The sequence below is a fragment of the Pseudohongiella acticola genome, from assembly GCF_001758195.1.
In the GTDB taxonomy this organism is placed as follows: Bacteria; Pseudomonadota; Gammaproteobacteria; order Pseudomonadales; family Pseudohongiellaceae; genus Pseudohongiella; species Pseudohongiella acticola.
The window spans coordinates 230,687-346,029 of record NZ_MASR01000001.1; the positions used below are offsets into that span (position 1 = coordinate 230,687).

Consider the following 115,343-nt stretch of genomic DNA (forward strand, 5'->3'; position numbering starts at 1 on the left):
CCTGTTCGGCCAATCGGATGGCGGGGGCCATGACAGCTTCGCGACTCAGCGAGCCGTAGCGTTCAAGTGCATCGAGCATGCCGGCAACACTGCCAGGAACGCCGGCAGCCTGGGCGCTGTACAGCGACTTGCGACGGTCAACATTGCCGGCGGTATCCAGAAACATGTCCGGAAACGCGGTGCCTGGCGCTTTTTCCCGGTGGTCCTGGGTAACAACGGTGCCATCTTCAAGCTTGATGACCATGAAACCGCCACCACCAATATTGCCTGCAGAAGGGTGGGTCACTGCCAGTGCAAACCCCACCGCCACGGCGGCATCAACGGCGTTGCCACCTTGCTGAAGAATTTCCACCCCGACATCGGATGCAATCTGTGAGCGTGACGTGACCACACCGTTGGTGCCTGCTACTGTGTTTGCCTGGGATAAGGATGAAAACACCAGTGCCAATGCGAGCAGGCAGGTAAGATATGAGCGGTTCAGCATGATTGGCGCCTCTGATTTACGTAGGTTTTCAGTGCATTGAATGTGACTTCTATCCTATCATAAAGCATTCACTTGCGGTCATGACCCGCCCCTCAGCCATTGGTTTTTTGCAGAGCGAACGTTGCAGGGTAAACAAGGAACAGCAGATTTATATGTCGACTTTTGAATATGATTTTTTTGTTATTGGTGCAGGCTCCGGTGGCGTGCGAGCTGCAAGAACGGCCGCGGCACTTGGGGCGCGCACTGGCATCGCGGAGGAACGCTTTTTTGGTGGCACCTGCGTCAATGTAGGGTGCATACCGAAAAAGCTGTACACCTATGCCGCCCACACTCGCCATGACATTGCCGACAGCGCCGCCTACGGCTGGCATGTTGCCTCTGAGCCCACGTTCGACTGGTCGCTTCTAAAAACAAATAAAGACAAAGAAATCAATCGACTGAATGGTATTTATAAAAACCTGCTGAATTCGGCTGATGTCGATATTCATGAGGGGCATGCTCGACTGGCAGGTCCCAATCGCGTCGCAATTGGTGACCGGGAAATCACCGCAGAGCACATTTTGTTTGCGGTAGGTGGGCAGTCCTTTATGCCGCCCGTGCCAGGGATTGAAAACGCTCTGGATTCCGACGACTTTTTTGAGCTGAGCGCTCAACCAACGGACGTACTGATTGTCGGCGGTGGGTACATTGCGACGGAGCTGGCGGGTGTGTTTTCAGGCCTGGGTTCGCAGGTGACACTGGCATATCGAGGCGATTTGCTGCTAAATGGCTTTGACGAGGACATTCGGTCATTTTTTACCGACTCGATAAAATCATATGTAAACCTGAAACTGAATTCGGACATTCAACGTATCGAACGCTCAGGTGACAAAAAAGAGGTCGTTTTTTCCGATGGTACACGAGCAGCCTTCGATGCGGTCTTGTATGCGACCGGACGCGTGCCCGCAACCGCGAAACTGGGACTGACCGATTTTGGCATCAAGCTGTCTGATGTTGGTGCCATCATTGTTGACAAGAACTTTGAGACAGCAATGCCAGGTGTGTACGCCGTCGGTGATGTAATTGATCGGGTAACACTGACACCGGTTGCACTGGCTGAGGGGCAGGCGCTGGCAAGGCGACTGTTTGGTGGTCCGAAGCAGCAGGTATCGTATGACCTGATTCCCGCTGCCGTGTTCAGCGAACCGCAAATTGCAACGGTGGGTATGACGGAAGCGGAAGCGCGTAGCTGTCATAAGAACATTGATGTGTACCGTAGCCGGTTTCGGCCGTTAAAACATACATTGACTGGTCGTGATTCGTTCAGTTTGATGAAAATGCTGGTGGATCGGGAAAGCGACCGTGTTGTGGGTATGCACATGGCAGGCACCGATGCGGCTGAAATCATGCAGGGCATGGCAGTGGCATTGCAGGCAGGTGCAACCAAGTCGCAGTTTGATTCGACCATTGGCATCCACCCGACAGCAGCAGAAGAGTTCGTCACCATGCGGACACCGGTTGAGGATAGTACAGATTAACGTCATTCGACCGGTGATAATTTTACAATAACAAGATGACTATCTATGTCAGAAAAACCAGTAAAGTCGATGAGGCAGAATAATATTTTTACTGCCCAGTCACGGGATCGTGAGTTCTATATCCGGGTAATGATTGCTGTAGCTGCCTGTGGCATCAGTTTCGGGCTGCCATTCGCGCTCTATCATCTGTTCTGGGGAAGTTTGACGATCTCAGCAATCCTGCTTCCTGTTGTCGTGCTGCAGGTTTTTGCATTGATTTCACTGCTCAGGCGCGGTTTTAACGCGTTCGCGGCCTGGACCATTGGCGTTGTACAGATCAGTGCGAACATATTTTTTGTGATGGAAGTCGGCATGATGGCAAGCTACTGGTTATACGCCAGTGGGGTTGCCAACTTCTATATTCTCGATCGGCGCCCCGCGTTGCTGGTCAATACGCTGGCCTGTCTGCTTGCGGTAACCCTGGCATTTGATGATCCGACCTACATCGTGCGCTACTGTGCCGCGTTCGCCATGATCAATATTTTCCTGTACACATTTTCTGCTCAACTGGAAAAGAAAAATGATGAACTGGATCGGATGCTGACCATTGATCCGTTGACCCGGGTTGGAAATCGCACGGCAATGGACGAAACCTTGCTGCGCGTCAAAAACCATTTTGATCGTTATGCCACGCCGGCCACGGTGATCATGATCGATCTGGATCATTTCAAGGTTATCAACGATACGCTGGGCCACTTTGAGGGCGACAAGGTTCTGTGCCGGGTTGCCGATCTGGTGCAGACACGGCTGCGTCCCACAGATTCACTTTACCGTTATGGCGGCGAAGAGTTTATTGTGGTGGCTGAGAACACGACATTGAGTCAGGCGTCGTATCTGGCAGAAGGTATTCGTCAGCGCGTGGCTGATTACGAAGGCGAACATAAAAACGCTGAGAGCACACTCACGGTTTCCATTGGCGTCGCACAACTGCGCGCTGAGGAAAGTACCAACAATATGATCAACCGCGCCGATCAGGCGCTATACAAAGCCAAGTCGATGGGACGCAACTGGGTCTGTTTTGATGGCGAGTTCGAATCTGAGAACGGGGAATTGGATGCGACCAGGACAGAGGACACTGAGCGCGCCACGGGCTGAAAACGGATACTTCTACCTACAGACACTAATTCCGGTAATAAAGATTACCGGAATTAGTGGAAAAACAGATCCGTGCAATAACCCTTTTCCTTGGCCTTCTGTACCACTCCATGCTTTTACTGTCTGAGCGCTCAATGAGCGCTCAATACGTGCTGGATCAATTACCAGCGTTAGATGGCGTCCAGTCGCAACCTTCACACTCGGCCGACTTGCCGTTTTCTTCCAGCACAGCAACGATCAGGTCGCGCCAGGTTTCATTCGGTTGCCAGACCGTGTTCATGTCGGCCTTGGCCTCGGCAACCGGCACATCTTCGTAGATCACCCGGTACAGGAAACTGAAGGCTGTGGCGCGCGCGTTTACCTGACAATGCAGCAGTGTTTTCATATCCGGAGCGCGCTGCATGGCATCTGCAAACGCATAAAAATCACGTTTAGTGGGATTGTTCCAGTCCACCGGGATATGGAGGTAATCCATGCCCAGGCCCTTGACCACCTGGTCAGCATTGGCGACGGCATTCTGATTATTGGTAAATGCGATATAGATGACACGCTCATAACCGGCATCACGAACGGCGGAAAACTGTTCCGCTGATGGTTGGCCAGCGCTGGCAAAGGTATCGCTGTATTCGCGGAAATTGGTAATCTCGGCCAATGTCGCATTGGCGGGTGTCAGATCAGCAGCCATAACTGAAGTCCCTATTAACGAAGTGCTCACTAACATTGATGCAGCAAAGAATAAGCTCTTTTTAATCATTGTTTTGCTCTCTGTTTTTAATAGTCTTTCAAATACAGGCTCAGGCTGTTGCAGAGCCGGTCCCGGGTTGTGATACGCCTGAAACTTGCGGCCGGATGCGGAAAAATACCGCATAAAGCACCGGCACCGCAATGAGTGTTAACACCGACGCAAAGGCGAGACCGGCCATAATAGTGACTGACATGCTGGCAAAAAAAGCATCCGCCAGCAGTGGAATCATGCCGAGGATGGTGGTCGCTGCAGCCAGAAAAACAGGACGCAGACGACTGACACTGGCATCCAGAATGGCGGTATGCGGCACCTTGCCTTCGTCGATCTGCAGGTCTATCTCATCCACCAGTACAATGGCATTTTTCATCAACATGCCAGACAGGCTGAGGAAACCGAGCAAGGCCGTGAAACTGAACGGCAGGCCACTGGCCAGCAACCCTACAGCAACGCCGCACAAGGACATGGGCACCACCAGCCAGATGATCAGTGGTTGCCGGACCTTGCCAAAGATCAGCACCGAGATCACCAACATCACCAGGAAGCTGAGCGGTAGCTGGGCACCGAGCGAGGCCTGAGCTTCGCCGGAGGCTTCCAGCTCCCCTCCCCAGCTTAGCTGGTAACCGGGAGGTAAACGCATGGCCTCGATATCGCTGCGCACTCGGCGCAACGCTTCATCCGCCGTCAGCTCCGGCGCTGGTTCTGCCTGCACCGACAACGTACGGGTGCGATTTCGACGTATGATCAGGGTTTCTTCAGCCCGTGTATCAAAACCGTCCAGGACCTGAGTGATGGGTACATAACGTTGCTCACCCGAACTCCACACCAGCCGTTCCTGCAATCGCTCCACCTGTAATCGCTCTGCCGCTGGCGGGCGAATAATGATGGGAATGCGTTCATCGGCTTCACGGTAGGTGCCGGCGCGTACGCCAGTGGTAGCAAACTCCAGTGTCTGCGCGACATCGGAGCGCGCAATGCCGGCGACTCTGGCCCGTTCCTCATTGAACTGGGGCGCGATCACCAGTTCGCGTTGGCGCCAGTTTTGCCGGATATCAATCAGCCCCGGCTCATCATTGAAGATGGCCATGGCCTCGCTGCCCAGGGCACGCAGGACTTCCGGATCTGCGCCACTGAAGCGGGCTTCGATCTTGGCGCCCGCGCCGGGGCCAAACACCAGGCGCCGGGTCTGTATTTCCGCTGCCGGATAGGCGGCACCCAGCTCGGCACGAAGCTGCTGCGCCAGTTCATCAATCAGAAAACGGTTCTCTGTGCGGACGATAAGCTGACCGTAAGCGGAATTGGGCTGCTGTGGTTCGTAGGTCAGCATGAAGCGACTGCCACCCTGCCCTATAAACGTGGAAACAGCTTCGACACCGGGTTTGGCCATCACCAGTTCATCAATCTGCGCCAGATCGCGAGCGGTGGCCCGGATGTCGCTGCCTTGCGGCAGACGGTAATCGACAAAAAAGATGGGCGTATTGGAGTCCGGGAAAAACGCCTGTTTGACAAAACCAAAGGCCCAGAAGCTGCTGGCAGTGATCAGAATCAGTAAAGCAATGGTCAGCCGTCGCCATGCCAGACTGGCTCGCAATGCGCTGCGATAGAGGGTGTAAAACACACCGCGATAAGGGTCGGCATCAGCGGAGGCCTGCCTGACTTTTAATAGATAGGCGCCGAACAGCGGCGTCACGGTGATGGCCAGTATCCAGCTCAGTAGCAATGATATGCCGATGACCGCAAACAGGGAAAACAGGAATTCGCCAGAGGTGTCTGGCGACAGGCCGATACCGGAGAATGCCATGATGCCGATCAGAGTCGCCCCCAATAAGGGCCACTGGGTGCGCGCCGCAGCATCACTGGCCGCCTTGTGAGCCTGCATGCCACGCTGCATGTTGATCAGCATGCCCTCGGCGATGACAATGGCGTTGTCCACCAGCATGCCCATGGCAATGATCAGTGCCCCCAGCGAGATACGTTCCATCTCGATCGTGAACACGCGCATCATGAACACCGTGCCCATGACAGTGAGCAATAGCGTGAGCCCTACCACCAGGCCGACCCGCCAGCCCATGAAGATGCAGAGCACGCCCACAACAATGGCCACCGACATGGCCAGGTTGATAATAAAATCCCCGATGGCTTCGTCCACCACCACGTGCTGTGCATAGATGGGGTCGAGCTCAATACCCAGCGGAATTCGCGGCGCCAGTGTCTCCAGCGCGGCATCAACGGCCTGCCCTACTTCAACAATGTTTTCGGTGGCAACCCCCGCAATGGCAAGGGTAAAGGCGCGCTGACCATTGTGACGGATCAGGTGATCAGGAATTTCCTCACTTTGCCGGGACACCGTTGCGACATCAATCAAGGCAATCTGATCGGTGCTGCCGGGTCTGCCAATTCGCAAAGATTCGATATTGCTGACACTGTCCAGCCCGGGCTGGGAGCTGATACGCACATTGAGATCATCGACGCGCGCCGCACCGGCGCTCTGCACGGTGTTTTCCGCCTGAATGCTGTTGATGATCTGCGCCAGAGGCAGGCCGGTGGCAATCAGTCGGTCGTTGGGCAGTTCGACATAGATGGCCTCTTCCGGCAACCCTCGGGTTTCCACTTTAGCCACGCCGGACACCGTGAGCAGTTCGCGACGCAGGAAGGAGGCGATATCACGAATTTCACTGTCATCAAATGCCGGTGCAGTGACCGCATAAAAAATACCAAATACGTCGGCGAAATCATCGTTGACGATCGACGGACCGGCGCCATCGGGCAGGTTGCGCTGGAAATCGCCCACTTTGCGTCGCAGTTCATCCCAGACCTGGGGTATCTCATTGCCATCGTAGGTGTCCTGAATCTCGACGGTAATTTCCGAGCGGCCAGGCACAGATTTGGATGTGATGCGTTTGAGTTGCGGTAATTGCTGAATGGCCGATTCCAGGTGCTCGGTGACCTCCAGCTCAACTTCCTGTGCGGTGGCCCCGGGGTATGGCGTCACCACCACAGCCTGTTTCAGGGTAAAGGCCGGATCTTCCAGGCGACCCAGGGTGAGAATGCCCCAGATGCCGCCCAGCACCAGAATCAGTATGAACAACCAGGTATTGACCTGCCGGTTAATGGCGTAGCGTGCAAAGTCCATCTCGATACGTCCTTAGCGCGCGTTTTTAAACGGTGTCACGGCCATGCCTTCATACAGCATGTGAGCGCCTGCGGTGACCACCTGTTCACCTGGTGTCAAACCAGAGTTGATCACAACCCGATTACTGCCCAGCGCGCCAACGGTGACACTGCGTGAGCTGACCGTGCCCTCACCAGGTTCAAACACCCAGACCCTGAAGCTGCCATCATCAGCGGTATCAAGCGCTGCCGCCGGCACATCAATACGCGGCGCGAGGAAAGCGTCCCCGGACTGTACCGACACGGTTGCCGTCATGCCCGGCAGGATATTGATGCCATCCTGGCGTGGCAGTCCAAAGCTGACCTGGTAGGTCTGCGTCACCGGGTCCGCCTCGGTCGCGTGCTCGCGATAGCTCAGTGGAAACTGGCGACCAGGATAGGCCGATATTTCTGCGCTGACGGCAAAGCGTTCCGGCGTTTGCAGCATCGCCATCAGACTTTCCGGAACTGATATGTGGACGCGCAGTTCGGTCACGTCCTGCACTCGCACCACGGCCGTACCAGCCTGCACCTGAGTGAAAGAATCTACAATTCGTCGTGTGACCAGGGCGTCGAATGGCGCTTCTATGCGGGTGTAGTCCAGGTTCCTCTGCGCTGCGTTAAGAGCCAGTTGGCGCAATTCCTGATCGGATTGTGCGCGATCGAAGGTCGCGCGCGGAATGGCGCCGCTGTCGAGCATCTTGCGGTTACGCTCAAAATCCAGCGTGCTCAGATCAAGCGCGACTCTGGCTTCACGCACCGCCAGCTCATAATCACTGCTGTCGAGCTCGGCGATCAGTTCGCCGCGGGGCACGATGGTGCCCTGCTGAACTGGCATCCGGGTAATGCGTCCGCCCACCTGAAATGCGAGATCGACAGTACTCAGGGCATCGACAACACCGACAAAACGACGTACCCCGTCTGCCCGTTCCTGGCCAATGGTTTCCAGACGTACGGTGCGGAGTTCACGCCCGGTGTCCTGCTCGGCGGTGCTTTCCTGACAGGCATTAACGATGGCAAACAGACTCAACAGCAACGTGACGCGAAACAGCGGCGACCGTAAGGAGCGGTTCATGACATTTCCTCGGATAATTTCAGAAGTTTTTGAAAAAGCTTACTTTTCTCGGCTTGCGGATACGGTGCAATGCCCAGAATATGGTGAAACAGAATGCCATCGGCGGCGGACCACAAAAGCAGGCCCAGATCGGGGTCGGTGCATTCAGAGCTGATCCGCTGGTAACTGTCGCGGAATACCGCACGCATGGGCTCCAGCAACTCGGGGTTCTCCGCCGATGCTGTCAAAATGCACATATAGGTTCCAGGGTCGACCATCTGATGGCCGGCAACGGCCCGTAACATGGCGCGCAGGTGTGCGTTGGGTTCGCCGGCCATGGCCCGTTCTTCGGTTTCGGCAATGCTGAGAAACTGGTCCAGCAGGCGATCCAGCATACTTTTCAGCAAGGCTTCCTTATTGGGATAGTTGTAAAGCAACCCGCCTTTGCTCAAACCGCACTCGCAGGCCACTTTGTCGAGCGTCAGCTTGCCCGCGCCTTCGCGCGAGGCTACGCGCTGGGCCGCATCGAGAATATTGTCGCGTGAACTGGATTTGAGTTGTGCCATGACTTTACCGTCTGGTTGGTATAGTAGATGGCGCCAGTCTAGCAAATAAGTGTTACCTAATGCAACACATCAGCGTTCGGAGGTAGGAGGCGCTGGATCAGCAGCGTCAGTTTGCGACACTATATCTGCGGCGACGCTGGCTTTGGTTTTATCAGAGGCAGGCTTGGTGCCGGGGCGATCCGGCATGGATTTGATATAAACATCCTGCTGCGGATACGGAATGGTAATGTTGGCCTTTTTGAAGGCCCGCCAGATGGCAACGTTGATGTCAGAGCGCACCGGCGTGAAGCCATTATTGGGGTCGTTAATCCAGACTCTGACCTCCAGAGCGATGCCACTGTCGGCAAATTCAGTCAGTCGAACAGTGGGAGGCGGGTCCTCAAGCACACGGGAGGAGGCAAAGGCGCACTCCAGCATCAACGCCATGGCCTCTTCCGGATCGTTGTCATAACTGATCTGCACCGGCACAGTGACTCGCACATTCGGATCGGCGTAGCTCCAGTTGATCACTTGCGAGGTAATCAGGTTTTCATTGGGAATCAGGGTATCCACCCCTTCCCGGTTACGCACCACGATATAGCGGGCATTGAGCTCTTGCACCCAGCCAAACTTGGTGCCCACGGTGATGATGTCGCCGGGTTTGATGGAGCGGTCGAGCACCAGAATAAACCCGCTGATGAAATTCGACGCAATACTTTGCAGGCCAAAACCCAGACCCACACCCAATGCCCCGCCAAATATCGCTAGCGAGCTCAGATTAATGCCGACGGCGTTGAGTGCGAGCAAAAACGCCAGTGTCAGCAGCAGAAACCGGCTCAATTTGCTGACGCCGACCTGCATACTGGGAGTAATACCGGGCACGCGGGCGACCTGACGGTTAATAAGGTCGGCAATCCAGACCGCCAGAATGAACGCCAATGCCACAATAAACAGAAGCTGCACCGTCGACAGAACGCTGATTCGTGTCTCACCGACGGTCAGTGCCATGTTGTCCAGCAGGGACAGTACGCCGGGTAGCCAGCCCAGCAGGTGCATGATGACGACGGACCACACCAATAGCACCAGGGCATTCTCGGATGAGCGCATGATGGGATTTGACGCGAATGATTTGCGCAGTATGTAAACGCACAACCGGATCAGCGCCAGTGCTGCCAGAATTGGCGAAACCAGGTTCAGAATGGCGGTGGGCAGACCATAATTCTCAAGGATGCCGATTGCGATCAGGATAAACACCAGTGCCGTTAACGGCCAGACGATACGCTGGGCTGCGCGCACAGCAATATGGCGCAGTCCGGTGCTACGGGTATTGTTCTGCTCCAGTACGGATTGCAACCGGGAATTAACCAGTGCCGATAATGCCACAGCTGCACACAACACCAGAAACTGCCACCAGTATTCCGGGTTTTGCAGGGCAGCGATAACCTGTTGTGAGCGTTCCTGTAACCAGGCGAGCATCTCTTGCATGATCTGTGTTTTTCTCTTGCAACTTTATTTGGGATTGGTATCAAGCATAACTATCATCGACGACCAATAACAGCGAAAATATCAGGCCATGAAATCACCCTACCCTTTATTCGATACGCTTGAGCAAATGCCCAATCCGTGGCGAGAACCGCCGCAGATCAGTGCAGCCGTGCTGGCGTCGTGCAAAAACACCTTGCCGGACAGTGCTGCCGCTGACTATCGCAGCGCCAGTGAGTTTCTGTACAGCTATCGCGGAAGTCCCGACACCTTCACGGCCTATCGCCGCGAACTTGAGCATTTTCTGCAATGGACCTGGCTGGTAGCGGGGCTGTCGCTGTGCGATGTGCAGCGCGAACACCTGGAATCCTACGTGGAGTTTTCGCGCCAGCCACCCGATGCCTGGATCGGGCGTAAGCAGGTGCCCCGCTTCATTGAGCGCCAGGGCGAGCGCGTCGCCAACCCGGACTGGCGACCCTACCAGGCACCTGCCGATCAGCCCTACGCGCTGTCGCAATCGGCATTACAGGCCATGTTTGCCGTCCTCAGCAGCTTCTTTAACTATCTTGTTCAGGAGAATCAGCTCCCGGCCAATCCGGTCGCACGTATCCGGCAGAAAGGTAAATTTCTGCGCAAACGTCAGGGACAGGACAAAATTCGCCGTCTGTCGCAGATTCAGTGGGATGTTGTTATCGAAACGGCTGAAGCCATGGCCGTTGAAGATCCGGATACGCACGAGCGCACGCTGTTTATTATGACGGCGCTGTTTGCCATGTACCTGCGAATCTCGGAACTGGTGGAAACCGAGCGCTGGATTCCGCAAATGGGGCACTTTCAGCGTGACCTGGAAGGCAACTGGTGGTTTCTGACTGTCGGTAAGGGCAACAAGGAGCGTGAGGTGTCGGTCAGCAACGCCATGCTGCACGCCCTGCGGCGCTATCGCGAATCACGCGACCTGTCCGCGATGCCTTCGCCAGGAGAGGCTACACCCCTGATCCATAAGACCCGCGGCAAAGGGGGTATCACCAGTACCCGCCAGATTCGCAGCATCGTGCAAAAATGTTTCAGTCAGGCTGAAGCAAAGCTGCGCTCTGAAGGGTCTATTGAGGAGGCCGAACGGCTGGCGACCGCCACCGTGCACTGGTTGCGCCACACAGGCATCTCGGAGGACGTCAAACACAGACCGCGTGAACACGTTCGTGATGATGCCGGACATGGCTCCAGCGCCATCACGGATCGCTACATCGATGTGGAGCGTGCGGAACGCCATGCCAGTGCCCGCAACAAGCCTGTCACGAAATAACACAATTACACGGGCGTTTAACTGATAAATTCTGGGGTGACCTTGACATAACGCGTCAAATCGTAATATCAAGGATCTGAAATTCAGGCAATAAATTGTGTGAGGTATGACGTTGAATACTGCGACTCATGAGTTCAAACCGGCGACCCAAAACCTGCTGTGGCTGAAAGTTTTGCCCAGCACCCTGCGTAAGGCCGGTGTAGCCTTCAGCCTGCTGTTGTCATTGACCTGGATGATAAGTTCGCCTGCGCTGGCGCAGGATGCAGCGACCGAAGACGAAGAACTGCTGGCCGTGCTGGATGTCGATAGCCTGTATCAACTGATGGCGCCAGAGCCGGTTTACGGGCGTACCGCCATCGAGTTGTTGCGCGAGCTGGAAACCAAACATTACTCGCCTGTTACGTTCGACGATAATTTTTCCATTGAAGTCTTTGATAACTATATAGATGTACTGGATGGATCGCGGCTGTACCTGACACAGTCCGACATCGACGCGATTAACGACATGCGTGAAACGCTGGACGAAAGCCTGAAAAACGGTGACCTGCAGCCCGCCTATGAAATTTACAATCTGTACCATCGTCGGGTGCTGGAGCGCCTGGTGTGGACAGTCAAATTTGTCGAAAATGAGCTGGACTCTCTCGACTTCACTGTTGATGAAGAGCTCGTTATTGACCGTGAAGATGCCGCCTGGGCGACGTCAACAGCCGAGCTTGACGAGCTATGGCGCAAACGTATCAAGAACAGCACGCTGAGTCTGTCTCTGACCGGCATGGAAATGGCGAAGATCGAGGAGCGTCTGAGCAAGCGTTATCGCAATCAGTTGACCCAGGTTGCCAAAACCAATGAACGCGATGTTTTTCAGGCCTACATGGCGACGGTTGCCCGTACCGTGGATCCGCACACCAGTTACTTCTCTCCCCGCGATTCGGAAAACTTTAATATGGGCCTGCGCGGTTCATTGCAGGGTATCGGCGCGCAACTGACATCGGAAGACGAATACACCAAGGTAGCCGAGCTTATTAAAGGCGGTCCTGCGGAGCAGGCAGGTGAACTGAAAGCCGGTGATCGCATCATTGGTATTGCCCAGGGCACCGATAGCGAAATGCAGGATGTCATCGGTCTGCGCCTGGACGATGTGGTTGATCAGATCCGTGGCGAAAAAGGCACACTGGTTCGACTCAACATTCTGCCGGCGGAAGCCACCAGTGAAGTGGGCGCACGTGAAATCACCATCGTTCGCGACACCGTGGAGTTGTCTGAACAGTTCGCGCGCAGCGAGATACTGGAAGTTGATATCGACGACGAAATGTACCGCATCGGTGTGATTACACTGCCCTCTTTCTACTTTGATTTTGAAGCGGCGTCTGCCGGCCTTACCGATTACCGCAGCTCAGCGCGTGATGTGCGGGCTCTGCTGGAAGAGCTGAAACAGGACGATGTTGAAGCCGTGGTTGTTGATCTGCGCTACAACGGTGGTGGTTCGCTTAATGAAGCCAATGAGCTGGTTGGTTTGTTTATCGAATCCGGTCCAACGGTACAGATTCGTTATTCCGGGCAGCGAAACGGGTTTGTTCGCTCCTATGGCGATGCCGATCCTGAGATGGTGTACGACGGCCCGCTTGCTGTACTGGTGAACCGCGCCAGTGCCTCAGCTTCGGAGATTTTTGCTGGCGCCATTCAGGATTATCAGCGTGGCGTTGTGCTGGGTGGACAGACCTTTGGCAAAGGCACGGTACAGGAAATCATTCCCATGGATTATGGGCAGGTGAAACTGACCCGCTCGAAGTTCTATCGCATCTCAGGTGCCAGCACGCAGCACCGTGGTGTGTTGCCGGACATAGACTTTCCGGATCGCTACCAGGCAATTGAAACCATGGGTGAAAGTAACCTGGACGGCGCCCTGCCCTGGGATACCGTGCGCCCTGTTGAATTCCGCTCCTACCATCCGCTGCGACAGATCATCCCGGAACTGCAGGAACGTCACGAACTGCGGGCTGAAGCGGATCCTGATTTCATTTACCTGGAAGGAACAGTTCAGCGCATGATTGAGGCGCGTGAACGCAAGACCATACCGTTGCAGCGCGACATGCTGAAAGCGCGACGCGACGCCGATCGGCGCGAAGCATTTGATGCCAATAATGCGCGCCTGCAGGCGAAAGGTCTGCCGCTGGAAATTTGGCGCGATGAAGCCTCAGAAGAAGATGCTGAAGCGGACGCGGCGGAAGATATTGCGGCACTGGATGATGCCAGTGACGAGGAAGAACAGGAAGAGGATGACCCGTTGCTGTTGGAAAGCGGCCGCATTCTGGTTGATATGGCAGAGCTGCTAGGCAATCCGATGACAGCAGCACATGATTCCACGCACGTTCATGCGGCCGTGAACACGCTGGAACTGTCAGAACAGTAATCAGGACTGTCATTGAGCTGAAACAAAAACGGGAGCCAAGGCTCCCGTTTTTGTTATTACAGTATCTGAACTACTCCCAGCGATACGCCTGAATCTGGCGCTCGACCAGATCGACAAGATTACCCATGGTGGCGTTGACGTCAATCAAATGCAGGCCCCAGCCTTCATTGATGCTGCCATCGGGGTTCATCACATCACCGGTGATGGTATCTGTGCGTGGATCCTCCGGGTCGGCATTCACCGTAATCTCCAGATAGGAAAAACGGTCATTGCTGACACATTCTGCGCTGAGCAGGCCTGGCACACTGACAAAGGGCGTATGAATACTTTCGCCACTGGACGACCACGGTGACGGGCCAGTGGTGGAAAAACCCTCGGGTGCAACGTTGCTCAGGTAGGCATGAAGATCGTCACTGCCATTGGCAAGCTGGGCAGGATTGGTGCAGGCGCTGACAGTGCCATTGCCATTACGTCCGAACAGCGCCATCGCGGGTGGCGGGTTGGTGTCACGATAGGATGCATAAGTGACAATACATCCGGTCTGATCACCGCTTTCACATAACGGCATATGTTTGAATGTACCGCCAACGACATCGCCTTCGGGTACCTGAATGGTGGTGCCCAGCAACATGGCTGACACGATCTGCTGCTGAATGTCCTTGCCTTCGATTTCATTGGCAATCAGCTGGGTCAGAACCCCGGCACCCTGAGAGTGCCCAATCAGCACCACACCGCGACCTTCATTGTCATTTTCCAGATAATAGTTCCAGGCATCGAGGACGTCCTGATAACCCAGCGCTCTGTCGGGCGTCAGTTCTGAATTGCCTGTCATGCTGGCGCGCAACGCTGTCAGGGTCACCTGCCGGTACAACGGGGCAAAGGTCCGGCATTGGGAACCGAGTCTGGTAAACTGACTGCGTACTACGTTGTACTCTTCCGGTCCGGCAATCATGTCGCTGTTGGCGGTAGTATCCTGCGATACGGTGGGATAGACATAGAAACAGTCGACAGCCGCAAACGGGTTGTCAGTCCAGGGTTCCAGGCGCACGGTGCCATCGGCATTAACAATCGTGGTACTCATATCGACTTCGCAGGCGCGTGGGTCGCCTGGCCGGCACAGCCAGTTGCTGGCGTCAGCATAATCAACGGCTTCTGCAGCCTGTGCCGCCGGAGCCGGCAGCATGGCAGCGCTGATACCCAGCGCAAGCGCGCCCAGGCTCGTGCCGGGCAACAAGCGTTTGTGGTATTTCATTTGAGTCAGATCTCCCTGAATGGATAAAAATTGCGCTTGAACAGCATAAATCAGCGGCCAGACGCAAACAAGTTACGGGTCCAGAGACGGTGGGTGGTTTGCGCCGGACTACCCGGTTATCAGGTCCAAACACCTGAACATGCGGGATATTTTCTGTCATCGCTGGGATTCTGTTGGATAACCGGTTAAAGTTGCAAAAACCATTACCAAAAGGATTCATTGACGGATGACAGCGTCTCGTACCACCCCCTCACTATTCATGTCCGTCATTCCGCTTCTGGTTCTGTTCGCGCTGTTGGGTTACAACGTCGCCGTGTATGGCGATGATTCGCTCAGTGGTGCCAATCAGAGCGCTTTGATCATTGCGGCTGCGCTGGCGGCGGCTTTGGGGCTGTACCGGGGTGAACCCTGGTCGGAGATTCAGGACAAGATCATCGACAATATCAAAGCGGCAACACCTGCGGTTCTGATTCTTTTGATGGTGGGGGCTCTGACCGGCAGCTGGTTGATCAGCGGCATCGTGCCGGCCATGATCTACTACGGTCTACAGATTTTCAGTCCGACTTTTTTTATTGCCAGCGCCTGCCTGATCACTGCCATCGCCGCCGTGGTGATTGGCAGTTCCTGGTCAACGTCGGCAACGCTGGGTGTCGCTTTGATGAGCATTGGCTACGCCATGGGTCTCAATCCTGGTCTGGTGGCCGGTGCCATCGTGTCCGGAGCTTATTTTGGCGACAAGATGTCGCCCTTGTCTGACACCACAAACCTGGCGTCGGGTGTCAGCGGTGTCGATCTGTTTACCCACATTCGCTATCTCAGTCTGACTGCCCTGCCCTCCATTGCCGTCACCTTGTTGATTTATTTTGTACTCGGTCTGTTCATGGGTAACGATGCCGTCAATGCCGATAACACGCAGCAGTATCAAAACCTGATTGATGAAAAATTCTGGGTGTCGCCCCTGCTGTTGCTGGTGCCAGTTGGCGTCATATTCCTGATTGTCAAAAAAGTTGCGGCGCTGCCGGCGTTGTTTATGGGCGCGCTGGTGGGCGTTGTCTGCGCAATTCTGTTTCAGCAATCGGTGCTGGCTGAGCTGGCGGAATCCACCGGTGGTCTGTACCAGAGTGTGATGCAGGCGCTTTATGGCAGCACGGCGATCGTTTCCGGTGACCCCGTGCTGGATGAATTACTGAGCACTGGCGGCATGGCCGGCATGCTCAATACCATCTGGCTGATTCTGTCGGCGATGGTGTTTGGCGGTGCGATGGAGGCCGGTGGTTTCCTGGCTCGTATTACCCGGGCCCTGATCAGCCGCGTCAAATCCGATGCCGGTCTGGTGACAGCAACCGGCGCCACCTGCTTCGTTACCAACGTGTCTGCCTCTGATCAATACCTGTCTATTGTGGTGCCCGGTCGCATGTTTACCGAAGCCTATCGCAAACAGGACCTGGCACCGCAGAACCTGAGTCGTACCCTGGAGGATACCGGTACCGTCACCTCCGTACTGGTACCGTGGAATACCTGTGGTGCCTATCATGCCAGCGTGCTGGGTGTCGCAACATTGGCGTATGCGCCGTGGGCGTTTTTCTGCTTGCTGAGCCCGGCGATGACACTGATTTTTGCCTGGGCGCGTATCAGGATTGCACGCGTGAGCGCCGAACCGGCAGATGCGGCTGTCATAAAACCGTCGTCTTAATGTCTCAGACTCGACAGGAATCGTTCTGATCGAGGTGATGTATGAAAGCTGCTCTTCCTGCCCTGCCCATTGGCGGGCTACTGTTCACATTGTGGTCGCTGACGTTATTGCCTGGGGCATTGCTGTACGCTGCCGGCCCTGAGTGCTCAGCTTTGACTGCAGACAATGCCGACCAATGTCTGCGTCTCAATCAGGTCCAGGTATTGGGCAGTCACAACAGCTACAAGCTATTGCCATCACCAGACCTGATCAGATACCTCAACGATTATCGCGACGGCTGGGCCAAGGACATAAGTTACCAGCATCGTCCCCTGGCCGAACAACTGCAAAGGCTCGATATCCGTCAGTTCGAACTGGATGTGTTTGCCGACCCAGAGGGAGGCCTGTTTGCCCACCCTGCCGGCGGAGAACTGGTCGCCGACCCTGATATGGCAAGTAATCGACGGGTGCTGCAGGTACCGGGTCTGAAGGTACTGCATTCGCAGGACATTGATTACCGCACAACCTGTCTGACACTGATCAGCTGTCTAACCCAGATTCGGGACTGGTCAAAGCAGAATCCGTCACATTTGCCCATCATGATCATGCTTGAGTTAAAAGACTCGCCGCGGCAGGATTGGGGGCCAGTGCAATACACGACCCCGGTGACGATTGATGCCAGTAATATTCTTTCTGTGGATGGTGAAATCTGGCAGGTATTTGAGCGTTCGCATGTCATTACACCTGACGATGTGCGCGGCGACTATCAATCGCTTAATGCCGCAATACTGCAGCAAGGCTGGCCCACACTGGCGCAGAGCCGGGGCAAGGTACTGTTTGCGCTGGATAATACCGGCCGTCATCTTGACGATTATCTATCGCACGCGCCAGGTCTGACTGATCGTGCGTTGTTTGTCAGCGCGGAGCCCGGGCACCCGGCTTCCGCATTCCTGAAAATGAACAATGTGTTCGACGATGCGAAGGCGATCAGGTCCTATGTCGAGCAGGGATACCTTGTGCGCACCCGCTCTGATGTGCCCAGTCACGAAGCCCGCACCGGTGATACCACCCGGCGAGACCTGGCGTTTGCCAGTGGTGCTCAATACATCAGTACTGACTATGCAGAGCCCTCGGATCTGGGCTCGGACTATCAGGTAGTGCTGCCAGATACGCAAGGTGCTGGACGCTGCAATCCGGTCAGTGCGCCGGCCGGATGCGACAGCGATTTTTTGCAGGAATAGCGGATCGGCCGCGTACCTAGAATCGCGACAGATGCGCCAGACTGTCGCGGGTACTGTTGCGGATTGACACCCAGTCAGCCGCAGCAACAGTGTCCGCCTGCAACATCCAGGAGCCGCCTACACACAACACATTGGGCAATGCCAGATAATCTCCGGCATTGCCGGCATTGATGCCACCGGTCGGACAGAAGCTGACACCCGCCAGCGGCCCTGACCAGGCTTTGAGCAGGGCCGCTCCGCCGCAGACCGAGGCCGGAAACAATTTAAAGCAGTCAAACCCCTGCTCCATGCCGTCAAGAACCTCTGATACCGTGCTGACGCCAGGTAAGAACGGTAGCTCCAGTGCCCGTGCACAATCTGCCAGCTTACGGGTCAAGCCTGGACTGACCGCGAAATTGACACCTGCTGCCGCCACTGCCTCCATATCGTCAACCGTATTGACGGTGCCTGCAGCCACACTCAACGATGGCAGGGCCCGTCTTACTGCTTCAATGGCTGACAACGCGGACGGCGTGCGCAGGGTTATTTCAACGGCCTCAATACCGGCATCAAACAGCGCCTGGCTGATACCGACAGCCTCCTCTTCACTGTTGACTACCAGCACCGGCAGGATTGTCAGTCGACCGAGTTGTTCGCGCAGATAAGACATCAGGCCAGATCTCCCTGGAGGGTTTATTTGAAAACCGAGGCACCGTCATGGGCGACGCCGGCAGCCTGACGAAACGTCGCGAACAGGCCTCGTCCCAGACTGTTCGGCAGCAAAGTTTCGGCTGGCGTGTAATGCGCCGGTTCACGTGCTGCCATGACATCTTCATCCAGCATAACCTGAAGATGACCGCTGGCGGCATCCAGTGACAGAAGATCACCGTCATGCAGTCTGGCAAGCGGCCCGCCATCCAGCGCTTCCGGGCTCATATGAATGGCGGCGGCAACTTTACCCGAGGCGCCTGACATACGACCGTCAGTGACCAGTGCCACCCGGTACCCCTGATCCTGTAACGCACCCAGACACGGCGTCAACTGATGCAACTCGGGCATGCCATTGGCTTTGGGACCCTGAAAGCGGACAACAACAATAACGTCCTGTTGTAATTCACCGGCCCGGAATGCCGTCACCATGTCATCCTGGCTGTCGAACACTCGGCATGGAGCGCTGATGTGTTGATGCTCATCCTTGACAGCGGAGGTTTTCACCACGCCTTCGCCAAGGTTGCCGTGTATCAGTTTAAGGCCGCCATGACCGGAAAATGGTCGGGTCACCGGGCGCAGAACATCCGGCATGGATGAAGGCAGGTCATAATCGACCCACTCGACGCCGCCGTTGTCTGTGAGCACAGGTTGCTGGGCGTAGCAGGCCATGCCCTCGCCCATCAGGCTGTGGACCTGTTCATTCAGCAGACCTGCTGAGCGCAGTTCCCGTACCAGGTAGGCCATGCCACCGGCCTGCTGAAAGGCATTAACATCAGCTTCGCCATTTGGGTAAACGCGAGCCAGTAACGGCGTCACATGAGACAGTTCGTCCAGATCCTGCCAGGTCAGGATAATTCCGGCGGCGCGTGCAATGGCGACCAGATGCAGAGTGTGATTGGTGGAGCCACCACTGGCCAGCAACGCCACGGCGGCGTTGACCAGGGATGCTTCATCGATCAACTCGGTCAAAGGCCTGGGTGTCTCGCCCTGCCCGGTTGCTGCCAGAACCCGCCGCACGGTCTCCCGGGTCAGCGCGTCACGCAAAGGATCATCCGGATTGACAAACGACGCGCCGGGTAGTTGCACACCCAGCATTTCCACCATGACCTGATTGCTGTTGGCGGTCCCGTAAAAATTGCAGGTGCCTGGGCTGTGGTAGGACGCCGACTCCACTGCCAGCAGTTCTTCACGGTCGGCGTGCCCCTGTGCATAGCGTTGCCGGACTTCGGCTTTGGTCTTGTTGGGGACACCCGGACCCATTGGGCCCGCGGGAATAAAACCGGCTGGCAGGTGGCCAAACTGTAATGCACCGATTAAAAGCCCGGGTACAATTTTGTCGCACACGCCAAGGCAAAGAATGCCGTCAAAGACATTGTGACTCAGGCTGACCGCGGTCGCCATGGCAATCACTTCGCGGCTGAACAGGCTGAGTTCCATGCCGGGCTGCCCTTGCGTGACACCATCGCACATGGCGGGCACACCGCCCGCTACCTGAGCCGTGCAATGAAGTTCGCCAGCGGTCGCCTTGATGATATCCGGATAATACTGAAGCGGTTGGTGGGCAGACAACATATCGTTGTAGGCCGTCACAATACCCAGGTTGGAAGATTGCATGCCGGCGATGCGGTTTTTATCTGTTGGTGAACAGGCTGCAAACGCGTGCGCGATATTGCCGCAGGACAGTGTTTTGCGCGGTGGAAATGTTTCCATGGTGCGCTGCGCATTCTGCAGGTAAGCCTGGCGCAAGGGTCTGCTCCGTGCGCGAATACGTTCGGTGACGGTTTCGACTGTTGTATTAATCATCTGGGGCATAATAAATCTCGGTCATGGTTTGACTGTCGTGCAATACCGCGCGAACCGGCATGTCGGTCACGGAGCCGGGGATAAACGCCTGCTCCAGCACGTCTCGTTTGGCGGCGCCGCTGATGTAAAGTATGCGCACAGAGGCTGACAGTATTGTGTTAAGACTTAATGTCATGCGTGCAGTCGGATTTGCATCGTCAGCTGATGGTTGCGGCTGAATGGCACAACAGACCGGTCTGCAGGTATCAGACAGTGCTTCCGTCAGTCCTTTTGCGTCAGGAAAAAGCGATGCCGTGTGGCCATCCAGGCCCATGCCCAGCAGCACCAGGTCCAACGGTAGCGTATGTCGCTCAAGAATATTGCTCAAACTCTCAGCTGCGGCAAATACGTCGCGATGTGAGGTTTTCATGCCGATAAAAATGGCACGTGCAGCCTGATTCTGGATCAGTGTGTTTTTTATAAAACGGGCGTTTGAACTGGCATTGACCTCAGCTACCCAGCGCTCATCAACCAGGCTGATAATAACTGATTGCCACGGTAACGATTGTCCGGACAGCTGTTGATATAGGGTCTTCGGCGTGCTGCCGCCGGAAAGCGCGATTGACGCTTTGCCGCCTTGCTGTATTTGTTTGCACAACAAATCGCTGATTCGTACGGTCAGATTGTTGAGCAGCGCACTCTGATTTTTGTATTCATGCAACTCCCACATCGTGCAAGCTCCTGAGCCATGGTTCGGTGTTAACCGGAATTAGAATCAATCCTGCCAGCGCCTGCCATCTCTGGCAATCAGGGCAATACTGTCGGCAGGTCCATTTGAGCCCGCCATGTATGGTAGCGATTTCTGTTTCTGTTGTTTCCAGCCATCGGCAATATCATCAACCCACTGCCAGGCTGCTTCAACCTGATCGGCCCGCATAAATAAAGTTGAGTTGGAGCGCATGACGTCGAACAGTAATCGCTCATACGCTTCCGGCACCCGGCGCCCGGTAAATGCCTCTGACAATGCCAGATCCAGTGAAACATTTTCCATGGGAAAACTTTCGTCGAGTCCGGGTACCTTGTTAAGCAGGTAAAGTCGTATGCCCTCTTCCGGTTGTAACTGAATGACCAGGCGATTGGCGCTGTTTTGATGAGCCTGTTCCGGGAAAATTGCGTGAGGCAGTTTTTTGAACTGTACAACGATCTCGCAGAAGCGCCGTTGCATGCGTTTACCCGTGCGCATATAAAAAGGGACACCGGCCCAACGCCAGTTGTTGATGGAAGCCTTGATGGCAACAAAGGTTTCTGTGCCCGATGTGCCGGTAGCATCGCTTTCCTGTTGATAGGATGGAACCGACTGACCGTCAATGGTGCCCGCCGCATATTGACCGCGTACGGTGTGGTCAGCGACATCACGGCCAGTCAATGGTGCCAGGCTGCGAAGAACCTTGAGTTTCTCATCATGGACGGCACGTGCATCCAGTGACGCCGGCGGTTCCATGGCCAGCAGACACAGCAATTGCATCAGGTGATTCTGTACCATATCACGCAAGGCGCCGGCTTCGTCATAGAACGGCCAGCGTCCGCCCGTTCCGATGGTCTCGGCTGCAGTTATCTGAACGTGGTCAATATAGTTGTTGCTCCACAGTGGCTCAAACAGGGAGTTGGCAAAACGCAGTGTCAGCAGGTTCTGTACGGTTTCCTTGCCCAGGTAGTGGTCAATGCGGTAGATCTGATGTTCGTCGAATATGTCAGTCAGGCTGTTGTTGATTGCATTAAAACTTTCGCGACTGCTCCCCAGCGGTTTTTCAATGACCAGGCGCATATTGTCGCGCACCAGTCCTACTGCCCAGAGTGACTGGCAGATGGGTGCAAAAATGTCAGGTGGTGTTGCCAGGTAGGTAACCAGGTCGCGAGAGCGGTCGTTCAGTACCGTGTGTGCCAGCCGGGACAGTTCCGCTTCGTTGCTGGCGTCCAGCGCATAATGGCTGAGTCTGGCGTTGAAGCGTTTCCAGGTTGGGGCATCGGGTTTGTTGTCACCCAGCTGCGCGATGAGCATGTCACGCGTCTTTTGCGAAAAGGCCTTTGCCGTATGGCGGGTGCGCGAGACACTGATGATTTTAAGGCAGGCTGGCAGGCATTGATCGCGGTCCAGGTGATAGAGCGCCGGATACAGTTTGCGGAAGGCGAGATCGCCGTCGCCACCGATAATCAGAAAGTCACAGATCATGCTCTACCCCGTCAGTCACTCAGTCAATCGTCCTGCTTTTTGATTAAACAAGCAAGCTTCTTGCCAGATACTGAGCTGACGGGGTTTACGACGTCATTGGGAAGGTCACGGCATTCAGAATCGCCCGCGGATACCAACGATGACATTGCGGCCTGGCAACGGCGCAAAGTCTCGCAGATAGGAGGTTGCGACACGGGCCTCCTGATTGCCCAGATTGCGGCCCTGCGCAAAGGCTTCCAGAGTGCTGTTGCCAATGTCGAACTCGTACGCGATGCGCAGATTGACCATGGTATAACCGGGTGTGGTGGTTTCCAGTGCCGGTACCTTGTCCTGTTTCATCATGCGGTACACATCCAGGCCGCCTCGCCAGCCAGCCAGGTGCCAGTCCAGGCCGGCGCTGACCCGTTCGGGCGATATGCGTGGCAGGTAACTGTTGTCGGCCAGTTTTGCGTGCACACGATCATAGCCGGCGTGCAGGTCAAAGTGTCCCCAGTCACTGGTAAACAGCTGCCATACGCCCTGCACTTCCATACCTGTAAACTCGGCATCCTGCTGCTCGGCTTCACGCACTGGAAAACCGAGCTCTTCCTCATCGGTTGTCGCGAGGTAGATGAAATCAGCCACGTCCTTGCGGAACACACTGATCTCGAAATCAAAGAAATCAGCATGGCGATGCAGGGTCAGGTCCCAGGCCTTGGCTGTTTCAGTGCGCAGACCGGCATTGCCTTCTTCATAGCTAAAGGTCGCCAGGTGAGGGCCATTGGCAAACAGCTCTGTCTGCGATGGAGCACGCTGCACGCGGGAGAAATTGACCGAGGTCTGCCAGGTTTCGTTGAACTCGTAAATGCCACCGATGCTGGCAGAGACGTTGCGAAACGTGCGACTGTCTATATCGGCGAAAGCGCCGTGATCATCATCGTGCCCGTCGTGCTGTTCGTCGTCGTGGTCATGGTCGACTGCATGCGCGTCACCCTGCAAATGCACCTTGGTATTTTCTACGCGTGCACCAAGACTGAGCGTCAATGCATCGAATTGACGTTCCTGAAGCACAAAAACACCGATCGACCGGGTCTTGTTGTCGGGTACAAATGCTTCGGCCCCTTCCGCCTTGAACTCTTCCTGCTCTAGCTGTAAACCAAACGCCCCTTCCCAGCCCCAGACCGGGGTGGTTTCGAAAGACAGTCGGCTTTGCAGGGTCTGCACGTCGAACACGGTACCGTCGCCGTGTTCATGGTCGGCGTGATCGTCGTCCTCGTGATCGTCGTCGTGCTCGTCGTTAAGTGCGCCGCCCAGTTCGATTTCACTGTGCGTGTAGTCGTTGTAACCCACGCGGACTGTAGCCCGCCTGATTCCGGGCAATGGTGACATCAGGCCTGCTTTAATGTCCCAGCTGCGCTGTTCCATGTCGATGTAGGCGAATTCTTCTTCTTCAGCATGGGCCTCGTGATCGTCCTCGTCATGCGCTTCATCATGTTCTTCCTCGGCGTGGAAATGCGGCGCCGGGATGCCGTATACGGAGTTAAAGGCGCGGAATGAACCACCCACAAAACTGTTGTCACCAATCCAGCTCAGGCCGGCGGTACCGGATTGCGACTCAACAAAGCTGTTGAACAGCCGATTGCTGCTGCCGCTTTCGTTGTGTTCACCTTCGTCATGCTCATCTTCGTGGTCATCGTCTTCGTGATCATGATCTTCGTGACTGCCAGCAAATCGTGCCTCGCCAGGAATGCGATAATCGTCGGCTTCACGCCAGGAACCGTCCAGATGCCAGGCAATGTTGCCAGCGCCGCCATCAAGTCGCAGTACACCACTACGTTCGTCGGCAACGTTGTCGCCTCTTATCTCAAATCGCCCACTGAGTGGTTCTTCTGCACGCTGCTCCGGGATGCGACCATCAATGATATTGACCACACCTGCCGATGCAGCAGAACCGTACAGCAAGGTGGCTGGTCCACGCAGGATCTCAATCTGATCTATCAGCAGAGGGTCAACGGTAACCGCGTGGTCATCGCTCTGGGTTGAGGTGTCTGCCGTTGCCAGGCCGTCTTCCAGAATGCGCACGCGCGGTCCACTGAGGCCTCGAATGATGGGGCGGCCGGAGCCTGCGCCATAAAAGCTCGACTGCACGCCAGGTTGTTGTTGCAGGGTTTCGCCTAGCGTCATGCCGCGACGATCGGCCAGTGTTTCCCCAACCATGACGTCAACCGGTTGTGCCGATTGCAGTCGCGTTCGTCCCAGAGGCAGAGCGCGCACAACAATTTCCTCAACGTCGGAATAATGCAGTGTGCTATTGGTGTCCTCAGATTGTGCAACGGCATTGCCGCTGACCAGGGTCAACAGGGCTGAACTCATTAGGGTGGATATGATAACTGATAGATTCTTGCGTCTGGCGAACATGAAGTGACTCCGGCGATTACTCAATATGATATAGCATAGCATAATAATGCTATAACACAGCATTTTACAACCCCGGATTACTGGATTTTGCCAGACTTAGGGTGTTTGACGTATCGGGTCGCCAGCATAGCCGATTGCCAGAATAGCCTGTCGACAGCAAACTGCGACATCAGTACTACCACATCAGTACTACCACATCAGATCATCAGGCACCGGATAATCCTTGTACGGGTCGTCATCAGCCAATGTGTCATTTTTATAGTCAGCGACAAAAATCACGGCTTCCTGAAAGCGCTGGGCGATTTTGTCAGCGATATTACGCGGCACCAGTACATAACGTTCGCTGTCCGAACAGATTGCCAGCTGCCCCTGCGCCAGTTGCGTCTGCTGTCTGGCGCTGACGTGTAATGACTTGATCTTGTTGCTGCGTGGGTCATTAAAATTAAAACGGATATCCCCGTCCGCCGTGACGCCGCTGTGATCAAGCATCTGTTTCACCTGGGCTCGCATGGCTTTTATGTTTTCGGCGGCCAGTCGTTGCTGGTTTAACTCACGATCATGTTCGGCTTTGGCGGCGCGCTCCTTGGCCAGTCTGGCCTGGGTCTCATCGGCAGGTGGCTGCTTGAGTTTATGTTGGGCGCGGGTCTGCTTGCGCTTCTCCTGCTGTGCCTGTTTTGCTTTCTTCTGGTCTACCAGGCCAGCGCCCAGCAATTGTTCTGATAGTGATTTGGCCATGGTTGTATCCAAGCAGTTGATGCAGTCTGTGCGAATGTCGTTAGACTACCGCAAACCGTCGAAAATCGACAAGTGCCGGTATCGACAATGATGCTACGATGTAGGCTTTGGCGGGTTGCTACCGACATATAGGGTATCCATGAAATCGATTCTGATAAAACGTCCTGATTCAATCGGCCGCATTTTCGTGCGGAATGTTAAAGCTGTTTGCCTCAGTGCCGCCCTGCTCTGCAGTTCGCTGATGGCCGCAGCAGGTTTGGCGCAGATGCCGGCCGACAATAAAATTGCGAATCTGCCTTACGCTCAGGCTGCCATTGATGCCACAGGCTACAACGGCACTATGTTGATCTATGATCTGAATGACGATCAGTATTACGCATCCGATAAAGACAGCGTTTTGCTGCAACATATTCCTGCCTCCACATTCAAAATCATGAGTTCACTGGTTGTACTCGAAACCGGGTTGGTAGCGAATGCAGATACCGTACTGCCCTGGGATGGTGTGACGCGAGGCCGCACAGAAACAAATACCGACCTGACATTGCGTGATGCATTTCGACTGTCTTCTGTGGCCCACTATCAGGCATTGGTGCGCGCTGTTGGTGAACAGGCCATGCAACATGCCTTGTCGGAAGCTGCCTACGGCAATGAAAATATCAACGGCGGTATCGATCAGTTCTGGCTGACCGGTGCTCTGCGTATATCACCCATGCAGCAGATTGATGTGTTGCGCCGGCTGTATCGTGGCGACCTTCCCTTCTCTGACGCTACTCAGGATACCGTGAAAGATATCATGGTGAATGACGCCACCGATGATTATGTTCTGCGGGCGAAAACCGGTCTGGCGATTCTGGACGGAGATGAAAACACCGGCTGGTGGGTTGGCTGGGTTGAACGTGACAACAACGTAATCATGTTTGCGACTGTACTGACCGCAACCGCACCGGATTCAGGATTTATTCCGGCGCGATTGTCAGTTACCAGGGACGTTCTGCGTGAGTTCGGTGCCCTGCCTTGAGTCATAGTCAATTTAATGGGGCACCTGGTGGTTAACCTGTGACTCAGTCTGTTGACGTAGCCGGGTTTGCTGAATCCAGCAGGTCCGCTGGATCCGCTTGCAATTTGTAACGGAAGACATACTGGACATCAGGCACGGCAACCGCTTCGCCGCCACGGATTCGCGGCTTGAATCTGAATTTTCTGGCAGCCGCCAGCGCGCTGTTGTTAAAGGTGTCGGCCGGTTCGGCATCCACCACTGCCAGTGAATTTTCATCAATGCTGCCGGCGGCATTGACGGTGAATCTTACATGGACCCAGCCTTCAATGCCTGCCTCGGCTGCGCTTCTGGGGTAAAGCGGCTGCTCGTTGTGCAGCGGTAACATTTCCTCATCGCCAGCGGCCCTGGTTGCTGGCGGATCTCTCTGTTCCTGCGCAGACAGCACCTGGGTTGCCCCCAGTACGCCCAACACGCCAGCGGACAGCATCAACAAACATGCTATGGTTTTTCTGATTTGTTTCTGCATTTCGCTCGCTTGCATTTTATTCTCCTCAAGCACTCGGCTTATTCTCGTTTTTAAAGTGTTCTGGTCAAGCATGGTTTGCATTAGCGCGTGGCTTCTGCCTGTGTTGCGCCGCGCCTGTATGCAGAGCGTGGCCACGCCCAGCAGGCTTTCGGCATAATCGGTATCGCTGCGTCCAGAGTTCAGAACAGCGGTATCACAGCTGTGTTCCGACTCTTCGCGTAAACGTTTGACTGCCAGCCACACAAGTGGATTCATCCAAAAGACACAGCCCAGCACATGTGCCATGACAGTTGTCAGCCAGTCCAGCCGTTTGATGTGGCAAAGCTCATGTAATAACACGTCGGTCATGATGGACGCAGTCCAGTCGCGAGCCTGAACCGGCACGATAATGGTGGGCCTTAGCAGTCCAAACGAAACCGGCGACTCAATCCTGTCACTGACACGCAGGTTTACCCGGCGGGTTATGGCAAGCTGCTTGCGCAGACGTGCAAGCAGGTCTGTTGTGTCATGGTGCCGTATCGGGACGGCATTGTTAAAAATGTTGCGCGAAATTTGCAACGCGAATAACAACCTGGCCAGCATCAAAAACACGGGAGTCAGGTAAGCCGTCAGCAATACTGTTGCGGCATTGAACGGATTGCTTGCAGGCGTCTGTTGCGACGACACGGTCAATTCAAACCATGCGCTGGCAGCAGCGCTCTGACCGCCTCCGAACACGTCCGGTCGCAGTGACAACAAGGCGGGTAGCCAGGGAAGAATGGCCAGACACAACAGCGCATTCAACCAGAGCAGGTGCCGGCTGGTATTGTTTAATTTTGCACCGAAGAGTGCATCAATCAGTGCAAACGGTATCAGCACCGCAATCGACTTCAGGACGATATCGATTGCCGTCATCAGTAACGGCGATTGATGCAGCGCCGATGTGATCCAGTAAAATGTGTCTGTCAGCATGATCGGAATTGTCATGGTGCTCACCTGTTTTATTATTTGTTCTTCTGCTGTTTACGTGTCTGTATCATGGTTTTGAGCTGGTTCAGCTCTTCATCGCTCAGGTCATTGATCGACATATCCAGCAGTGAGTTGACCGCGAGATACGGTGAGTCTTCAAAAAAGGTTTTTACAACATTGCCCAGCGCCGAGCGGGATGCCTTCTCGTGTGCCACCAGCGGGAAGTAGACATACTTCAATCCGCTTTCGCGATGATCAACATGGCCTTTCTCGACAAGCTTTCCTAACAGGGTACGCACTGACGAATAACTGGGCGCGTCCTCCATGTTCTGCATGACATCTTTTGCGCTGGCTTTACCCAGTCGATACAGAATGTCCATTATCTGACGTTCGCGTCGGCTGAGTTGATCGGGACGTGCCATGATTGTGCTTACCTTGTCGTGTGAGACTGATTTTGGATGGTGCCAATTAATTAGCATATTGCTAATAAAATAGCATTACGAGCTAAAGGTCAAGCCCTTTGTGTTAATATTTTAACATTAGCGGATTGGTGTCAGTCGTAAACGACGTTGCGAATGACCGCATCATAGTCACTGACGCCCCGCCGGAACGCAGCTTCCGGCACCCGCTCATCGTTGCCGTGGACGCCGGTATGCTCGCCATCGTCGGTAATCAGCGGATTGAATCCGTAGCTGATGATGCCGAGGTCACGAGTGAAGTGGCTGTCGGTGAACCCGGTGCTGACCGATGGCAACACCCGGGATCCGGGGTGAAGCTCAGCCGTTACATTCTGGATGGCGGTAAACAGCCGTGAATTGGTCGTGGAAATGGCAGGTGTGAACGCCATGATCACATCAACAGTGACGCCGGTATGCTCGACCAGCTCGGTTAGTTCCGAGATGAACTGCTGCGCCGGTTTGTCGGGCAGAATCCGGCAATCCAGTTCAGCCCATGCCTCTGGGGCGACCACATTGATTTTGTTGGAACTTTCCATGCGGGTCATGGAACAGGTGTCGCGGATCAATGAGTGGTGACCTGGCCGGTTTTCATGCAGTCGCTGAATAAACGCGGGGTTCTGTATAGCCTGGCGTATGTCGGCGTAATCGTCTGCCCAGGCCGGGCCCTGAGCCAGTGACATACCGGCAAAATAATCCTCCACCGGCGGGATGATTCGCGGCGGGAACGGATTCTCCAGCAGTGTATTCAGGGCGCGTACAACGCGTGTCATTGAGCTGGTTGTGCGTGGTGAGGAGCCGTGACCGGGCTCATCAACTGCAGTCAGGCGCAACCAGACCGGTACCTTTTGTGTGACCTCAACACCGAATACGACCTCACCGTCACTGCGGCTGCCTCCCCCGCCTTCATTAAGCAGGATGCCAGCACCGTCGAAAATTTCCGGATGATTGTCAATCAGCCAGCCAACACCGAAGGCGCCGCCCGCCTCTTCGTCCGCGGTGGCCAGAAACACGACATCTCGGTTCAATTCCCGGTTTGAGGCATGCAGCTGTAGAAACGCAACCAGCTGGGCGATGCCCAGACCTTTCATGTCGCGGGTGCCACGCCCATAGATATAACCCTCGCTAAGGTTGCCCGCCAACGGGTCGAATGACCAGTATTGCCGATCTGCAGGCACCACGTCAGTGTGTTGCAGCAAAATCAGACCGGGTTCGTTGCCGCCAGGCAGGCGTGCCCAGATGTTGCCACGTCCCGGAGCGCTTTCTGCGGTTTCGTACTCAATGCCGGCAGCGTCAAAAATGCGGGCATAAAACTCGACCGCCCGAAACTCGTTACCGGGCGGATTAATGGTGTCGATCTGTACAAATTCCTGCAGCCACGCCACGGCCTGGTCGCTGGTTTCAATGTCAATCTGCGCGCTCAGTGGTGCTGCGCTGAATATGAATATTGCCGACAAAAACCATTTTTCGAATTTCACAATGTACTCCTGAAGTGCGCAGTTAAGTTATCTTTAGATATCGACTTTGCCTGAGTATAGATCAATAGTCATAAAAGTCTCGCCTTCGCAGACCTTAGCACTCGCTGACGTTGATCGGAATGTTGACAGCCAGGCCACCGTCCGAGGTTTCTTTGTAGCGTGTATTCATGTCCTGTGCTGTTTCCCACATGGTCTTGACCACCACATCAAGCGACACTTTTGTTTGTGATGGATCGCTATGGCGTGCCAGCTGCGAGGCGGTAATGGCTTTGATCGCGCCCATGGTATTGCGCTCAATGCAGGGTACCTGAACCAGGCCGCCAATGGGGTCGCAGGTCATGCCCAGGTGATGTTCCATGGCGATTTCTGCTGCCATCAGGCATTGCGCGGGGCTGCCTCCCAGGCACTCGGTCAGGCCTGCCGCCGCCATCGCTGACGAAACCCCTATCTCGGCCTGGCAGCCGCCCATGGCTGCAGAAATGGTGGCTCGTTTTTTGAAGATGCAACCAATCTCGGAGGCAGTGAACAGAAAGCGGTTGATCAGTTCCGGATCAGGGGGCGACTGCCTGATGCCGGGGGCGAATGTCAGCAGGTATTGCAACACGGCCGGGATCACGCCAGCGGCGCCATTGGTCGGCGCCGTTACTACGCGACCGAAAGCGGCATTCTGTTCGTTCACCGCCAGTGCAAAACAGCTGACCCAGTCCAGGGTATAGGCGAAACCCTCGCCGCCATCACGGATAGCCTGTCGCCAGCTTTCATAATCGGAGTAAGTTGCGTTCGGTAACAGACGACTATTCAGGGTGGCTGCCCGTCGCGTGACCCGCAGCCCGCCAGGAAGGACCCCGCTGGTATGGCAGCCTTTATAGAGACAATCTGCCATCACCTGCCATATTTGCATCACGGCATCGCGCGTTGCTGCGGGCGATCGCCAGGCGGTTTCATTTTCTGCCACCACACCGGAAATTGGCAGACCGGATTGCTGGCACCACTGGGATAGCTCCTGTGCCGACTCGACCGGATAATGCAGTTTGATCTGATCCTGCGAGTCGCCATCATCCTGGGTCTCCTGAATGACAAAACCTCCGCCCACCGAGTACCAGGTCTCGCTGACCACATCGTCGTTAGTCAGGCGGGCCTGAAACTTAATGCCATTGGGATGGAACGGCAGAATTTTGTCGTCGAGAAACAGGATGTCAGTGTCGGCATGAAACTCGATTCCGTGACCGCCATGCAGCACCAGCTGGTTTGTCTGGCGTATGGCACGGACGTCGGGTTCGATCTGCTCAATATCACAATGAACCGGATCTTTTCCGGCCAGCCCCTGCATCAGCGCAATATCGGTCCCGTGCCCGCGTCCGGTTTTTGCCAGGGAGCCATATAAACTGATTTGCAGAGATTTAACAGCAGTGCGCTTGTCGCCCAGGTTTTCGGCGAAACGTGCAGCGGCGCGCCAGGGCCCCAGCGTATGCGAACTGCTGGGGCCGACGCCGATCTTGAACATGTCAAGCACAGAGAGAGCTTCCATGCCTTCAGTGTAAGAGTTCAGACCGCCAAAACCAAACGATTATGGTTGGGCCACTGATCACTGGCGTTCACTGATCATTGGCGCCTGATGGTCGCGTAAAGCGGTCATTGAGCTTCTGCACCAATGTATCTGCGCTGGCAATCAGCTTGTCCAGTCTGCGCTGCAAACGACCAGACCAGTTATGCGGATGCCCTGCTGACAGGTGTTTCGACCAGGAGTCGAGATTTCGTTCGAAAGCCATTGTCAGTCGTTTACCATCAACGCCGGGGGAGCTTTCGCGCTTAAGTTTTCGCAGTACCGAACGACCGGCCATTAGCCGAAGGTGTCCGTACAACATTGCCAGGGCGATTGCTGCCGCACCAACAAGCACCAACTGAATCAGAGGCGCCATGTCTGCCAGTGGCCTGAAAATGACCCCGTCCCATGAACCAGTGCTGAGGCTCCAGTAGGCGAATGCAATAATCATGGCGCCAAAAACGATACCATTGAGCCAGCGTGACCGTTTGAACCACAAACGCCGCGCCTTGATCAGCTCTGGCACAAGCACGTCACGCAAATGCTTGGCGCTTTGCTCCAGCATCCCGGTGACACGATAGGCCCGATTGACATCCAGTTGTTGTATGCGGTTTTTAATGTCGCCAAGATCCTCGTCACGTTTAGCCTTCATGCGTTCCTTGATCTGCTGGTCGTCGATGGGAACAGCGGCTTCTTCTGAGTAAATGCGGAAAAAACGGCCAGCGGTCAGACCAGACTGGGCCATTGCCCGTTGCCACGCAGCCACAACTTCTTCCGGATTATCTTCGCGTACGGTGTTGTCAATCTGGTTCAGGATATAAAGGAACTTGTCGGAATCCTGCCGATTGATGGTGTTGGCCACCAGGTGCTCCAACGTGTCAGTCATGGCACCTGGTTCCGGGTGACGTGCATCAAAGAACACCAGTACCAGATCCGACAGGCCGATGATGTGATCGGTAATCAGCAGCGTGGCGTCACGCTGTTTGTCGGCATCAAAACCGGGGGAATCAATCAGGATTTTACCCCGCAGCACTTCAGCATTGCAGGTTTTGAGCTGCAGATAGGAGTCGATGCGTTTGCCTTCGCCGGTGGCATCGGACTCGATCGATTGACTGATCTGGTAAAACGGAAATCGTGGATCGCTGTCCAGCGCCAGCCCGGGCAATTGTTTTGGCGCTTCATCGCTGCCATAGCAGATAACGGTGAATTTATCGTCTACTGCCTGGTTGCCGGTGCGTTGTAATTGATGTCCGAGGTACTCATTCAGGAAGGTCGATTTTCCCGCGGAAAACGTTCCCAGCACGGCCACAACCGGCCACCATGAAATTTGTGTTGCATACGAATCGTCTTCGCTCATGAAACCCAGCTTGCGAGCCACGATATCAAGTTCCTGGAACTGCTCAACCACCTCGGCGAGCGCCGGGTTCTCTCGCTCCAGATGGGCTTTCAGGCGTTTGATGCGTTCCTCTGTTGCTGTCTTGGCCATGTTACTCCCTCATAGCGGTTGTCATAACAGGTGGAGATTGTTATGTATTCGATGCGTAGACTGGGAGTATCCCATAGTTGAAGGCTTTCTTCATCCGGTGGCATTAGAACGCAGGAGTACGAGGTGTCGGGATGGCAATACTGCCGGGGACTTCGATAAGTGGCGCTGGGGCGCTCGTCTCAACTTGTTGCACAAGTTGTCGAACCCTGTAACGGGTTCCCATCCCTGCCCGCTTAACGGCGGTTGGGGATTCTACTGGTTTTGGGGATGGCAATACTGCCGGGGACTTCGATAAATGGCGGAGGGGCAGGATTGATTTAACAGCCTTTGGGGCTGTTAAACCCTTCGGGCTTCGCGCTGGGGCGCTCGTCTCAACTTGTTGCACAAGTTGTCGAACCCTGTAACGGGTTCTCATCCCTGCCTGCTTAATGGCGGTTGGGGATTCTACTGGTTTTGGGGATGGCAATACTGCCGGGGACTTCGATAAATGGCGGAGGGGCAGGGATTCGAACCCTGGGTAGGCTATTAACCTACGCCGGTTTTCAAGACCGGTGCATTCAACCGCTCTGCCACCCCTCCGCAGCGCGAAGCGGCATGTTACTATAATTTTGTAATCAGTCAACTGTTGATTGGGCTGCAGATGACAACTCTACCCTCTTGCGTCGATATTCATTGATTTTGCCGGACTGCACGGTATGATTATGTTGTGAAAGATAACGGTGTTGTCACCGATCTTCTATAGAGTCGATGTAGCGCCCATCCGGGTGTTATTGGATGTTTAGCCGGAGGTTTACCTGTATGAGTCAGTACCAAGTCAATGCCACGCAGTCACGCGAGTCTGCGGTTGTTGTTAACAAGGTTCTCAAGAATACCTATCTGTTACTGGCATTAACGCTGGCATTCAGTGCTTTGACTGCAAGCTTTGCCATGGCCAGCAATGCGGCCCCCGTCAACATTTTTGTCATGCTGATCGGCTTTTACGGCTTGTTGTTCCTGACCCACAAACTGTCCAACAGTGTCTGGGGTCTGGCAGCGGTTTTTGCCCTCACCGGCTTTATGGGTTACACGCTGGGACCGATTCTGGGTTTCTACATGGCGACTGCTAACGGCAGCCAACTGGTCATGACTGCGCTGGGCGGCACAGCCTTTATCTTTTTTGGTCTGTCCGGATACGCGCTGGTGACCCGCAAAGACTTCTCATTTCTGAGCGGTTTCATGATGGCGGGTTTCCTGGTCATCGTGGCGGCCTTTATTGCCAACCTGTTCCTGCAGTTGCCGGCCCTTCAGTTGGCACTGTCCGCTGCCTTCATGCTGTTCTCCAGCGCTGCCATCCTGATGCAGACGGGTGCGATCATCAACGGTGGTGAGCGTAATTACATTCTGGCCACAGTGACTTTGTACGTGTCTCTGTACAATATCTTTATCAGCCTGCTTCATCTGTTGACCGCCTTTGGTGGAGAAGAGTAACGCAGTCATCGCCAAATCTGGCAGCAAGAGCCCCGGCCTGGTCCGGGGCTTTTTTGTTTCTGGTAGTCAGTTTGCGGCATAATGCCGCTATTGCTGCTCAATTCATTGTCAGAGGCTCTATTTCAGGTGGTTATCAGTTTGGTCATTCATGGCGCGCCGGGCACGGCTCAGGGGGCTCAGTCCGCGCTGAACTTCTGTCAGGCGGCTCTGCAAAGCGGGCACCAGATATATCGCCTGTTCTTCTACGAGGACGGTGTTCACAATGCGCATGCGCTCGCCGTCTGGCCGCAGGACGAGCGTGACCTGAATGCCGACTGGGCTGCCTTGATCCAGGAACATGAGCTGGATGCCGTGGTGTGTGTGGCCTCGGCACTTAAACGCGGTGTGTTGAATCAGGAAGAATCATCGCGCTACGACAAGATGGCTGTCAGCCTGGATCCAGTCTTTGATATTTCGGGGCTGGGCCAATGGGTGGATGCCTGCCTGCACTCCGATCGTGTTGTAAGCTTTGGAGTTTAGCCTATGAAAACCCTGACCTTCCTGGCGCGCAGTGCTCCTCACGGAACCGGCAAGGCAAAAGCCCTGCAGGATATGGTGCTGTCTGCAGCTGTCTTTGAGCAGAAAATCCAGCTTGTCTTTCTGGACGATGGCGTCTACCAACTGCTGGCCGGTCAGGACCCGTCAGCTCTGCCTGCGAAGAATGTCAGTGCTGCCCTGCCCGCGCTGGAGTTGTACGGCGTCGACCGCGTATTCCTCGACGCCGATTCGTTGCAAACCCGTGGCCTGGGCGACAGCGAGCTATTGATCCCGGCGCAATCCTGCACAGCCGAGGAAATCCGGTTGCTCATCGCAGATTCCGACATGGTGTTCAGCCTGTGAGCACCTTGCATATTGTCAGCAAAAGCCCCTTCCGTACTGATGCCTTGCAGCGCTGTCTTGCTCTCGTGGGTGCCGGGGACAGCATCATCCTGATCGAAGACGGTGTATTGGCGGTTAATCAGACGGCACTGACAAACGCGATTGCCAGCTTGAATATTCGCTGTTTTGCGTTGTCTGACGATCTTGCTGCGCGCAGCCTCGGCACCGACGGCACGGCGGTTTCTGCGACAGATATGGCGGGTTTTGTGCAATTGGTATGTGAGCACAGGAACAGTCTTACGCATGCCTGATTCAGTCCTGCAATTACCTGAGCGTTCACCCGTGACGCTGGATAAAGACGGTTATCTGCGTCACTTGCATGATTGGGACACGGAGGTGGCGGAAGCGCTCGCCAGCCGCGAGGGAATTCGACTGACCCCGTCGCATTGGGAAGTGATCAACCTGGTACAAAAATTCTATCAGGAGTTTGAGATTTCCCCTGCTACCCGCGCCCTGGTCAGGTATGTCTCGCTGCACCTGGGTACAGAAAAAGGCAAAAGCCTGTATCTGATGACACTGTTTGGCGGCAAACCCGCACTAACTATCAGTCGTCTGGGTGGGTTGCCTCGACCGGCAAATTGCTTCTGAGACACGTTTTGCTTCATGTTTCGAGTGGCTGAATCTGTTATGCTTCGCGACTTGCAGGCTAAACATTTAATCTATTTGGGGTCTTCCTTTTTATGCGTCCTGCCGACAGTGTGCTAGCGGTCAACAATGACCTCCCCATCCGAACCGACAAAGCGGTTCACAGCGGCAAGGTACGCTCAGTGTACTGGCTGACAGATGAAGACAGTGCGCGTCTGATTCGTGAGTTCAACTACCCGGTGCTGCCCGACGCCCCGCTGGCCCTGATGGTGATCAGCGACCGCCTGTCGGCCTTTGATTGTGTCTGGCATGCTGAAGGCGGCATGGCAGGTGTGCCTGGAAAAGGCGCTGCACTCAATGCCATCGCCAGCCACTGGTTTGATCTGTTTCGGGCCAATGGCCTGGCTGACAGCCACATACTGGATCGTCCGCATCCGTTTGTCTGGATAGTGCAGAAAGCCCGTCCGGTGCTGATTGAAGCGATTGCGCGGCAGTACATCACCGGTTCCATGTGGCGCGCGTACAGTAACGGCGAACGTGAATTCTGTGGCATTACCCTGCCCGATGGCCTGCAAAAAGATCAGCGCCTGCCTGAGCTGTTGATGACGCCATCTACCAAAGGTATTTTGACGGGGATACCCGGTGTGCCGGAGGCCGATGACGTCAACATCAGCCGTCAGGATATCGTTGAGCATTATGCCGCCTTCAACCTGCGGTCCAGCGCGGATGTTAGCACTTATGAAAAGCTGCTTCGCGAAGGCTTCGACTTGATCAGTCAGTCTCTGGAAAAACTCGACCAGGTGTTTGTTGATACAAAGTTTGAATTCGGTTATGTCACTGATCAGAACGGTCAGGAAAAATTGATTTACATGGATGAGGTCGGCACGCCAGACTCATCGCGAATATGGGACGGCCCCGCCTATCGTCAGGGAAGCATTATCGAACAGTCGAAGGAAGCGTTCCGGCAGTTTCTGCTAAAACATTTCCCTGACCCTGATATTTTGCTGAACAAGTCACGCATGCCTGAACGCATTGCACTGGCCCGCGATAACGCCTTGCCTCTGGAAGCCATGATGCAGGTTTCTGTTACCTATGTGAGCATGGCGGAAAAAATCACCGGTGAAAAAATAAGGCTGCCCGACAATCCCAAGGCCGAAATTATCGAAATTCTGCACAGTCGATATGGTTTGATAGACGAGGCGCAACTGAGCTAACAGGAGTCAATATGAAGGATTCTATACACGATTTGCTGCCCGAACTGTGTGACCATTTTCCTGATCAGGTGAGAGTGGCCGAAGCCATGTTTATCAACTTTGGTGGACGCGAAGCCTTTGGTGGCGAAATCGTTACCGTGAAAGCCTGTGAAGACAATTCCCTGGTCAAGGATCAGCTCAGCAAACCCGGTGTCGGCAAGGTACTGGTGGTTGATGGTGCCGGTTCAATGCGTCGCGCCATGTTGGGCGACATGATTGCTGAGTCGGCCGTCGACAACGGCTGGGAGGGCGTCATCGTATATGGTTGTATCCGTGACGTTAACGCCATCAGTCAGCTCGACCTTGGTGTACAGGCGTTGGGTGCACATCCGCTGAAAACCGTCCGTAAAGGCGTCGGCGAGTTGAATGTTGAAGTCAGTTTTGCGGGTATCACGTTTGTTCCTGGCCAGTATGCCTACGGTGATAACAACGGTCTGCTGGTGTGTGCGCAACAACTTGTTTTGCCGGGGTTGCACTAGAGTTATGAAAACACCTTCACGATTACAGCCTTTGATGGATGATGGCCTGATTGATGAGGTAATCAGTCAGTTGATGAGCGGCAAGGAAGCACAGGTTTATGTTGTGCGATGTGGCGCCCACTTGCGCTGTGCAAAAATCTATAAAGAAGCCAATAACCGCAGCTTCAAGCAGGCGGCGACCTATCAGGAAGGGCGCAAAGTTCGCAACAGCCGTGATGCCCGGGCCATGGGGCGACGCAGTAAATATGGTCAGCGTGGCCACGAAGAAGCCTGGTTGAACGCGGAAGTTGACGCCCTGCGCCGCCTCCACCAGGCCGGCGTGCGAGTGCCCAAAACCCATGGTTTTGTTGATGGCGTGTTACTGATGGACATGATTATTGATGCTGACGGTGATGTGGCGCCACGTCTCAACGATGTTGAACTGACTAAAGAGCAGGCAGAACTTTATCATGCCCGGGTGATGCACGATGTTGTGAAAATGTTGAGCGCTGGGTTGATTCACGGAGACCTGTCCGAATTTAATGTCCTGTTGGCTGACGACGGCCCGGTGATTATCGATCTGCCGCAGGCAGTCAATGCTGCCGGCAATAATAACGCGGCCTCCATGTTGATCCGCGACGTCGAGAACATGACGCGTTATTTCGGTCGGTTTGCGCCCGAACTTCGCAGTACCTATTACGGCCCGGAGATTTGGGATCTGTATGAACGCGGTCGCCTGCGCCCCGACGTGACCCTGACCGGGCAGTTTGAACGTCGCGCTGAAAATGCCAATATTGACGAAATTCTGCTGGTCATAGAGCATGCGCGCGCTGAAGCCGAGGAAGCCGAAGAACGCCGCCTGGCAGCCGAAGCGGGCGATGAGTGATATCGACGCCACGCCGGTAACGTTGCTACGGCATCGTGAAATTCTGCGCCGTGCCTGGCCAGTCATGCTGGCCAATGCCTCCGTCCCCCTGCTTGGCCTGTCCGACACCGCCGTTATCGGCAATACCGGTTCGTTGTCGGCACTGGGTGCCATTGCCTTTGGCGCCATCATCTTCAGTTTTGTTTACTGGGGGTTTGGTTTTCTGCGCATGGGCACCACGGGTTTCACCGCCCAGGCAGTAGGCGCTGGTGATGAGGCGGAAGTACGCACGGCGTTGTGGCGTGCCCTACTGCTGGCGGCGGGTCTTGGTCTTGCGCTGATTGCCTTGCAGCAACCAATCAGCGCGGTTTCTCTTGCCCTGATGGATGGCAGTGACAGCGTTAATGCATTGACGCGTGAATACATCGCCATGCGCATCTGGGGAGCGCCCGCTGCCCTGGCGCTATTCGCGTTGATGGGTTGCCTGATAGGGCTTGGGCACAGCAAAACGCTGCTGCTGGTACAGCTTTTCCTGAACGGTCTTAATATTACCCTGGACATCTGGTTCGCCGGCTTTCTGGGCATGGGCGTTGAGGGCATTGCGCTGGGCACTGCGCTGGCAGAATGGAGCAGTGTGGGTCTGGCCCTGTTTCTGGTATTACGCATTTTGCGCCGGCGCCATCGTGATCAGGAAGCGTTTTTACCCCTGCCCCGCCTGCGCGACTGGACACGCCTACGACACACCTTGAGCGTCAACAGCCATATCATGATACGCACCCTGCTGCTGGTGTTCAGTTTTGCCTGGTTTGTCAGGCAAAGCGGCCAGTTTGGTGACGATGTATTGGCCGCCAATCATATTCTGTTGCAACTGATTTCCTTTTCCGCGTTTTTCCTCGACGCCTATGCCTATGTGACGGAAGCGATAGTGGGCGAAGCCGCCGGGGCAAAAAATGTGCGACGCTTCGATGAAGCCGTGCGCAAAAGCAGTGAACTGGCGCTGATGACCGCTGGCGTGCTGGCAGCGATCATTCTGTTTGGCGGTGATTTTGCGGCACAATTGCTGAGTACCCACGAACAGGTCTGGTATCAGGTGTCACTGGTTTTGCCATGGGCTGCTTTGTATGTGCTGTTGGCGGTGGTGGCGTTTCAGCTAGACGGCATCTTTATCGGCACCACGCGCACGCGCGAAATGCGTAATGCCGCCATTGTGGGTACCGCCATCTTTTTGCCACTTAGCCTGCTGGCGATCAATTGGGCAGGCAATAAGGGTCTGTGGTTGTCCTTCGTGATTTATGTCTGTCTGCGCGCGCTGTGCCTGTCTTATTATCTGCCGGGCCTGCGGCGCAGCATCAGTGACCGAACCACGCCAGCTCACGGTGCAGCTTGACAACCTGACCGACGATGATAATGGCCGGTGCCTTGACCCCTGCCGCTTCCACTTTTCCCGCGATATCCTGCAAAGTGCCGGTTACAACCCGCTGTTGTGGCAAGGTACCCTGCTCTACGATTGCCACCGGCATGGCGCTGTTCATACCATATGCCTGCAGCTGTTCGCAGATTACTGGCAATGTGATCAGCCCCATATAGATGACCAGCGTCTGATCTTCTTTGGCCAGCACTGGCCAGTCGAGATCGGGCTCGTCATTCTTCATATGACCGGTGACAAAACGCACCGATTGTGAAAAATCACGGTGAGTCAGCGGTATGCCGGCATAGGCGGCACAACCGGAGGCTGCTGTTACACCTGGCACAACCTGGAATGGCAGACCCGCTGCCGCCAGTTGGTCTATCTCTTCGCCACCGCGACCGAAGATGAAGGGATCGCCGCCTTTCAGGCGCAATACTTTTTTGCCTTCCCGGGCCAGCCGCACCAGCATGTCATTTATCTGTTCCTGTGGCACCGGGTGATGTTTGGCTTCTTTGCCGACAAACACTTTGTCTGCGTCCGGTCGGACACGTTTCATGATCTCGGGAGACACCAGCCTGTCGTACAGGACCACATCGGCGGCGTACATCAGGCGCAGGGCTTTGAGTGTGAGCAGATCGGGGTCACCAGGACCCGCGCCAACCAGATAGACTTCGCCTTGTGACTGATCGTCGTCGGCCCGTGCCAGACTGGTTTCGAATAATTGCATGGCTTCCTGTTCCCGGCCGGACAGCATCAGCTCAGGCAAGGGACCGGATAACAGTTTTTCCCAGAAACGTGTGCGTCGACTGAAATCCGTCACCCCCAGTTTGACCCGGTCACGCAGACTGCCAAGCATGGCTGCCAGCCTGCCGTAGGCCGCAGGCAGCATGATGTCTATTTTTTCCTTGAGCTGGCGGGTCAATACCGGTGAGCTGCCTCCGGTAGAGATGGCGACCACGACCGGTGAACGGTCGACAATGGCGGGCACGATAAAGCTGCACAGTTCGGTCTGGTCGACAACATTGACAGGTAAATTGCGTTCGCGGGCCAGCTCCGAAACGTGTCTGTTTACTTTGTCGTCGTCGGTGGCTGCAATTGCCAGCACCACATCGTTCAGATCATTGTCAGTAAAACCACGTTCATGAATCTCGCCGCCATGCTGGTTAACCAGATCGCGCACGGGATCGCTGATCCAGGGGGCGACCACGATCAGCGTCGCACCAGTACGCACCAGCAGGGCTGCTTTGCGACTTGCGACTTCCCCTGCTCCGACCAACAGGCAGCGCTGGCCGCGCACGTTCATAAAAATTGGTAGGTAATCCATAAACCTGTTGTCCTTTGTTTCCAACCCCGGCTTCGCAATTACAGCGTGGCTGCCCCACCCATGTACGGCACCAGTACAGCCGGTATCTGAACCGAACCGTCTTCCTGCTGGTAATTTTCCATGATGGCTACCAGGGTGCGACCAATGGCAAGTCCGGAGCCATTCAGGGTGTGCAGCAATTCCGGTTTTCCGGTTTCCGGGTTTCTCCAGCGCGCCTGCATGCGACGTGCCTGATAGTCTTCAAAGGTGCTGCAGGAAGAGATTTCACGATAACAGTCCTGAGATGGCAGCCAGACTTCCAGGTCGATCGTGCGCGCAGCACTGGCACCCATGTCACCACCACACAATTGCATGGTGCGGTAAGGCAACTCGAGCAGTTGCAGAATGCGTTCGGCATGGCCGGTCAGCTCTTCCAGTGCGGCGTCTGAATCCTGCGGCCGAACCATCTGTACCAGCTCCACTTTTTCGAATTGATGCTGGCGAATCATGCCGCGCGTGTCGCGGCCATAGCTGCCCGCTTCGCTGCGGAAACAGGGCGTGTGACAGACCAGTTTGAGTGGCATGCTTTCCGCCGGCACGATCTCGTCACGTACCAGATTGGTGACCGGGACTTCTGCCGTGGGGATCAGATAAAAATCCTGTTCACCTTCCAGATGGAACAGGTCTTCAGCAAATTTTGGCAGCTGGCCGGTGCCCATCAGCGAGTCACGGTTAACCATATAGGGCACATAAACTTCCTCGTAACCATGCTGCTGCGTGTGCTGGTCCAGCATGAACTGAATCAGGGAGCGGTGCAGGCGTGCCATGCGGCCGCGCATGACCACAAAGCGGCTACCGGTCAATTTGGTGGCGGCGGCAAAGTCCATTGCCGGGCCGGTGGCGGCTTCATATTCGCCCAGTTCAACGTGATCACGGGGTTTAAAGGTCATTTCCCTGGGTGTACCCCAGCGTCGCAATTCGACATTGTCATTCTCGTCCTTGCCAGCCGGCACATCCGCCTGCGGCAGGTTGGGCAGTTGAATCCAGACATCATTAAACGCTTGCTGCACGTCAGCCAGCGACGCTTTGGCGGCATCCAGTTTATCGCCGAGGCCGCTGACTTCGGCCAGTAAAGGGGTCACGTCTTCCCCCGCTGCTTTGGCCTTGCCAATATTTTTGGCTCGAGTATTACGTTCATTCTGCAACTGTTCAGTTTCCTGCTGCAGGCGTTTGCGTTGCTCATCCAGCGCCAGAAGATGACTCAGATCGACGGTGACACCGCGTTTTGCCAGGGCAGCGATCAGGTGATCAGGGTCAGTTTTTAACAGGCGTGGGTCTAACATGGTGTTGATGTCCTTGTTCGGATTGGGTTAACGGGTGCAATTTTACGTCAGCAAACGCGCAAGTGCCATGCCGAGCCATGTCGCCAGCACACAAACCAGCACGCTGGCGAGCATGTAGCCGACAGCCTGCAGCCACCAGCCTTGCTGGATGAGCAGTAACGTGTCGAGTGAAAAAGTCGAAAATGTGGTGAAGGCACCCAGAAAACCGACAATGAGCAATGCCCGGGCCGCTTCTGACAGCAGCAGTTTTTCGCTGATGATGACATACAGGATGCCAATGAGCAGCGCCCCGAAGATATTCACCAACAGTGTGCCCCAGGGCAGGCGGCTGTCGGTGTGGGTGGCGATCAGTTCCATCAGTGCATATCGGGAAAGCGCACCGATGGCACCGCCAACTGCAATGGCCAGATATGTCATCATGACTTGCCCGGGTATCGTTTATCCGCGCTGTTGGCATCGCGTTGCCGCAGATAGTTCAGCTTTTCGCTGATCTTTGCTTCCAGACCATTGTCGCCCGGATGGTAGTATTGTGTGTTTTTAAGAGCTTCCGGAAAATAATTTTCACCGGCCGCATAGGCGCCTTCTTCGTCGTGGGCATAACGGTATTGAGCACCGTAATCCAGATCTTTCATTAACGCCGTGGGTGCATTGCGCAAATGCAGCGGTACATCGTGCGACGGTTGTCGCGCGAGATCGGCTTTGGCGGCATTAAACGCCATATAGACGGCATTGCTTTTGGGTGCACACGCCAGATAGATAACCGCGTGAGCCAGCACCAGCTCGCCTTCCGGGCTGCCCAGTCGGGTCAGCGCATCCCACGCCGACAGTGCCATCTGCAGACAGCGCGGATCGGCATTGCCAATGTCTTCACTGGCCATGCGCACGACCCGGCGAGCGACGTACAGTGGATCGCAACCCCCGTCCAGCATGCGCAACAGCCAGTATAGTGCGGCATCGGGTGATGAACCTCGTACCGCTTTGTGTAGCGCTGAAATCTGGTCGTAAAACAGATCTCCGCCCTTGTCGAAGCGGCGTGGACTGCCGAGCAATACCTGCTCCAGGATGTCGTCGCCGATATCGTCGCCGTCAGTGACCAGATCCGACGCTATTTCCAGCAGATTGAGGGCTTTGCGGGCATCGCCGTCGGCGGCTACAGCCAGGCGGTCCATGGCGCCGTCGTCAATCTGCAGGTGACGTTGCCCCAGCCCTCTGAGTGGGTCCTCACATGCCTGAGTCAGCACTTCCACCAGCTCGGCATCGGTCAGGCTTTTTAATACGTAGACGCGGGCACGCGACAGCAACGCGTTATTCAATTCAAACGATGGATTTTCCGTGGTGGCGCCAACAAAGATCAGCGTGCCGTCTTCAATGTGGGGCAAAAATGCGTCCTGCTGGCTTTTGTTGAAACGGTGCACCTCGTCAACAAACAGAATGGTGGCCTGACCGTTGTGCTGTTTGCGCAGTCGAGCGCGTTCAACAGCCGCCCGGATCTCCTTGACGCCGGACAGAACGGCAGAAATGCTTTCAAAGCTGGCATCACTGGCGATGGCCACCATTCGTGCCAGGGTGGTTTTGCCGGTACCCGGAGGCCCCCACAGAATCATGGAGTGCGGCAGGCCGCGGCTGATGGCATCACGCAGCGGTTTGCCTGGCCCAAGAATATGTGATTGACCGATATAGTCTTCCAGTGTGCGCGGGCGCATTCGTGCCGCCAGGGGTTGAGAAGACAGCGCCCCTTCGGCGGTCTCTGTCACATCGTCAAAGCTGGTCTGTTTCATGAGTGTTGTCGGCGCGGTTGTCGATCACGTCAAGAAAGTCGTCGTCCGGTGCGGTGAAGTTGAATGTGGTGTCAGCGATGGGTTCATTAACCTGTCGATTAAAAAATTCCCACAGCGTGCGCTGGCCATTGGTATTGATCAGCAGAATCGATTCCAGCAGATCGTCGACAAAATACAGCACCACGCGCTGATAGAGACTGGCCTGATCCAGTGGCCGCAGTACAAATTCCCAGTCATTGGTTGCCACCTGCACCGCTTCTATGTCGTATTCCTCAGCAATGGCGGCAGTTTCTCCGCCCAGCAGTTGCGCCGCCAGTTCCGATTCATCAGGGTTCCAGTCCTCAATGCTTAGCTGCAAAAGATCGGGCTGGTAATTCCACAAGGTATCGCCATTGGTGACGATGAGTTCGGGGAACGGTGACAGCGTTTCCCAGTAGAAACCGTGGGGCCGTTTCAGCATGAACAGGATATCGCTCTCCTCCAGCACACCACCGCTGGATTCGGTAATAAGCTGTCTGACGTCCGCGCGGAAGGTGCTCAGGTCGGCCAGTAGGCGGGTCAGGCGCTCGGTTGCGGTGTCAGTGCCGATAGTTGCGCTGTCACTGTTGTTGGCCTGCTCAGAGGACGCGCCCTGCGCTGCAATCGAGACCGGTGTTGCTGCCAGCATGAAGCTGAGCACGCACATTGGGAAAAACGATTTCACAGGCAGCTCCTTCTAAAATGGCTTGATTGATCGCAATGTTAACTGTTAGCGGGTGAACCGTGGCTTAACGCGGTGGTGGCGGTGCCAGTACTTCCCGACTGCCATTGGTGCCCATCTCCGACACCACACCGGCGGCTTCCATGGCTTCAATCATCCGCGCGGCGCGGTTATAACCGATGCGTAGCTTGCGTTGCACTGCGGATATGGAGGCTTTGCGAGATTCGCAGACAAACGCCACGGCCTCGTCGTACAGCGCATCGTCCTCCTCGCCACCTTCACCGGAGGAGCCACCCCCCATGTTCATGTCGCGCTCTTCAACACCCTGGGTGATCTCATCGATGTAAACCGGTTCGCCGCGAGACTTCCAGTCAGCGACAACACGGTGCACTTCCTCGTCGCTGACAAAGGCGCCGTGAACCCGCTTGGCCAGGCCGCCACCGGGTGGCAGAAACAGCATGTCACCGTTGCCCAGCAACTGCTCAGCGCCGCCCTCTCCCAGAATCGTGCGTGAATCGACCTTGGACTGCACCATAAACGACAGTCGGGTCGGGATGTTGGCCTTGATCAGGCCGGTAAGCACATCGACTGAGGGGCGCTGTGTCGCCAGAATCAGATGGATACCGGCCGCTCGGGCTTTCTGTGCAATACGGGCAATGAGCTCTTCCACTTTTTTGCCAACGACCATCATCATGTCGGCGAGCTCGTCCACCACCACAACAATATTGGGCAATGCCTCCAGCGGTGGTGCTTGCTGATCATCCTGCAGCGCCATGGGATCAGGACGCCAGATCGGATCAATGATGGGTTCTCCGGCCTTGATCGCGTCCTGCACCTTTTTGTTGTAACCAGCCAGGTTGCGTACACCCAGCGCCGACATCAGCTTATAACGTCGCTCCATCTCTGCGACACTCCAGCGCAGCGCGTTGGCGGCGTCCTTCATGTCGGTTACCACAGGTGTAAGCAGGTGCGGAATACCATCGTAAACAGACAGCTCCAGCATCTTGGGATCAATCATGATCATGCGCACGTGTTCGGGTGTGGACTTGTACAACAGGCTCAGAATCATGGCATTGATGCCCACGGATTTACCTGAACCGGTGGTGCCGGCCACCAGCAGATGCGGCATCTTGGCGAGATCGACAATAACCGGCTTACCAACAATGTCGTGGCCCAGCGCCATGCTCAACGCGGATTGAGCTTTGTCAAATTCCGGCGATGCCAGCACCTGGCCAAGCATGATCATTTCCCGGTGCTCATTGGGTATTTCAATACCAATCACGGTCTTGCCTGGTATCACCTCCACCACACGCACGCCCACAACAGCCAGAGAGCGCGCCAGGTCACGGCCCAAACCGGTGATGCGACTGGCCTTGACGCCGGGTGCGGGTTGTACTTCGAACCGTGTGATTACCGGGCCCGGATGTACTGCAGTGACTTCAATCTCGATACCAAAATCTTGCAGTTTAAGTTCCAGCAGTTTCGACATGGCTTCAAGGGACTCCGTTGAATAACCCTTGTTGCCAGCATTCTTGTGTTCGTCCAACAAACTGACGGCGGGCAATTCACCCGGTGCGCTGTCAGTAAACAGCTTGGTTTGTCGCTCTTTCTCTACCCGCTGGCTTCGTTGTGGCGGCGCACTGAGAACGGGTTCAATACGTGGTGGCGTGCGTTTCTTTTCTTTTTCAATTCGGACATCGAGTGCCTTTTTTCTCTTCTCCACACCCTGCTTCACCTTGTTGGCTTCTTCTCTTTTCTCCTGCCATGCACGCATGGCGTCATTGGCCCGTGCGACACCGTTGATGGTCCAGTAACCGATACGATCGACCAGTTTAAGCCAGGAGATTTCAAAGGTGACCGTCAGACCGAACAGGAAAATGCTGAGGTAGACCAGTGTACTGCCAAATATCGCCAATACGGGAACACTGGCATCGGCCATGGCAGAGCCAATCAGGCCGCCGGCAGGCCAGGTATTGTCATCGGAAATGGCGAAATGCAGCGTTGCCAGCGTACAGGCACCAATGACCAGCAGGACAATGCCCATTACCTTGAGCGATACCACCATCCAGGAAAATTCCCGTTCCCGCGACGAATCCCGGAACAGCGAGAATACCTTGAATCCCAACGCCAGCGGGAAGATGTAGGCAAAATAGCCGAACATGTGCAGCAGAACGTCTGCCAGCCAGGCCCCCATGTGACCAATGGCATTATTAACGGGTTCGCCAGATCCGGTGGTGGTGAAGCCGGGATCCTGGGGAGAATAGCTGAGCAGTGCCACCAGCAGGACAATGCCGAGCAAAAACGCGCTGATCAATGCCCCTTCACGCATGATGCGTTGTGACAGGCGATTCAGCCGGTCATCCGTTACCGTTTTTTGTTTCGACGCATTTTTCAAAATTTATCAGTTGCCTGCGTAGTTAAATTAAATCTTTTTCAAGGTAAGTAAGCGCTATCATAATAGATTTATGCCGACAATCAAACAGCCATCAACGGTGCCTGTGCGAATCTGTGCCAAGTGTGGGTCTGTGTACTGTCAGGCCGTTGCTGAGAATAGCACATTGTGCCAGAGCGTGACTGTATCTCCGATCACAGCTTGATTATCAAGCAGCCCGACCCTATTGACTGTATAATGCCGCGCTTGCGTTGCCCTCTACGGGGCGCCCGCGCATCCACACCATACGATACACGCTTGCATGGGGAAACATTGATTTATGAGCGCACCTGCACACCATCGCCTGATTATTCTGGGATCCGGCCCTGCCGGCTACACCGCCGCGGTTTACGCTGCACGCGCCAACCTTGAACCTGTGCTGATCACGGGCATTGTTCAGGGTGGGCAGTTGACCACAACCACTGATGTAGACAACTGGCCCGGTGATGTTGAAGGTCTGCAGGGGCCTGCCCTGATGGAGCGCATGAAAGAGCACGCCGAGCGTTTTAATACCCAGGTGGTGTTTGACCACATAAACAAGGTTGAGCTTGAGCAGCGACCATTCAGGTTGCATGGCGACAGCGGCACGTTCACCTGCGATGCGTTGATCATCGCCACCGGCGCGTCAGCGCAATACCTTGGTCTGCCATCGGAATCCGCGTTCATGGGCAAAGGCGTCAGCGCCTGTGCAACCTGCGACGGCTTCTTCTATCGCAACAAGCCGGTGGCCGTTATAGGCGGTGGCAACACCGCTGTCGAAGAGGCGTTGTACCTGTCCAATATTGCCTCCCAGGTCACACTGGTGCACCGACGCGACAGCCTGCGTGCCGAGAAAATCCTGCAGGACAAGCTGTTTGCACGCGAAAACATCACCATTGTCTGGGATCACACGCTGAATGAAGTCAAAGGTGACGACATGGGCGTGACCGGTATTGATCTCGTCAGTACCAAAGATGGCAGCACCCAGAGCGTGACCGTAGACGGGGTTTTTATTGCGATCGGGCACAAACCCAATTCTGATATCTTTGAAGGTCAATTGGAGATGAAAGACGGCTACCTGAAAATCCACAGTGGCACCGAAGGTAATGCGACACAAACCAGTGTTGCTGGCGTTTTTGCTGCCGGTGATATCGCCGATCACGTTTATCGGCAGGCGATAACGTCAGCCGGTTTTGGTTGCATGGCGGCACTGGATGCCGAGAAATTTCTTGACCAGTAATCGCCAATTAACCGGCGACCAGTAAACCGGCAAGCAATGATATCTATTACCTGGCTGCACCCCGATAACCTGGACTTTCCGCCGGTCGGCCAGGCGTTTGATGACCCGCCGGGGTTACTTGCCGCCGGCGGCGATCTGCGTCCCGAGCGTCTGTTGAGCGCTTACGCCCGGGGCATTTTCCCCTGGTACGATGACGACAGTCCCATTTTATGGTGGTCACCCGACCCGCGTATGGTATTGCGCCCTTCCGATGTCCATGTATCACGTAGTCTCGCCAAACTGATCCGACAGGGTCGTTTTCGTATCACCATGGATACGGCGTTTGCCGATGTCATTCATGCCTGTGCGGCCTTGCGCGCCGCGCGTGAAGGCACGTGGATTACGGATGAAATGCAGAATGCCTATATTGCACTGCACACGCTTGGTCATGCGCACTCTGTGGAGATCTGGGACGGAGACCAGCTGGTCGGAGGCTTGTACGGTGTTGCCATGGGCAAACTGTTTTTTGGTGAATCCATGTTCAGCGTGGCGCCCAACACGTCTAAAATAGCGTTTGTGGCGCTGGCCACGCAGTTGCAGAATTGGGGGTTTGCGCTAATTGACTGTCAGATGCCAACCGATCACTTGCAAAGCCTGGGTGCTCACGAAATGTCGCGGGCAAAATTTCAGAACGTTTTGCAGCGCTGGTGTGAGCCTGAGCCTGCTAATGTACCGTGGGTTTTCGACAATAAATTGCTGTAAACCACTAATGCTTTGCCAAATCAGCTGTAATCAGGCAAAATATGCGCTTAATTTTCGCAGTGAGATATCCTTTTAGATGGCTAAAGAAGACCAGATTGAGATGGAAGGCGAAGTGGTAGATACCCTTCCCAACACCATGTTCCGTGTAAAACTGGAAAACGGTCATATTGTGACCGCGCACATCTCCGGCAAAATGCGTAAGAACTATATCCGTATTCTCACCGGTGACATGGTGAAAGTGGAGTTGACTCCGTACGACCTGACCAAAGGCCGTATCACCTACCGCGCCCGTTAATTCCGGCATCAGCCCTGCCGATTTTGGCGGCAGCGAGCTGCCGGCAAGCGCTGGCCGGGCAGCAGCCTAAACCCGGCAGCGTAAGCAGCTGCGCTTATAAAGAGCTTAACTTCCCGCTGAGCTCAGTTCCTTACCTTCTGATTTTTCCGCTTTGCTACGGATCTCCAGTTCAACTTCATTGTTGCGAATGGAGACTACGGCCTCGCCGCCACTGCTCAGACGACCAAACAGGATTTCCTCGGCCAGTGCCTTCTTCAGTTTTTCCTGTATCAGGCGGCCCATCGGGCGAGCGCCCATGGCCGGGCTGTAACCATGCTCTGCGAACCACTCGCGGGCACTTTCGTCGACATGCAGCGTGACTTTTTTACTGTCGAGCTGTACCTGCAGTTCAACCAGGAATTTATCAACAACGGTGCGGATGGTTTCCATATTCAGCGGACCGAACTGGACAACGGCATCCAGACGGTTGCGGAACTCGGGCGTAAAGCTCTTTTTGATGACTTCCATGCCGTCGCTGCTGTGATCCTGATGCGTAAAGCCGATGGACGCCCGTGACATTTCCTGAGCACCGGCATTGGTGGTCATGATCAGAATGACATTACGGAAATCAGCCTTACGGCCATTGTTGTCGGTGAGCGTGCCATGATCCATGACCTGCAGCAGGATATTGAACACATCCGGGTGCGCCTTTTCGATTTCATCGAGCAACAGCACGCAATGCGGATGTTTGTTAACCGCTTCAGTCAGCAGCCCGCCCTGGTCAAAACCAACATAGCCGGGTGGCGCACCAATCAGTCGCGACACGGTGTGGCGCTCCATGTATTCAGACATATCAAAGCGCAGTAGCTCAATGCCCAGAATGCGGGCCAGTTGCCGACTGACTTCGGTTTTGCCGACGCCGGTAGGCCCCGAGAACAGGTAGGAACCAATGGGTTTGTCGGGCGTGTTCAGGCCGGCGCGAGACAGTTTAATGGCGGTGGCGAGTGAGCCGATTGCTTCATCCTGACCAAAAACCACCATTTTAAGGTTGGTTTCCAGAGTCTTCAGGTTCTCAACATCCGATGAAGTGACATGTTGTGGCGGAATACGGGCGATGGATGCCACCACTTTTTCCATATCCGTTGCCTGAATCAGCTTCTTGCGTCGACTCTCGGGCAGCAGGCGCTGCCAGGCGCCGGCCTCGTCGATAACGTCAATGGCCTTGTCAGGCATGAAGCGGTCATTGATATAGCGACCTGCGAGCTCAGACGCTGCCCGCAAGGCATTATCGCTGTAACGCAGGGCGTGGTGCTCCTCAAAGCGGGATTTGAGCCCCTTAAGAATCTTGTAGGTGGTTTCGACATCAGGTTCTTCCACGTCGATTTTCTGGAAACGACGCGACAGCGCGCGGTCTTTCTCAAAAATACCGCGGTATTCCTGATAGGTGGTTGACCCCACGCAGCGCAGATCGCCGGAGGTGAGGATCGGTTTAAGCAGATTGGAAGCATCCATGACACCGCCGGACGCGGCACCGGCGCCGATGATGGTATGAATTTCGTCAATGAACAGCACCGATTCAGGTTTTTTCTTTAATTCGGCGAGCAGGGTTTTGAAGCGTTTTTCAAAGTCGCCCCGATACTTGGTCCCTGCCAGCAATGCCCCCAGATCAAGCGAGTAGATCACGCTACCTTTGAGAACGTCGGGCACCTGATCTTCTACTATCTGGCGCGCCAGACCTTCAATGACGGCAGTTTTACCGACACCGGATTCGCCTACCAGCAAGGGATTGTTTTTACGACGACGACACAGCACCTGAATCACGCGCGTCACTTCTTTTTCGCGACCAATCAGCGGATCTATTTTACCCTGCCGTGCCATTTCGTTCAGATTGGTGGCGTAGGTTTCAAGCGCGCTGGCGGAGCTGCCGCCGTTTTCATCTGCGTCCTGACCATCCTGTTGCTGCCCTTCCTGGGCGCCCGGCCCCATGCCGCCCTCGCCGGCAGCATGCCGGCTGATACCGTGACTGATGTAATTCACCACGTCCAGTCGGGCAATATCCTGCTGGCCCAGCAGGTAGACAGCCTGGCTTTCCTGTTCGCTGAAGATCGCGACAAGGACATTGGCGCCGCTGACTTCCTGACGCCCGGAGGATTGCACATGGAACACCGCACGTTGCAGTACGCGCTGAAACCCAAGTGTTGGCTGGGTTTCCCGCTCGGTCTCATCTTCCGGCACCATCGGTGTGGTGCTGTCGATATAATCGACCAGATTGGCTCGCAACCTGGCAAGATCAGCGCCGCAGTGCATAAGCACATCGACCGCAACATCATTGTCCAGTAGCGCGAGCAACAAATGTTCTACCGTCATGTATTCATGACGCCTGCCACGAGCGCTGGAAAAAGCACTGTTCAGGGTTACTTCCAGATCCCGACTTAACATCGCTTTGTTCTCCCCGGCGGTAGTACGATCAATGTACGGCTTGTGATCAGCATAAGCCCAACTGAACTCACTGATCAACCTCAACATGACACAGCAGCGGCTGATTGTTCTCGCGGGAAAAATCATTCACCTGCTGTGCCTTGGTTTCTGCAACATCACGGCTGAAGACACCGCATACGGCTTTGCCTTCAGTATGGATTTTCAGCATGATCTGGGTCGCTTTTTCGGTTGGCATGTGGAAAAACTCAACCAGAATTACCACCACAAAGTCCATGGGTGTATAGTCATCGTTAAAAAGCAGGACCTTGTATAGTGGGGGTCGGGCCAGTCTGGGTTTGCTGGCCGCAGTAGCCACACCCTCTTCGCGGCCATCATCCGGCTGGTTTAACTTCTCGTCAGACATAGTGTTTACTACCTTTTAACAACTAACCTGAGTCTAATATGGGGACGCAACTAGGTTATCACAAGCCACTTTAGTGTACTGCGTGATTACAGACTGTTGCAATTAGACAAAAATGGTGAATAATACGCTTTGACAGGGACGGCAAAAACCGTTAAGGAGAACACACAGGTCAAAGAGCCTGACGTGTACGACAATTAAAATAAAATTATACGTAGAACGGAGTATTATAATGGCTACGGGGCAAGTTAAGTGGTTCAACAACGCAAAGGGTTTTGGTTTCATCCTGCCGGATGACGGTGGCAGCGATCTGTTCGCTCACTATTCGGCGATTGGCATGGACGGCTACAAAACACTCAAAGCGGGACAGCCCGTTGAATTCGAGACTCTGGAAGGACCCAAGGGACTTCACGCAACCAACATCAGACCTGCTGAACATGAGCAGCAACAAGCCTGACCGGGCGGTCTGAGCAGCTGGCGCCCTGAAGGACGCAAGAGCACAACACAACGCCGATGGAAATAGCGGCGCCATAATCGGCGATAGCCCACGCCAGTGCCTTTGCTTCACAGCAAAAAGCGCACAGTGGCTATCGCCGTTTTAATTTGATCATCTGAGTGGGGTTCTCCCCGGCAAACGCGCGCACCTGCCCACAATTCCGCTATAATTCGCCGTATGCCGCAATTGATACTTTTCAACAAACCTTTCAACGTGCTGTCCCAGTTTACCGGCGCAGCAGCTGAAGAAACGCTCGCGTATTACCTGAAGGCGCCAGGATTCTATCCGGCCGGCCGGCTGGACAAGGACTCCGAAGGGTTGTTATTGCTTACCGATTGCGGTGAAACCCAGCAACGTATCAGTAACCCCAGGCACAAACTGGGCAAGCTTTACTGGTCTCAGGTCGAAGGCAGTATCACTGACAGCGCCCTGCAGCAGCTGCGCCAGGGCGTGTCACTCAAGGATGGCCGAAGCCGGCCAGCAGGCGCTGAGGCGTTGGCAGAAGCGCATGTTGCTGCTGAAATCTGGCCGCGTACGCCTCCCATTCGCGAGCGCAAGCAGATTCCGACTTCCTGGGTGGCACTTACCCTGTTTGAAGGACGTAACCGTCAGGTTCGCAGAATGACGGCAGCCGTGGGTTTTCCTACGCTGCGTCTGGTCCGGCAGCGTATCGGTGACTGGCAACTGGATGGACTGCAGCCAGGAGAGCACCGGGCGATCACCCTGCCGTCGCAATGGTGGAGATGAAACTCGCAGACCACTGGCAGTGGTCAGGAGTTGTTGTCGTCCTGCCATCGTGCAGCAGCCTGGTGATCAGATGTGCGACTTTCCACCCAATAGTCTTTGTCTCCGGCGACCTGCTTTTTCCAGAACGGCGCCGACGTTTTCAGGTAATCCATGATGAAGCGAGCTGCATCAAAGGCGGCGTCACGATGCAGACTGGCGGTTGCCACCAGGACAATCTGGTCCCCGGGTTGCAGGGTGCCAACTCGATGAATAACACGGCACACTGACAGCGGCCAACGGTCACAGGCGTGCTCGGCAATGTCTCGTAGTGCTTTCTGGGTCATACCGGGATAGTGTTCCAGGGTCAGACTCTGTCCCTCGGCCGCAACGTCCTGCAGCTCCCGCACCAGACCACTGAAAATGGTAATGGCGCCGGGGTTGTCAGCGATATCGCGGATCAGTGCATACTCCGCTGCCAGGTCAAAGTCCTGTGCCTGAACATCAATGCGAATCATGGTCGGCATTTATCAACCCCCCGTCATGGGCGGGAAAAATGCAATTTCATCGTTGCCGGTTAGTGCCTGCTCATGATCGGAGACTGCCTGGTTGACCGCAATAAGGACTTGCTGTCGATTGGCCAACATGGTCCAGGCACCGCCACGCGCAGCCAGTAGCTTGACCAGATCAGCGACAGTGGCGATGGCATCGGTGGCTTCGATTGACTCTTCCGAGCAATCAAGCTGTTCTCGCACACTGGCGAAATAGTGAATACTGTACATAAGATTCATTCTGCCTTTCGTTTGTAATCGTCTGACTTCCCGCCTTTTTTCTCTGACAGGCAAATGTCCCCAATGACCATGTCCTTATCTACTGCCTTGCACATATCATAAATCGTCAGGGCTGCCACCGACACCGCCGTCAGTGCTTCCATTTCGACACCGGTCTTGCCGTCCAGAGCGCAGCGGCCCGTGATCAGCACGCGGTTCAGGGCATTATCCAGTTCAAAGTCTACGCTGACCGATGTCAGCATGAGCGGGTGGCACAATGGAATCAGGTCAGAGCATTTCTTGGCGGCCTGAATGCCGGCAATACGGGCAACTGCCAACACATCGCCTTTTTTGTGTCCGCGCCCGGCTATCAATGCCAGTGTGTCAGCGTTCATGCGGATTTCAGCGGCGGCGATGGCAACCCGGGATGTCACGGCTTTGCCACCAACATCAACCATATGTGCATTGCCCTGGGCATCCAGATGCGTTAATTCAGTCATTATCTCCTCAAGTCTCCGGTTAGTTAGCAGGCATGGGCATTATCACCCGTATCGCCGATGAAGTGGAGGCATTTTCCGGTGTTTTCCGGTACAATCCCTGCCCTGTTGATGGCCGCTGAATGAACATCAATACTGTACATGATACATGCCGCCAGGCCTGAGCAGACTCACCTGAACGCAAGAAAAAAGAGCCCCGTATGCGTTGGTATCCCCATCAGACCGTTGCCGTTGTGATCGAAAAACCCGGTGCAACTGATCATCCACAGTTTCTGATCGTTGAAGAGATCAGTGGCGGCCAGGTGGTGTTCAATCAGCCGGCGGGCCACCTTGAGGCCAATGAGTCGCTGATGCAAGCCGCCGTGCGCGAAGCCCTGGAAGAGACTGCCTGGCATGTGGAACTGACCGGTTTTGTCGGCGTTTACCAAAGCAAATCGACAGACAGCGGTGAGTGTTATATTCGGAACTGTTTTGCTGCACGCGCCGTACGCGAAGACGCTGGCCGTAAACTGGACACTGATATCATTCGCACCCATTGGCTCAGCCTGCCGCAATTGCAGGTGCGACAGGCGCAGTTGCGCAGTCCCGCCGTTATCGCTGTCATCGAAGACTATCTCAATGGCCAGGTTTATCCGCTGAGTCTGGTCAGGAATCTGGGACAGGCATGAACAACGTATCCGTGAGCAATAATCAGAACAGCGATACCCGTGTCATCGTGGGCATGTCCGGTGGTGTCGATTCGTCTGTTGCCGCGCTGTTGCTATTGCAGCAAGGTTACCAGGTTGAAGGCCTGTTCATGAAGAACTGGGAAGAGGATGACGATACCGAGTACTGCACGGCCAAAGCGGATCTCGCCGATGCTCAGGCTGTGTGTGATCGGCTCGGGTTAAAGCTGCATACCGCCAATTTTGCCGCCGAATACTGGGATGGCGTATTCGAGCACTTTCTGGCGGAGTATCGGGCCGGCCGAACCCCCAACCCCGACATACTGTGTAATCGTGAAATCAAGTTCAAGGCGTTTCTGGAGTATGCCATGGTGCTGGGGGCCGACTACATAGCCACCGGGCATTATGTCCGTCGGGACCTGCTTAACGGGCAGACACGTTTGCTGAAAGGCCTGGATGCCAACAAAGACCAGAGTTATTTTCTGAGCGCGGTCAGTGAAGATTGCATTGAGCGCAGTCTGTTTCCAGTGGGTGAGCTGGAAAAACCGGCGGTGCGAGCGCTGGCGGCCGAACACGGGTTTGTTACCAGCGATAAAAAAGACAGCACGGGCATCTGTTTTATTGGGGAGCGCAAGTTCAAGGATTTTCTGCAGCAGTATCTGCCCGCTCAGCCAGGTGATATTGAAACTGTCGACGGTGAAGTGATCGGCAGGCATCATGGACTGATGTATCATACTTACGGTCAGCGTCAGGGGCTGGGTATTGGTGGATTGCAGGCGCATGACGACGCACCCTGGTATGTCGTTGGCAAAGACCTGCCACGCAACTGTCTTATCGTGGCTCAGGGCAGTACCCACCCTGCCCTGTTCTCGTCAGCGCTGAAGGCGAGCCAGGTGGCGTGGATCAATCGTCAGGCGCCGGACTTGCCTTTGCGCTGCACAGCAAAGATTCGTTATCGACAGGCCGACCAGCATTGTCTGGTTGAAAGGGAGAACGCGGACGATCCCGATAACAGGCATGTCCGGGTAAGTTTCGATGAGCCCCAGCGGGCAGTCACACCCGGGCAGGCTATCGTATTTTATCAGGGCGACATCTGTCTGGGAGGAGGCGTCATTGAGCAGTACTACCGCTGAATTTTCCAATTGGGAATATCGAAATATTGCATTGTCTGCTGTTGCTCAGTGTTCGGTGCTGGTGCATGAACTGGCCACCGAAGGCAGTGCCTCGCGTCACACCATGCGGGCCTGTCTGCGACCGGTTTATCAGATGAATCCTGACTCTGTGGCGCAAGTGTATCCTTCGGTCGAAGTTTTCAGTCAGGGTATTTCGACGCTGCAGCGCAGCTTTGACAGTGCCGGCCTGAAGGAGAACGCGGAAGTTGTGCGTTATATGCTGGGCATGCTGGTCCTGCAACAACGCCTGTCGGGTGAAAAAGCCATGCAAGCTGCCATAGGCGAGCGACTGACAGCACTATTGCCAGACGAACCTGGCGCCGAACCCATGCCGGCTGACATGCCACTGCAGGCGCTTCATGCTGATTGTTCGGCGCTGGCCCGACTCTATCAGGACACCATCAGCAAACTCAGCTTTCGTATTCATGTCGCTGGTAACCCTGAACACCTGCGCGACCACATCGTCGCTGACCAGATTCGTGCCCTGCTGCTGGCTGGCATTCGCTCGGCGATGTTATGGCACCAGTTAGGTGGACGTCGCTGGCACCTGTTCTTTTACAAAAAACACATTCGTGAAACCCTCAGTGGTATTCGGCGCAAACTGATCAGCTGATCGCCGGCGGGACACATCCATTTAATTATCAAAGCAAGGAACCATCAAGGCTCATGAGCATTTCTACCCTCACTGCCATTTCCCCCGTTGACGGTCGCTATCGCAGCAAGACCGAAGCACTCGCCGCCTGTTTCAGCGAGTATGCCCTGATTCGCTATCGCGTTATCGTCGAAATTCGCTGGTTACAGCAATTGGCCGCACACCCGGGCATTGTCGAAGCACCGCCGATCAGTGAAGCTGGTCAGGAATTGCTGGAAAGCATCATCAAGAACTTCTCCGAGACTGATGCGGTGCGAGTCAAGACCATTGAAAGTACCACCAACCACGACGTGAAAGCGGTGGAATACTTTATCAAGGAAAAGATTGCTGACCATGCTGATCTCAGACAGCAGGTCGAATTTGTTCACTTTGCCTGCACCTCGGAAGACATCAACAACCTGTCCTACGCCCTGATGCTGCGCGACGGTCGTGACCTGGTCATGCTGCCAGTTATGCATCAACTGCTTGATCGGCTACGCGAACTGGCTCACGACACGGCTGAGCAACCCATGCTGTCACGCACGCACGGCCAGACAGCCTCCCCTACGACGGTTGGCAAAGAGCTGGCCAACGTGGTGTACCGCATGCAGCGCCAACTTACGCAACTTGCCGACAGCCCGGTAATGGGCAAAATCAATGGCGCCGTTGGTAACTATAATGCGCACCTGTCTGCCTACCCGGATATTGACTGGCAAGCCAATGCAAAAAGTTTTGTCGAAAAACTCGGCCTTGACTGGAACCCGTACACGACACAGATCGAGCCGCATGACTACATTTCAGAGATGTTTGCTGCCTGCTGTCGCTTCAATACCATTCTGATTGACCTGGATCGCGACATCTGGGGTTATATTTCACTGGGTTATTTCAAACAGCGCACGATTGCCGGTGAAGTTGGGTCATCCACCATGCCGCACAAGGTCAATCCGATCGACTTCGAGAACTCAGAGGGTAACCTGGGTATCGCCAATGCCATCATGCAACACCTGGCAGAAAAACTGCCGATTTCACGCTGGCAGCGGGATCTTACTGACTCCACAGTGCTGCGCAGTGTAGGGACCGGTTTCGCACACAGTCTGATCGCCTACCACGCTACGCTGAAAGGTCTGAGTAAATTGAGCCTGAATCCGGAACGCCTGTTGGCCGATCTTGACAACAGCTGGGAAATTCTGGCTGAGCCAATCCAGACAGTAATGCGTCGGTACGGGGTGGAGAAGCCGTATGAAAAGTTAAAAGAACTGACACGCGGCCAGACCATTAACGCAGAAGTGCTCAGTGCGTTTATTGACAGCCTGGATATCCCCGAAGTCGCCCGTAAAGAACTACGGGCGTTGCGGCCCGAAAATTATATCGGTAACGCAGTCTCCCAGGCCAAGGCCATTTGAATGACAGCCTGGCTCATGGCGCCAGGCGATGGTAACAACGAGGATATTTCGTGATCGAATCTGTATTGCCTGCCGATTTTGACCGGCAGCGATTTCTACGTGACTATTGGCAAAAGAAACCGTTATTGATTCGGGCTGGCGAACTGCCATTTGTTGACCCGATTACGCCAGAAGAACTCGCGGGTCTGGCCTGTGAACAGGATATCGAGTCGAGGCTGATCCAGGTTAATGCGGCACAGGACACCTGGCAACTGCGCAGCGGCCCATTTACCGAAGCCGAATTCGAATCATTACCTCAGACGCATTACAGCCTGTTGGTGCAGGCTGTCGACCACTGGGTTGATGAAGTCAGTGCACTGGTGGCGGACTTTGACTTTATTCCCAGCTGGCGAATAGACGATGTGATGGTCAGTTATGCCACTGACAGTGGCAATGTCGGCCCCCACTTTGATTATTATGATGTCTTTCTGATCCAGGGCATGGGCCAGAAACGCTGGCAGACAGGTGCCATGTGCAACAGCATGACTCCTCGTCGCGATGAGAGCGGGCTGCGTCTTGTGAAAGACTTTCAGCCTGAGCAGGAATGGATTGTAGGCCCGGGTGATATTCTGTATCTGCCACCGGGTGTCTCTCACTACGGTGTTGCCATTGGCAACAGCATGACCTATTCAGTCGGGTTCCGCGCGCCATCTGAAGCCGATATCGTTAGCGGCCTGGCCGACCAGTTGCTGGACGAACTGACGGAAGATCAACGTTATGTTGATGTTAACGCGCAACTGCCTCTGCACCCGGGTGAGATATCTGCAGACGTGGTTCGCCATCTGCATGAACGGGTGCTGAGCATGATAGCCAACCCCGAACAGATTCGCCGATGGTTTGGCAAGACCATGACCACGCCGAAGTATCAGCACGATGAGCATTCTGCCTGCTGTGGTTCGCATGACGGTCATGACTACGGCCATGAGCAAGACGATGGGGGTATCAGTGACATTATCAGCTTGCGCGATGCGCTTGGTGATGGTGCTGAAGTATTCAAGGTACCCGGTTCTCGCTATGCTTATGCACTGGCGGACACGCAGGCGGAATTGTATGTCGACGGCGAATGCTATCGCTGTAACTGGCGGCTGTTGACCTTGCTGCAGGCACTGAGTACGCCCGGTCATACCGAGGCACTGGACCCGGATGTGGTGTCTGCCTGTAACGCCGATGAAGAAGCGGCCGAACTATTGCTGACACTTTACAACCGTGGCAGTCTGATTATTGGCTGACTGTGAGTAGTAGGCCCGAATAGAGCCTTAATAGACCTTTAATAGACCCAGGATACACGCTGAGCCGGTTACATGGATATTCTATGACATCATTTATGCGAACAGTTGTGCTGACACTCGCCCTGCCCGTTTCTGGCGTTATGTTGATGAGCGCTATGCCAGAGGTTCATGCCCAGCAAGCCAATGGAGATCGTGCAGTCATTGAAATCATTCAGATTATGCACCGCGAACCTGACCGAATTCGTGACAGTGTGCGTGCTTCCGTTGATCCTCGCGGCAGCGTCGGGCAGATTGATGACAAGTTGATCATTGCCACCACCACGAGCAACCTTCAGGTTTTGCAAACCATCATCGCCGAACAGGACGTCCCAGCCAGGCGACTTGTTATTGGTATCGATTTTAATCACCAAGCGGATAGCGCTGACACCTCTGGGCAGCAGCAAAGCCAGGGCATCGAAGGGCAGGCGCTGGTGTTTCTGGCGCAAAACAATGATCCGGACATTGGCAGCGTTGCAACAGGCGACCCGGAGACAGGCGAGCCGCAAACAGAGAACCCGGATGCGAGTGCGGATCCGGACACAACAAGTACTGACCGGCCGCGAGTCAGCGTGTCTGCTGAGGTACTGGGTGACACAGCGTCGGTCAGTCTGGGTGTCGACAATATTCCATCGTTGTCTGGCAGCCATGAAATGCGTGTGCCGCTGGGCGTTTGGCAAACACTTGATCTGCAAGCGCCTGCGGCTAATGGAGCGCCCGCTGCGAATCAAGCGCCCGCGGCTAATGGAGCGCCTGCGGCTAATGGAGCGCCTGCGGCTAATGGAGCGCCTGCGGCGAATGGAGAGCCCGCGGGCACCGAACCCCTCACCGAGCCCGGTTCACCAACCCTGGCCGTGCGAATTGATATCGTGCCGTGATGGCAGAACTCATACTGCAGACATTGCCTTATCAGCGTGACAGCCACGACCTGATCCACTGTATCGGCGCCCTGCCCGGCGCCGTTTGCCTGGACAGCGGCTTGGGCCAGCAGCCAGAAAGCCGTTATGACATTCTGACAGCGTTGCCGTCGAAGCAACTGCGTCTGCATAAAATCGATGACGCGAATGTAATCGAACATCGTCAGGGCGCCAAAGCCTGCTGGCAACCGCTGTCAGACCAGTCCTGCATTTTTACGGCGGCAGACAGTCTGTTGCAGCATGATCGACCCTCCGACAGTGTGATTGCCGAATTATCGGATCTGCCGTTTTGTGGTGGTGTTTTGGCCTGCTTTGGTTACGATGCCGCCGGCAATACACCATGCCGCGATGAACGCAGTGACGTTGATGACTGTCATGAGCTGGGCGAGGTGCTATCGCAAGCGCCGACTGCCAGTTGTGGCCTGTATCAATGGGCTGTGGTGGTCGATCATGAATGCGGCACAACATCGTTGTTTGTGTTGCCAGCATGCCCGGACGTTATTCGTCGGCAGGTCATGCAAACACTCTGTGAACTCAATGGCCCGGATGGACCGGGACTTCACGATAAAAACCCGCATGACACTGACAAGCACACCGATCAGGACTTTATTCTGCATGGCGCGTTTCAGCCTCAGCTAACGGCTGATCAGTATTCCGCTGCCTTTGACCGGCTCAAAGCCTATATAGTTGCCGGCGATTGTTACCAGGCCAATCTGGCGATTCCATTTGTTGGTCGTTTCTGCGGCGAGCCGTTGCAGGCCTACCTGCGCCTGCGGCAAGGCAGTCGTAGCCCGTTTTCTGCGTTTTTCGATACCGGTGATGCACAGGTCCTCAGTTTGTCTCCGGAACGTTTTGTATCAGTCAATGAGCGTGAGGTAGTGACCCAGCCCATCAAAGGCACACGCAAACGCTCCCTGGATCCGAAAATCGACAAGCAACGCAGTGACGAACTGCAGAACAGTGAAAAAGACCGCGCCGAGAATTTAATGATTGTTGATTTACTGCGAAACGATCTGGGCAGCCTTTGCGAAACGGGTTCGGTGCAGACCCGAGAACTGTTCAAGCTGCACAGTTTCAGCCAGGTTCATCACCTGATCAGCACCATTACGGGCATCTTGCCCAAAGGTGTCAGCGCTTTTGCGCTGCTTAAACGCTGTTTTCCCGGTGGTTCCATTACCGGGGCGCCCAAAATACGAGCCATGCAGATTATTGCAGAGCTGGAACCGCTGCCCAGGTCTGTGTATTGCGGCAGCGTGATGTATTGCGATTATCGGGGCCGAATGGACAGCAGTATCAGCATAAGGACCCTGCTCTGTTATCAGGGTCATATTTTTTGCTGGGGGGGCGGTGGCATCGTGTCGGACTCGGAGATGGCACGCGAATATCAGGAGGCTTACGACAAAGTGTCCGCTCTCATGGCGCTGGTATCCGCGCAACCTGACTCTTAAATCCAGCTCTTAAACCCAGCTCTTAAACCCAGCTCTTAAACCCAGCTCTTAAACCCAGCTCTTAAACCCAGCTCTTAAACCCAGCTCTGAACCCTGTCTCGCAGCCCTGGTTCTTGAGTCAGAGGGTCAATGGCCTGACGCTGGCTTTTAAAAACTCCTGCTTGAGATCGTCGTATTCATGCACAGCCGGAAATTGCGGGAATTCGCGAATGACATTATCCGGTGCGCGAAACAGAATGCCGGCCTCAGCCTCGGACAGCATGGTGGTGTCGTTATAGGAATCTCCAGCCGCGATAACCCGGTATTTCAGTCCATGAAAGGCTTTCACGGACTCACGTTTTGGGTCTTTCTGGCGCAGGTGGTAATTGACGATCATACCGCTATCGTCGGTTTCCAGGCGGTGGCAAAACAGGGTCGGGAAACCCAGTTGCCGCATCAGGGGCTGGGCGAATTCGTAGTAGGTATCAGACAGAATCACGACCTGAAAACGTTCGCGCAACCAGTCGACGAACTCGCTGGCGCCAGGCATGGGCGCCATACCCGAGATAACTTCCTGGATATCGGGAAGCCCGAGTTTATGTTCGCGCAGAATCCGTAGCCGTTGCTGCATCAGAACATCGTAGTCGGGGATATCGCGTGTTGTCGCCCGCAGTTCATCAATTCCTGTGCGTTCCGCAAAATCAATCCAGATTTCCGGAATCAGCACACCCTCAAGATCAAGACAGGCGATCTCCACGCAAAATACCTCTTATAAGTGTTTGTCAGTTCACATCAGTTTTCAGCAAGCCGCTGAGCAGACAAGGTTCCAGCTGAAACTGTTGCCTTGGCACCGCCGTGATTTTATAGCGACCCCGTCTGACATGCCAGCGCTCAGGGCGCTGTTAATTGACAAATACGTGCAAGCAGTCGCGTTGCGACCTACAATACCAAGCCATTGACACTCGAATACCGTAAGTTGATTCACGAAAATCTGAAGGTAAAGCATGATAAGCGCGCATAACATCGCTGAAATAAATGAAAAATTTAACACCATGGAGCCCAGAGACATCCTTCAACAGGTGCTGGCAGACGTTCCCAATATTGTGGTGTCGTTCAGCGGCGCCGAAGATGTTGCGCTGGTTGCCATGGCCTGGAAATTGAAAAAGAATATCAAGGTATTTACACTCGATACCGGCCGCCTGCATGCGGAAACCTATCAATTCATCGACAAGGTCAGGCAGGAATTTGATCTGGATCTGGATTTTCTCTACCCCGACACCACCGCGATTCAGCAATTGACCAGCAACAAGGGGCTGTTCAGCTTTTATCAGGACGGTCATGAAGAATGCTGCTCGATTCGCAAGACTGAACCGTTGCGACGGCAACTGGCCAATGTTGACGCCTGGATTACCGGTCAACGCAAAGATCAGAGCCCGACCCGAACGGATGTCCCGTTGGCCCAGGTAGACGCAACCTTTGCCGCCCCGGGAAAGACCCTGTTGAAATTCAATCCATTCGCCAACTGGCGCTCAAAGGATGTCTGGGACTACATTCGGATGTTCGACCTGCCTTACAATCCGTTGCATGATCAGGGATTCGTCAGTATTGGCTGTCAACCGTGCACCAAACCGATTGGCCCCAATCAGCATGAACGTGAAGGCCGATGGTGGTGGGAGGAAGCAACCGCCAAGGAATGTGGATTGCACAAGATCAATATTATTGAGTAGCCACCGGCATGCTATTGAGTTCAGGCAGTACCGTCGCGGAAAACAGCGCATCAATATCTGCCTGACTCTGACACTCGATGACCCGTTCCACAGCCGGTCCGCCTTTATGCCCCGCAAACATGCGCATGAAATCGATCATGTAACTTCGCAATAACGTGCCGCGTCGGAAACCGATGCGCGTAACGCTGTAATCGAACAGCGCGCTGGCATCAAGCGCCACCAGATCGCTGTCCCGCTCGACGTCATAAGCCATTTTTGCAATGATGCCGACACCCATGCCGAGGCGGACATAGGTCTTGATGACATCAGCATCAACAGCCGTGAACACAACTCGCGGAGCCAGGCCCTGACTGGCAAAGGCGTCATCAAGCCTGGAGCGGCCAGTAAAACCGACCACGTAGGTCACCAACGGATAAGCTGCCACGTCAGCCAGTGTCAAGCGCTCCAGTGCCGCCAGCGGATGACCGCGTGGTACCAGTACAGCGCGGTTCCAGCGATAACAGGGCATCATCAGCAGGTCGCTGAATTTATCCATGGCTTCGGTGGCGATGGCAAAGTTGGCAGTACCTTTGGCTGCCATTTCCGCGATTTGATAAGGTGTACCCTGGTGCAATTGCAGTGATACGTCCGGGTACTTTTTGATGAATGCTGAGATCACTGCAGGCAACACATAGCGGCTTTGTGTATGCGTTGTAGCAATCGCAAGACTGCCCGAACCTTCATCACAATACTCAGCGGCCAGATGGGCGATATTTTCCGTTTGTTGCAGCACCTCCCCTGCCAGTTTCACAATGCGTTCGCCGGCTTCGCTCATGCCGATGAGATGTTTACCATTGCGCAGGAAAATTTTTACACCCAGTTCGTCTTCCAGTGCCAGAATCTGTTTGCTCATGCCTGACTGGGATGTATGTAAGCGTTGCGCCGCTGCTGACACATTCAGACCCTGACGGGAAACTTCCCAGATATAACGCAACTGCTGAAGTTTCATGCTCAGTCCTGTCCGCTATTGCTTATCGTATCCGGAGTGACAGCTCTGCCAATTTCATTGGCGACGCCGTGAGGCACATGACCCGTTGCAACATGGTGACGGGCCGAATCACAGTGTCCCTCCTGATCATCAAAGAATACGTCGGCGTCAAACGCTTTCAGGAAGCCACCTTTGTCCATGCCCCCGAGAAACAGCGATTCATCAATACGAATATTCCATGCGCGCAACGTGCGCACTACTCGCTCATGGGCCGGTGCTGATCGTGCCGTTACCAGGCAGGTTCTGATCGGTGATTCGCCCGGTGCGAATTCCATCTGCAGCTTCTGCAGTGCCGCCAGAAACGGCTTGAAAGGTCCTCCGGACAGGGGTTGGTTGGCTGACTGTTTCTCGCTTCGGGCAAAAGCTTCCAGGCCCTCGCTTTTATAGATGCGCTCGGCTTCATCGGAGAACAGAACGGCGTCACCGTCAAATGCGAATTTCAGCCGGTCGTCGCTCGCCATGGTTGTTGTTGATGGCAAAATGGTGGCTGCAGCAACTCCCTGCTCCAGCGCATGCCTGACATCGGCGCCATCCATGGACAGGAACAGGTGGCTGTTGAAAGCTGAAATATATCGATAGGGGCTGGCGCCGCCGGAAAAAGCGGCGCGGGTAATACTCAGGCCGTAGTGCTCGATGGAGTTAAAAATACGCAGGCCGGTATCGGCGCTGTTTCGGGACAAAAGTATGACTTCGACCCGTTGGCTGTTCAATTGGGTATTGAGATGCAGCAGTTTTTTGACCAGGCTGAATGCCCCGCCGGGTTGCAGTGGTTCACTTTCGTGGGCTATCTGATACTGTTGATATGCTTCAAGGCCCTGTTCTTCATAGATCCGGTGACTGTCATTCAGGTCGAATAAGGCTCTGGATGAGATGGCGATCACGAGTTTATCAATATTTTTTTTATCAGGCTCTTTATCGAGCTTTTTATCAGACTCTTTATCGAGCTTTTTATCAGACTCTTTATCGAGCTTTCTATCAGATTTTTTATCAGACATGAAACATATCCTTTATTGGCGCTGGCATTTAGATGCCGGCGAGGTAGAATTCTACGCTGGAATAGCCGCCCAGGCAAAGCGGCCCAAAAAGGAATAACGACACCATGAAATCGCCGCATCCGCCCACTGACAATCAGACTCAGGCAGCTCTGGTGTTGTCCGGTGGTGGTGCCCGTGCTGCCTATCAGGTCGGTGCACTCAGGGGCATAGCAACCGTACTGGACAAAGATGCTCCCAACCCGTTTTCCATTATCTCAGGTACCTCGGCAGGTGCCCTGAACGCGGTGGGTATTGCCACCCAGGCGCACAAGTTTCGCACCGGCATCAGAATGCTGGAATACATCTGGGGCAACATGACCAGTGATCGTGTCTACAAACTCGACTCGGTCGGTTTGATCAGCAGTGCCTCTAACTGGGTGTTTTCGGTCCTGGCCAATCGTCGGCGCCGCACCCCGGCGTCATTGCTGGACAACTCGCCACTGGAGTCGTTGCTGCAGGATGTTCTGCGCCTGGAGCGCATCAATAGCAACATCGACGCAGGGCACCTGGACAGTCTTGTGGTGACTGCGTCAGGTTATAGCAGCGGCGAGTCGGTTTCATTTTTTCAGAGCAGCCGCGATATTCCCAACTGGCATCGTCCACACCGGCTGGGAATTCGCACCGACCTGCGCCACAGGCATTTACTGGCCTCGACCGCCATTCCAACACTGTTTCCCGCCGTTCGTATCAAACGTGAGTTTTTCGGCGATGGCGCAATTCGCCAGCTTGCACCGTTAAGTCCGGCCATTCATATGGGGGCCCGCAAGATTCTGGCTATTGGCGTCAGTGGCAGTTCCACCCGCCGGCCTGCCAAAGGAGATCAGGTAAACCACCCGTCGTTGTCGCAGATTATCGGGCATGTGCTTAACAGCGCTTTTGTTGATACGCTGGAGAGCGATATGGCAGTTCTGCGGCGCTACAACGCCATGTTGGGCCAATGCCAGCCTTCTGCCGAGCTTGATGTGCGCCCGATCGAACTACTGGATATCACACCCAGCCTGGACCTTAACCGGATTGCTGAAGATCACTACCAGTCCCTGCCCCGTTCCATCAGGTTATTCATTCGCGACACCAATGCCAGTTCCATTGCCAGCCTGTTGATGTTCGAAAAAGCGTATTGCCAGGAGCTCATGGATCTGGGCATTGCCGATGCCATGGCAAAACGCGAGCAGATAAGAGCATTTTTCCACGATTAATACGCTTTGCCGATTATGTCATGACAGTGACACGCTTGTTACACTAGACTTGATTCATCAGAGTCATGCAGGGAAAAAACAAACATGAAAGTAACGATTTTTGGCACTGGCTATGTCGGACTGGTCTCAGGCACCTGCCTGGCGGATTCCGGGCACCAGGTCATGTGCATGGATGTAGATGCCGACAAGATATCAAGGCTGCGCCAGGGCCAGATTCCCATCTATGAACCTGGCCTTGAGGCGATGGTGGTTGAGAACGGCAAGCTGGGAAACCTGCACTTCACCTCAGATGCCGCTGAAGCGGTCGGTTTTGCCGATCTGTTGTTCATTGCGGTTGGCACACCTCCCGATGAAGATGGCTCAGCAGACCTGAAATATGTGCTGGCAGTGGCCACGGAAATCGGCCGTCTGATGGATAAAAACAAAACCATCGTGACCAAATCCACGGTGCCGGTTGGCACCTCGGAAAAAGTGCGTCAAGCGGCGCAGTCGCAGCTGGATGCCCGGGGTTCTTCACTTCAGGTATCTATTGCATCGAATCCTGAATTCCTCAAGGAAGGCGCTGCGGTCAATGACTTCATGAAACCGGACCGGATCGTGGTCGGCACTGACTCGGCACAGGTGCGCAAACAGATGGTTGAGCTTTATGCGCCATTCAACCGCAACTCCGATCGTATGATCGTCATGGACATTCGCGCCGCCGAACTGACCAAGTACGCGGCTAATGCCATGCTTGCCACCAAAATCAGTTTCATGAATGAAATCGCCAATCTGGCTGAATTGCTTGGCGCAGATATCGAACAGGTTCGACATGGTATCGGTTCTGACCCACGGATCGGTTACCAGTTTATCTATCCCGGCATTGGTTATGGTGGTTCCTGCTTCCCCAAGGATGTGCAGGCACTGGAACGAACCGGCCGCGAACATGGCATGCAGATGAGCATTCTGCAGGCGGTAGAGTCAGTGAACAACTTGCAGAAACAGCGTTTGGTGGATCTGATTCGCCAGCATTACGGTAACGAAATAAACGGCAAAACCTTTGCCATCTGGGGACTGTCATTCAAGCCCAAAACCGATGATATGCGCGAAGCACCCAGCCGGGTCATCATGGAAGCGCTGTGGCAGGCTGGTGCCATTGTCCAGGCTTATGATCCGGAGGCCATGCAGGAGGTGGAGCGACTCTATGGTCAGCGCCAGGACCTGCGTCTGGTGGGTACTCGCGACGCAGCACTGGTCGGTGCGGATGCGCTGATTATTTGTACCGAGTGGCAACATTTCCGCGCGGCAAATTTTGAACGGTTGGCGGAAACACTGAGCGATAAGGTCATCTTTGATGGCCGCAATGTCTATGATCCTGACACCGTCAACGAAGCCGGTCTGACTTATTATGCCATCGGCCGTGGTGCATCGCTGCATAGTTGAAATACTGACGGCGGCAATACAGACTTGAGTCTGCATACCGTCGTCGATCTGGCGGATTTTGACTACCTGGCTGATATTATTTTTAGTGCCAGCATTGCGCCCTGCTACAACTTGCGGACACGAAAGGAGCGCCCTTTCAGCTTGCCTTCACTGAGCTTGCTCTGGGCGATTTTGGCGATTTCATGACGCACCGCGACATAGGCGCTATTATCGGTGACGTTGATTTTGCCTATACTCTCGAATGTGATTTCCCCGCCATTGGTCAGGGCGCCGACAATGTCCCCGGGCCTCAGTTTCTGCTTTTTGCCCCCGTCTATCTGCAGGGTCTGCATCGCTGGATAAGGGGTTTTTTGCTCCAGCAGGCTCCGCCTGGGCAATTGATCCGGCCGCTTGATGGGATCTCCCGGCACCGACAGGCGGGTGATCTTGTGCGCATCGGAATCATTAAACAAGGTGCAGGCCAGGCCATGGCTGCCAGCTCTACCGGTACGCCCGATACGATGAATGTGAGTATCGGTGTCCCTGGCCGGGTGGTAGTTGACGACCAGGTCCAGAGCATCAATATCAAGACCACGCGCGGCGACATCAGTCGCAACTAGCACCGAAACACTGTTGTTACTGAACAGTATCAGCGTCCGATCGCGGTCGCGCTGCTCCATGTCACCATGTAAGGCCATGGCGCTGAAGTTATTGCGTTGCAGCTGCTGACAGACGTCATCGACATCGCGTTTGGTGGTGCAGAACACCAGTGTCGATTCGGGTCGAAGGTCCTGTAAAAGCAGTTGCAGGGCGGTCATACGGTCGGTATCGGCGCCGACTCGAAAGAAACGCTGATCGATGTCGGGCCCGGCCGCCTCGGTTTCGACTTCTACCATAACCGGGTCGCGCATCATGCGTCTGGCAATACGTTGCGTGTCGTCAGCAAAGGTGGCGCTGAACAGCAAGGTCTGACGTGCCTCCGGTATCTGCGAAACGATAGCTTCCAGGGATTCCTGAAAACCCATTTCCAGCATACGATCCGCTTCGTCGAGCACCAGTGTGTCTACATCATCGAGTTTTAACGTGCCTTTGCGCAAATGATCTTCGATGCGCCCTGGTGTGCCAACAATGATATGGGCACCATGTTCCAGCGATCCAATCTGCGGCCCGATAGCGGCACCACCACATAAAGTCAGTACTTTGACATTGTGCATGGCGCGGGCAAGTTTGCGAATTTCGACGGCAACCTGGTCGGCCAGTTCCCGCGTCGGGCACAACACCAGGGTCTGAATCCGAAAACGTTTTACGTCCAGTTTCTGCAACAGGCCAAGTCCGAACGCAGCCGTTTTGCCTGAGCCGGTCCTGGCCTTGCCAATAACATCTTTGCCGAGCAGCAGGTGCGGCAGACTTTCAGACTGAATCGGTGTCATTTGGGCATAACCCAGTGACTCAAGATTACTGAACAGTTCAGGTTTCAGCGTCAATGCTGAAAATTCGGTAACGGACATATTATTCAACCGCCCGTTCTACGGCTGCAAGCCAGGCCGGACGCCCCTGATTACGGGTCAAATAGGCTTCCAGTGTCGGGTAATCTGACGATACACCGAGGCGTTTGGCCATCGACACCATATAGCTTATGCCAATATCCGCGGCACTGAATTTGTCACCAAGAATAAATTCATTGTCTGCCAACTGGTCCGCGATGTGGTTCATGTGCAGGGCAACCTCCTTGTCACTGAATCCCTGCAGGAAGGTGTGTGGTTCGCCGCTGCGCAGCAATAACATGCGAATAAGCAAGGGTGTGAAAACTGACCCTTCCGGATAATGTAACCAGCGCGTGAAGGTAGCCCACTGCCTCAGGTCTGAGCGTGGCGGAGACAACCGGTGATCCGGATCGAATTTTTCCAGAAGGTAAGAAGTAATGGCACCGGATTCGGATACGATCAAACCATCATCCTCAATGACTGGCGATTTGCCCAGCGGATGTACCTGTTTAAGATCATCCAGCGCGCGCATGGTTTTGGGGTCGCGATGATAAACTTTTAATTCGTACTCGACTGCCAGTTCTTCCAGTAACCAGACTGTAAAGATGGATCGACCGATACGAAGGTGATGCAATGTGATCATGGTATTCTCCAGAACGTCATATATTAAAAAAGTCGCGATACCAGGCGACAAACTGATTGATACCTTGTTGCACCGGCGTTGCAGGCCTGTAATCCAGTTCTTCAACCAGGTCATCGACATTGGCAAACGTTGCCGGAACATCACCGGCCTGCAAAGGCATCATGATCTTCTCGATGGGTCTGCCGATGGCGCTCTCAATGGCGGCAATAAAATCCATCAGTTTTACCGGATTATTATTACCGATATTGTAGATTCTGAAGGCAGCCGATGATGAGCCGGGTTCAGGATTGGCCGGGTTCCAGTTCAGATTGGGCTGCGCCGGGTTGTCGATAACCCGGACCAGTCCCTCTACGATGTCGTCGATGTAGGTGAAGTCACGCAACATTTCGCCATTGTTGAATACCTTGATGGGCTCACCGGCAAGCGCTGCTTTGGTAAACAGAAAAAGTGCCATATCGGGTCTTCCCCATGGTCCGTAGACCGTAAAAAAGCGCAGCCCGGTGGTGCGGATGCCGAACAGGTGTGAATAGGTATGGGCCATCAACTCATTGGATTTTTTGCTGGCGGCATACAGGCTGATAGGATGATCAACATTGTCGCGGGTGCTGAATGGCAGGCTTTCATTCAGACCGTACACCGACGAGCTGGAGGCATAACTAAGATTCTTGACGCCATGCTGGCGACAGGCTTCAAGTATGTTGAGGAAACCAACTATATTGGCGTCAATATAGGCGCGCGGATTCTCCAGTGAGTATCGAACGCCGGCCTGTGCGGCCAGATGACAGACAGCATCGAAGTTTTCCTCCCGGAACAGGTTCTGCAGCGCATCATTATCTTCCAGCTGCATGCGCACGAACCGATACCCGGGCTGAGTGGCAGACTGCATCACACGATTAAATTCAAGATCACTGCCGCCGATACCAGCACGCTGCAATCGGCCAAACTTGACGCGTGGGTCGTAGTAGTCGTTGATGCTGTCCAGGCCAACCACTTCGTCACCACGTTCCAGCAAGCGCTGAGCAAGATGTGAGCCGATAAAACCCGCTGTCCCGGTGACAAGTATTTTCATGTTCATCCTTAATTATTCAATTCAGCGCGTATCCGCATGTTGTTTGCCTGTCACCGTGATCAGTCATCTTTTTCTGTGCAGATACAGTTGCCAGGTGGTGATGCCTGCGACAATGCCGAAGGCGTTAGCCACCATATCGCCCAGGCTCATTCCCCGGCCCGGAATATAGTATTGCAGCCATTCAGTAGTAGCCCCGAAAATCAATAATATCAGAACAATAACGGGCTTATTTAACGCTGGTTCCCATGCCCTGTTGGCCAGCAATGCGCATGTCAGAAACAGAAAAACATGTACAATTTTGTCAATGGCAATCGAGCTGCCAGTTGTCTCTGCTACCGGCCATGGCCACCAGCTGTTTTTCCAGTCGCGCAGCATGTCAACGACCGGTTCGATCAGAGACTGCACTGCCATGATGACGGGGCCCGGTATCAGCAATGCTATCGCCGTCAAGGCCAACGCCAGGCACGCCAGTTGTTGAGCATGCCCTTGCCTGCCTCTGAAAGTCCGTTTTGCCGCCACACGATGTACCTGCTGCTCATACTGGTCCGATTGATCAGGGCGTCATGATACACCAGCTGTGGCGATCGTTTATGTCAGATATCGGGAATTCGTTCCGAGCCCCAGCTTTTTTCCACCATGGCGACAATATCGTCGAGCAGCGTGGTTTCGACTGCATCAGGGTTACCAGGCTCGAGGGAATCGTAATGAAAGATGTAGAGCCGTGACGCGAACTGTTCAAATGGCAATGATGCTTCTCCAAAGCGCTCGCCTCGTCCGGCGGTGCTCACCACCACATCGTGTCCCCAGTTCTGACCGCTGTCATTGTTCGGGTTATAAAAATACACGCGCATTATCTGGTCAGGATCCAGCCCTACCCGCTGAATTGTGATGGCATGCCAGCCAATAAAACGGCCGGCAGTATCGGTCACCGCAATGCCAGCAGGCTGGGGATGAATGACGGGCTGATTGTCATTAAAAAACGGGTGATAAGAGGCATAAAAATAACGCAGAAATTCACCCAGATTCTGCAGATGACCGGTAGCGATATCTACGGCAATACGAAAGCCCCGCCCCGTCCACCAGCCGTGAAACTCAGGATTGATCCAGCGGTGAGGGTCTTCATCACGACCGACACAGCGGCGCCCCATTTCGGCGTAAATACGGTCCAGGTGAGGCACCACCAACAGCGACACCGGGTCCTGGTCGAGCACCAGACCCGAAGCAAGACCGGACTGACTGGTCTGCGACGAGATCGGTTTACCTTCAAAATGCATGACTATTTCATCATCACGCGCTGCCCAGACGACCATTTGCAGAAGATAATCAGGGTCATTGTAAGCCCACATCGACAACGCGCGGGCAGACTGACAGGTCGGATTGTTGCCCTGTCCGACACCCAGTGGCAGTCCCAACATACACAAAACACCTTCCAGTAACCGCACTCGCGGAGGCTGGGCGTCGCCATAGGCTAGCGACAGACGCTCCTCAGCAACCGGATTGAGCGTTAAAGACAGTTGTCGCCATAACGCAGGTGCCACCGGCGGTTGATACAGTATTCCCCTTTCCAGCATCAGGGTCAGTCCATACAGTGCCTGTGCTGTCTCGGCGTGAATTGCCTGGTCAATAACTTCCATGACCAGCGGTCGGTAACACATCAGGCACTCTCGGCCCGTACTTGAGAGGCCAAGCGCCTCATGAATCAGGTGGGTCAAGGCCTGCTCCGAATACAGGTGCCTGAGCAGCACCACGTGGTACGACGATACCAGCCCGGTATCGTGCATGGCCCGCGACATTCCGGTTGACTCTGACTGCAACGCGGTTTCGTCCATTTTGCTCAATCGGTCCAGATAGACCTCGAGGCCCGGATCCTCCCGACAGGCTTCAGTCGGCCCGAATAGAGCACTGACCAGTCTATCAGCGCCTTGCCCGCTACTGCGAAACTCGATATTGGGATTGGCCTGACAGACAGCGATCTGGGTGACCATCTGCTTGACGGTGTCCACCTGGATCGGGCGCTGTTTCAGCACACGCCATATCTCGTCAATGAGACTGTCGATAATATGTTCATAACCGATGCGTTCGGCCAGATGATGCAGCAACAGGTCCGGAATGATGGCCGCCCGCCCCTGCGCTGTGCGCCTTGCCTCATTAACACCCTGAAACATGAGTTCCAGGTTGAGCGCCAATACCTGCGTCAGAAAATGGTGTGCCTGAACTGACGATATCGAGTCGTGAGCATAGTCCTCACGGGCAACAGCCAGTAATCTCAGCTCACTCATTGCCTCCAATACCAGAACGTCCGGGTCGCGTGTCTGGAAGGCGTACTGGGTCAGGGAGGCCACCAGTATTTGTGGTTCCGCCCAGTCCGTCCCCAGGAAAACGCCACTGGCATCCATTTTTTGAGCACGTTGCTCCAATGCTTCGCAGCCACCGGGCTGCATAAGAATACGCCGCGCTGTATCGAGAACGCGGCGTATTTTGAGGGGCTTGCTCAGTTCTGGCGTGTCAGCCAGTATCTGTAAGGCTTCATCCATGCGCGGCAGCAAATCTGCCAGTAGCGTGTCAGACATAAAAATCCAGCTCTTCCTGTTTTTTCAGCAGATCACGCATCTTATACGGATCATCCCCGGTGAAGTAAACCAGGCCCCAGTGTGTGCCAAACGCGGTTCGTTTGGTCACGGTCTCTTCCATGGGCTGAGTCAGTTCGTGAGATTCGAAGTAGGGATGGTTTTCCGTTTCTTCGGGCAACTCCATACGACTGACCACACGACGACGAGGATAAACACCAAAGCAGCCCGCATGGCATTTGGCATCGTCAATTTCTTTGGGAAAGAACGCCGTTATCTCTTCGTCCGTGGTTTTGGGGTCGAAGGACAGGATCAATGCCTGGTAGGCGTTAAAACCGTATACGCGTTCAAGCAACTCAAACACTTTAAAACCTGGCGGCCGATAGGCAACCTCGCCGAAGTACATTTCGTTGTCACTGGTGACAAAATACTCAGGGTGGACAAAGCCGAACTGGATATCAAAGGTTTTGATCAGTTTTTCCACTTGTTGCACAATCTGTGCGCGATATTTTTCCAGATCAGGTGTTGCCGGAACAAAAACCGAATAACCCAGCGTCACATACTCGGAAATGTTGAGAAACCTGATTTTACCGTCATGAACCCAGGCCTCCACGGCAAACTCCCAGCCATCGAGATGACTTTCCATCAGAATCGGGAATTCCTCATCCGGTATGCCGTAAACGTCGTCTGGAGTTCTGACAACGCGGTGTCCAAGACACCCGGCCTTGTCGAAGGCCTTGAGGTGAATGGGATCGCTGGGGTCACCGTCCAGTTTCAACAGTGTCTGGTTGACTCGCTTGAGGAAGCGCACTACGTCCTCTTTCTCGTGCGCTTCTTCAAATATGCCAACTCTGATGCCGCCAAGTTGCGCACGTCGTTTCATCAGGGATTTGTCGCGGAACAGGATGGATTGGCCAAACAGGCGGGGGTTATCCATCAACACGGCATTGATTGCACCGGCCCATTCGACGGTTTCTTCGAACAACGGGATGGCGACATCGACTCCTTTCTCCTGAAGCTTCTGTGCGATTTCCATGGAGCGGTCGTTGAGACGTTCAAAATTCCACGGAATATAGGGAATATCGTGTTTTTCACAGTATTCCTGTGCCCAGTCAGGCGCAACCACGACATATCGCCGATCAAAGCCTTCGGCTGCTTCCACCGCCGCCAGACTCCAGCCCAATAATGCTACGTAACCTTTTGCTGTATCTTTCTTCATATCTTGCTCCTGTCAGGAAATGCCTATACTGGAGCTTCTACATGCTAGCATTTTTGATCAGGAACTTCACGGAGGCGGCTGGCGACAGTAAACACGGTGGCTGTTTGCTCTGACACCGCATAGCTCTTACAATACACCCTGCCCGTTTTATCTTAGAGAGAGCCTCATGCCCGTCAGCCTGAAAACCCCGGATGAGATTGAAAAAATGCGTGTCGCAGGACGTCTGGCGGCAGAGGTCCTGGAAATGATAGGAACGCATGTAAAACCCGGTATCAGCACCGGTGAACTCGACCGTATCTGTCACGACCATATCGTCAACGTACAGCAGGCCATCCCGGCTCCGCTGAACTATAATGGCTTCCCCAAATCGATTTGCACCTCTCTTAACCAGGTCGTTTGCCACGGCATCCCCAGCGATAGCAAGATATTGAAAAATGGCGACATTCTGAATATCGATATCACTGTCATTAAAGACGGTTATCATGGTGATACCAGCAAGATGTTTTTTGTCGGCGATGTTGCGCCACATGCCAAACGCCTGGTCATGATCACTCAGGAATGTTTATACAAAGCCATGGAGATTGTCCGTCCGGGCGTTCAGCTCGGCGATATTGGTCACGTAATTCAGACGCATGCTGAAGCCAACAATTATTCGGTTGTACGCGAATATTGCGGGCATGGCATCGGCCGGGTGTTTCATGAAGACCCTCAGGTGCTGCATTATGGCAAACCCGGAACGGGGCTCAGGCTGGAAGAAGGCATGACCTTTACCATTGAGCCCATGATCAATCTGGGCGAGCGTCATACCAAACTGTCCAAAGCTGATGGCTGGACCGTGACCACACGTGACCGACGGTTGTCGGCACAGTGGGAGCACACCATGGCCGTTACTGCCGACGGTGTTGAAGTTCTGACCCGGCGCACAGAAGAAACGTTCTGAGCGCCGCCAACGCCCTGTTGATGTCATCGCCAGGGTAATCGCGCAAGCCCTGTACCCTACCCCAGGACACCCGCCAGTGTGTCGAGGACGATATAAATGAGTGAAATTCAACCGGTCGGTGTCGATACGTCAGCCGATCCCAAGTTGTTTGATAGCAGTGCCTTTGAGCAGCGCCTGCAGACTGGCGAATCTTCAGTTCAGGTGTTCCGGGATGCCTTGACGCATGCCCGGAAGGAGCTCGATTCACGTTACCGTGCCGGGGCCGAAATCAGAACGCTGATCACCGGCCGGGCCTGGTTTATGGATCAGATTCTGCAGCGCGCCTGGGCACAGTTCGACTGGGTCAATGCGAACCAGTTAAGTTTGCTGGCGGTCGGCGGTTACGGTCGTGGAGAATTGCATCCTCACTCAGACATTGATTTGTTGTTCTTGATGCAGGATGAACAGGCAGCAGCCAATAGAGATGCGCTGAGCGGCTTTTTCGCCTTTCTATGGGACATCAATCTGGAAATTGGGCAAAGTGTTCGCACCATCGCCCAATGTCGTGATGAAGCAGTCAAGGACATTACTGTCACCACCAGCCTGATGGAATCGCGCACAATTGTCGGACCCGAGCAGGATCCGGACAGCCTGCGCCAGGAAATGATCACCGTTACCCAGGCAGACGACGTCTGGCCGGCGCGAGACTTTTTCACTGCCAAACGCGATGAACAGATTGCCCGTCACAATAAGTACTACGACATCGATTATGCCCTGGAGCCCAACGTTAAAACCTCCCCCGGTGGACTGCGTGATATTCAGACCATCGGCTGGATTGCCAAGCGACATTATGATGCCGACAACCTGGCCGATCTGGTTAAACTGGGATTCCTGCTGCCTTCTGAATATGAGCAATTGATCAAGGGCGAAAAACTGTTGTGGAAACTGCGTTACGGCCTGCATTTACTCGCCGGTCGCAAGGAAGACCGTTTATTGTTCGACAAGCAGCGCGATCTGGCAGCGATGTTTGGGTATGAGGATGATGACAGGAGTCTTGCTGTTGAAAAGTTGATGCAGGAGTACTACCGGGCTGTCGCCACCCTGCGCGAGCTGAACGATATGCTGTTGCAGCTTTTTGATGAAGCCATCCTGCGGGCGGGCGAGAACGTTGAAGTTACCGAGATCAATAATCGGTTTCAGGTGCGCAACCGCTACATCGAGGTGCGTAATGGTGAGGTCTTCAAACGCTTTCCGTTCGCGTTGATGGAAATTTTTGTGTTGATGGCACAGAATCCGGAAATCAAAGGCGTACGTGCCTCCACTATTCGCCTGATACGTGAAAACAGAGCGCTGATTGACGAACAATTCCGGCATGATATACGCAATACATCCCTGTTTATGGAACTGCTGCGCTCTCCGCATGACCTTACGTCGCAGTTACGGCGCATGGCCCGTTATGGGGTACTGGGCCGTTACCTGCCGGAATTTGGTGCTATCACTGGCAAGATGCAGCATGACCTGTTTCATATTTATACTGTTGATGCCCATACCTTGCAGGTGGTGGAAAACATGCGCCGGTTCCGGCTGCCTGAAGCAGAAGAGAATTTCCCGATAGCCGCCCATATCGTTAATAAACTGCCCAAAATTGAATTGTTATATATTGCCGGCCTGTATCACGATATCGCAAAAGGCCGCGGCGGAGACCATTCGACTCTGGGTATGGAAGACGCAACGCTGTTCTGTCAGCGCCATCATCTGAGTGCCTGGGACGCCAAACTGGTGTCATGGTTGATTGGCAAACACCTGTTGATGTCGATGACCGCGCAGCGCAAGGACATTTCAGATCCTGAAGTCATTCACGATTTTGCCCTTGAAGTGGGCGACAAGCTGCATCTGGACTACCTGTATGCGCTGACCGTGGCAGATATTAATGCCACCAACCCGACGCTGTGGAACGCGTGGCGGGCGTCGCTGTTGCGTCAGTTATATTTGAGCACCAAAAAAGCGTTGCGCCGCGGCCTGGAAAACCCCATTGACCGTATTGATCGCATCAAGGACAAACAGGAAAGTGCGCTTGAGAAACTGCGCATCAAGGGTTTCAGCGACACAGATGTGCTGGCGATCTGGGAGAATACCGATGACGAATATTTTGTCCGTGAATCGGCTGCCAATATAGTCTGGCATACGGAATCCATCGCACGCCACAAAGCCTCCAGCGCAGCGGGAGAAACGCTGGTTCTGGTCCAGGACACAACCGATAGCCTGGCAGAAGGCGCTACCCATATTTTCATTTACACGGTTAACCGCAATCATCTATTTGCCAGTAGTGCAGCGGCCATGGAGCAGCTTGGCCTGAATATTCAGGACGCGCGTATATTTACGTCGAGTAAGAACTATTGCATGAACACCTACTCAGTGCTTGAAGGTGACGGCACATCAATTGGTGATAACGTTCGCAGAATCGACGAGATCAAGAAAATACTGAGCCAGTATCTTGCTGAGCCATCAGCGCACCTGCGGGTAGCCAAAAAGCGGGCCTCACGTAAACTGCAGCATTTCGGTCAGCAAGTGGAAATGGATATCATCAATAAAGCGGATCAGCCATGGTCGACGCTGGAACTGAACTGCATTGATAAACCCGGGATTCTTGCCGCAATCGGAAAGGTTTTTGCGGAGCAGGATATTCAATTGTTGAATGCACGCATTGCTACGCTTGGTGAACGAGTGGAGGACCTGTTTTTTATTTCCGACGCCAATGACCAGGCCATTGTCGATCAGGACCAGATAGAACGTCTGCAACAGGCACTGAACCAGGAACTGGCGGTCTGAGTCTATGATCAAACTCTATGGCATCAGTAATTGCGATACCGTTCGCAAAGCAGGTAAATGGCTGGACGCCAGGGGCATGCAGTGGACACTGCATGACTACCGCAAACACGGTATTGACGCCGCATTGGCAACCAGAATACTGGGCGTTTTTGGGCCTGAGCGCGTGATAAACAGGCGTGGCACAACCTGGCGTCAACTGGATGATAAAGATCAGGCAAAAGCGACTGATCCAGTCACCGCAGCTGAGCTGATACAGGCGCATCCTGCGCTGATCAAGCGACCTATTGTGGTGACCTCCGCGCAGCACTGGTTATTGGGTTACGACGAACTGATGACGCTGTCAGATTAGCAGGCCAGATTCGAATTATTATTGCAGGCCACCCGCGTTGCAGCTGGGGCCAGAACAACAGACTATTTTCAGGAGAGACAGACAGCAATGAGCACACCACAATTACATAGCTTTGGCCTGGGCATCGCAACTACCGATGCCCAACAGGAAATCATTGAAGTGTATTACCCACAACCAGTCGTCGACCCTGCACTGGAAACGCTGGCCGGCCTGATTCGTGACTGTGGTTATCGCGGTGGCAATGAGTGTATTACGCTGACACCGGCACACTTGCGCAGCTTGCTGGATACACCGGAAGCAAAAACAGACCCTGCGTTTGCTGCGATTGTCGACACGCTCGCCGGCAGTGAACAGACCGTTGTGGCGATGTTCATAGCAGAAGACAGAGCGCCCACAAGCGTCGCTGAAGTCTACCTGAAACTGCAGCTGCTATCGCACCGCCTGGCCAAACCACATGGTCTGAATCTGCAGGGTGCTTTTGGTGTCCTGCGGAATATCGCCTGGACCAACCATGGCGCGATCGCTCTTGAGGATCTGCCCGCCCGCCAACTGCTGGCCAGGTCCCAGGGACAGCTCATTGATGTCATGTCAGTCGACAAATTCCCCAAGATGACCAACTATGTTGTGCCTGCCGGTATCCGAATTGCAGACACTGCCCGTGTGAGGCTGGGGGCCTATGTCGGCGAAGGGACCACGGTCATGCATGAAGGTTTTATCAATTTTAATGCGGGAACCGAAGGTACTGCGATGATCGAAGGGCGTATTTCTGCTGGCGTCATGATTGGCGAAGGTAGTGACCTGGGCGGCGGATGCTCCACCATGGGCACGCTCTCAGGCGGCGGTACTGCCATTATTTCAGTCGGCCGCGATTGCCTGATTGGTGCGAACGCTGGCATTGGCATTGCCCTGGGTGATCGTTGCATCGTTGAGGCCGGGTTGTATGTGACGGGTGGTACCAAGGTTAGCCTGCTGGACAATGAAAACAATCTGGTAGAGCTGATTAAAGCGAAAGCATTGTCTGGCAAGAACGACCTGTTGTTCAGACGCAATTCGCAGACCGGAGCCGTCGAATGCAAAACTAACAAAACCCGTATTGCATTGAATGCAGACCTGCATACGCATAACTGAGCCCGACGACCCTGAACCCAACGACAAGAGCCTGACCGAATGAGCCAGACACTGGAAGATCAACACCTGACACCCACCACAGAGTTGGCTGTCCAGCTACTCAAAATCGCTTCCATTACGCCGGATGATAAAGGCTGTAATCAGCTGATGATGGATCGTCTGCAGGCGATTGGGTTTAAATGCGAAGTGATGCAATTTGGCAACGTCAATAACTTCTGGGCCAGACTGGGTGATTCGGGATCAGTTCTGTGTTTTGCTGGTCATACTGATGTAGTGCCGACCGGACCTGAGGAAAACTGGCAGTCGCCGCCGTTTACGCCGACGCTTCGCGATGGTTTGTTGTATGCGCGTGGTGCTGCAGACATGAAAGGCAGCCTGGCAGCCATGATCACGGCTTGTGAGAACTTTGTTGCCAGGTGCCAGGCAGACAAAATTGAGCCAGCTGGCTCAATAGCATTTCTGATTACGGGCGATGAAGAAGGCGCGGCCATCAATGGCACCCGCAAGGTCATCGAGGCACTGGAAGCCAGAAATGAAAAAATCACCTGGTGTATCGTCGGCGAACCCAGCAGCACAGAAACACTGGGGGATGTCGTCAAGATTGGTCGCCGTGGATCACTCCATGGCTTGTTGACAGTGCGGGGTATACAAGGCCATGTGGCCTACCCGCATCTGGCAAAAAACCCGATCCACCAGGCGATGGCACCTCTGGACAGTCTCGCACGGGAAACCTGGGATGACGGTAATGCGGCCTTCCCTCCTACCACGTTTCAGATATCCAATATTCAGTCGGGCACCGGTGCTGACAATGTCATTCCGGGCGTCATGACGGCTGCTTTTAACTTTCGTTTCTCCACGGAACTCACTGAAACTGACATCCGTCAGCGCACCGAGTCGATACTGAATACTCACGATATTGACTACAAAGTGGAGTGGAAACTGTCAGGCTTACCGTTTCTGACCAGCAGCCAACACCTGATTCAGGCTGTCACAGACAGCGTGCACGAGGTCAATGGCGTAGTGACACAAGCGTCAACCTCAGGTGGTACCTCTGACGGTCGTTTTATCGCGCCAACAGGCGCTGAGGTTGTCGAGCTGGGGCCCTGTAATGCGACCATCCACAAAATCGATGAACATGTTCGACTCACGGACCTGGATGATCTGTCCTTGATGTACGAGGGTGTTATGCGCCGATTGCTGCTTGACGGTTGACTGCTCTTCTCGAAAATCAGTCAGGCTGTTCCTCGGTGCCGACATAGATATCAAACCGGCTGGTTTTCCCGGTAAGACTGGACGCAGGTGTCAGTCCCCCCAATGGCAGCGCCAATCGTGGGCGTTTGACTACCACTTTCGCGGTCAGTTTCAACGCCACAGGTAACAAACCTTCGCCTGTGGCCTCTGCACCATGCAGTTGTTGTAACAAGAATCGGTTTTTTTTCACCCGTGCCGCTTTGCCCCGCCCGGGAAACATGGGGTCCAGATAAATAACCGAAGCTGACTCCAGGGACGGCAGGACAACGGCACTGTCGCCAGGCTCACATAAGGTCAGTCGAGCCAGAATCTGTTTTAGCATTCGCCATTGTCGAGCAATCGGTGCGGACAACTGCTGATTAATGTCGCTGACAGCGACTGCTTCACGTGCGCGCCTAAGTCCATCTTCAAGCAATGCATGAACTACCGGAGATTGTTCAACCAGGCTGACCTGCCAACCTGCTGCTGCCAGAATAAAGGCATCCTGGCCAAGGCCGGCAGTGGCATCAATCAAGTGTGGCGGTGCCAGACTGGCCTGTTGATGAGAAACACACCCTCCAACCGCTTTGACAACTGCTTCACGGGACAGCGATTGAGTCAGTCTGAAGTTAAGTTTTGCATCGTTAAAGTCGACACAGACGGTCCCTGATTCCCGGGAAGACGGACGGCTCAGAGTCAGTCTGTTGTTCACGTAGGATAACATCAGTCCTTGATGATGGGCCGCGTTCTCCACCAGCGGTACCCGCAAACGGTTGGCAAGCAGTTCGCTGCTGGCACTGTCCGATCGCTGCAGGACCACCAAATCACTCATCAGGACCTCCGGTATGCCATATCTTCCTTAAGATAAATCGGCAGTGCTTCGTCCGCTGCCTCAAGCTGTCCGGATGCGAAGGCGTATTGGCCAAGATCGCACAGTGTACCAGCGTCAGTGCCGACACCGGACAGCAAAACCAGGCCCCTGCTCTCAGTTGCATGCCGTAGCGCTGATTGCTGCCAGCCGTTGCCGACGCAGCAGCGTGAATGATCTTGCACGTTCACGTCTGTTTCCAGCAGCGCCAGAATTGATGCAGAGTCACAAATCTGATCTTCGATCAGAACGACTGGTTGTTCGCTGCCATTATCCCGATAACAGGAAAAGTAGTATTCGTCTTCTCGCGCATGAACGCAGGCGTAAACTATGCGCTGAATATGGGTACTGGCATTGGCGGTCTCACAACTGGTTTTGAACGCCGCGCGGGCCAGCATCATCAATGCAGAAATCCGGATAACGGGAATGTCGACACCAAATGCCAGTCCCTGTGCAACGGCAGCCCCTATTCTTAAACCGGTAAATGATCCTGGACCACTGACGATAACGATGGCGTCCAGTTGACTAAGGCGTAGACTGGATTCATCAAGAAGAGCCTGCACCATCGGCAGTACGTCGTTGGCGTGCTTGCGAACGACCGAACCTGAGCGCTTGATCTGAACGCTGTCTTGAACTAGAGCGACTGAACAAATATCAGCTGCGGTATCGATAGCCAATAAGGTTGTCATATCACTGAATCGGAAAGATGGCGGAAATGTTAGCGCTGTACAAAAACTAACATAATGGGAAGCCTGGTGAGGAAAAAACGTGCCGATCAGTTGATCGGCACGTTTCTCTGAGACCGATCAGGCCTTTGCGGGAGCCGCTTTGGTTTTTGCAGCTTTACGCTTGGCCGGAGCCTTTTTGGCAGCTGTTTTCTTTGCTGGCGCTTTTTTCTTCGCGGCAGTTTTCTTGGGTGCTGCTTTCTTGGCCGGTGCCTTTTTTACTGCTGCTTTTTTGGCAGTAGTCTTTCTGGCAGTCGTCTTTTTAGCTGCAGCCTTTTTGGGCGCTGCTTTTTTTGCAGCAGGCTTGGCTTTAGACTTGGCAGCAGACGCTTTCGCTTTAGCAGCAGCGCGCTTGGCGGCGGCGCGTTCACGGGCGGCCTTGGCTTTTGCACTGGCTCGTGCCTTGGCAGCGGCTTTGCGAGCAGCCGCTCGCTCACGTGCTGCTTTAGCTTTAGCTGCAGCTCTGGCTTTTATAGCAGCCTTCTTTGCAGCAGCTTTGGCTTTAGCAGCTGCTTTTTGAGCGGCTGCCTGTTCCTTGGCTTTTTGTTTCTTGACGCGGGCGGCTTCTTTAGCTGCATCAGCTTTCTTGCGCTTTCTCATCCACTGATCAGAGAATGCTTTAACCGCTTTGTTGAGATCGGCATCAGCTTTTGCGGCCAGATCAGCTTTACGCTTCTCTTCGGCTCGCTTTTTAGCTTCAGCAGCAGCTTTTGCTCGTGCCGCAGCAGCTGCTGCTTTGGCTTGTGCTTGAGCTGTTTTGAGTTTGGCGTTGACGGCCGTCAGGTTGGCGGCGGCTTTCTTGGCAGCAGCCTGGGCACTTACCTTGGCTTTTTTGCTGGTAGCAGTAGCACTCTTGGACGCTTTAGCAACGGCTGCTTTGGCTTTTACTTCAGCCGCTTCAGCTTTCTTCTTGCTTGCTGCGACATCCTTCTCTATTTTTGCCAGAGATGCTTGAGCTTTTGCCAGGCCAGCGTCTTTAACTTTTTTGACCGCTGATGTGGCAGACGTCTTCTTTTTTGCTTTAACTTTGGCCATACTTTTATCTCTCCAGAACTGTGGAAAAAAACCACCTTCGACTTTCAACGCGAAAATGACCCACGTTTGAGCGGCACGATAACACAAAAAAATATTGCTATACAGTAATATGCATCATTTTTTAACTATTTTTTACTGGAATCGACCTATCAAAAACCGGATTACGCATTTAAAACTTCTGCCAATCTGTTTCTTATTTTCTGCACGTCTGCCTGGCCGTCGATACTGACCAGTTTTACGCCCGTGTTTTTTTCTTCCAGAGATTTGTAAAACTGAACCAGCGGTTGTGTCTGTTCGTGATAGACCGACAGTCGTTTACGCACGGTTTCTTCTTTGTCATCGTCACGTTGCACCAACGCTTCACCTGTTACATCATCTTTTCCCGGTGTTTTCGGTGGCTGGTGTTCGAGATGATAGACCCGCCCTGAGTCGGGATGCACACGTCGACCGCTCAGACGTGCCACGATTTCTTCATCAGCAACCCGTATCTCAATGACGCGGTCGATATCGATACCCGCATCTACCATCGCCTGTGCCTGCGGTATTGTGCGGGGGAAGCCATCAAACAGGAAACCATTCGCGCAATCTGGTTGAGTAATTCGTTCTTTGACCAGGGCAATAATGATTTCATCGGTGACCAGGCCACCGCTGTTCATGACGTCTTCGACTTTCCGGCCCAGTGGCGTCCCGGCTTTAACGGCGGCACGCAACATGTCACCGGTGGAGATCTGCGGAATGTTCAGCTCCGTCGTGATGAATTGTGCCTGCGTACCTTTGCCGGCACCGGGCGCACCCAATAAAATAATTCGCATAGTCACTCCTGTTTGCAATTCCAAGTTAGTAGCATGTCGTTAATATTTCTGGTTCTCTGATCGTTTGGCAGCCTGCCAATAGTGTTCCAGTGTCTCAGCAGTGCTTTCTGCAACAGAACTGCCCGCCTCGCGTGCACTGGTCTCAAGATGTCGAAACCTTCGCTCGAAGCGTTGATTGGCTCGGCGCAGGGCAGTTTCTGGGTCTGCCTTAAGATGTCGAGCGAGATTAACACAAGTAAACAGTACATCACCTAATTCATGTTCCTGAGCCTGACTGTCTGAATTCGCCAGAGCTTCCTGAAGCTCGGCTATTTCAGTCTGCAGGCAGGACAACACCTGACTCGTCTCCTGCCAGTCAAAACCAACAGATGAGGCTCGCTTCTGCAGCTTTCCCGCCCGTTCTATCGCTGGTAGTGCGCTGGCAACATCATCCAGTACACTGACTGGCTCACTACCGCGGGCCGCGTTCTCCCGTTCAGCGTTCTTGATCAGTTCCCAGTTACGTTCAACGTCATCGGCTGAGAGTTCTGTTGGCTGGCCAAAACTTGTCAGGCTGCCATCAGGAAAAATATGCGGGTGGCGATGCAGGAGCTTCCTGAGTATGGCATCGGCGACGTCACCGAGGTCAAAGGACCCCGATTCTTCTGCGATACGCGCGTAGAACACAACTTGAAATAAAAGGTCACCGAGTTCGTCGCAAATTTTAACGGAATCACCCTGCTCTACTGCATCTATCACCTCATACACTTCTTCCAGCGTGTGTCGGGTCAGTGATGACAGCGTCTGTTTGCGATCCCACGCGCAGCCATGCTCCGGATCACGCAGGCATGCCATCAGCTGCACGAGTTGAGCTAGCGCAGTGGCCTGGTCTTTCTTATCCTGCTTTAGGTCAGTCACAATTCTCCGTCCTCCAGTCGTCGGGCTTCAATGACACTGTCCAGGTGGTTCAGTCGATCGAGTGCCCGCGCCAGGCTGTGGTATGAAGAGATTTCAATTTCCAGTTGAATCGATGCTGTCTCTGAACGTTTGTCACTTCGTGTGTTTACTGCCAATACATAGACTGCTTCATTGGCCAGAATTGTAGTGACGTCGCGCAACAACCCGGCACGGTCACGCGCAATTACAAGTACATTGACAATGACCGGGCTGTTTGCAGGCATCCCGGTTTCTGATTGCTCGTCCGTAAACAGGTCCGGTTTACTGGACAGCAGGGACAGTTGCTGTGCGGTATCGATGACTTCATGTACTTCTATCGCACCGGTGCCTATAGAGACGAACAGGCCTTCCGCATTTCGACAGCCAAGACGACGAGAGACTTCTTCGTAAGGAAGCTGGCGAATAGCCAGTCTTTTCAACTCAGTTTCCAGCCACTGCTTGCCATAACGTATATTCTGTTCACGATCCTGGGTCTTGAACCATTGCACCAATTTGGCGCGGGCACGTGGTGAATTGACATAACCCAGATGGGGTTTTAACCACTCCCGATTGGGCTCGTTAAGTTCACTGGAGAGAATCTCGACACGGTCACCTGTCTTTAACTGATAATTCAGTGCCACAATTCTGTCGTTCACGCGTGCTCCAGAACAATGATTGCCCACCTGTGTATGGACATAATAGGCAAAATCCACGGGTGTGGCGCCAGCCATCAGGTCAACGACATGACCTTCCGGCGTAAAAACATACACACGATCATCGGCACTGGCATCGCTGCGTAACTGTTCTGCCAGTCCGCCGACCATACCCATCTCATCATGCCAGGCCAGAACCTGACGCAACCATTCGATCTTCTCGTCGAAACCATCGCGATAATTCGGGTCAACAATGCCTTCTTTGTAACGCCAGTGCGCACAGACGCCGAGTTCGGCATCGTCATCCATGGCGAACGTGCGAATCTGAATTTCAAACACCTTGTTATCAGGTCCGATAACCGCAGTATGCAGGGACTGATAGCCGTTTTCTTTCGGGTTGGCGATGTAATCATCGAACTCATTTGGAATCACGCGCCAGAGATTGTGCACAATGCCCAGGGCTGCGTAACAATCACGCACATCAGGGACCAGGACACGGACCGCACGTATGTCATAAATCTGCGTGAAGTCGAGTTGTTTACGCTGCATTTTACGCCAGATGCTGTAGATGCTTTTGGCTCTGCCATTGATCTCGGCATCGATACCGGCGCGAGTGAACTGACGTCTGAGCTCTTCAGTGACTTCAGTAATAAAACGCTCACGGTCGACCCGGCGTTCGTCAATAAGACCGGCGATACGCTTGTAGTTATCAGCCTGCAGGTATCTGAAGGAGAGGTCTTCCAGCTCCCACTTTAACTGCCCTATTCCCAGCCTGTGGGCCAGCGGTGCGTATATATCGAACACTTCGCGGGCAACTCTGCCGCGTTTCTCGTGGCCGGCGGTTTTAACGGCGCGGATGGCGCAGGTTCGTTCGGCCAGTTTTATCAAAGCTACCCTGACGTCATCGACCATCGCCAGCAGCATCTTGCGCACGTTCTCTACCTGATCCTGGCTCTGGCCCAAAACGCGGGTTTTGCTGGTATCGGTCTCATTGATGGCAGCCATGCGCAGAACGCCGTCGAGCAGCGTTGCGATGCTTTTGCCAAAAGTTTCCTGGACCTGCTCCAGAGGTAACCTGGATTCACGCACAGGGCGATACAGCAACGCGACAATGACGGCCTCACTGTCAAGGTGAAGCTGGGCCAGAATCTCGGCCATCTCAAGCCCAGTGCGATAAGCACTGACACCGGGTGACCAGGCGTTCTTGGCGGCGACAGCAAGACTTTCGACATGCCAGCTCAGGTCACAGGCACGACGGATGTCATCATGCCGTGACAGACCGACATAACTCTCCAGTCGAGCCAGCCACTGCTCGAAGTTGACACTGCCATCGGCATTAAATGAATATTCTTCGCGTACCTGAACCATAAAGTAATCTATGTTTTTAGAACAAAGAGCGCCATCGATTCTACATGGCCGGTGTGGGGAAACATGTCCATAACGCCTGCACTGATCAGCTCATAACCCTGACGCTGTAACTCTGCTGCATCTCTTGCCAGCGTTGCCGGGTTGCATGAGACGTACACAATTTTTTGCGGCAATAATTCACGAATCCGGGCCACTATTTCGATGGCGCCAGAACGCGGTGGGTCCAGCAACAATTTGTTGTATACCGGTTTTGCCCAGGTTTCACTGTTGAAATCAGTGAACAGGTCGGCATCGTAGAAACGGGCATTGGTGATGCCGTTGCGTTGTGCATTCAGCGAAGCACGTTGAACCATGTCCGGACTGCCCTCGACACCGGTGACGGCTTTGCAGCGCAAGGCCAGTGCCAGCGTAAAATTGCCCAGGCCACAGAACAGGTCGAGCACATTATCCTCTGGCTGCAGGTCCAGCAGCTCCAGCGCCTGGTCTATCATCTGACGGTTGATACCGGCATTGACCTGGGTAAAGTCACCAGGCTGAAACTCCATGCTGATTGCCGGCACGGTGCCGTCGGGGCCGCCATCGCTTTGTGGCAGGTAGTAAAACAGAGCGCTGTCATTATCAGCTGGCCAGAATTTTTGCACCGTATCGGGACCGCCAGACTGTAAAAACCAGACAATGCCATGGCTTTCGGCGAAGGCCCGCAGACGGCTCAGATCGGCCTCCGTCAAGGGGGTAAGATGACGCAGAATCAGAGCGACACTGAGTGCATCGGGCAGCTCTTCGGTAGGCACACAATGAGATTCGCCGACAGCCACCTCAATCTGCGGTATGTCACGGCAGGCATCAAGCGTCAATATAAGCGTGCGCAATGGGCTGATCAGATCGGCAACCGGTTTCACCAGAACCGAACAGTGATGCATGTCGGTAATAAACGTATTGGCAGTTTCTCGAAAGCCCACCAGTACGTCTGCTTTTTTGTGCACGTAGCGAACAGCGAGTCGGGCTTTGCGCCGATAGTGCACCGTGTCTCCCGCCATTGCCGGCAGAATTGCAAAATCAGCAATGCCGCCGGTGTGTTTCAACTGATCTGTCAACACCTGTTGTTTGAGATCCAGCTGAGCTGACGATGCCAGATGCTGTAGCACACAACCACCACAGATGGCGGCGACCGCACAGGGCGGCTGTACGCGCTGTGATGACGCCAGCAGAACATCCTGCACCTTGAGTTCGTCGTACTGGCTGCGCTGGGATTTGTAGACGGCAGTTACCTGCTCCCCTGGCAGCGCGCCATCAACAAACGCAATTTTTCCGTCGATTCTGCCTACGCCCCGGCCTTCATGGCTGAGACGTTCTATATCAAGCGTTACCGCTTCAGCGGGCAGCTTTTGCCGCCGGCGTCGAGATTTTGTCATAAGGTCAACTCAGGAAAATACACCAGTGGAAAGGTAGCGATCACCGCGGTCACATATAATCGCAACAATGACGGCGTTTTCGACTTCGCGGCTCAGTTGCAGCGCTCCAAATACTGAGCCACCGGAGGACACTCCACAAAAAATGCCTTCTGTTTTAGCCAGGGCTCGCATCGTATCTTCGGCATCGCTTTGTGCGATATCAATGATTCGATCGACGCGGGCAGGGTCAAAGATGCGTGGCAGGTACTCTTGCGGCCAGCGGCGAATGCCGGGGATCTTGGAGCCGTCCTGAGGCTGCAGGCCAATAATCTGAACGTCAGCGCTCTGCTCCTTGAGGTATCGCGAAACGCCCATGATTGTGCCGGTTGTTCCCATGGAGGCAACAAAGTGAGTGATGGAACCATGCGTGTCGCGCCAGATTTCGGGGCCGGTGCTCAAGTAGTGCGCTGAAGGGTTGTCAGAATTGGCAAATTGGTCAAGAATTTTGCCTTTTCCCTCGCGCCCCATTTTATCCGCCAGGTCACGCGCACCCTCCATGCCTTCGGCGTCGCTGACCAGGACCAACTGCGCGCCGTAGGCAGCCATTGAAGCCTTTCGCTCCTCGGACATTGTTTCCGGCATCACCAGTATCATGCGATAACCCTTGATCGCTGCCACCATCGCAAGAGCGATGCCGGTATTGCCGCTGGTTGCTTCAATAAGCGTGTCACCCGGTTTGATATCTCCCCGCAGCTCAGCCTGTCGGATCATATTAAACGCCGCTCGATCTTTGACCGAACCGGCCGGGTTGTCACCTTCCAGTTTGAGAAGAATGGTGTTGCTTGTATTACCCGCCAGACGTTGTAATCGCACCAGCGGTGTGTTGCCGATACGGCTGTCGATAGCAGGATAAGCGTCTGCGCGGGTGGTCGGGGAATTTTTGTTACTGGACTGACTCATGGATACAATCATACGGTTGCTGAAAGAGGCGCAATTTTACCCTGTATTGTGCTCTGGGGGTAGGATGCGCCGCCACACAGTTGGGCAGCTTAATGTGCTGTATTCGATTTGGCGGCAAACAGCGCGCGGCTAAGTAACGGTCTGTTTCCCAGGTGAGGCTGTAATGCCTGCCGCATCAGTCTTTTAGCCGCCCTGGCGACATCCGCCTGAAGGCCCTCAGTGCCAATAATCTGGTCATTCGAGGTGTCTTCCTGGCCGTACCCGGCGTTGATAACGGCAGCAAACCCAAGCAAATCGGCACCGGCAAAACAGACGGGCGTCTGATCAGCCATGGGTAGAGGGATGTGCTGGTAGCCATGTTCTGGGTTAAACAGGTATATCTGTTCTGACTGCAGTGTTTCTCCACTGACAGCATCAACCTGCAGATCCCAGGCATAACCCAGTTCCTGTAGTAACCTGAATTCGAAGCGTCGCAGGCAGGTCTCCAGCGATCCCTGCTGCTGCAGACTGATCAACGCCTGTTGGTACAAGCGATAAATTGCCGGGTGTGCTTCCTGCATCTGCAACAAGCGCATCAATAACTCGTTCAGATACATGGCACTGAACAGGCGATTCGCCTCAAGACGAAAGCCCGGCGCTGCGTGCTCTGCCTGGTTCAGTGCCAACAGCTCGCCGCGACCTGACAGGCTGACCAGCAATGGCTGGAAAGGTTGCAGCAATGTTCGTTTACGTGAGGCGGTACCGCGCACGCCCCGTGCGACTGCGCGTAGCAGACCGTAATCCAGCGTCAGCAGATCGATCAATGCGCTGGTGTCCCGGTAGGGCCGCGTGTGAAGAATGTAGGCTGGTTGCAGATCGATACGTTTCACAGCACCTGCCGGTTAGCATGAGAGGTTTGAGTCTCTGACAGTTATATCGAGCCAGTGGTCGACAAGACCAGGACCATTAATTCAGACTTTGCAATGCGCGCTCGTCATCTGCCCAGCCTGATTTGACCTTAACCCAAAGGTTCAGCATTACCTTGCTATCGAAGGCATTTTCCATATCGAGCCGGGCAGATTTACCAATGGTTTTCAGTCGTTCGCCCTGATGACCAATGATGATCTGTTTCTGACCGGCTTTATCGACCAGAATCAGTCCATGGATGTGTAAGACGGCACCTTCCTGCGTGAATTTTTCAATTTCAACGCTAACTTCGTAAGGCAGTTCATCCCCAAGCTGTCGTGTGATTTTTTCACGAATCAGTTCGGCTGCCAGAAATCGCGAACTGCGATCGGTGACCTGGTCCTCAGGAAACATGAACGGGCCAGCCGGCAGATATTTTGCGACACAGTCCTCGACCGTGCTCATGTTGTGGCCGGTTAACACCGCCAACGGTATAACCTCGGAAAACTGCCGGCGAGCCGCCAATTTCTGTATATGTGGCAGCAGTCGCTCACGATTTTCGATCTGATCACACTTGTTTATCAACAGCAGCACGGGCACTTTGATATGTTCAAGTGCCTGCAGAACCATTTCATCTTCTTCATTAAATATCAGTCGTTCCACCATGAAAAGAACTACATCCACGTCTTTCAGAACTTCAGTGACAGTGGCATTCATGGCACGATTAAGTGCTTTCTTCTGGTTACTGTGCAGGCCCGGAGTATCAACATAAACGAACTGTGTGTTGCCTTCAGTTTTTATGCCGGTGATACGATGACGTGTTGTTTGCGGTTTTCGCGAGGTAATACTGATTTTTTGTTCCAATATGTGATTGAGCAATGTCGATTTGCCGACATTGGGGCGCCCTACAATTGCAACGAACCCGCAACGGGTATCTTCATGCTCAGCCATTATCAGCCATTGCCTCTGGTTTGCGATTTGTGTTGTGTGCTATTCACCGGTCTTACCCTGAGTCTGTTTTTCCTGAAGCAGCACCAGCGCCTGTTTTGCCGCCTGTTGCTCCGCCAGTCGCCTTGAACGGCCGGTGCCGCGGGTTTTCTTCGTTAGCAGGGCTATGCTGCAAGACACGTCGAACTCCTGATCGTGTTCTTCGCCCCGTACCGCAACAACCTGATAATCCGGTACCGGAAGTGCGGCAGCCTGTAGCAGTTCCTGCAGTCGTGTTTTGGGGTCCTTGCTAGCGCCATCAGTCGGATCGTGTTGTAAGCGACTCTTCAGAAGCTTCAGGATACACCCGCGACAGGCATCAGTACCACCGTCCAGATAGATTGCACCCAGCATGGCTTCCAGCGCGTCACATAGAATAGAGTCGCGCTCATGACCGCCACTTTTGCGCTCGCCCTGCCCTAGCACCAGCAATTCTCCCAGGCTCAGAGACCGTGCAAGTGTTGACAGGGTTTCCCGATTGACCAATGCAGCCCGCAGTTGACTGAGGTCGCCTTCAGGTGCGTCAGGATACAATTGGTACAGTGCTTCGGCGACAATAAACCCCAACACGGCATCGCCCAGGAATTCGAGGCGCTGATTGTGATGCTTTTCGGCACTCCGATGCGTCATGGCGAGCATCAGCAGGGAAATATCATCAAAGCGATAGCCCAGTTTGGCCTGAAGTTCCGATAGTGCCTGGTTTGAAATTCGCATTGTCCCCACCATGTCATCAATATCGATAACAGGATTGGTGTCGCCGATCAGTAAATTCGCTGATTGCGGCTGAATGTCGGAAGGTTAAGGCCGGGGTCTTTATGCATCCAGATGGCAAACGCTTTACCAACGATGTTTTCTTCCGGCACCGGGCCCCAGACCCGGCTGTCCGCGCTGTTGTCGCGATTATCACCCATCATGAAATAGTGACCCGGTGGCACCACCCAGCTGGTTCTGCCACCGCCGCGACCGCCCTGCGTGATGATTTGCGCGCGGTGTGGAATGTCACCCAGAGTTTCATTAAAGACAACACCCGAACGCATGCCACCAGCAGTTTCGACGGAAATCTCGTCAACAATATCGATATCGACCAGGTCGCCATTGACCCGCAGAACCTTGTTTTCGTACTCAATGGTATCGCCTGGCAAACCCACCACGCGCTTGATGAAATATGACTCATCATGGGGCGGTATGAACACCATGACTTCGCCACGCTCCGGTTCATTGTTGGCAACAATTTTAGTGCCAAGCACGGGCAGTCGCAGGCCATAGTGGTATTTGTTGACGAGGATAAAATCGCCCACTTCCAGTGTCGGGATCATGGAACCTGACGGAATCTGGAAGGGCTCAACCAGAAAAGAGCGCAGCATCAGGACAATAAAGAGGACCGGGAAAAAAGACTTGGCATATTCGACAACAACCGGCTCTTCAGTTTTTTCGGCCTCTTTGCGGGCCTTGGCAAACAACAGGGCATCGAGCAACCAGATAAAGCCACAAATCGCGACCAGTATAACGAGGACCAGCGAAAAATCGATATCCATTACCTGTTCATCCTTAACTATCCACTTTAAGTACGGCGAGGAACGCTTCCTGCGGGACCTCTACGTTACCCACTTGTTTCATGCGTTTTTTGCCGGCCTTCTGTTTCTCCAACAACTTCTTCTTTCGTGTTATATCACCGCCGTAGCATTTGGCGGTAACATTCTTACGCAATGCCTTGACGGTCTGTCGTGCCACAATCTGCCCGCCGATAGCTGCCTGAATGGCAACATCAAACATCTGCCGGGGGATCAACTCCTTCATTTTTTCTACCAGCGATCGCCCTTTGCTTTGTGCCTGGTCGCGATGCACGATCAGGGCTAACGCATCCACCCGGTCGCCATTGATCAACACGTCGAGACGCACCAGGCCAGCGGTCTGAAACCGGATAAAATGGTAGTCGAGTGAGGCATATCCACGACTGGCTGATTTCAGTTTGTCAAAGAAATCCATGACCACTTCAGCCATTGGCAATTCATAACTCAGTGATACCTGGTTGCCGATAAACTGCATATCACGCTGTACACCGCGACGGGCAACACACAGATTGATGATGTTGCCGAGGTATTCCTGAGGCACCAGCATACTGGCAAGTACGATTGGCTCGCGGGTTTCGATAATGGAGGCCACCGGCGGCAAAGATGACGGGCTTTCAACACGCCGAACTTCGTCATTGCGCATGACAACTTCGTATACCACCGTCGGGGCGGTGGTAATCAGATCAATGTCATATTCGCGTTCGAGTCGCTCCTGAATGATTTCCATGTGCAGCATGCCCAGGAAACCGCAGCGGAAACCGAAGCCCAGCGCATCCGAACTTTCAGGTTCATAGAACAATGAGGCATCGTTCAGCGTCAGTTTTGCCAGCGCATCCCGGAAGTCTTCAAAGTCGTCCGCTGATACCGGGTACAATCCGGCATAAACCTGCGGTTGAATGCGACGAAAGCCTGGCAGCATAGGTGCGTCCGGCGTAGAGGCAAGGGTAATTGTATCGCCTACCGGGGCGCCCTGAATCTCCTTGATACCGGCGATGATGTAGCCGACCTCGCCCGCCTGTAGCATGGGCATGTCATGGCGTTTGGGGTCAAAATAACCGACATGATCAACCAGGTGGGCTTTGCCGATGGTCTTGGTGATGATCTTGTCACCTTTCTTCAGCGTCCCCTGTTTGACTCGTACCAGAGACACGACGCCAAGGTAATTGTCGAACCAGGAATCAATGATCAGAGCCTGAAGCGGCGCATCTCGATCACCCGCCGGCGGCGGTACCAGCCGGACAAGTTCTTCCAGGATATCGGTGATGCCCATACCGGTTTTGGCACTGGCACTGACCGCAGCAGACGCATCGATACCAATGATTTCCTCAATTTCCTTGCGCACCTTGTCTGGGTCCGCCTGCGGCAGATCCATCTTGTTAAGCACCGGAATGACTTCAAGACCCTGCTCGATGGCGGTATAACAGGTGGCAACTGACTGAGCTTCCACACCTTGACCGGCATCCACGACCAGCAATGCACCTTCGCAGGCGGCAAGAGAGCGTGATACCTCATAGGAAAAGTCGACGTGACCGGGCGTATCAATAAAATTAAGTTGATACCGCTGCCCGTCCTGAGCGTCGTAAAACAGAGTGACGCTTTGTGCTTTGATCGTGATGCCGCGCTCGCGTTCGATATCGAGGGAGTCCAATACCTGCTGCGCCATCTCACGCTGAGTCAGCCCACCACAATGTTGAATGAAGCGGTCTGCCAGGGTGGATTTACCGTGGTCAATGTGCGCGATAATGGAAAAGTTGCGGATGCGGCTTAAATCAGTCACGTAAGAAAATCACCAGTCAATCGAGAGGCGCCAAGTCTACATGATCTGCTGTGTCCTGTCAGGAGGTTTCGCGCAGGACAACAGCAGAAACCGGGCTCAGAGTAGCTCAACCACGAGAGTGGTACCGCGGCCATCACGGACAACCCTGACCGGGACAAAGCCGTTTTCGGGCAGTGATTCCATGACCCGGTTGAAATCGGCGACGTTGCGCACCGGTTGATGGTTGAGCGCGACAATGGCGTCACCTGTTGCCAGCCCTGCCCTTCGGCCGGGACCATCGCGTAACTGCTCAATCTGCACGCCTCCCTGAGCCAGAGCCGGCACTTCGCCCTGTAAGCCAGGGTCGAGCTCACCGACGCTGAGTGCCAGGCTGTTACCGCGAGGGGCGGCCGGTCTTTCTCCACCAAAGGCCTGGTCGCTACCAGGCAGAGCTCCCACAACCACCGGCAGCTCTAGCGTGTCCCCGTCTCGCATGATGGTCAGGTCAGCCGATGACCCTGGTCTGATCTGACCGACATAAAACGGCAATTGCGAAGACTGTTCGATGGTAATGCCATTAAACGCCAGAATAATATCGTTGTTCTGCACGCCGGCTTCCTCAGCCGGGCTACCGGGTTGCACTTCATCGACGAAGGCGCCATACGGCCTGGGCATGTTGAATGCCATCGACAGAGCATGATCAACATCCTTGATCAGCACGCCCAGCAGACCACGGCTGACAGATCCGCTCTCGCGCAGCTGCTCGAGCACATTGAGCGCCATATTGCTGGGAATGGCGAAGGAAATACCGTTAGAACCGCCAGTGCTGCTCAGGATCTGGGAATTGATGCCAATAACCTTGCCTTCAAGATTGAATAGTGGGCCGCCGGAATTGCCCTGATTGATAGCAACATCGGTCTGGATAAACGACACATAGTTGGCGGGCCCGCGGGACGGTACATTACGTGATTTTGCGCTGACAATACCCGCCGCTGCGGAAAATTCCAGGCCAAACGGCGAACCAATCGCCAGTACCCATTCCCCCACTCTCACTTCTTCCGAGTCGCCAAAGCTTACCGAGCGCAAGCCTTCTGCATCGATCTTGATCAATGCAACGTCAGACAGTTCATCGGTGCCAATAATCTCGGCGGTATACTCCCGCCTGTCGGTCAGCGTCACAGTGATCGAGTCGGCGTTGGCGACAACGTGATGATTGGTAATGATATAACCGTCACTGCTCATGACAAAGCCGGATCCCACGCCACCGCGGGGACGCCCGGGCATCGCTTCCGGATCCATGGGAGGCGCACCGTCAGGGCGCAACTGACGCAACAATTCTTCGATATCCCGCTGTTCGGCGCCGGATCGCTGCGGCGCCTGCTGGCGTGTGGTGATATTGACGATTGAAACCGAGTTCTCAGCCACCAGAGACGCAAAATCCGGCAGGTTGGCGCTGGCCTGCAGACTTACTGTGGCTGTCAGCAACAGCACGGACAACATCAACAACTTTCTCATCTATAAACTCCCGTTACAGCCCTGGCCGCGTCTTTCCGGCCAGCACCAGACAACAATCTAGTGCAAACATACCGCGTTGCGCGCACAGGTTCAACGCACAAAACCAGCCGTACACAAAAAAGCCCCGGCCAGTCTCCGGTTCAGGCGATTGCCAATAAACCAGAGACCCGATCAGGGCTGCTTTGTATTTCAGTTAAGGTATTCAGTTCAGCTTCGTTTATCGCTGCTGTGGCTCGCGTTCGACCTCCTGCAGCAACTCTCTGTCAGACACAGGGCGCAATTGCGGGGAATCCAGCAGAACATTGTAAGGTACTGACTGTGACTCAATTCGTGCCGGAATGGTCACACTGCGAATATAATCATTCAGACGCTGTTGCGCATCGGCATCCACCGCCAATTGCTGGTTGTCGTTGCCAGAAACACTATCAGACGCGACTGTCGGCATTGCATCTCCCGCCCCGGGGCCCTGCAGCACAGCCTGCATGCCAATGAATACCGCAAATGTCACCGACGCCGCTACTGCGAACCGGGTCGCGTTACGCGCCCAGCCTGTCAGACCGGAACCCTGTGTCGACGCTTGCTGAGAATAGTCGGAAGACAACGGACCGTCCTGCACCAATGACGCCTCAATACCATCCATCACCCGGCTGCTAAAATCAGGTGATAAGGCTGAGCGTAGCGGATCGGGCTGCATGGCCGCGCGGACAAGACCAAAACGCTCCCACTCTGCCAGCAATTGCGGTTTCTGCTCGATACGCTTTAGCAGACGCCGCAGTTCAAAATCACTAAGCTCATTGTCCATCAGGGCCGACAGGGCCTCGCGGTCGAGCAGATCTTCTGAACCCGATTCATTGTGCTGTGTGTCGTTATGCTTCATGCAAAAGCCCACCTCGCCAATTTTTGCCATATTCCTAAGACCACAATCCCTTCGATGAGTTCCCAATAAAACCCGAAATCTGTCAAAAATCTGACCAAAATTATAAAGTCTTTGTATTCAAGACCTTAAGAGCTCCTTGATGCGCTTATCAATAGCTTCACGAGCGCGAAATATACGTGACCTGACAGTGCCGACAGGACAATCCATGATGGCAGTGATGTCTTCGTAACTCAGTCCGGAAAATTCGCGCAGTGTAAACGCGGTTCTCAGCTCTTCCGGCAGCTCTTCAATCGCCTTGTTGATCACCCGGCGCATATCTTCCTTTTCCAGGTTCGCATCAGGTGTATCCATTTCGCGCAGCATACTGCTGTCATCAACCTGTTGCGCATCTTCCATGTCAACATCGGTGCTGGGCGGTCTGCGACCGCGCGACACCAGATAATTCTTTGCCGTGTTCACCGCAATCCGGTACAACCAGGTATAGAACTGACTGTCGCCACGGAAGCTGGGCAAAGCACGATAGGCCTTCAGAAAGGCTTCCTGCGCCACATCTTCAGCCTCATGGGGATCTTTCACAAAACGGCTGATCAAGCCCAGGACTTTGTGCTGATAGCGCAGAACCAGCAACGTAAATGCCTGTTTGTCATCCTTGAGAACCCGTTCAACAAGCTGGTTATCTGAATCCTGATTTTTCATACGTCCAATACGAGCCTAAATATAAACCGCTGACAATTCCCGGCTCCTGGAACTTTGACACAATCGTCGTCACAAACATGCATCGCCACAAAGATGGCCGATCCGTCAAATTTGCGCCATGGGCACCTACCTAAAGTTGACCACAACAACAGCAGACCACAGGGATTTGCAAAAGTTCTCAGAGTCTATAGAATTCTTCATCCTCGCACCACTTCGGATGCCCACACATCGTGTATGACTTTGATATCCTGATTATCGGCAGTGGTGCTGCCGGGCTCAGTCTCGCGCTCAAAACCGCTGAATTTGCCCGCGTCGCCGTCCTCAGCAAAGGCTCGCTCAGTCAGGGTGCAACCTATTGGGCACAGGGTGGCATCGCGGCCGTTCTGGACGAACATGACAGTGTTGATGCCCATATTGCTGATACCCTGGATTCAGGCGCCGGCCTGTGCAACGAAGACATGGTTCGCCATATCGTGGAGCACAGCGAGGGAGCCATTGCCTGGCTTGTTGAGCAGGGTGTTCCGTTTACCTTGCAGAGCGCTGACGAGGCCGGCGCCGGTGCTGCCTCTGAACCCCTCAATCGCGACAACCTGAAACCACTGCATCTCACTCAGGAAGGCGGTCACAGCCACCGACGTATCATCCATGCCACCGATGCCACCGGGCGAGCTGTTTTTGAAACCTTGCGTGACCGCGCCCTGAGTCATCCCGGCATAACACTGTTCGAGAACAGGTTGGCTGTTGATGTTATCACTCGGGAGAAGTTAGGGCTGAAAGGCAGTGGCTGCATTGGTGCTTACGTTTACTGTAAAGAAGAAGAAAAAGTAGAGTTGTTCCGAGCGCGATTTGTTGTACTGGCCAGCGGCGGTGCCAGCAAAGCCTACCTGTATACCACTAACCCGGACAGCGCCACGGGTGATGGCATTGCCATGGCCTGGCGTGCCGGCTGCCAGGTGGCCAACATGGAGTTCAATCAATTCCATCCCACCTGTCTCTATCACCCTCACGCGCGCTCCTTCCTGATTACTGAAGCACTCAGAGGTGAAGGTGCCACCCTTGAACTGCCCGATGGCACACGGTTTATGCCGGCGTTTGACAGCCGCAGTGAACTGGCCCCACGCGATATCGTTGCCCGCGCCATCGATCACGAAATGAAACGTCTGGGCTGTGATTGCGTCTACCTGAATATTACGCACAAGCCGGCAGACTTTGTGATCAAACATTTTCCGACCATTTATTCCAGGTGCCTGGATTTTGGTATCGATATAACCAAAGACCGGATACCGGTCGTGCCGGCAGCACATTACACATGCGGCGGTGTTGTTGTCGACAAACTCGGACAAACCAGCATCACCAATCTTTATGCCATCGGTGAAACCAGTTGTACCGGGTTGCATGGCGCCAACCGCATGGCCAGCAACTCATTGCTGGAATGTTTTGTACTGGCTTTTGGCGCTGCCGAAGACATACGCTCCCGTATGGGTGCCACGGCACCGGCATCTGAAAGCATTCCGGATTGGGATGAAAGCCGTGTTACCCGCTCGCACGAAGAAATTGTGGTATCGCACAACTGGGATGAGCTGCGCCGCATGATGTGGGACTACGTTGGCATCGTCAGAAGCGATCGACGCCTGCATCGGGCCCACAAACGCATCCAGTTACTGGAACAGGAAATCCAGGAACATTATCGCTATCACATGATTTCCCGGGACCTGCTCGAACTTCGTAATCTGGTACTCGTGGCACGGCTCATAATTGAATCAGCCTTGCAGCGCAAGGAAAGTCGTGGCCTGCACTACACGATTGATTACCTGGAGACACTTGCGGACGCCAGAGACACGGTGTTGACACCTCATCAGAAGCGATCGTGAACCTGATCCGAAGCGTGCTGCAAGGAAACTGACAGAAGCCAGATGCGCAAGCGGCGCCGGCACTCGGTATCACAACAATCAGGCAATACGACTAAGTAGTATGGCTGTTTGTCGCTCCAAGCTTTCCGATGGAATTTAACAATCTGACACCAGGGCACACAATACAACTCGCTGATGGCCACCGGAATCCTGCGCCTGTTGCAGAGCTCTATGACCGTCTCTGAGGCATCTGCTTCAACGCCCACCACACCTGTGCCCTTGCCTGCCAATCCGCAACGCAAAAGCTTGATCAGATGCAGGACCAGACATACTGAAAGCAACACCTGTAGCCAGACCGGTACTGCGCTGACAGCCAGCGCAACAAAGGCCGCGCCGTGCAGAACATAATACCCGACTCGCAGAAGTACGGAGGGTCTGGCCCGGAACAAAAACAACACTAATGTGGACGACGAACGCCTGATGCTGCATATTCACGAATTCTGACGACCAGCGCCTGTATGGCAGGGTCCGGGTGAGTAGCACGCTCGACCAGGCAGGCAAACAGATCCTGATCCTCTTCTTCCAGCAGTCGTTCGTAAAGCTGCTGCTCGGCGGGCTCTAGCGAGTGCAGCAGGTTCTCCGCAAACGGCAGGAGCAATATATCGAGCTCCCACATACCGCGGCGGCTATGCCAGAGCATTTTCTTGTAAGCAATATCTGATACCATGATTCTTCCTGTCTTATGTGGCAGGCCAGCCCCTGACCATAAAGGGATTTTAAACGAATTCTCTGATTTTTACCGGATTAAGACACTATGCCTGATAACACAGGGCCTGAACATGACCAGGCCGCCTCCATCACCGATGGCAAGGCACAACCTGACGCGGTGACTGAATCCAGTCGGCAGCCATGGTTGACGCAATTACATGACGTCGACATCATTTCCGTGTCCGGTGCTGACAGCGAACGATTTCTGCAAGGCCAGCTTAGCTGCAACATGTCACAGCTTACCGACAGTCACTCGCTCAGGGCAGCACTGTGCAACCTGAAAGGACGTGTCATTGCCGATCTGCGGGTGCTCCGCCTGGACCAAAGCATATTGTTGATGTGCAGCGCCGGAATGGCCGATATCGTACTGACGACACTAACCAAATACAGTGTTTTTTTTAAGACTTCCCTGCAGAAAGTCAGCGATCATTATGTGGTGCTGGGAGTTGCCGGTGCTGACAGCGAAAGCCTTCTTGCCTCCTGCGGCGTCAGTTGTCCGCAAACACAGGATGCCTGTACCCAGATTGGCGGCGGCGTTGTGGCGAGAATTCAGGAGGCGCCCGCTCGGTTCTGTTGCGTACTCAGCGACGCCCATGCAGAACTTGCAACGACACTGTCGTCCAGATTCGCATCAGGCTCGGAAGAGGACTGGCGTCTTGCAGATATCACCGCAGGCGTGGCTCACATTCGGCCGGGGCAGCAGGAATTGCACACCCCTCAGGTGTTGAACTATGACCTGAATGGCACAATTGATTTCAAGAAAGGTTGTTATACAGGTCAGGAAGTGGTCGCGAGAATGTATTATCGGGCCGAAGCAAAAAAACGCCTGCGCTATATTTCCTGGCCAACATCACAGGTAGAGCCGTCGGGCGGTGATGTCATCGACAGCATTGAACGGCCCTCAGGGCAAACCCATGCGCTTGCCATCATGCCCGTCAGTACTGAATGACAGCGCGCCTGGGCGGGAGTCAGAACCGGTATAGCTTCACATTCAGAACAGCGCCGGAGCCGGACAGTCCAGAATCTCGGCAATTATCTGGAAAAGTTCCTGTTCAATGGGTGTGACAGCATTGTCAGACTGAATACAGGCGGCAACTGCGAGCAACATGCTTTTTTTGTTGCGCAAATTCAGTTGCTGTAACTGGTCAAGCGCCCCTGACAGATCAGCTCTGCTGATTTTTATTATCGGCACAAGTGACTCTTCCGCCAGTTCAGGTATCTCTGATTGCAAACTGTCAGCAGCAGCCTGGAAGGCGGATAATGCCGCCGCGTCCTGTTGCCCTATCTGAGCCAGTACAGACAACAAGGTTTTGCAGGCATCGTTGCAATGTCGCAGGGAGCGCTTGCGAGCGCCTCTCAATTGACCTTGAAAAACTGGATGCAAGTGCTTAAGTACCAGGTAGTGACGCAGCCAGGCCTGCGGAGCAACGCCGGCAGAACCTTCCAGCACTGCAGCCATGTTGTGCTCAAACATGGTGTATTGAGCCGCACTGAGATGTCGTAGCGCTGGCAGTGCGATATTGATCAATGCCAACGGATCTCCTGCCGTCAGCCTGTCGCTATTATCTATCAGTTTTATCAGTTGTGGGTAAACGCCAGCATCGGCATTTGCCTCGAGAAATTTGAGCTGGCTGGACCGTTGCCCTGCATCGGCATCGCCCGGGTCAGGCAGACTATCTGCCTGTGACGTTTTATCGGCAGTACCATCAAGCAACAAAAAATAGACCAAAGCACGCGCACCATGAGGCTCATGGGCAGCTTCAACAAATACCGACGGTAATCGCTTCAACACTCGAACGGCTTCCGCCAGATCAGCCGAATCCGGGCTACCGGCACGCTGCAACGCGGCCATCGCAGCCACCTCCAGTAATACGTCACTGCGCTGTCGTTGTGCGGGATCCTGTTTGGCGCCAATGTCGCCTGCTCCGCTTGCTGGGTTCTGCGTCGAATGTTCGGTTGTCTGGGAAAAATCACCATCCCATTGTGGCTGCAATCGTTTTATACGTTGTTGCAGTGGCGGGTGTGTAGCAAACAAGGCCGCAAAAGACGTTTTCACGCCCTGGCTGAACAGGGCATGACTGATCTCGCGAGCTCCAGGGTTGTTTAGCTGAGAACCGGCATCATCAGACCCGATCTGTTTTAAGGCGCCTGCGATGCCATCGGCACTGCGGGTAAACTGCACAGCCGACGCGTCCGCCAGATATTCACGTTGGCGACTGACAGCCGATTTGATCAGGTTACCAAAGAAAGTGCCAGCGGCACCGATGACGATCAAACCCAGCCCGAGGAACACGATGCCGTTACCGTTTTTGCCACGCCTGCTCACACCCGCGCTTCGCATCAGATAATAGCCCATCACACCGAGGACCAGAATGCCGTGCAGCAAACCGATGAGCCGGATATTAAGCCGCATGTCACCGTGCAGGATATGGCTGAACTCATGAGCAATAACGCCCTGCAACTGGTCGCGTTGCAATTTGGTTATGGCGCCACGGGTTATGCCAATGACCGCATCAGATGCCGAGTACCCGGCAGCGAAGGCGTTGATGGCACTTTCATCCAGGATATAAACCGGCGGCACAGGGGTTGAGGAAGCCAGGGCCATTTCTTCAACAATGTTGAGTATGCGCTGTTCATGAATGTCGTCGCTGCCAGGAATCAGCAGGCGTCCACCCAGGGATTCGGCAACACGCGCACCGCCATGGCGCAGACTGACGGTTTTGTACAGGCTGCCAAAACCAACAACTGCTATGACCGCGAGGCTGATCACAGCAAACAATGCCGGCTCGACCTGCGTTATTGAGGATGTGTCACCCTGCTCCGTTGACGCCAGGCCCAGCGTCAGCAAAACCAGCGCATTGGTCAGTACTATGAGACTGATTACCGCTAGTGCAAACAGCAGAACCAGTCGTCCGGTTTTACGTCGCGCGATATCCTGGGCCTGGAAAAAATCCATGAGTGCTCCGAAAACAGTCAGAAACTGACTTTAGGTGCCTCTTGTATCTGTTCGCTGTCAGCAAACTCCAGTAGTGATGCATCGGCGCCATGCCCGAATACACCAGCAAACACGACAGGCGGGAAGCTCTGCTTGTAAGTGTTGTATGCCATCACCTGGTCATTGAAGGCCTGCCGGGCAAATGCCACCTTGTTCTCCGTGCTGGTCAACTCTTCAGTCAGCTGCATCATATTCTGACTGGCTTTCAGGTCCGGGTATGCTTCCATGACAACATTAAGTCTTCCCAGCGCACCGCCCAGTGCACCCTCCTGCGCCGCCAGTGATTGCATGGCAGCGGCATCACCCGGTTTTGCTGAGGCATCGCTGAGGCCTTGTGCAGCAGCATTACGCGCCGAAATGACCGCCTCAAGCGTGTCACGTTCGTGTGCCATGTATGCTTTTGCCGTTTCCACGAGGTTGGGGATCAGGTCGTAGCGACGTTTCAGTTGCACTTCGATCTGTGCAAATGCATTCTGGTAGCGGTTACGCAGACTGACCAGCTGGTTGTAGATCCCGATACCGTAAAAAACCAGGACCGCAATAATCACCAGCAAAACTATCGTTGTCACTTCCATACACTGTCTCTCCTTATTAACCAGGCCTTATCGATCAGGCGTCTTCCCGCCGCTGCTGAACAGCCCGGCTCGCGCCGCTGGCCGTTGACGTGCTTACCGGCGTGGAGTGATCAGTGTATTTGTTTTCCAGCTTGTTAAGCAAGCGCGACACAGTTTGTGGCGACCCGGTGTTTCGGGCCAGCAGATCATAAACCACCGGTACAATAAACAGTGTCATCAATGTTGTCATCATTACACCAGAGAAAATGACCGTACCCAGCAGCACCCTGCTTTCGGAGCCGGCGCCACTGGCAAAGATAAGGGGCAATGCCCCCATCATGGTGGACAAGGCCGTCATCAGGACCGGGCGCAGACGCATGTCGCAGGCTTCCACCAGGGCTTCACGAAATTCCTTGCCCTCGTCGCGCAACTGATTGGCGAATTCAACAATCAGAATCCCGTTCTTGCTGGCGATGCCGACCAGAATGATCAGCCCAATATTGGTATAAATATTCAAGGTTCCGTCGGTCAGCAATAATCCGATCAGGGCGCCAAAAATCGCCAACGGTACTGTGGTCATGATGACGAGTGGATGCACAAAGCTTTCAAATTGAGCAGCCAGTACCAGGAACACCACCAGCAATGACATACCAAAGATAAATGCCAGACCACCACTGGCTTCTTTCAGCTCCAGTGATTCACCTTTATAGTTGACCTGGGCATGCTCTGGCAGTTCGGTTAATACGGTCTGTTCAAGGAATGCCAGTCCCTCCTCCAGGGTCACGCCTGGCTGTAGACCTGCACTGAGTGTAATCGCGCGCATTCTCATGTAACGATTCAAAGAATTGGGAGACGATGTGTTCTCTACCGTGATCAGGTTGGACAGGGGAATTAACTGTCCACTGCTGTCAGATCTGACATAGATATTGGTCAGATCATCTGGCGAGGCACGCTGACTTTCTTCAGCCTGCAGGATAACGTCATATTCCTCACCGCGATCAGCGAATGTGGTCACCCTGCTCTCGCTCATCATTGCCTGCAGCGTTCGTCCTATCGCCTGGATCGAAACGCCAAGGTCAGCGGCTCTGGTTTTATCTACAGTCACAGTCAGGCTGGGACGCGTTTCCAGGAAGTCTGAATTTATGCGAGTGAATAACCCGCTATCTTCCCCACGCTCAATCAATACATCGCGCCATTGCACGAGCTCTTCGTAAGTACGGCCGCCAATCACAAATTGCACTGGTTGACCGCCACCACCACGCACCAGGCCAGAGCGCATGAACATCATGACCTGCAGGCCAGGCAGGTTTTGCCAGTCCGCAGCAAGTTCATTCATAACCTGCTGAGTCGGTTTCTCCCTGACTTCCCAGTCCGCCAACGCCATGATGGACATGCCACTGCTGACGCCGCTACCGCCACCAAAACCAGGCAGAATGGTGACACTGCTCCTTATTTCACCATTTTCAAGAAACGGCGTAACACCGTCTTGCATGTCATTAACCTGTTCCTGCATGTACGCCATGCTGGCACCTTCGGGGCCGCTCATGCGCACAAAAAACACGCCCTGATCTTCCTGCGGCGCAAACTCAGAAGGCATCTCCATCCACAACAAATAAACACATACGCCTACCAGCACGAGACTGGCCAGAATCGCATAGCGGATGACCAGAGCAAATTCCAGTGCCGCATGGTAACCGCGTTGGAGCCACCGGAAAACACGATCGACTATACGCGTCAAAAAACTCTCGTGGGAGTGACTGTTTAGAAGCTTCGAACTCATCATGGGCGTCAGCGACAAAGCAAGCACTGTCGAAATAACTACGGCTCCACCAATAGTAATGGCAAGTTCGTAAAACAGAATGCCCATGTTGCCTTCCATGAACACAACCGGCACAAATACAGCCAGCAGCACCAGCGTGGTAGCAACGACCGCAAACCCCACCTGTCGCGCACCATTGTAGGAAGCCAGCAATGGCGGTTCTCCGGCTTCGACACGACGCTGTATGTTCTCCAGCACAACAATGGAATCATCCACAATCAACCCAACGCACAGAACCAGTGCCAGCAACGTAATCAGGTTTATCGTCAAACCAAACATCAACATCACCATGAACGCTGACATTAAGCACACAGGAATAGTGACTGCGGGAATCAACATGCTGCGGAACGAACCCAGAAACATGTAGATGACCAGGCTGACAAGAATGACCGTCATAATGATGGTGCTGTAAACCGAATCAATCGCGTATTCGATGAACTCCGCATCGCTGTTGGACAACTCCAGTGTCATGTGATCTGGAAGCGAGGCATTGACACGTTCTGCGACAGCAATGGTATCGCGTAATATCTGCAGGCTGTTTGCGTTGGATTGCCTGACAATTCCAAGCCCGACAGCGTCAACTCCGTTACCACGAAACATGGCCCGATTACTGGCTGCTGCCAGCTCAACACGCGCCACTTCGTTCAACGTCACCAACTGCCCATCGTTGCCGCGACTGATGACCAGTTCCCGAAAATCATCAGGGGACTGATAGACCCGCTCTACACGAACACTGAACTCTCGCTCCAATGAGTCGACACGGCCAGCGGGTAACTCAATATTCTGGCGTCGCAAAGCAGACTCTACATCAAGCACCGTCAGGCCACGGGCGGCAAGCGCAACCCGGTCCAGCCATACACGCATGGCATAACCACCCGTGCCGCTGACCGAAACACCAGCGACACCGTCGATAACTGCAAACTGGTCAACAATATACCGGTCAGCATAGTCGTTAAGCTCCAGAAAGCTCATTTGTGTGCTTTGCAGGTTATAGTAGGCCATGGGTCGTGCGTCTGAATCCGCTTTGGCTATTTCGGGCGGGTCAACGCCCTCCGGCAAGCGACGTGTCACTCGTGACACCTTGTCTCGTATATCATTGGCCGCCTGATCAATGTCGCGGCTAACCGCAAATTCAACGGATACGCGTGAGCTGCCATCGCTACTGGAAGAGCTGATGGTCTGCACGCCTTCAACGCCATTTATCTGGTCTTCAATTAATTGTGTAATCTGGGCTTCTACGATTTCGGCGGAAGCGCCGGGATAACTGGTGCTGACCGACACCACCGGTGGGTTGGTCTCGGGGTATTCCCGTACCGGCAGTTCCATGAAAGAGAGAATGCCGAATGCAACCAGTAGCAAGCTGATTACCGCTGCGAATACCGGGCGTTTGACTGAAACGTCAGACAAAATCATTTTGCGTTATCCTTTCAAAAGAAAACTGGCCGTTACTTGGGAATCGACACGGGCCAATGTCAAGACTGGTCTTCCGGGCCCGCGTTGGTGCCGGCTGCGCTGGTACTGGATTCGCCCGTGCTCATAATGCGAACCGCCTGACCGGGTCGAACCTGTGCAATCCCCTGCGTGATCACCCGTTGCCCCGGAATAACGCCTGACACCACTTCAGCCAGGCCCGGTTGCCTGCGTCCAATCTCTACCTCAACGCGACGGGCTGTGTTTTCTTCATCGACCACAAATACATACTGCCGCCCCTGACTCGGTATCAGCGCTGCCTCTGGCACCACAATGGCGTCGCGTTCGTTTAATGTCAGCCCGACTGTCAGTAACATACCCGGACGTAACACGCGGTCGCTGTTATCTATTTCGGCACGCACCTGCACAGACCGCGTGACCTCGTCGATACGCGAGCCAATGTTCTGCACACGTCCTTCAAAGTCCCGGCCACGGTAGACGATGCTGTTGGCTGTGACGCTCAGACCCGGTTGCAGTTGTGCAAAAAACACTTCCGCAATATTAAAATCGAGTTTGATTGTTGAGATGTCGTCCAGTGTGGTGATGACCATACTGGGCGTGACCAGTGTGCCTTCACTGATGTTGCGAAAGCCCAGCATGCCAGAGAACGGCGCACGAATAAGACGGTCATCCATATTCGCGGCAACCCCTTCGAGTCGGGCCTGTGCTGTGGCGAAGCGGGTTCGCGCGGCCTCCAGGTCTGTCTGTGAAATCAGGTTGGTCGCAATAAGGCTCTGCAGTCTTTCATATTGTCGACGGGCATCATCCAGTTCAGACTGGACTTCGGACAACCTGGCGGCCTCGGCGACGTTAGTCAATTCAACCAGGATATCGCCCTGTTCAACCAGATCGCCATCTTCGAAATGCACCGCAGTGACTGTGTCGGTTACTTTCGCGGTCAGGTTCACCGATTCGTTGGCTTGCGCTGTGCCAATGGATTCAACTTCATCTGCGAATGACTGCCGGGATACGACCGCCACCGTGACTGAGACCGGACCCATGCCTCCCCGCATCATGCCCGGTCCCCCACTGGTGGATTCCTGCGTTAACCGCGTATAAACACCATAGGACAGTGCCAATGCAGCCACTGCAAAAAGTATTACCAAAGGGTGGCGCAGGATAAATCGCAAAATCAGGCTCCAGGGCCATTAAGGCCAGATGAATCAGCAGTCTAGAAGGCAGGTTCAAATATCGCGTAGCATCCGTGAAAGCGCCATTCTAAGCAAGTTGCAACGGTAACAAAGTGTTACCAGCAGCGCTTTATGCGGCAAACAACATCGTAGGTACGACAGGCGACTTGTGGTAGATCTACCCGGCCAGCAAAGAAGCTGTCAAACAGACTCTGTAAACCGCTGCCACAACTCAAGAACTGCAGGAAAGCATGGAACAGCCTGCTCGCTGGCGGGCCCAGTCCGGGCGCCTGGCGGCGAATCGCTGATCCGCTTCGGCCAGGTCCGTGTACGGTTGCTTCAGCAAACGCAGTAAACTGTCAAACTCCGTCCTGTCACCCTGCTCCAGGCCATCAATGGCCTGCTGCACAAGGTAATTACGCAACACAAACTCCGGGTTCGCCGCCCGCATGTTGGCACGTCTGCTGTCTGAATCAGCAGCAAACTGCAGCAAAAACGTTTGGTAAGACTCTTGCCAGTCCCGGAACAATGGCCGGTTCTCTGGTACTACACCCGTTCTGTCACTTCCGGCGAGCGGATACAACGCTGGAGAAATTACATCGATTAGCGATACGGGCGACGAATCGTGCTGACAGGCATACTCAATCAGGCACCGATAAAAGATTGTCATATCGATAGCCTGGCTACACAACAGTCGCTCAAGGCCTCCCAGCAGCTCATCGAAGGACGGATGTTCAACAGCAGCAGCCGGTAAACCCAGCTTGCCTGCCATCATTTCTTTTCTGGCCCGCTCAAACTCGGCTGGCATCGCATTCAACATTGACTGTAATGTCTCGGCATCCTGGATCACCGGATTCAGTGCATTAGCCAGTTGAAAAAGATTCCAGCGCCCAACGGCAGCCTGCTGACCAAAACGATAGCGTCGCTGCCCTTCATCTGTGGTGTTGGGTGTCCAGTCCGGATTGTAATCATCTATCCAGCCATAGGGCCCGTAGTCGATGGTAAGGCCAAGCACGGACATATTGTCGGTGTTCATGACGCCATGCACAAAACCCACCCGCATCCAGTGCGTCACCATATCCTGCGTAGACCGGCATACGCGTGCAAACCAATCGAGGTAAATGACTCTGCGCGCATCTTTGTCACTTTCCGACAGTCTGGTCGCTAGATCAGGGTGATCGGTGCTGATAACAAAGCTCAGCAGGGATTCCAGTAAGTTGAGATCGCCACGGGCTGCCAGCAGTTCAAAGTGGCCAAAGCGCACGAACGAAGGTGCCACGCGACATACAATGGCACCCGGCTCTGCCTTTGGGTTGCCATCGTAGAACATGTCCCGGACGACACGGTCACCTGTCAACACCAGGCTCAGGGCACGAGTTGTTGGCACGCCGAGATAATGCATGGCCTCGCTGCACAGGAATTCTCGTACTGAAGAGCGCAGCACTGCCCTGCCATCGGCCTGCCTTGAGAATGGTGTCGGCCCGGCACCTTTCAGTTGCAGCGTCCAGGCCTTTTCACCGGGGCCGATCACTTCACCCAGATTGATGGCGCGACCATCACCAAGTTGTCCGGCCCAGTTGCCGAACTGATGACCGCCATAAACACTGGCGTGAGGATCCATGCCCGGCAGCAATTCGTTACCAGACAATATCCGGGCAAGTTGTTGTTGATCACAATCGGCTGCAGACAGTCCAATCAATTCCGCCACATCCACGGACAGTGCCAACAGTGATGGCGCCTTCACGGGTGTGGGCTGCACTCTCGAAAACAGGGCGCCACTGACCTGACGACAGAAGTTTTCGTCAATTGAGTCGGCCGGCAGCTGACGACTAAAGCGATTGCTGAAGCGTAGCCTGTCCAGTCCACTTGAGTTACCAGTCAGGGCCATCTAGACGCTCTATCAGAGTTGCATTGGCGGTGCCGCCGCCTTCACAAATCGCCACCAGGCCATAGCGAACTTCACGGCGTTCCAGCTCGTGCAACAATGTGGTCATTAATTTGGCACCGGTGGCCCCCAACGGATGTCCCAGGGCCTGAGCGCCACCATTGACGTTCAGTCGCCGCAGATCGGCGCCCAGTGCTTTTGCCCATGCCAATGGCACTGACCCAAACGCTTCATTGACTTCATACAGATCAATATCGTCGATAGTCAGATCAGCCCGATCAAGCAGTTTTTCGGTGGCCGGAATGGGCCCTTCCAACATGATCTCGGGATCGGAGCCTACCACTACCAGGGTATGAATTCGTGCCCGCACCGGCAGGTTGTATTTCTCCACCGCCCGGCGGCTGGCAATCAGCAGCGCCGCAGAACCATCGGCAATCTGACTGGCAGTACCGGCGGTTATCACGCCATCTTCAAACAGAGTCTTGAGCCCCTGCATTGACTCGATACTGGCGTCATACCGAATGCCTTCGTCCAGAACATGGGTTTCAATACCACCATCAGCTAATGTCACTTCAACAGGCACCACTTCGCGCCGGAAATGGCCGTTGCTGGTGGCTGCCGACGCGCGCTGGTGACTCAGCACGCCAAACTTGTCCAGCTCTTTGCGGCTGATATGGTATTTCTGGGCGAGTAGCTCAGCACCGTTAAACTGACTGAACTCAATGCCGGGGTACAATTCATCGATGCGTTCGCCGCGCGGTATGCCCCGTCCCTTATCCAGTGTGTCATTGATGTTGGAGCCGATAGGAACCAGACTCATGCTTTCAACACCACCGCAAATCACCAGATCCTGCGTTCCGGACATGACCGCCTGAGCGCCAAAATGAATCGCCTGCAATGAGGAGCCGCACTGGCGATCAACAGTAACGCCCGGCACCGATACGTCCAGTCGCGAGGCCAACGCCACATTACGTGCCAGATTACCGGCCTGAGCTCCAATCTGGCTGACGCAGCCAAAGATGACATCATCCACGGCATGAGTTGGCAGCGCTGTTCGATCCAGCAATTCATCAACCACGGCAGCGCCGAGGTCGATCGGATGAATACCACTCAGTTTCCCATTGCGGCGGCCACATGCCGTCCTGACAGCGGCAACAATATACGCTTCGCCCATGTTGTTCTCCCCAACTAAATTATGTGTCCCATCCAGCGTCCGCCAAGCATAACACCGGCCCACAATACCAAGGAAGCGATGCCGGCGAGACGAATTGACAGGGGTATGGTGCGGTCCCAGCCCTCAGCAAGACGGACACTGCGGTGATGAAATATCAACATGTTTACACCGGCCATCAACATCAACAGCATTTTCCACTGGAACGCCGGATTTAGTACATGAGCACTGGCCCGCGTGATAAAGAGGCCAATACCGGTGATGGTGGCCACACTAAAAGCCAGCCAGATCCAGGGCAGAAAGTCCCGACTCAGTAATCGATATGGATAAACCCGTGCCGCAACGCCAGCCAGGCGCAGATCCAGCATCAGCAGTGCCCCCAGCATCAATGTGATACTGATGACGTGTAGTGAATTGAACAGAGGAAAAAGCCAGGTCGCGCCAATCTGTTCGGCCAGCCATGTGTATTCAAGATTTAACCAGAATTCGTGCTGCAACATAGATTTATCCCGGCCAGAACAGATAGTCGGCGTATGCGATCCAACGACCCGACATGGCTGTCATCAGCCAGGCCATTAGCGCTAACAGTGCCGCCAGTTTTATTGGCCAGTGCTGATGCTGTGCAGTGCCATTGCGGTAACTGCGCCAAAGAACTACGGTTAGCAGCAAGGCCAGACACAAAAAGCCGGCTTTGTAGAGGAAAACCGGGTTATTGAGATAACGCTGCGGTCGCGCGAGCAGGAACGGCAGGCCACTGAACAGCATGACCGGTAGCGCGCAAAATAACCAGGGAAACAGACGCTGCATCATTTCCTGAGGCGACTGTCGGCGCCCGGCCAGGTTCAACAGACGCAGATTGATCATGATCGCAGAGGCCATCAACATAGCCAGTCCAAGCAGGTGAATGGTTTGCAGGATGGGAGGCAGCCCCGGTACTGAACTCAGCAGCTTTATGCTCAATTCCGTCATGGCAGCTTCGTATACTGACCTGCCAGCAAGCTGGCGGCTTCATGTTCCGGCATGGGGCGGGCGAAGAAATAGCCCTGCGCTACACGGCACTTCAAGGTTTGCAGCATTTCTACATGCTGCTGCGTCTCCACGCCTTCGGCGATAATGGCAAGGCCCATGTTTTCGCTTAATGACAGAATTGATTTGACCAGCCCGAGTACGCCTTTGTCAGTTGTCATATTGCGGACAAAGCTTTGATCAATTTTAAGTGTCGACACCGGATACTGGTGCAGATAACTCAATGACGAGTAGCCGGTACCAAAGTCGTCAATGGCTATCTGCATTTCGTGTTCTCGACATTGCTGAAGGATCTTTTTCACGCCCTCGGACTGTCGTAACAGAAGCCGTTCGGTAATCTCCAGATGAATCTGAGTTGGATGAATACCGGTTTCATGCAGTGTGAACAGCAGTTCGTCCAGAAACGCGGGGTCGTCAAAGTCCTGTGCTGAGAAATTGACGCTGATAAACAAAGCGGAGTCACCGGTCTGGGTAATCATGCGCTTTAATGTTTTGCAGGCTTCACGAAATGCCCAACGGGTTGCTTCTATGATCAGACCCGTGTCTTCCGCCATGGGTATAAACAGATCAGGCCGCATCCGCCCGGTTTTTGGATGATTCCAGCGCATCAACGCTTCGAATCCAACAATACGTCCGGTATCGATTTCAATAAAGGGCTGGTACTCGAGAAACAGTTCCTTGCGTACGACCGCCACCTTGAATTCATTTGCCATACGGACCGCGTCAAGCACTCTACTCTCTTCAGCGTGGTAGCGTTCCTGCTGTTCCAGCATGGTCGTGACGCCGGCAAACTCGCGGACGTTTTCCGAGCGCTGCAGAATGTCCCGATAGCGCATCAGTATCAGTTTGGTGACCAGACCTACAATCGGATTGGCATTACTGACGGCTCGGCTGAAATCGGCTTTTGATATTTCCAGCAAGCGACAGTCTTCCAGCGCCCGAACCGTTGCGCTGCGCGGCCCGTCATCAACAATCGCCATTTCCCCGATCAGGGTTCCG

The 115,343-nt window shown here is 54.3% G+C and carries 102 protein-coding genes and 1 tRNA gene (2 of these 103 running past the window's edge); 38 read left to right on the plus strand and 65 right to left on the minus strand.

The features are described 5' to 3' along the window. Nucleotides 1-484 carry the beginning of a gamma-glutamyltransferase gene (gene ggt, locus PHACT_RS01010; protein WP_070115522.1) on the minus strand. The gene continues 1,202 nt to the left of window position 1, outside the view, so 484 of the gene's 1,686 nt are visible here — the first part of the coding sequence; the start codon lies at nt 482-484; its stop codon lies off the left edge, out of view. A gap of 152 nt (nt 485-636) precedes the next feature. On the opposite strand from ggt, the gene gorA reads away from it, so the two are divergent. Continuing rightward, complete coding sequence (gene gorA / locus PHACT_RS01015; RefSeq protein ID WP_070118055.1) at nt 637-2,001, plus strand: glutathione-disulfide reductase; 1,365 nt, start codon at nt 637-639, stop codon at nt 1,999-2,001. Between the two features lie 45 nt (nt 2,002-2,046). Further along, nucleotides 2,047-3,135, plus strand: a complete 1,089-nt coding sequence (locus PHACT_RS01020) for a GGDEF domain-containing protein (RefSeq protein WP_083264239.1) — start codon at nt 2,047-2,049, stop codon at nt 3,133-3,135. A gap of 157 nt (nt 3,136-3,292) precedes the next feature. Here PHACT_RS01020 and PHACT_RS01025 read toward each other — a convergent pair whose 3' ends face one another. The 5 genes from PHACT_RS01025 to PHACT_RS01045 all read right to left on the minus strand — a co-directional run bounded on the left by PHACT_RS01025 (nt 3,293) and on the right by PHACT_RS01045 (nt 10,111). Then, complete coding sequence (locus tag PHACT_RS01025) at nt 3,293-3,820, minus strand: protein tyrosine phosphatase family protein (protein ID WP_070115524.1); 528 nt, start codon at nt 3,818-3,820, stop codon at nt 3,293-3,295. A 109-nt stretch (nt 3,821-3,929) separates the two neighbouring features. Then, the gene (locus PHACT_RS01030) at nt 3,930-7,010 is read right to left on the minus strand and encodes an efflux RND transporter permease subunit (RefSeq protein WP_070115525.1); all 3,081 of its coding nucleotides are present in this window, start codon (nt 7,008-7,010) and stop codon (nt 3,930-3,932) included. A gap of 12 nt (nt 7,011-7,022) precedes the next feature. After that, nucleotides 7,023-8,102: an efflux RND transporter periplasmic adaptor subunit gene (locus tag PHACT_RS01035; RefSeq protein ID WP_070115526.1), complete on the minus strand. Its 1,080-nt coding sequence runs from the start codon at nt 8,100-8,102 to the stop codon at nt 7,023-7,025. Next, nucleotides 8,099-8,647 (minus strand): TetR/AcrR family transcriptional regulator, encoded by a 549-nt coding sequence (locus PHACT_RS01040; RefSeq protein WP_070115527.1) that lies wholly within the window; start codon nt 8,645-8,647, stop codon nt 8,099-8,101. The genes PHACT_RS01035 and PHACT_RS01040 overlap by 4 nt, the downstream gene beginning before the upstream one ends. Nucleotides 8,648-8,716: 69 nt before the next feature. Further along, nucleotides 8,717-10,111, minus strand: a complete 1,395-nt coding sequence (locus tag PHACT_RS01045; RefSeq protein WP_083264241.1) for a mechanosensitive ion channel family protein — start codon at nt 10,109-10,111, stop codon at nt 8,717-8,719. Nucleotides 10,112-10,199: 88 nt separating this feature from the next. Between PHACT_RS01045 and PHACT_RS01050 the strand changes: the two genes are divergently transcribed. Both PHACT_RS01050 and PHACT_RS01055 read left to right on the plus strand, forming a co-directional pair. Beyond that, nucleotides 10,200-11,411 carry a tyrosine-type recombinase/integrase gene (locus PHACT_RS01050; protein ID WP_083264242.1) on the plus strand — a complete coding sequence of 404 codons (1,212 nt, stop codon included), beginning with the start codon at nt 10,200-10,202 and terminating at the stop codon, nt 11,409-11,411. Nucleotides 11,412-11,517: 106 nt separating this feature from the next. Continuing rightward, complete coding sequence (locus PHACT_RS01055; protein ID WP_070115528.1) at nt 11,518-13,821, plus strand: carboxy terminal-processing peptidase; 2,304 nt, start codon at nt 11,518-11,520, stop codon at nt 13,819-13,821. A gap of 70 nt (nt 13,822-13,891) precedes the next feature. Here PHACT_RS01055 and PHACT_RS01060 read toward each other — a convergent pair whose 3' ends face one another. Continuing rightward, nucleotides 13,892-15,073, minus strand: a complete 1,182-nt coding sequence (locus PHACT_RS01060; RefSeq protein WP_070115529.1) for a DUF3089 domain-containing protein — start codon at nt 15,071-15,073, stop codon at nt 13,892-13,894. Nucleotides 15,074-15,299: 226 nt separating this feature from the next. Here PHACT_RS01060 and nhaC point away from each other — a divergent pair, with 226 nt between their 5' ends. After that, nucleotides 15,300-16,766, plus strand: coding sequence for a Na+/H+ antiporter NhaC (nhaC, locus tag PHACT_RS01065; RefSeq protein ID WP_070115530.1), 1,467 nt, complete (start codon nt 15,300-15,302; stop codon nt 16,764-16,766). Nucleotides 16,767-16,807: 41 nt separating this feature from the next. Continuing rightward, nucleotides 16,808-17,986: a phosphatidylinositol-specific phospholipase C1-like protein gene (locus PHACT_RS01070; protein WP_083264243.1), complete on the plus strand. Its 1,179-nt coding sequence runs from the start codon at nt 16,808-16,810 to the stop codon at nt 17,984-17,986. A gap of 16 nt (nt 17,987-18,002) precedes the next feature. Here the strand turns inward: PHACT_RS01070 and eda are convergent, their stop codons facing one another. From eda to PHACT_RS01100, 6 genes are all read right to left on the minus strand, one after another. Then, nucleotides 18,003-18,635, minus strand: a complete 633-nt coding sequence (eda, locus tag PHACT_RS01075; RefSeq protein ID WP_070115531.1) for a bifunctional 4-hydroxy-2-oxoglutarate aldolase/2-dehydro-3-deoxy-phosphogluconate aldolase — start codon at nt 18,633-18,635, stop codon at nt 18,003-18,005. Nucleotides 18,636-18,658: 23 nt separating this feature from the next. After that, nucleotides 18,659-20,476, minus strand: a complete 1,818-nt coding sequence (edd, locus tag PHACT_RS01080; RefSeq protein WP_070118059.1) for a phosphogluconate dehydratase — start codon at nt 20,474-20,476, stop codon at nt 18,659-18,661. Further along, nucleotides 20,472-21,188: a 6-phosphogluconolactonase gene (pgl, locus tag PHACT_RS01085; protein ID WP_070115532.1), complete on the minus strand. Its 717-nt coding sequence runs from the start codon at nt 21,186-21,188 to the stop codon at nt 20,472-20,474. Before pgl ends, edd begins: the two co-directional genes overlap by 5 nt. A 45-nt stretch (nt 21,189-21,233) precedes the next feature. Then, a complete protein-coding gene (zwf, locus tag PHACT_RS01090; RefSeq protein WP_070115533.1) occupies nt 21,234-22,688 on the minus strand; it encodes a glucose-6-phosphate dehydrogenase in 1,455 nt (484 codons plus the stop codon). A 114-nt stretch (nt 22,689-22,802) separates the two neighbouring features. Continuing rightward, nucleotides 22,803-25,085, minus strand: coding sequence for a TonB-dependent receptor (locus PHACT_RS01095; protein ID WP_070115534.1), 2,283 nt, complete (start codon nt 25,083-25,085; stop codon nt 22,803-22,805). A 189-nt stretch (nt 25,086-25,274) separates the two neighbouring features. After that, nucleotides 25,275-25,820 (minus strand): DUF2058 domain-containing protein, encoded by a 546-nt coding sequence (locus PHACT_RS01100; protein WP_070115535.1) that lies wholly within the window; start codon nt 25,818-25,820, stop codon nt 25,275-25,277. Between the two features lie 241 nt (nt 25,821-26,061). On the opposite strand from PHACT_RS01100, the gene PHACT_RS01105 reads away from it, so the two are divergent. Continuing rightward, the gene (locus tag PHACT_RS01105; RefSeq protein ID WP_169819361.1) at nt 26,062-26,838 is read left to right on the plus strand and encodes a class D beta-lactamase; all 777 of its coding nucleotides are present in this window, start codon (nt 26,062-26,064) and stop codon (nt 26,836-26,838) included. 43 nt (nt 26,839-26,881) lie between these two features. On the opposite strand, the gene PHACT_RS01110 is transcribed toward PHACT_RS01105, so the two are convergent. The 6 genes from PHACT_RS01110 to PHACT_RS01135 form a co-directional block, all read right to left on the minus strand. Then, a complete protein-coding gene (locus PHACT_RS01110; RefSeq protein WP_070115536.1) occupies nt 26,882-28,309 on the minus strand; it encodes a M56 family metallopeptidase in 1,428 nt (475 codons plus the stop codon). Between the two features lie 17 nt (nt 28,310-28,326). Then, nucleotides 28,327-28,713 carry a BlaI/MecI/CopY family transcriptional regulator gene (locus PHACT_RS01115; RefSeq protein WP_070115537.1) on the minus strand — a complete coding sequence of 129 codons (387 nt, stop codon included), beginning with the start codon at nt 28,711-28,713 and terminating at the stop codon, nt 28,327-28,329. A 131-nt stretch (nt 28,714-28,844) separates the two neighbouring features. Further along, complete coding sequence (locus tag PHACT_RS01120; protein WP_070115538.1) at nt 28,845-30,224, minus strand: M20/M25/M40 family metallo-hydrolase; 1,380 nt, start codon at nt 30,222-30,224, stop codon at nt 28,845-28,847. A 94-nt stretch (nt 30,225-30,318) separates the two neighbouring features. Then, the gene (locus PHACT_RS01125) at nt 30,319-31,752 is read right to left on the minus strand and encodes an L-serine ammonia-lyase (protein ID WP_070115539.1); all 1,434 of its coding nucleotides are present in this window, start codon (nt 31,750-31,752) and stop codon (nt 30,319-30,321) included. A 67-nt stretch (nt 31,753-31,819) separates the two neighbouring features. Beyond that, the gene (locus tag PHACT_RS01130) at nt 31,820-33,253 is read right to left on the minus strand and encodes a dynamin family protein (RefSeq protein WP_070115540.1); all 1,434 of its coding nucleotides are present in this window, start codon (nt 33,251-33,253) and stop codon (nt 31,820-31,822) included. Nucleotides 33,254-33,741: 488 nt separating this feature from the next. Continuing rightward, nucleotides 33,742-33,832 (minus strand) — tRNA-Ser (locus PHACT_RS01135). 219 nt (nt 33,833-34,051) lie between these two features. Between PHACT_RS01135 and PHACT_RS01140 the strand changes: the two genes are divergently transcribed. The 9 genes from PHACT_RS01140 to PHACT_RS01180 all read left to right on the plus strand — a co-directional run bounded on the left by PHACT_RS01140 (nt 34,052) and on the right by PHACT_RS01180 (nt 40,186). Next, complete coding sequence (locus PHACT_RS01140) at nt 34,052-34,720, plus strand: Bax inhibitor-1/YccA family protein (RefSeq protein ID WP_070115541.1); 669 nt, start codon at nt 34,052-34,054, stop codon at nt 34,718-34,720. A 132-nt stretch (nt 34,721-34,852) separates the two neighbouring features. After that, nucleotides 34,853-35,239 carry a sulfurtransferase complex subunit TusD gene (gene tusD / locus PHACT_RS01145; RefSeq protein WP_397389509.1) on the plus strand — a complete coding sequence of 129 codons (387 nt, stop codon included), beginning with the start codon at nt 34,853-34,855 and terminating at the stop codon, nt 35,237-35,239. A gap of 3 nt (nt 35,240-35,242) precedes the next feature. After that, the gene (gene tusC, locus PHACT_RS01150) at nt 35,243-35,599 is read left to right on the plus strand and encodes a sulfurtransferase complex subunit TusC (RefSeq protein ID WP_070115543.1); all 357 of its coding nucleotides are present in this window, start codon (nt 35,243-35,245) and stop codon (nt 35,597-35,599) included. Further along, entirely contained in the window at nt 35,596-35,889 is a 294-nt protein-coding gene (tusB, locus tag PHACT_RS01155) for a sulfurtransferase complex subunit TusB (protein WP_070115544.1), read from the plus strand. Before tusC ends, tusB begins: the two co-directional genes overlap by 4 nt. Beyond that, on the plus strand, nt 35,882-36,226 hold the full coding sequence (locus PHACT_RS01160; protein WP_070115545.1) for a TusE/DsrC/DsvC family sulfur relay protein: 345 nt from the start codon (nt 35,882-35,884) through the stop codon (nt 36,224-36,226). Before tusB ends, PHACT_RS01160 begins: the two co-directional genes overlap by 8 nt. A 92-nt stretch (nt 36,227-36,318) precedes the next feature. Further along, a complete protein-coding gene (locus PHACT_RS01165; protein WP_070115546.1) occupies nt 36,319-37,437 on the plus strand; it encodes a phosphoribosylaminoimidazolesuccinocarboxamide synthase in 1,119 nt (372 codons plus the stop codon). A gap of 11 nt (nt 37,438-37,448) precedes the next feature. Continuing rightward, nucleotides 37,449-37,955 carry a putative 4-hydroxy-4-methyl-2-oxoglutarate aldolase gene (locus tag PHACT_RS01170; RefSeq protein WP_070115547.1) on the plus strand — a complete coding sequence of 169 codons (507 nt, stop codon included), beginning with the start codon at nt 37,449-37,451 and terminating at the stop codon, nt 37,953-37,955. Between the two features lie 4 nt (nt 37,956-37,959). Continuing rightward, nucleotides 37,960-38,820: a PA4780 family RIO1-like protein kinase gene (locus PHACT_RS01175; RefSeq protein WP_070115548.1), complete on the plus strand. Its 861-nt coding sequence runs from the start codon at nt 37,960-37,962 to the stop codon at nt 38,818-38,820. Then, nucleotides 38,813-40,186 carry an MATE family efflux transporter gene (locus PHACT_RS01180; RefSeq protein ID WP_070115549.1) on the plus strand — a complete coding sequence of 458 codons (1,374 nt, stop codon included), beginning with the start codon at nt 38,813-38,815 and terminating at the stop codon, nt 40,184-40,186. Before PHACT_RS01175 ends, PHACT_RS01180 begins: the two co-directional genes overlap by 8 nt. Here PHACT_RS01180 and cysG read toward each other — a convergent pair. From cysG to PHACT_RS01210, 6 genes are all read right to left on the minus strand, one after another. Further along, nucleotides 40,149-41,531 carry a siroheme synthase CysG gene (gene cysG, locus PHACT_RS01185; protein ID WP_070115550.1) on the minus strand — a complete coding sequence of 461 codons (1,383 nt, stop codon included), beginning with the start codon at nt 41,529-41,531 and terminating at the stop codon, nt 40,149-40,151. The two genes, PHACT_RS01180 and cysG, sit on opposite strands and share 38 nt — an antisense overlap. A 38-nt stretch (nt 41,532-41,569) precedes the next feature. Next, nucleotides 41,570-42,853 (minus strand): serine--tRNA ligase, encoded by a 1,284-nt coding sequence (serS, locus tag PHACT_RS01190; protein ID WP_070115551.1) that lies wholly within the window; start codon nt 42,851-42,853, stop codon nt 41,570-41,572. 42 nt (nt 42,854-42,895) lie between these two features. After that, complete coding sequence (gene crcB, locus PHACT_RS01195; protein ID WP_070115552.1) at nt 42,896-43,273, minus strand: fluoride efflux transporter CrcB; 378 nt, start codon at nt 43,271-43,273, stop codon at nt 42,896-42,898. Then, nucleotides 43,270-44,631, minus strand: coding sequence for a replication-associated recombination protein A (locus PHACT_RS01200; protein ID WP_070115553.1), 1,362 nt, complete (start codon nt 44,629-44,631; stop codon nt 43,270-43,272). Before PHACT_RS01200 ends, crcB begins: the two co-directional genes overlap by 4 nt. Continuing rightward, nucleotides 44,612-45,334, minus strand: coding sequence for an outer membrane lipoprotein chaperone LolA (gene lolA, locus PHACT_RS01205; protein WP_139141396.1), 723 nt, complete (start codon nt 45,332-45,334; stop codon nt 44,612-44,614). Before lolA ends, PHACT_RS01200 begins: the two co-directional genes overlap by 20 nt. 64 nt (nt 45,335-45,398) lie before the next feature. Next, nucleotides 45,399-47,726 (minus strand): DNA translocase FtsK, encoded by a 2,328-nt coding sequence (locus PHACT_RS01210; protein WP_070115555.1) that lies wholly within the window; start codon nt 47,724-47,726, stop codon nt 45,399-45,401. A gap of 316 nt (nt 47,727-48,042) precedes the next feature. On the opposite strand from PHACT_RS01210, the gene trxB reads away from it, so the two are divergent. From trxB to infA, 3 genes are all read left to right on the plus strand, one after another. Further along, on the plus strand, nt 48,043-48,981 hold the full coding sequence (gene trxB, locus PHACT_RS01215) for a thioredoxin-disulfide reductase (protein WP_070115556.1): 939 nt from the start codon (nt 48,043-48,045) through the stop codon (nt 48,979-48,981). A 36-nt stretch (nt 48,982-49,017) separates the two neighbouring features. After that, on the plus strand, nt 49,018-49,722 hold the full coding sequence (gene aat / locus PHACT_RS01220) for a leucyl/phenylalanyl-tRNA--protein transferase (protein WP_070115557.1): 705 nt from the start codon (nt 49,018-49,020) through the stop codon (nt 49,720-49,722). A 76-nt stretch (nt 49,723-49,798) separates the two neighbouring features. Then, nucleotides 49,799-50,017, plus strand: a complete 219-nt coding sequence (gene infA, locus PHACT_RS01225; RefSeq protein ID WP_058021674.1) for a translation initiation factor IF-1 — start codon at nt 49,799-49,801, stop codon at nt 50,015-50,017. A gap of 105 nt (nt 50,018-50,122) precedes the next feature. Here the strand turns inward: infA and clpA are convergent, their stop codons facing one another. Next, nucleotides 50,123-52,435, minus strand: a complete 2,313-nt coding sequence (gene clpA, locus PHACT_RS01230; RefSeq protein WP_070118061.1) for an ATP-dependent Clp protease ATP-binding subunit ClpA — start codon at nt 52,433-52,435, stop codon at nt 50,123-50,125. A gap of 67 nt (nt 52,436-52,502) precedes the next feature. Beyond that, nucleotides 52,503-52,838 (minus strand): ATP-dependent Clp protease adapter ClpS, encoded by a 336-nt coding sequence (gene clpS / locus PHACT_RS01235; protein WP_070115558.1) that lies wholly within the window; start codon nt 52,836-52,838, stop codon nt 52,503-52,505. A 229-nt stretch (nt 52,839-53,067) separates the two neighbouring features. Here clpS and cspD point away from each other — a divergent pair, with 229 nt between their 5' ends. Together cspD and PHACT_RS01245 are read left to right on the plus strand one after the other, a co-directional pair. Continuing rightward, nucleotides 53,068-53,292 (plus strand): cold shock domain-containing protein CspD, encoded by a 225-nt coding sequence (gene cspD / locus PHACT_RS01240; RefSeq protein WP_070115559.1) that lies wholly within the window; start codon nt 53,068-53,070, stop codon nt 53,290-53,292. Nucleotides 53,293-53,508: 216 nt separating this feature from the next. Beyond that, complete coding sequence (locus PHACT_RS01245) at nt 53,509-54,078, plus strand: pseudouridine synthase (RefSeq protein ID WP_070115560.1); 570 nt, start codon at nt 53,509-53,511, stop codon at nt 54,076-54,078. A 23-nt stretch (nt 54,079-54,101) separates the two neighbouring features. On the opposite strand, the gene moaE is transcribed toward PHACT_RS01245, so the two are convergent. The 3 genes from moaE to moaC are packed head-to-tail and all read right to left on the minus strand — an operon-like array spanning nt 54,102 to nt 55,324. Further along, nucleotides 54,102-54,581 carry a molybdopterin synthase catalytic subunit MoaE gene (gene moaE, locus PHACT_RS01250; RefSeq protein WP_070115561.1) on the minus strand — a complete coding sequence of 160 codons (480 nt, stop codon included), beginning with the start codon at nt 54,579-54,581 and terminating at the stop codon, nt 54,102-54,104. A gap of 3 nt (nt 54,582-54,584) precedes the next feature. Then, nucleotides 54,585-54,836 carry a molybdopterin converting factor subunit 1 gene (moaD, locus tag PHACT_RS01255; protein ID WP_070118062.1) on the minus strand — a complete coding sequence of 84 codons (252 nt, stop codon included), beginning with the start codon at nt 54,834-54,836 and terminating at the stop codon, nt 54,585-54,587. A 5-nt stretch (nt 54,837-54,841) separates the two neighbouring features. Beyond that, the gene (gene moaC / locus PHACT_RS01260) at nt 54,842-55,324 is read right to left on the minus strand and encodes a cyclic pyranopterin monophosphate synthase MoaC (RefSeq protein WP_070115562.1); all 483 of its coding nucleotides are present in this window, start codon (nt 55,322-55,324) and stop codon (nt 54,842-54,844) included. 197 nt (nt 55,325-55,521) lie between these two features. Here moaC and PHACT_RS01265 point away from each other — a divergent pair, with 197 nt between their 5' ends. From PHACT_RS01265 to pabB, 7 genes are all read left to right on the plus strand, one after another. Beyond that, on the plus strand, nt 55,522-55,989 hold the full coding sequence (locus PHACT_RS01265; RefSeq protein ID WP_070115563.1) for an NUDIX hydrolase: 468 nt from the start codon (nt 55,522-55,524) through the stop codon (nt 55,987-55,989). Then, nucleotides 55,986-57,119, plus strand: coding sequence for a tRNA 2-thiouridine(34) synthase MnmA (mnmA, locus tag PHACT_RS01270; protein ID WP_070115564.1), 1,134 nt, complete (start codon nt 55,986-55,988; stop codon nt 57,117-57,119). Before PHACT_RS01265 ends, mnmA begins: the two co-directional genes overlap by 4 nt. Continuing rightward, the gene (hflD, locus tag PHACT_RS01275; RefSeq protein ID WP_070115565.1) at nt 57,100-57,771 is read left to right on the plus strand and encodes a high frequency lysogenization protein HflD; all 672 of its coding nucleotides are present in this window, start codon (nt 57,100-57,102) and stop codon (nt 57,769-57,771) included. Before mnmA ends, hflD begins: the two co-directional genes overlap by 20 nt. 53 nt (nt 57,772-57,824) lie before the next feature. Beyond that, entirely contained in the window at nt 57,825-59,192 is a 1,368-nt protein-coding gene (purB, locus tag PHACT_RS01280) for an adenylosuccinate lyase (RefSeq protein WP_070115566.1), read from the plus strand. Between the two features lie 50 nt (nt 59,193-59,242). Then, nucleotides 59,243-60,460, plus strand: a complete 1,218-nt coding sequence (locus PHACT_RS01285) for a cupin domain-containing protein (RefSeq protein WP_083264249.1) — start codon at nt 59,243-59,245, stop codon at nt 60,458-60,460. An 83-nt stretch (nt 60,461-60,543) separates the two neighbouring features. Next, nucleotides 60,544-61,374: a hypothetical protein gene (locus tag PHACT_RS16415; RefSeq protein ID WP_070115567.1), complete on the plus strand. Its 831-nt coding sequence runs from the start codon at nt 60,544-60,546 to the stop codon at nt 61,372-61,374. Next, nucleotides 61,374-62,861 (plus strand): aminodeoxychorismate synthase component I, encoded by a 1,488-nt coding sequence (gene pabB / locus PHACT_RS01295; RefSeq protein WP_070115568.1) that lies wholly within the window; start codon nt 61,374-61,376, stop codon nt 62,859-62,861. The genes PHACT_RS16415 and pabB overlap by 1 nt, the downstream gene beginning before the upstream one ends. Before the next feature lie 118 nt (nt 62,862-62,979). Here the strand turns inward: pabB and thrH are convergent, their stop codons facing one another. Next, nucleotides 62,980-63,597: a bifunctional phosphoserine phosphatase/homoserine phosphotransferase ThrH gene (gene thrH, locus PHACT_RS01300; protein WP_070115569.1), complete on the minus strand. Its 618-nt coding sequence runs from the start codon at nt 63,595-63,597 to the stop codon at nt 62,980-62,982. Between the two features lie 247 nt (nt 63,598-63,844). On the opposite strand from thrH, the gene PHACT_RS01305 reads away from it, so the two are divergent. Beyond that, nucleotides 63,845-64,567, plus strand: coding sequence for a phosphoadenylyl-sulfate reductase (locus tag PHACT_RS01305; RefSeq protein WP_070115570.1), 723 nt, complete (start codon nt 63,845-63,847; stop codon nt 64,565-64,567). On the opposite strand, the gene cysB is transcribed toward PHACT_RS01305, so the two are convergent. Together cysB and PHACT_RS01315 are read right to left on the minus strand one after the other, a co-directional pair. After that, nucleotides 64,557-65,555: an HTH-type transcriptional regulator CysB gene (gene cysB, locus PHACT_RS01310; RefSeq protein ID WP_070115571.1), complete on the minus strand. Its 999-nt coding sequence runs from the start codon at nt 65,553-65,555 to the stop codon at nt 64,557-64,559. The genes PHACT_RS01305 and cysB overlap by 11 nt on opposite strands. A gap of 2 nt (nt 65,556-65,557) precedes the next feature. Next, nucleotides 65,558-66,589 carry a 5'-nucleotidase gene (locus tag PHACT_RS01315; protein ID WP_083264250.1) on the minus strand — a complete coding sequence of 344 codons (1,032 nt, stop codon included), beginning with the start codon at nt 66,587-66,589 and terminating at the stop codon, nt 65,558-65,560. A 104-nt stretch (nt 66,590-66,693) separates the two neighbouring features. On the opposite strand from PHACT_RS01315, the gene PHACT_RS01320 reads away from it, so the two are divergent. Beyond that, a complete protein-coding gene (locus tag PHACT_RS01320; protein ID WP_070115572.1) occupies nt 66,694-67,824 on the plus strand; it encodes a patatin-like phospholipase family protein in 1,131 nt (376 codons plus the stop codon). 84 nt (nt 67,825-67,908) lie between these two features. Continuing rightward, nucleotides 67,909-69,246: a UDP-glucose dehydrogenase family protein gene (locus PHACT_RS01325; RefSeq protein WP_070115573.1), complete on the plus strand. Its 1,338-nt coding sequence runs from the start codon at nt 67,909-67,911 to the stop codon at nt 69,244-69,246. Nucleotides 69,247-69,350: 104 nt separating this feature from the next. On the opposite strand, the gene dbpA is transcribed toward PHACT_RS01325, so the two are convergent. The 6 genes from dbpA to PHACT_RS01355 all read right to left on the minus strand — a co-directional run bounded on the left by dbpA (nt 69,351) and on the right by PHACT_RS01355 (nt 76,207). After that, complete coding sequence (gene dbpA, locus PHACT_RS01330) at nt 69,351-70,733, minus strand: ATP-dependent RNA helicase DbpA (RefSeq protein WP_070115574.1); 1,383 nt, start codon at nt 70,731-70,733, stop codon at nt 69,351-69,353. A gap of 1 nt (nt 70,734) precedes the next feature. After that, nucleotides 70,735-71,352, minus strand: coding sequence for a glutathione S-transferase family protein (locus tag PHACT_RS01335; RefSeq protein ID WP_070115575.1), 618 nt, complete (start codon nt 71,350-71,352; stop codon nt 70,735-70,737). A gap of 16 nt (nt 71,353-71,368) precedes the next feature. Next, on the minus strand, nt 71,369-72,421 hold the full coding sequence (locus PHACT_RS01340; RefSeq protein WP_070115576.1) for an NAD-dependent epimerase: 1,053 nt from the start codon (nt 72,419-72,421) through the stop codon (nt 71,369-71,371). Between the two features lie 63 nt (nt 72,422-72,484). Continuing rightward, a complete protein-coding gene (locus tag PHACT_RS01345; protein ID WP_139141398.1) occupies nt 72,485-72,940 on the minus strand; it encodes a VanZ family protein in 456 nt (151 codons plus the stop codon). Nucleotides 72,941-73,014: 74 nt separating this feature from the next. Continuing rightward, nucleotides 73,015-74,991: a hypothetical protein gene (locus PHACT_RS01350; RefSeq protein ID WP_070115578.1), complete on the minus strand. Its 1,977-nt coding sequence runs from the start codon at nt 74,989-74,991 to the stop codon at nt 73,015-73,017. Then, entirely contained in the window at nt 74,984-76,207 is a 1,224-nt protein-coding gene (locus PHACT_RS01355) for an ATP-grasp domain-containing protein (protein WP_070115579.1), read from the minus strand. Before PHACT_RS01355 ends, PHACT_RS01350 begins: the two co-directional genes overlap by 8 nt. Before the next feature lie 166 nt (nt 76,208-76,373). Between PHACT_RS01355 and map the strand changes: the two genes are divergently transcribed. The 5 genes from map (at nt 76,374) to dapE (ending at nt 82,644) form a co-directional block, all read left to right on the plus strand. Then, nucleotides 76,374-77,147, plus strand: coding sequence for a type I methionyl aminopeptidase (gene map / locus PHACT_RS01360; RefSeq protein ID WP_070115580.1), 774 nt, complete (start codon nt 76,374-76,376; stop codon nt 77,145-77,147). Between the two features lie 96 nt (nt 77,148-77,243). Then, the gene (locus PHACT_RS01365) at nt 77,244-79,955 is read left to right on the plus strand and encodes a [protein-PII] uridylyltransferase (RefSeq protein WP_070115581.1); all 2,712 of its coding nucleotides are present in this window, start codon (nt 77,244-77,246) and stop codon (nt 79,953-79,955) included. A 4-nt stretch (nt 79,956-79,959) separates the two neighbouring features. Then, nucleotides 79,960-80,304, plus strand: coding sequence for a Spx/MgsR family RNA polymerase-binding regulatory protein (locus PHACT_RS01370; protein WP_070115582.1), 345 nt, complete (start codon nt 79,960-79,962; stop codon nt 80,302-80,304). 87 nt (nt 80,305-80,391) lie between these two features. Beyond that, the gene (dapD, locus tag PHACT_RS01375; RefSeq protein ID WP_070115583.1) at nt 80,392-81,432 is read left to right on the plus strand and encodes a 2,3,4,5-tetrahydropyridine-2,6-dicarboxylate N-succinyltransferase; all 1,041 of its coding nucleotides are present in this window, start codon (nt 80,392-80,394) and stop codon (nt 81,430-81,432) included. Nucleotides 81,433-81,471: 39 nt separating this feature from the next. Further along, the gene (gene dapE, locus PHACT_RS01380; RefSeq protein WP_070115584.1) at nt 81,472-82,644 is read left to right on the plus strand and encodes a succinyl-diaminopimelate desuccinylase; all 1,173 of its coding nucleotides are present in this window, start codon (nt 81,472-81,474) and stop codon (nt 82,642-82,644) included. Nucleotides 82,645-82,660: 16 nt separating this feature from the next. On the opposite strand, the gene PHACT_RS01385 is transcribed toward dapE, so the two are convergent. The 16 genes from PHACT_RS01385 to rpoE form a co-directional block, all read right to left on the minus strand. Continuing rightward, nucleotides 82,661-83,494 (minus strand): class I SAM-dependent methyltransferase, encoded by an 834-nt coding sequence (locus PHACT_RS01385; RefSeq protein ID WP_070115585.1) that lies wholly within the window; start codon nt 83,492-83,494, stop codon nt 82,661-82,663. Next, nucleotides 83,494-84,219 (minus strand): tRNA (adenosine(37)-N6)-threonylcarbamoyltransferase complex dimerization subunit type 1 TsaB, encoded by a 726-nt coding sequence (gene tsaB / locus PHACT_RS01390; protein WP_070115586.1) that lies wholly within the window; start codon nt 84,217-84,219, stop codon nt 83,494-83,496. The genes PHACT_RS01385 and tsaB overlap by 1 nt, the downstream gene beginning before the upstream one ends. A gap of 117 nt (nt 84,220-84,336) precedes the next feature. Beyond that, the gene (locus PHACT_RS16295; RefSeq protein ID WP_169819362.1) at nt 84,337-85,290 is read right to left on the minus strand and encodes a hypothetical protein; all 954 of its coding nucleotides are present in this window, start codon (nt 85,288-85,290) and stop codon (nt 84,337-84,339) included. Nucleotides 85,291-85,451: 161 nt separating this feature from the next. Continuing rightward, nucleotides 85,452-86,102 carry an adenylate kinase gene (gene adk, locus PHACT_RS01400; protein ID WP_070115587.1) on the minus strand — a complete coding sequence of 217 codons (651 nt, stop codon included), beginning with the start codon at nt 86,100-86,102 and terminating at the stop codon, nt 85,452-85,454. A 39-nt stretch (nt 86,103-86,141) separates the two neighbouring features. Further along, nucleotides 86,142-86,999 carry a nucleoside triphosphate pyrophosphohydrolase gene (gene mazG, locus PHACT_RS01405; RefSeq protein WP_245730532.1) on the minus strand — a complete coding sequence of 286 codons (858 nt, stop codon included), beginning with the start codon at nt 86,997-86,999 and terminating at the stop codon, nt 86,142-86,144. Continuing rightward, nucleotides 86,996-89,038: a RelA/SpoT family protein gene (locus PHACT_RS01410; RefSeq protein WP_070115588.1), complete on the minus strand. Its 2,043-nt coding sequence runs from the start codon at nt 89,036-89,038 to the stop codon at nt 86,996-86,998. The genes mazG and PHACT_RS01410 overlap by 4 nt, the downstream gene beginning before the upstream one ends. An 8-nt stretch (nt 89,039-89,046) precedes the next feature. Continuing rightward, complete coding sequence (rlmD, locus tag PHACT_RS01415) at nt 89,047-90,450, minus strand: 23S rRNA (uracil(1939)-C(5))-methyltransferase RlmD (protein WP_070115589.1); 1,404 nt, start codon at nt 90,448-90,450, stop codon at nt 89,047-89,049. Nucleotides 90,451-90,459: 9 nt separating this feature from the next. Further along, on the minus strand, nt 90,460-91,389 hold the full coding sequence (gene cysM, locus PHACT_RS01420; protein WP_070118067.1) for a cysteine synthase CysM: 930 nt from the start codon (nt 91,387-91,389) through the stop codon (nt 90,460-90,462). A gap of 89 nt (nt 91,390-91,478) precedes the next feature. Beyond that, a complete protein-coding gene (recO, locus tag PHACT_RS01425) occupies nt 91,479-92,258 on the minus strand; it encodes a DNA repair protein RecO (protein WP_083264251.1) in 780 nt (259 codons plus the stop codon). A gap of 76 nt (nt 92,259-92,334) precedes the next feature. Beyond that, nucleotides 92,335-93,225 (minus strand): GTPase Era, encoded by an 891-nt coding sequence (era, locus tag PHACT_RS01430; RefSeq protein WP_070115590.1) that lies wholly within the window; start codon nt 93,223-93,225, stop codon nt 92,335-92,337. Between the two features lie 39 nt (nt 93,226-93,264). Continuing rightward, nucleotides 93,265-93,975: a ribonuclease III gene (gene rnc, locus PHACT_RS01435; RefSeq protein ID WP_070115591.1), complete on the minus strand. Its 711-nt coding sequence runs from the start codon at nt 93,973-93,975 to the stop codon at nt 93,265-93,267. 47 nt (nt 93,976-94,022) lie between these two features. Continuing rightward, the gene (gene lepB, locus PHACT_RS01440; RefSeq protein ID WP_070115592.1) at nt 94,023-94,796 is read right to left on the minus strand and encodes a signal peptidase I; all 774 of its coding nucleotides are present in this window, start codon (nt 94,794-94,796) and stop codon (nt 94,023-94,025) included. A 13-nt stretch (nt 94,797-94,809) separates the two neighbouring features. Then, entirely contained in the window at nt 94,810-96,609 is a 1,800-nt protein-coding gene (lepA, locus tag PHACT_RS01445; RefSeq protein ID WP_070115593.1) for a translation elongation factor 4, read from the minus strand. Nucleotides 96,610-96,705: 96 nt separating this feature from the next. Further along, on the minus strand, nt 96,706-98,103 hold the full coding sequence (locus PHACT_RS01450) for a Do family serine endopeptidase (RefSeq protein ID WP_070115594.1): 1,398 nt from the start codon (nt 98,101-98,103) through the stop codon (nt 96,706-96,708). A 217-nt stretch (nt 98,104-98,320) separates the two neighbouring features. Further along, nucleotides 98,321-98,980: a sigma-E factor negative regulatory protein gene (locus PHACT_RS01455; protein WP_169819363.1), complete on the minus strand. Its 660-nt coding sequence runs from the start codon at nt 98,978-98,980 to the stop codon at nt 98,321-98,323. Nucleotides 98,981-99,097: 117 nt separating this feature from the next. Continuing rightward, on the minus strand, nt 99,098-99,676 hold the full coding sequence (gene rpoE / locus PHACT_RS01460) for an RNA polymerase sigma factor RpoE (protein WP_070115596.1): 579 nt from the start codon (nt 99,674-99,676) through the stop codon (nt 99,098-99,100). Nucleotides 99,677-99,906: 230 nt separating this feature from the next. Between rpoE and nadB the strand changes: the two genes are divergently transcribed. Continuing rightward, the gene (gene nadB / locus PHACT_RS01465; protein WP_245730534.1) at nt 99,907-101,547 is read left to right on the plus strand and encodes an L-aspartate oxidase; all 1,641 of its coding nucleotides are present in this window, start codon (nt 99,907-99,909) and stop codon (nt 101,545-101,547) included. A 436-nt stretch (nt 101,548-101,983) separates the two neighbouring features. Here nadB and PHACT_RS01475 read toward each other — a convergent pair whose 3' ends face one another. Continuing rightward, complete coding sequence (locus PHACT_RS01475) at nt 101,984-102,253, minus strand: FAD assembly factor SdhE (RefSeq protein ID WP_070115599.1); 270 nt, start codon at nt 102,251-102,253, stop codon at nt 101,984-101,986. A gap of 87 nt (nt 102,254-102,340) precedes the next feature. On the opposite strand from PHACT_RS01475, the gene ygfZ reads away from it, so the two are divergent. Beyond that, the gene (ygfZ, locus tag PHACT_RS01480) at nt 102,341-103,243 is read left to right on the plus strand and encodes a CAF17-like 4Fe-4S cluster assembly/insertion protein YgfZ (RefSeq protein ID WP_070115600.1); all 903 of its coding nucleotides are present in this window, start codon (nt 102,341-102,343) and stop codon (nt 103,241-103,243) included. A 42-nt stretch (nt 103,244-103,285) separates the two neighbouring features. On the opposite strand, the gene PHACT_RS01485 is transcribed toward ygfZ, so the two are convergent. The 9 genes from PHACT_RS01485 to PHACT_RS01525 form a co-directional block, all read right to left on the minus strand. Beyond that, nucleotides 103,286-105,250: a M48 family metallopeptidase gene (locus PHACT_RS01485; protein ID WP_070115601.1), complete on the minus strand. Its 1,965-nt coding sequence runs from the start codon at nt 105,248-105,250 to the stop codon at nt 103,286-103,288. A gap of 17 nt (nt 105,251-105,267) precedes the next feature. Further along, entirely contained in the window at nt 105,268-105,864 is a 597-nt protein-coding gene (locus PHACT_RS01490) for a LemA family protein (protein ID WP_070115602.1), read from the minus strand. Nucleotides 105,865-105,898: 34 nt separating this feature from the next. Further along, nucleotides 105,899-109,075, minus strand: coding sequence for an efflux RND transporter permease subunit (locus PHACT_RS01495; protein WP_070115603.1), 3,177 nt, complete (start codon nt 109,073-109,075; stop codon nt 105,899-105,901). 59 nt (nt 109,076-109,134) lie between these two features. Beyond that, nucleotides 109,135-110,262 (minus strand): efflux RND transporter periplasmic adaptor subunit, encoded by a 1,128-nt coding sequence (locus PHACT_RS01500; protein WP_083264252.1) that lies wholly within the window; start codon nt 110,260-110,262, stop codon nt 109,135-109,137. A gap of 232 nt (nt 110,263-110,494) precedes the next feature. Continuing rightward, nucleotides 110,495-112,150, minus strand: a complete 1,656-nt coding sequence (locus PHACT_RS01505) for a protein adenylyltransferase SelO (protein WP_070115605.1) — start codon at nt 112,148-112,150, stop codon at nt 110,495-110,497. After that, nucleotides 112,134-113,321: an acetyl-CoA C-acyltransferase gene (locus tag PHACT_RS01510; protein WP_070115606.1), complete on the minus strand. Its 1,188-nt coding sequence runs from the start codon at nt 113,319-113,321 to the stop codon at nt 112,134-112,136. Before PHACT_RS01510 ends, PHACT_RS01505 begins: the two co-directional genes overlap by 17 nt. Nucleotides 113,322-113,335: 14 nt before the next feature. Then, nucleotides 113,336-113,818 (minus strand): DUF6644 family protein, encoded by a 483-nt coding sequence (locus tag PHACT_RS01515; RefSeq protein WP_070115607.1) that lies wholly within the window; start codon nt 113,816-113,818, stop codon nt 113,336-113,338. 4 nt (nt 113,819-113,822) lie between these two features. Further along, complete coding sequence (locus tag PHACT_RS01520) at nt 113,823-114,287, minus strand: DUF6644 family protein (protein WP_070115608.1); 465 nt, start codon at nt 114,285-114,287, stop codon at nt 113,823-113,825. Beyond that, a protein-coding gene (locus PHACT_RS01525; protein WP_245730543.1) for an EAL domain-containing protein crosses the window boundary here: on the minus strand, nt 114,284-115,343 show its 3' portion. It continues 260 nt past the right edge of the window; the window shows 1,060 of its 1,320 coding nt (coding positions 261-1,320); the start codon falls outside the window, past its right edge — the gene reads right to left on this strand; it ends in the stop codon at nt 114,284-114,286. Before PHACT_RS01525 ends, PHACT_RS01520 begins: the two co-directional genes overlap by 4 nt.

Coding starts and splice junctions, on each gene's coding strand:
- gorA (WP_070118055.1), top strand. CDS start 637: ATGTCGACTTTTGAATATGATTTTTTTGTTATTGGTGCAGGCTCCGGT.
- PHACT_RS01020 (WP_083264239.1), top strand. CDS start 2,047: ATGTCAGAAAAACCAGTAAAGTCGATGAGGCAGAATAATATTTTTACT.
- PHACT_RS01025 (WP_070115524.1), bottom strand. CDS start 3,820: ATGGCTGCTGATCTGACACCCGCCAATGCGACATTGGCCGAGATTACC.
- PHACT_RS01030 (WP_070115525.1), bottom strand. CDS start 7,010: ATGGACTTTGCACGCTACGCCATTAACCGGCAGGTCAATACCTGGTTG.
- PHACT_RS01035 (WP_070115526.1), bottom strand. CDS start 8,102: ATGAACCGCTCCTTACGGTCGCCGCTGTTTCGCGTCACGTTGCTGTTG.
- PHACT_RS01040 (WP_070115527.1), bottom strand. CDS start 8,647: ATGGCACAACTCAAATCCAGTTCACGCGACAATATTCTCGATGCGGCC.
- PHACT_RS01045 (WP_083264241.1), bottom strand. CDS start 10,111: ATGCAAGAGATGCTCGCCTGGTTACAGGAACGCTCACAACAGGTTATC.
- PHACT_RS01050 (WP_083264242.1), top strand. CDS start 10,200: ATGAAATCACCCTACCCTTTATTCGATACGCTTGAGCAAATGCCCAAT.
- PHACT_RS01055 (WP_070115528.1), top strand. CDS start 11,518: ATGACGTTGAATACTGCGACTCATGAGTTCAAACCGGCGACCCAAAAC.
- PHACT_RS01060 (WP_070115529.1), bottom strand. CDS start 15,073: ATGAAATACCACAAACGCTTGTTGCCCGGCACGAGCCTGGGCGCGCTT.
- nhaC (WP_070115530.1), top strand. CDS start 15,300: ATGACAGCGTCTCGTACCACCCCCTCACTATTCATGTCCGTCATTCCG.
- PHACT_RS01070 (WP_083264243.1), top strand. CDS start 16,808: ATGAAAGCTGCTCTTCCTGCCCTGCCCATTGGCGGGCTACTGTTCACA.
- eda (WP_070115531.1), bottom strand. CDS start 18,635: ATGTCTTATCTGCGCGAACAACTCGGTCGACTGACAATCCTGCCGGTG.
- pgl (WP_070115532.1), bottom strand. CDS start 21,188: ATGTGGGAGTTGCATGAATACAAAAATCAGAGTGCGCTGCTCAACAAT.
- zwf (WP_070115533.1), bottom strand. CDS start 22,688: ATGATCTGTGACTTTCTGATTATCGGTGGCGACGGCGATCTCGCCTTC.
- PHACT_RS01095 (WP_070115534.1), bottom strand. CDS start 25,085: ATGTTCGCCAGACGCAAGAATCTATCAGTTATCATATCCACCCTAATG.
- PHACT_RS01100 (WP_070115535.1), bottom strand. CDS start 25,820: ATGGCCAAATCACTATCAGAACAATTGCTGGGCGCTGGCCTGGTAGAC.
- PHACT_RS01105 (WP_169819361.1), top strand. CDS start 26,062: ATGGCCGCAGCAGGTTTGGCGCAGATGCCGGCCGACAATAAAATTGCG.
- PHACT_RS01110 (WP_070115536.1), bottom strand. CDS start 28,309: ATGACAATTCCGATCATGCTGACAGACACATTTTACTGGATCACATCG.
- PHACT_RS01115 (WP_070115537.1), bottom strand. CDS start 28,713: ATGGCACGTCCCGATCAACTCAGCCGACGCGAACGTCAGATAATGGAC.
- PHACT_RS01125 (WP_070115539.1), bottom strand. CDS start 31,752: ATGGAAGCTCTCTCTGTGCTTGACATGTTCAAGATCGGCGTCGGCCCC.
- PHACT_RS01130 (WP_070115540.1), bottom strand. CDS start 33,253: ATGGCCAAGACAGCAACAGAGGAACGCATCAAACGCCTGAAAGCCCAT.
- PHACT_RS01140 (WP_070115541.1), top strand. CDS start 34,052: ATGAGTCAGTACCAAGTCAATGCCACGCAGTCACGCGAGTCTGCGGTT.
- tusC (WP_070115543.1), top strand. CDS start 35,243: ATGAAAACCCTGACCTTCCTGGCGCGCAGTGCTCCTCACGGAACCGGC.
- PHACT_RS01160 (WP_070115545.1), top strand. CDS start 35,882: ATGCCTGATTCAGTCCTGCAATTACCTGAGCGTTCACCCGTGACGCTG.
- PHACT_RS01165 (WP_070115546.1), top strand. CDS start 36,319: ATGCGTCCTGCCGACAGTGTGCTAGCGGTCAACAATGACCTCCCCATC.
- PHACT_RS01170 (WP_070115547.1), top strand. CDS start 37,449: ATGAAGGATTCTATACACGATTTGCTGCCCGAACTGTGTGACCATTTT.
- PHACT_RS01175 (WP_070115548.1), top strand. CDS start 37,960: ATGAAAACACCTTCACGATTACAGCCTTTGATGGATGATGGCCTGATT.
- PHACT_RS01180 (WP_070115549.1), top strand. CDS start 38,813: ATGAGTGATATCGACGCCACGCCGGTAACGTTGCTACGGCATCGTGAA.
- cysG (WP_070115550.1), bottom strand. CDS start 41,531: ATGGATTACCTACCAATTTTTATGAACGTGCGCGGCCAGCGCTGCCTG.
- serS (WP_070115551.1), bottom strand. CDS start 42,853: ATGTTAGACCCACGCCTGTTAAAAACTGACCCTGATCACCTGATCGCT.
- crcB (WP_070115552.1), bottom strand. CDS start 43,273: ATGATGACATATCTGGCCATTGCAGTTGGCGGTGCCATCGGTGCGCTT.
- PHACT_RS01200 (WP_070115553.1), bottom strand. CDS start 44,631: ATGAAACAGACCAGCTTTGACGATGTGACAGAGACCGCCGAAGGGGCG.
- trxB (WP_070115556.1), top strand. CDS start 48,043: ATGAGCGCACCTGCACACCATCGCCTGATTATTCTGGGATCCGGCCCT.
- aat (WP_070115557.1), top strand. CDS start 49,018: ATGATATCTATTACCTGGCTGCACCCCGATAACCTGGACTTTCCGCCG.
- infA (WP_058021674.1), top strand. CDS start 49,799: ATGGCTAAAGAAGACCAGATTGAGATGGAAGGCGAAGTGGTAGATACC.
- clpA (WP_070118061.1), bottom strand. CDS start 52,435: ATGTTAAGTCGGGATCTGGAAGTAACCCTGAACAGTGCTTTTTCCAGC.
- clpS (WP_070115558.1), bottom strand. CDS start 52,838: ATGTCTGACGAGAAGTTAAACCAGCCGGATGATGGCCGCGAAGAGGGT.
- cspD (WP_070115559.1), top strand. CDS start 53,068: ATGGCTACGGGGCAAGTTAAGTGGTTCAACAACGCAAAGGGTTTTGGT.
- PHACT_RS01245 (WP_070115560.1), top strand. CDS start 53,509: ATGCCGCAATTGATACTTTTCAACAAACCTTTCAACGTGCTGTCCCAG.
- moaE (WP_070115561.1), bottom strand. CDS start 54,581: ATGCCGACCATGATTCGCATTGATGTTCAGGCACAGGACTTTGACCTG.
- moaD (WP_070118062.1), bottom strand. CDS start 54,836: ATGTACAGTATTCACTATTTCGCCAGTGTGCGAGAACAGCTTGATTGC.
- moaC (WP_070115562.1), bottom strand. CDS start 55,324: ATGACTGAATTAACGCATCTGGATGCCCAGGGCAATGCACATATGGTT.
- PHACT_RS01265 (WP_070115563.1), top strand. CDS start 55,522: ATGCGTTGGTATCCCCATCAGACCGTTGCCGTTGTGATCGAAAAACCC.
- mnmA (WP_070115564.1), top strand. CDS start 55,986: ATGAACAACGTATCCGTGAGCAATAATCAGAACAGCGATACCCGTGTC.
- purB (WP_070115566.1), top strand. CDS start 57,825: ATGAGCATTTCTACCCTCACTGCCATTTCCCCCGTTGACGGTCGCTAT.
- PHACT_RS16415 (WP_070115567.1), top strand. CDS start 60,544: ATGACATCATTTATGCGAACAGTTGTGCTGACACTCGCCCTGCCCGTT.
- pabB (WP_070115568.1), top strand. CDS start 61,374: ATGGCAGAACTCATACTGCAGACATTGCCTTATCAGCGTGACAGCCAC.
- PHACT_RS01305 (WP_070115570.1), top strand. CDS start 63,845: ATGATAAGCGCGCATAACATCGCTGAAATAAATGAAAAATTTAACACC.
- cysB (WP_070115571.1), bottom strand. CDS start 65,555: ATGAAACTTCAGCAGTTGCGTTATATCTGGGAAGTTTCCCGTCAGGGT.
- PHACT_RS01315 (WP_083264250.1), bottom strand. CDS start 66,589: ATGTCTGATAAAAAATCTGATAGAAAGCTCGATAAAGAGTCTGATAAA.
- PHACT_RS01320 (WP_070115572.1), top strand. CDS start 66,694: ATGAAATCGCCGCATCCGCCCACTGACAATCAGACTCAGGCAGCTCTG.
- PHACT_RS01325 (WP_070115573.1), top strand. CDS start 67,909: ATGAAAGTAACGATTTTTGGCACTGGCTATGTCGGACTGGTCTCAGGC.
- dbpA (WP_070115574.1), bottom strand. CDS start 70,733: ATGTCCGTTACCGAATTTTCAGCATTGACGCTGAAACCTGAACTGTTC.
- PHACT_RS01335 (WP_070115575.1), bottom strand. CDS start 71,352: ATGATCACATTGCATCACCTTCGTATCGGTCGATCCATCTTTACAGTC.
- PHACT_RS01340 (WP_070115576.1), bottom strand. CDS start 72,421: ATGAAAATACTTGTCACCGGGACAGCGGGTTTTATCGGCTCACATCTT.
- PHACT_RS01350 (WP_070115578.1), bottom strand. CDS start 74,991: ATGTCTGACACGCTACTGGCAGATTTGCTGCCGCGCATGGATGAAGCC.
- PHACT_RS01355 (WP_070115579.1), bottom strand. CDS start 76,207: ATGAAGAAAGATACAGCAAAAGGTTACGTAGCATTATTGGGCTGGAGT.
- map (WP_070115580.1), top strand. CDS start 76,374: ATGCCCGTCAGCCTGAAAACCCCGGATGAGATTGAAAAAATGCGTGTC.
- PHACT_RS01365 (WP_070115581.1), top strand. CDS start 77,244: ATGAGTGAAATTCAACCGGTCGGTGTCGATACGTCAGCCGATCCCAAG.
- PHACT_RS01370 (WP_070115582.1), top strand. CDS start 79,960: ATGATCAAACTCTATGGCATCAGTAATTGCGATACCGTTCGCAAAGCA.
- dapD (WP_070115583.1), top strand. CDS start 80,392: ATGAGCACACCACAATTACATAGCTTTGGCCTGGGCATCGCAACTACC.
- dapE (WP_070115584.1), top strand. CDS start 81,472: ATGAGCCAGACACTGGAAGATCAACACCTGACACCCACCACAGAGTTG.
- PHACT_RS01385 (WP_070115585.1), bottom strand. CDS start 83,494: ATGAGTGATTTGGTGGTCCTGCAGCGATCGGACAGTGCCAGCAGCGAA.
- tsaB (WP_070115586.1), bottom strand. CDS start 84,219: ATGACAACCTTATTGGCTATCGATACCGCAGCTGATATTTGTTCAGTC.
- PHACT_RS16295 (WP_169819362.1), bottom strand. CDS start 85,290: ATGGCCAAAGTTAAAGCAAAAAAGAAGACGTCTGCCACATCAGCGGTC.
- adk (WP_070115587.1), bottom strand. CDS start 86,102: ATGCGAATTATTTTATTGGGTGCGCCCGGTGCCGGCAAAGGTACGCAG.
- PHACT_RS01410 (WP_070115588.1), bottom strand. CDS start 89,038: ATGGTTCAGGTACGCGAAGAATATTCATTTAATGCCGATGGCAGTGTC.
- rlmD (WP_070115589.1), bottom strand. CDS start 90,450: ATGACAAAATCTCGACGCCGGCGGCAAAAGCTGCCCGCTGAAGCGGTA.
- cysM (WP_070118067.1), bottom strand. CDS start 91,389: ATGAGTCAGTCCAGTAACAAAAATTCCCCGACCACCCGCGCAGACGCT.
- era (WP_070115590.1), bottom strand. CDS start 93,225: ATGGCTGAGCATGAAGATACCCGTTGCGGGTTCGTTGCAATTGTAGGG.
- rnc (WP_070115591.1), bottom strand. CDS start 93,975: ATGCGAATTTCAAACCAGGCACTATCGGAACTTCAGGCCAAACTGGGC.
- lepB (WP_070115592.1), bottom strand. CDS start 94,796: ATGGATATCGATTTTTCGCTGGTCCTCGTTATACTGGTCGCGATTTGT.
- PHACT_RS01450 (WP_070115594.1), bottom strand. CDS start 98,103: ATGAGAAAGTTGTTGATGTTGTCCGTGCTGTTGCTGACAGCCACAGTA.
- PHACT_RS01455 (WP_169819363.1), bottom strand. CDS start 98,980: ATGAAGCATAACGACACACAGCACAATGAATCGGGTTCAGAAGATCTG.
- rpoE (WP_070115596.1), bottom strand. CDS start 99,676: ATGAAAAATCAGGATTCAGATAACCAGCTTGTTGAACGGGTTCTCAAG.
- PHACT_RS01475 (WP_070115599.1), bottom strand. CDS start 102,253: ATGGTATCAGATATTGCTTACAAGAAAATGCTCTGGCATAGCCGCCGC.
- ygfZ (WP_070115600.1), top strand. CDS start 102,341: ATGCCTGATAACACAGGGCCTGAACATGACCAGGCCGCCTCCATCACC.
- PHACT_RS01485 (WP_070115601.1), bottom strand. CDS start 105,250: ATGGATTTTTTCCAGGCCCAGGATATCGCGCGACGTAAAACCGGACGA.
- PHACT_RS01490 (WP_070115602.1), bottom strand. CDS start 105,864: ATGGAAGTGACAACGATAGTTTTGCTGGTGATTATTGCGGTCCTGGTT.
- PHACT_RS01495 (WP_070115603.1), bottom strand. CDS start 109,075: ATGATTTTGTCTGACGTTTCAGTCAAACGCCCGGTATTCGCAGCGGTA.
- PHACT_RS01505 (WP_070115605.1), bottom strand. CDS start 112,150: ATGGCCCTGACTGGTAACTCAAGTGGACTGGACAGGCTACGCTTCAGC.
- PHACT_RS01510 (WP_070115606.1), bottom strand. CDS start 113,321: ATGGGCGAAGCGTATATTGTTGCCGCTGTCAGGACGGCATGTGGCCGC.
- PHACT_RS01515 (WP_070115607.1), bottom strand. CDS start 113,818: ATGTTGCAGCACGAATTCTGGTTAAATCTTGAATACACATGGCTGGCC.
- PHACT_RS01520 (WP_070115608.1), bottom strand. CDS start 114,287: ATGACGGAATTGAGCATAAAGCTGCTGAGTTCAGTACCGGGGCTGCCT.